At 70.1% G+C, this 115343-nt stretch carries 102 protein-coding genes and 1 pseudogene (1 of these 103 running past the window's edge); 47 read left to right on the plus strand and 56 right to left on the minus strand.

The genetic code is table 11. The features are described 5' to 3' along the window. Positions 1-91: 91 nt before the first annotated feature. The 3 genes from HNR73_RS27935 to HNR73_RS27945 form a co-directional block, all read right to left on the minus strand. Entirely contained in the window at positions 92-1309 is a 1218-nt protein-coding gene (locus HNR73_RS27935; protein ID WP_184790640.1) for an aminopeptidase, read from the minus strand. A gap of 17 nt (positions 1310-1326) precedes the next feature. Beyond that, complete coding sequence (locus tag HNR73_RS27940) at positions 1327-1845, minus strand: winged helix-turn-helix domain-containing protein (protein ID WP_184790641.1); 519 nt, start codon at positions 1843-1845, stop codon at positions 1327-1329. A gap of 94 nt (positions 1846-1939) precedes the next feature. After that, positions 1940-2767 carry an isocitrate lyase/PEP mutase family protein gene (locus HNR73_RS27945; protein WP_184790642.1) on the minus strand — a complete coding sequence of 276 codons (828 nt, stop codon included), beginning with the start codon at positions 2765-2767 and terminating at the stop codon, positions 1940-1942. 67 nt (positions 2768-2834) lie between these two features. Here HNR73_RS27945 and HNR73_RS27950 point away from each other — a divergent pair, with 67 nt between their 5' ends. Next, entirely contained in the window at positions 2835-3311 is a 477-nt protein-coding gene (locus tag HNR73_RS27950; RefSeq protein ID WP_184790643.1) for a P-loop NTPase family protein, read from the plus strand. Positions 3312-3349: 38 nt separating this feature from the next. Continuing rightward, the gene (locus HNR73_RS27955) at positions 3350-4117 is read left to right on the plus strand and encodes an alpha/beta fold hydrolase (protein WP_184790644.1); all 768 of its coding nucleotides are present in this window, start codon (positions 3350-3352) and stop codon (positions 4115-4117) included. An 18-nt stretch (positions 4118-4135) separates the two neighbouring features. On the opposite strand, the gene HNR73_RS27960 is transcribed toward HNR73_RS27955, so the two are convergent. Next, positions 4136-5770, minus strand: coding sequence for a glycoside hydrolase family 99 protein (locus HNR73_RS27960; protein WP_184790645.1), 1635 nt, complete (start codon positions 5768-5770; stop codon positions 4136-4138). Positions 5771-5966: 196 nt separating this feature from the next. On the opposite strand from HNR73_RS27960, the gene HNR73_RS27965 reads away from it, so the two are divergent. The 5 genes from HNR73_RS27965 to HNR73_RS27985 all read left to right on the plus strand — a co-directional run bounded on the left by HNR73_RS27965 (position 5967) and on the right by HNR73_RS27985 (position 8993). Continuing rightward, the gene (locus HNR73_RS27965) at positions 5967-6398 is read left to right on the plus strand and encodes an SRPBCC domain-containing protein (RefSeq protein WP_184790646.1); all 432 of its coding nucleotides are present in this window, start codon (positions 5967-5969) and stop codon (positions 6396-6398) included. Further along, positions 6388-6735 (plus strand): ArsR/SmtB family transcription factor, encoded by a 348-nt coding sequence (locus tag HNR73_RS27970; protein WP_184790647.1) that lies wholly within the window; start codon positions 6388-6390, stop codon positions 6733-6735. Before HNR73_RS27965 ends, HNR73_RS27970 begins: the two co-directional genes overlap by 11 nt. Then, on the plus strand, positions 6732-7115 hold the full coding sequence (locus HNR73_RS27975) for a VOC family protein (protein ID WP_184790648.1): 384 nt from the start codon (positions 6732-6734) through the stop codon (positions 7113-7115). The genes HNR73_RS27970 and HNR73_RS27975 overlap by 4 nt, the downstream gene beginning before the upstream one ends. A gap of 172 nt (positions 7116-7287) precedes the next feature. Beyond that, positions 7288-8358, plus strand: coding sequence for a hypothetical protein (locus tag HNR73_RS27980; RefSeq protein WP_184790649.1), 1071 nt, complete (start codon positions 7288-7290; stop codon positions 8356-8358). Positions 8359-8384: 26 nt separating this feature from the next. Next, positions 8385-8993 carry a hypothetical protein gene (locus HNR73_RS27985; protein WP_184790650.1) on the plus strand — a complete coding sequence of 203 codons (609 nt, stop codon included), beginning with the start codon at positions 8385-8387 and terminating at the stop codon, positions 8991-8993. Here HNR73_RS27985 and HNR73_RS40190 read toward each other — a convergent pair. From HNR73_RS40190 to HNR73_RS28020, 7 genes are all read right to left on the minus strand, one after another. Next, positions 8990-10162, minus strand: a complete 1173-nt coding sequence (locus HNR73_RS40190; protein WP_239122244.1) for a M23 family metallopeptidase — start codon at positions 10160-10162, stop codon at positions 8990-8992. The genes HNR73_RS27985 and HNR73_RS40190 overlap by 4 nt on opposite strands. Next, positions 10159-10902, minus strand: coding sequence for a DUF11 domain-containing protein (locus HNR73_RS27995; protein WP_184790651.1), 744 nt, complete (start codon positions 10900-10902; stop codon positions 10159-10161). The genes HNR73_RS40190 and HNR73_RS27995 overlap by 4 nt, the downstream gene beginning before the upstream one ends. 39 nt (positions 10903-10941) lie before the next feature. Next, positions 10942-12348, minus strand: a complete 1407-nt coding sequence (locus HNR73_RS28000; protein ID WP_184790652.1) for a choice-of-anchor A family protein — start codon at positions 12346-12348, stop codon at positions 10942-10944. Between the two features lie 76 nt (positions 12349-12424). After that, positions 12425-13342, minus strand: coding sequence for an HAD family hydrolase (locus HNR73_RS28005; RefSeq protein WP_184790653.1), 918 nt, complete (start codon positions 13340-13342; stop codon positions 12425-12427). Then, positions 13339-14301, minus strand: a complete 963-nt coding sequence (locus HNR73_RS28010) for a formylglycine-generating enzyme family protein (RefSeq protein WP_184790654.1) — start codon at positions 14299-14301, stop codon at positions 13339-13341. The genes HNR73_RS28005 and HNR73_RS28010 overlap by 4 nt, the downstream gene beginning before the upstream one ends. Beyond that, positions 14298-15527, minus strand: a complete 1230-nt coding sequence (locus HNR73_RS28015) for a class I SAM-dependent methyltransferase (RefSeq protein ID WP_203686600.1) — start codon at positions 15525-15527, stop codon at positions 14298-14300. The genes HNR73_RS28010 and HNR73_RS28015 overlap by 4 nt, the downstream gene beginning before the upstream one ends. Beyond that, positions 15524-17023 (minus strand): arylsulfatase, encoded by a 1500-nt coding sequence (locus tag HNR73_RS28020; protein WP_184790655.1) that lies wholly within the window; start codon positions 17021-17023, stop codon positions 15524-15526. The genes HNR73_RS28015 and HNR73_RS28020 overlap by 4 nt, the downstream gene beginning before the upstream one ends. Before the next feature lie 333 nt (positions 17024-17356). On the opposite strand from HNR73_RS28020, the gene HNR73_RS40935 reads away from it, so the two are divergent. Together HNR73_RS40935 and HNR73_RS40940 are read left to right on the plus strand one after the other, a co-directional pair. Continuing rightward, entirely contained in the window at positions 17357-21496 is a 4140-nt protein-coding gene (locus tag HNR73_RS40935; protein WP_184790656.1) for a LamG-like jellyroll fold domain-containing protein, read from the plus strand. Positions 21497-21522: 26 nt separating this feature from the next. Next, positions 21523-27405: an RHS repeat domain-containing protein gene (locus HNR73_RS40940; protein WP_184790657.1), complete on the plus strand. Its 5883-nt coding sequence runs from the start codon at positions 21523-21525 to the stop codon at positions 27403-27405. Positions 27406-27439: 34 nt separating this feature from the next. Here the strand turns inward: HNR73_RS40940 and HNR73_RS28035 are convergent, their stop codons facing one another. The 10 genes and pseudogenes from HNR73_RS28035 to HNR73_RS28080 form a co-directional block, all read right to left on the minus strand. Next, complete coding sequence (locus HNR73_RS28035) at positions 27440-28726, minus strand: tetratricopeptide repeat protein (RefSeq protein ID WP_184790658.1); 1287 nt, start codon at positions 28724-28726, stop codon at positions 27440-27442. Then, positions 28723-29889 carry an ATP-binding protein gene (locus HNR73_RS28040; RefSeq protein WP_184790659.1) on the minus strand — a complete coding sequence of 389 codons (1167 nt, stop codon included), beginning with the start codon at positions 29887-29889 and terminating at the stop codon, positions 28723-28725. Before HNR73_RS28040 ends, HNR73_RS28035 begins: the two co-directional genes overlap by 4 nt. A 180-nt stretch (positions 29890-30069) precedes the next feature. After that, positions 30070-32601 (minus strand): Hsp70 family protein, encoded by a 2532-nt coding sequence (locus HNR73_RS28045; protein ID WP_184790660.1) that lies wholly within the window; start codon positions 32599-32601, stop codon positions 30070-30072. Positions 32602-32730: 129 nt separating this feature from the next. Continuing rightward, positions 32731-33318, minus strand: a complete 588-nt coding sequence (locus HNR73_RS28050) for a peptidoglycan-binding domain-containing protein (RefSeq protein WP_184790661.1) — start codon at positions 33316-33318, stop codon at positions 32731-32733. A gap of 125 nt (positions 33319-33443) precedes the next feature. Further along, positions 33444-34379 carry an ArsR/SmtB family transcription factor gene (locus HNR73_RS28055; protein ID WP_239122245.1) on the minus strand — a complete coding sequence of 312 codons (936 nt, stop codon included), beginning with the start codon at positions 34377-34379 and terminating at the stop codon, positions 33444-33446. 200 nt (positions 34380-34579) lie between these two features. Then, positions 34580-34936, minus strand: a complete 357-nt coding sequence (locus HNR73_RS28060) for an antibiotic biosynthesis monooxygenase family protein (protein WP_184790663.1) — start codon at positions 34934-34936, stop codon at positions 34580-34582. Positions 34937-35005: 69 nt separating this feature from the next. Beyond that, positions 35006-35239 (minus strand): hypothetical protein, encoded by a 234-nt coding sequence (locus tag HNR73_RS28065; RefSeq protein ID WP_184790664.1) that lies wholly within the window; start codon positions 35237-35239, stop codon positions 35006-35008. Between the two features lie 202 nt (positions 35240-35441). Continuing rightward, a complete protein-coding gene (locus tag HNR73_RS28070) occupies positions 35442-36380 on the minus strand; it encodes an MvdC/MvdD family ATP grasp protein (RefSeq protein WP_184790665.1) in 939 nt (312 codons plus the stop codon). A gap of 10 nt (positions 36381-36390) precedes the next feature. Next, positions 36391-36852 (minus strand): hypothetical protein, encoded by a 462-nt coding sequence (locus tag HNR73_RS28075; RefSeq protein WP_184790666.1) that lies wholly within the window; start codon positions 36850-36852, stop codon positions 36391-36393. A gap of 218 nt (positions 36853-37070) precedes the next feature. After that, positions 37071-37529: pseudogene (locus tag HNR73_RS28080) on the minus strand (phytoene desaturase family protein); the annotation flags it as partial. On the opposite strand from HNR73_RS28080, the gene HNR73_RS28085 reads away from it, so the two are divergent. From HNR73_RS28085 to HNR73_RS28110, 6 genes are all read left to right on the plus strand, one after another. Then, on the plus strand, positions 37494-37796 hold the full coding sequence (locus tag HNR73_RS28085; protein WP_184790667.1) for a VOC family protein: 303 nt from the start codon (positions 37494-37496) through the stop codon (positions 37794-37796). The pseudogene HNR73_RS28080 and the gene HNR73_RS28085 sit on opposite strands and share 36 nt — an antisense overlap. Before the next feature lie 59 nt (positions 37797-37855). Next, complete coding sequence (locus tag HNR73_RS28090) at positions 37856-38893, plus strand: ferrochelatase (protein ID WP_184790668.1); 1038 nt, start codon at positions 37856-37858, stop codon at positions 38891-38893. A gap of 159 nt (positions 38894-39052) precedes the next feature. After that, positions 39053-39661 (plus strand): TetR/AcrR family transcriptional regulator, encoded by a 609-nt coding sequence (locus tag HNR73_RS28095; protein WP_184790669.1) that lies wholly within the window; start codon positions 39053-39055, stop codon positions 39659-39661. Beyond that, positions 39658-40242, plus strand: coding sequence for a GNAT family N-acetyltransferase (locus HNR73_RS28100; RefSeq protein WP_184790670.1), 585 nt, complete (start codon positions 39658-39660; stop codon positions 40240-40242). The genes HNR73_RS28095 and HNR73_RS28100 overlap by 4 nt, the downstream gene beginning before the upstream one ends. Positions 40243-40524: 282 nt before the next feature. Continuing rightward, positions 40525-41073, plus strand: coding sequence for a TetR/AcrR family transcriptional regulator (locus tag HNR73_RS28105; RefSeq protein ID WP_184790671.1), 549 nt, complete (start codon positions 40525-40527; stop codon positions 41071-41073). Beyond that, positions 41070-41756: an SGNH/GDSL hydrolase family protein gene (locus HNR73_RS28110; RefSeq protein WP_184790672.1), complete on the plus strand. Its 687-nt coding sequence runs from the start codon at positions 41070-41072 to the stop codon at positions 41754-41756. Before HNR73_RS28105 ends, HNR73_RS28110 begins: the two co-directional genes overlap by 4 nt. A gap of 92 nt (positions 41757-41848) precedes the next feature. Here HNR73_RS28110 and HNR73_RS28115 read toward each other — a convergent pair whose 3' ends face one another. Next, complete coding sequence (locus tag HNR73_RS28115) at positions 41849-42070, minus strand: SCO4848 family membrane protein (RefSeq protein ID WP_184790673.1); 222 nt, start codon at positions 42068-42070, stop codon at positions 41849-41851. A 536-nt stretch (positions 42071-42606) separates the two neighbouring features. Between HNR73_RS28115 and HNR73_RS28120 the strand changes: the two genes are divergently transcribed. Together HNR73_RS28120 and HNR73_RS28125 are read left to right on the plus strand one after the other, a co-directional pair. Continuing rightward, a complete protein-coding gene (locus HNR73_RS28120; protein WP_184790674.1) occupies positions 42607-43098 on the plus strand; it encodes a hypothetical protein in 492 nt (163 codons plus the stop codon). 165 nt (positions 43099-43263) lie between these two features. After that, on the plus strand, positions 43264-45972 hold the full coding sequence (locus HNR73_RS28125; protein ID WP_184790675.1) for an AfsR/SARP family transcriptional regulator: 2709 nt from the start codon (positions 43264-43266) through the stop codon (positions 45970-45972). Positions 45973-46003: 31 nt separating this feature from the next. Here the strand turns inward: HNR73_RS28125 and HNR73_RS28130 are convergent, their stop codons facing one another. Both HNR73_RS28130 and HNR73_RS28135 read right to left on the minus strand, forming a co-directional pair. Further along, on the minus strand, positions 46004-46207 hold the full coding sequence (locus HNR73_RS28130; RefSeq protein WP_184790676.1) for a hypothetical protein: 204 nt from the start codon (positions 46205-46207) through the stop codon (positions 46004-46006). Positions 46208-46422: 215 nt separating this feature from the next. Beyond that, positions 46423-47055: a GAF domain-containing protein gene (locus HNR73_RS28135; protein WP_184790677.1), complete on the minus strand. Its 633-nt coding sequence runs from the start codon at positions 47053-47055 to the stop codon at positions 46423-46425. Positions 47056-47364: 309 nt separating this feature from the next. Here HNR73_RS28135 and HNR73_RS40945 point away from each other — a divergent pair, with 309 nt between their 5' ends. Continuing rightward, positions 47365-50784, plus strand: a complete 3420-nt coding sequence (locus HNR73_RS40945; RefSeq protein ID WP_184790678.1) for a polymorphic toxin-type HINT domain-containing protein — start codon at positions 47365-47367, stop codon at positions 50782-50784. An 11-nt stretch (positions 50785-50795) separates the two neighbouring features. Here the strand turns inward: HNR73_RS40945 and HNR73_RS28145 are convergent, their stop codons facing one another. Then, the gene (locus HNR73_RS28145) at positions 50796-51404 is read right to left on the minus strand and encodes a hypothetical protein (RefSeq protein ID WP_184790679.1); all 609 of its coding nucleotides are present in this window, start codon (positions 51402-51404) and stop codon (positions 50796-50798) included. 178 nt (positions 51405-51582) lie between these two features. Here HNR73_RS28145 and HNR73_RS28150 point away from each other — a divergent pair, with 178 nt between their 5' ends. The 4 genes from HNR73_RS28150 to HNR73_RS28165 all read left to right on the plus strand — a co-directional run bounded on the left by HNR73_RS28150 (position 51583) and on the right by HNR73_RS28165 (position 56440). Then, positions 51583-52044 carry a hypothetical protein gene (locus HNR73_RS28150; protein WP_184790680.1) on the plus strand — a complete coding sequence of 154 codons (462 nt, stop codon included), beginning with the start codon at positions 51583-51585 and terminating at the stop codon, positions 52042-52044. A 106-nt stretch (positions 52045-52150) separates the two neighbouring features. Continuing rightward, positions 52151-54235, plus strand: coding sequence for a catalase (locus HNR73_RS28155; RefSeq protein ID WP_184790681.1), 2085 nt, complete (start codon positions 52151-52153; stop codon positions 54233-54235). A 176-nt stretch (positions 54236-54411) separates the two neighbouring features. After that, positions 54412-55788: an RICIN domain-containing protein gene (locus tag HNR73_RS28160; RefSeq protein ID WP_184790682.1), complete on the plus strand. Its 1377-nt coding sequence runs from the start codon at positions 54412-54414 to the stop codon at positions 55786-55788. Between the two features lie 103 nt (positions 55789-55891). After that, positions 55892-56440 (plus strand): hypothetical protein, encoded by a 549-nt coding sequence (locus tag HNR73_RS28165; protein WP_184790683.1) that lies wholly within the window; start codon positions 55892-55894, stop codon positions 56438-56440. A 49-nt stretch (positions 56441-56489) separates the two neighbouring features. On the opposite strand, the gene HNR73_RS28170 is transcribed toward HNR73_RS28165, so the two are convergent. Then, positions 56490-57080: a TetR/AcrR family transcriptional regulator gene (locus tag HNR73_RS28170; protein ID WP_184790684.1), complete on the minus strand. Its 591-nt coding sequence runs from the start codon at positions 57078-57080 to the stop codon at positions 56490-56492. A gap of 96 nt (positions 57081-57176) precedes the next feature. On the opposite strand from HNR73_RS28170, the gene HNR73_RS28175 reads away from it, so the two are divergent. After that, positions 57177-58154, plus strand: a complete 978-nt coding sequence (locus tag HNR73_RS28175) for an aldo/keto reductase (protein WP_184790685.1) — start codon at positions 57177-57179, stop codon at positions 58152-58154. Between the two features lie 25 nt (positions 58155-58179). On the opposite strand, the gene HNR73_RS28180 is transcribed toward HNR73_RS28175, so the two are convergent. Genes HNR73_RS28180 through HNR73_RS28220 form a run of 9 tightly spaced genes read right to left on the minus strand, consistent with a single transcriptional unit; the run spans position 58180 to position 67589 of the window. Then, positions 58180-59262, minus strand: coding sequence for a Gfo/Idh/MocA family protein (locus tag HNR73_RS28180; protein WP_184790686.1), 1083 nt, complete (start codon positions 59260-59262; stop codon positions 58180-58182). Next, complete coding sequence (locus tag HNR73_RS40210; protein WP_184790687.1) at positions 59247-59954, minus strand: ThuA domain-containing protein; 708 nt, start codon at positions 59952-59954, stop codon at positions 59247-59249. Before HNR73_RS40210 ends, HNR73_RS28180 begins: the two co-directional genes overlap by 16 nt. A 17-nt stretch (positions 59955-59971) precedes the next feature. Beyond that, a complete protein-coding gene (locus HNR73_RS28190) occupies positions 59972-60817 on the minus strand; it encodes a sugar phosphate isomerase/epimerase family protein (protein WP_184790688.1) in 846 nt (281 codons plus the stop codon). Next, the gene (locus HNR73_RS28195) at positions 60814-62106 is read right to left on the minus strand and encodes an ROK family transcriptional regulator (RefSeq protein WP_203686602.1); all 1293 of its coding nucleotides are present in this window, start codon (positions 62104-62106) and stop codon (positions 60814-60816) included. The genes HNR73_RS28190 and HNR73_RS28195 overlap by 4 nt, the downstream gene beginning before the upstream one ends. After that, entirely contained in the window at positions 62103-63359 is a 1257-nt protein-coding gene (locus tag HNR73_RS28200) for an enolase C-terminal domain-like protein (RefSeq protein WP_184790689.1), read from the minus strand. The genes HNR73_RS28195 and HNR73_RS28200 overlap by 4 nt, the downstream gene beginning before the upstream one ends. Before the next feature lie 44 nt (positions 63360-63403). Next, a complete protein-coding gene (locus tag HNR73_RS28205; RefSeq protein ID WP_184790690.1) occupies positions 63404-64282 on the minus strand; it encodes an NAD-dependent epimerase/dehydratase family protein in 879 nt (292 codons plus the stop codon). Next, positions 64279-65208 carry a carbohydrate ABC transporter permease gene (locus HNR73_RS28210; protein WP_184790691.1) on the minus strand — a complete coding sequence of 310 codons (930 nt, stop codon included), beginning with the start codon at positions 65206-65208 and terminating at the stop codon, positions 64279-64281. Before HNR73_RS28210 ends, HNR73_RS28205 begins: the two co-directional genes overlap by 4 nt. Next, the gene (locus tag HNR73_RS28215; RefSeq protein WP_184790692.1) at positions 65205-66149 is read right to left on the minus strand and encodes a carbohydrate ABC transporter permease; all 945 of its coding nucleotides are present in this window, start codon (positions 66147-66149) and stop codon (positions 65205-65207) included. Before HNR73_RS28215 ends, HNR73_RS28210 begins: the two co-directional genes overlap by 4 nt. A gap of 54 nt (positions 66150-66203) precedes the next feature. Continuing rightward, positions 66204-67589 carry an ABC transporter substrate-binding protein gene (locus HNR73_RS28220; RefSeq protein ID WP_184790693.1) on the minus strand — a complete coding sequence of 462 codons (1386 nt, stop codon included), beginning with the start codon at positions 67587-67589 and terminating at the stop codon, positions 66204-66206. Between the two features lie 171 nt (positions 67590-67760). On the opposite strand from HNR73_RS28220, the gene HNR73_RS28225 reads away from it, so the two are divergent. Both HNR73_RS28225 and HNR73_RS28230 read left to right on the plus strand, forming a co-directional pair. After that, positions 67761-68861, plus strand: coding sequence for a Gfo/Idh/MocA family protein (locus tag HNR73_RS28225; RefSeq protein WP_184790694.1), 1101 nt, complete (start codon positions 67761-67763; stop codon positions 68859-68861). A gap of 200 nt (positions 68862-69061) precedes the next feature. After that, positions 69062-69547, plus strand: coding sequence for a hypothetical protein (locus HNR73_RS28230; RefSeq protein ID WP_184790695.1), 486 nt, complete (start codon positions 69062-69064; stop codon positions 69545-69547). A gap of 125 nt (positions 69548-69672) precedes the next feature. On the opposite strand, the gene HNR73_RS28235 is transcribed toward HNR73_RS28230, so the two are convergent. The 10 genes from HNR73_RS28235 to HNR73_RS28280 form a co-directional block, all read right to left on the minus strand. Then, positions 69673-70935, minus strand: a complete 1263-nt coding sequence (locus HNR73_RS28235) for a right-handed parallel beta-helix repeat-containing protein (RefSeq protein WP_184790696.1) — start codon at positions 70933-70935, stop codon at positions 69673-69675. Between the two features lie 122 nt (positions 70936-71057). Then, positions 71058-71477: a hypothetical protein gene (locus HNR73_RS28240; protein ID WP_184790697.1), complete on the minus strand. Its 420-nt coding sequence runs from the start codon at positions 71475-71477 to the stop codon at positions 71058-71060. A gap of 319 nt (positions 71478-71796) precedes the next feature. Next, the gene (locus HNR73_RS28245; RefSeq protein WP_184790698.1) at positions 71797-72276 is read right to left on the minus strand and encodes a hypothetical protein; all 480 of its coding nucleotides are present in this window, start codon (positions 72274-72276) and stop codon (positions 71797-71799) included. A 193-nt stretch (positions 72277-72469) separates the two neighbouring features. Next, positions 72470-73660, minus strand: coding sequence for a hypothetical protein (locus HNR73_RS28250; RefSeq protein WP_184790699.1), 1191 nt, complete (start codon positions 73658-73660; stop codon positions 72470-72472). A gap of 129 nt (positions 73661-73789) precedes the next feature. Then, positions 73790-74608: an ABC transporter permease gene (locus tag HNR73_RS28255; protein ID WP_184790700.1), complete on the minus strand. Its 819-nt coding sequence runs from the start codon at positions 74606-74608 to the stop codon at positions 73790-73792. Further along, positions 74605-75546, minus strand: coding sequence for an ABC transporter ATP-binding protein (locus HNR73_RS28260; RefSeq protein ID WP_184790701.1), 942 nt, complete (start codon positions 75544-75546; stop codon positions 74605-74607). The genes HNR73_RS28255 and HNR73_RS28260 overlap by 4 nt, the downstream gene beginning before the upstream one ends. Further along, positions 75543-76337: a S26 family signal peptidase gene (locus HNR73_RS28265; protein WP_184790702.1), complete on the minus strand. Its 795-nt coding sequence runs from the start codon at positions 76335-76337 to the stop codon at positions 75543-75545. The genes HNR73_RS28260 and HNR73_RS28265 overlap by 4 nt, the downstream gene beginning before the upstream one ends. Then, positions 76334-76627, minus strand: coding sequence for a PqqD family protein (locus HNR73_RS28270; protein WP_184790703.1), 294 nt, complete (start codon positions 76625-76627; stop codon positions 76334-76336). The genes HNR73_RS28265 and HNR73_RS28270 overlap by 4 nt, the downstream gene beginning before the upstream one ends. Then, a complete protein-coding gene (stsB, locus tag HNR73_RS28275; RefSeq protein WP_184790704.1) occupies positions 76627-78090 on the minus strand; it encodes a StsB family radical SAM/SPASM domain sactipeptide maturase in 1464 nt (487 codons plus the stop codon). The genes HNR73_RS28270 and stsB overlap by 1 nt, the downstream gene beginning before the upstream one ends. A 743-nt stretch (positions 78091-78833) precedes the next feature. Beyond that, positions 78834-81617, minus strand: a complete 2784-nt coding sequence (locus HNR73_RS28280; RefSeq protein ID WP_184790705.1) for an AfsR/SARP family transcriptional regulator — start codon at positions 81615-81617, stop codon at positions 78834-78836. Between the two features lie 453 nt (positions 81618-82070). Between HNR73_RS28280 and HNR73_RS28285 the strand changes: the two genes are divergently transcribed. The 3 genes from HNR73_RS28285 (at position 82071) to HNR73_RS28295 (ending at position 83881) form a co-directional block, all read left to right on the plus strand. After that, positions 82071-82328 carry a hypothetical protein gene (locus HNR73_RS28285; protein WP_184790706.1) on the plus strand — a complete coding sequence of 86 codons (258 nt, stop codon included), beginning with the start codon at positions 82071-82073 and terminating at the stop codon, positions 82326-82328. 101 nt (positions 82329-82429) lie between these two features. Beyond that, the gene (locus HNR73_RS28290) at positions 82430-82810 is read left to right on the plus strand and encodes a serine hydrolase (RefSeq protein WP_184790835.1); all 381 of its coding nucleotides are present in this window, start codon (positions 82430-82432) and stop codon (positions 82808-82810) included. 264 nt (positions 82811-83074) lie between these two features. Further along, positions 83075-83881: a M23 family metallopeptidase gene (locus tag HNR73_RS28295; RefSeq protein ID WP_184790707.1), complete on the plus strand. Its 807-nt coding sequence runs from the start codon at positions 83075-83077 to the stop codon at positions 83879-83881. Between the two features lie 48 nt (positions 83882-83929). Here the strand turns inward: HNR73_RS28295 and HNR73_RS28300 are convergent, their stop codons facing one another. Then, positions 83930-86245 carry a glycoside hydrolase 5 family protein gene (locus HNR73_RS28300; protein WP_184790708.1) on the minus strand — a complete coding sequence of 772 codons (2316 nt, stop codon included), beginning with the start codon at positions 86243-86245 and terminating at the stop codon, positions 83930-83932. Between the two features lie 228 nt (positions 86246-86473). Here HNR73_RS28300 and HNR73_RS28305 point away from each other — a divergent pair, with 228 nt between their 5' ends. The 5 genes from HNR73_RS28305 to HNR73_RS28325 are packed head-to-tail and all read left to right on the plus strand — an operon-like array spanning position 86474 to position 92181. Beyond that, a complete protein-coding gene (locus HNR73_RS28305) occupies positions 86474-87517 on the plus strand; it encodes a LacI family DNA-binding transcriptional regulator (RefSeq protein WP_184790709.1) in 1044 nt (347 codons plus the stop codon). Then, on the plus strand, positions 87514-89121 hold the full coding sequence (locus HNR73_RS28310) for an FAD-dependent oxidoreductase (protein WP_239122248.1): 1608 nt from the start codon (positions 87514-87516) through the stop codon (positions 89119-89121). The genes HNR73_RS28305 and HNR73_RS28310 overlap by 4 nt, the downstream gene beginning before the upstream one ends. A 13-nt stretch (positions 89122-89134) precedes the next feature. Next, positions 89135-90382, plus strand: coding sequence for an ABC transporter substrate-binding protein (locus tag HNR73_RS28315; protein WP_184790710.1), 1248 nt, complete (start codon positions 89135-89137; stop codon positions 90380-90382). A gap of 4 nt (positions 90383-90386) precedes the next feature. Continuing rightward, positions 90387-91340 (plus strand): carbohydrate ABC transporter permease, encoded by a 954-nt coding sequence (locus HNR73_RS28320; protein ID WP_184790711.1) that lies wholly within the window; start codon positions 90387-90389, stop codon positions 91338-91340. Next, positions 91330-92181, plus strand: a complete 852-nt coding sequence (locus HNR73_RS28325; protein WP_184790712.1) for a carbohydrate ABC transporter permease — start codon at positions 91330-91332, stop codon at positions 92179-92181. The genes HNR73_RS28320 and HNR73_RS28325 overlap by 11 nt, the downstream gene beginning before the upstream one ends. 54 nt (positions 92182-92235) lie before the next feature. Here the strand turns inward: HNR73_RS28325 and HNR73_RS28330 are convergent, their stop codons facing one another. Both HNR73_RS28330 and HNR73_RS28335 read right to left on the minus strand, forming a co-directional pair. After that, positions 92236-92913 carry a hypothetical protein gene (locus HNR73_RS28330; RefSeq protein WP_184790713.1) on the minus strand — a complete coding sequence of 226 codons (678 nt, stop codon included), beginning with the start codon at positions 92911-92913 and terminating at the stop codon, positions 92236-92238. Positions 92914-93132: 219 nt separating this feature from the next. Further along, entirely contained in the window at positions 93133-93600 is a 468-nt protein-coding gene (locus tag HNR73_RS28335; protein WP_184790714.1) for an NUDIX domain-containing protein, read from the minus strand. Positions 93601-94061: 461 nt separating this feature from the next. On the opposite strand from HNR73_RS28335, the gene HNR73_RS28340 reads away from it, so the two are divergent. The 7 genes from HNR73_RS28340 (at position 94062) to HNR73_RS28370 (ending at position 99199) form a co-directional block, all read left to right on the plus strand. Beyond that, entirely contained in the window at positions 94062-94964 is a 903-nt protein-coding gene (locus tag HNR73_RS28340) for a hypothetical protein (protein WP_203686604.1), read from the plus strand. 232 nt (positions 94965-95196) lie between these two features. Further along, positions 95197-95709 (plus strand): EF-hand domain-containing protein, encoded by a 513-nt coding sequence (locus HNR73_RS28345; RefSeq protein ID WP_184790715.1) that lies wholly within the window; start codon positions 95197-95199, stop codon positions 95707-95709. Positions 95710-95715: 6 nt separating this feature from the next. Beyond that, the gene (locus tag HNR73_RS28350) at positions 95716-96099 is read left to right on the plus strand and encodes a class I SAM-dependent methyltransferase (RefSeq protein WP_184790716.1); all 384 of its coding nucleotides are present in this window, start codon (positions 95716-95718) and stop codon (positions 96097-96099) included. A 42-nt stretch (positions 96100-96141) separates the two neighbouring features. Continuing rightward, complete coding sequence (locus HNR73_RS28355) at positions 96142-96534, plus strand: hypothetical protein (RefSeq protein WP_184790717.1); 393 nt, start codon at positions 96142-96144, stop codon at positions 96532-96534. A 35-nt stretch (positions 96535-96569) separates the two neighbouring features. Beyond that, positions 96570-97064, plus strand: a complete 495-nt coding sequence (locus tag HNR73_RS28360; protein WP_184790718.1) for a hypothetical protein — start codon at positions 96570-96572, stop codon at positions 97062-97064. 524 nt (positions 97065-97588) lie between these two features. Then, positions 97589-98593 carry a papain-like cysteine protease family protein gene (locus HNR73_RS28365; RefSeq protein ID WP_184790719.1) on the plus strand — a complete coding sequence of 335 codons (1005 nt, stop codon included), beginning with the start codon at positions 97589-97591 and terminating at the stop codon, positions 98591-98593. Positions 98594-98602: 9 nt separating this feature from the next. Further along, on the plus strand, positions 98603-99199 hold the full coding sequence (locus HNR73_RS28370; RefSeq protein ID WP_184790720.1) for a hypothetical protein: 597 nt from the start codon (positions 98603-98605) through the stop codon (positions 99197-99199). A gap of 71 nt (positions 99200-99270) precedes the next feature. Here the strand turns inward: HNR73_RS28370 and HNR73_RS28375 are convergent, their stop codons facing one another. The 5 genes from HNR73_RS28375 to HNR73_RS28395 form a co-directional block, all read right to left on the minus strand. Continuing rightward, positions 99271-100923: a hypothetical protein gene (locus HNR73_RS28375; RefSeq protein WP_184790721.1), complete on the minus strand. Its 1653-nt coding sequence runs from the start codon at positions 100921-100923 to the stop codon at positions 99271-99273. Between the two features lie 95 nt (positions 100924-101018). Then, positions 101019-102167 carry a TolB-like translocation protein gene (locus tag HNR73_RS28380; RefSeq protein WP_184790722.1) on the minus strand — a complete coding sequence of 383 codons (1149 nt, stop codon included), beginning with the start codon at positions 102165-102167 and terminating at the stop codon, positions 101019-101021. Then, positions 102164-102688: a SigE family RNA polymerase sigma factor gene (locus HNR73_RS28385; protein ID WP_184790723.1), complete on the minus strand. Its 525-nt coding sequence runs from the start codon at positions 102686-102688 to the stop codon at positions 102164-102166. Before HNR73_RS28385 ends, HNR73_RS28380 begins: the two co-directional genes overlap by 4 nt. A 170-nt stretch (positions 102689-102858) precedes the next feature. Further along, entirely contained in the window at positions 102859-103260 is a 402-nt protein-coding gene (locus HNR73_RS28390) for a (R)-mandelonitrile lyase (protein ID WP_184790724.1), read from the minus strand. 24 nt (positions 103261-103284) lie between these two features. Beyond that, complete coding sequence (locus HNR73_RS28395) at positions 103285-104307, minus strand: zinc-dependent alcohol dehydrogenase family protein (RefSeq protein WP_184790725.1); 1023 nt, start codon at positions 104305-104307, stop codon at positions 103285-103287. A 133-nt stretch (positions 104308-104440) separates the two neighbouring features. Between HNR73_RS28395 and HNR73_RS28400 the strand changes: the two genes are divergently transcribed. The 5 genes from HNR73_RS28400 (at position 104441) to HNR73_RS28420 (ending at position 111231) form a co-directional block, all read left to right on the plus strand. After that, on the plus strand, positions 104441-105337 hold the full coding sequence (locus HNR73_RS28400) for a helix-turn-helix domain-containing protein (protein WP_184790726.1): 897 nt from the start codon (positions 104441-104443) through the stop codon (positions 105335-105337). Positions 105338-105512: 175 nt separating this feature from the next. Continuing rightward, positions 105513-108599 (plus strand): AfsR/SARP family transcriptional regulator, encoded by a 3087-nt coding sequence (locus HNR73_RS28405; protein WP_184790727.1) that lies wholly within the window; start codon positions 105513-105515, stop codon positions 108597-108599. A 78-nt stretch (positions 108600-108677) separates the two neighbouring features. Beyond that, a complete protein-coding gene (locus tag HNR73_RS28410) occupies positions 108678-109280 on the plus strand; it encodes a DUF4333 domain-containing protein (RefSeq protein ID WP_184790728.1) in 603 nt (200 codons plus the stop codon). 233 nt (positions 109281-109513) lie between these two features. Further along, entirely contained in the window at positions 109514-110446 is a 933-nt protein-coding gene (locus tag HNR73_RS40950) for an RICIN domain-containing protein (protein WP_184790729.1), read from the plus strand. Positions 110447-110691: 245 nt separating this feature from the next. Beyond that, complete coding sequence (locus HNR73_RS28420; RefSeq protein ID WP_184790730.1) at positions 110692-111231, plus strand: EF-hand domain-containing protein; 540 nt, start codon at positions 110692-110694, stop codon at positions 111229-111231. Positions 111232-111292: 61 nt separating this feature from the next. Here HNR73_RS28420 and HNR73_RS28425 read toward each other — a convergent pair whose 3' ends face one another. The 3 genes from HNR73_RS28425 to HNR73_RS28435 are packed head-to-tail and all read right to left on the minus strand — an operon-like array spanning position 111293 to position 114311. Beyond that, positions 111293-112915: an AMP-binding protein gene (locus HNR73_RS28425; protein ID WP_184790731.1), complete on the minus strand. Its 1623-nt coding sequence runs from the start codon at positions 112913-112915 to the stop codon at positions 111293-111295. After that, positions 112912-114033 carry a cytochrome P450 gene (locus HNR73_RS28430; protein WP_184790732.1) on the minus strand — a complete coding sequence of 374 codons (1122 nt, stop codon included), beginning with the start codon at positions 114031-114033 and terminating at the stop codon, positions 112912-112914. The genes HNR73_RS28425 and HNR73_RS28430 overlap by 4 nt, the downstream gene beginning before the upstream one ends. After that, on the minus strand, positions 114030-114311 hold the full coding sequence (locus HNR73_RS28435; protein ID WP_184790733.1) for an acyl carrier protein: 282 nt from the start codon (positions 114309-114311) through the stop codon (positions 114030-114032). Before HNR73_RS28435 ends, HNR73_RS28430 begins: the two co-directional genes overlap by 4 nt. A gap of 75 nt (positions 114312-114386) precedes the next feature. Here HNR73_RS28435 and HNR73_RS28440 point away from each other — a divergent pair, with 75 nt between their 5' ends. Together HNR73_RS28440 and HNR73_RS28445 are read left to right on the plus strand one after the other, a co-directional pair. Next, positions 114387-115115 (plus strand): SDR family NAD(P)-dependent oxidoreductase, encoded by a 729-nt coding sequence (locus HNR73_RS28440; protein ID WP_184790734.1) that lies wholly within the window; start codon positions 114387-114389, stop codon positions 115113-115115. A gap of 66 nt (positions 115116-115181) precedes the next feature. Further along, a protein-coding gene (locus HNR73_RS28445; RefSeq protein ID WP_184790735.1) for an NAD(P)/FAD-dependent oxidoreductase crosses the window boundary here: on the plus strand, positions 115182-115343 show its beginning. It continues 903 nt past the right edge of the window; the window shows 162 of its 1065 coding nt (coding positions 1-162); the start codon lies at positions 115182-115184; the stop codon falls past the right edge of the window.

Here is a 115343-nt window from a genome sequence, read left to right on the forward strand (position 1 = left end):
GCCAGCAAACCGTCTAAACCCGCAACCCACGCATCGAGATCAACCGCCACCACAGTCCACAGTATACAAATAACAAACCACAGCTGTAGTACTAGTCCCCGAGCAGCCACACGTCGGCCTCCAGGATCGTTCGCCTGCTTCCGTCGGTGTGGACGCCGGTGACGGTGACGTCGGGGCCGCCGACCATGAAGTCGGTGTGGACCTTCGAGACGTTGAGGCCGAGGGCGTCGCGTTCCTCGTGGGTCATCTTGTCGGCGCCGGAGATCGCCTGGGGGAGTCCCGCGCCCCAGGCGAGGTGGCAGGTGGCGTTCTCGTCGAGCAGTGTCTCCAGGAAGGTCTCGCCCGAGCGGCCGATCGGTGAGGTGCCGTCGACGAGCGCGACCTCGCCGAGGCGGGCGGCGCCCAGGTCGCTCGCCTGGTGGCCGCGTACGACGTCGGCGCCCGAGGAGGCCCGCACGTCGGTGACCAGGCCGCCGCTGAAGGTCAGTTCCAGATCGCGGACGAGGCTGCCGGCCAGCGCCAGCGGCCGGGTGGAGCGCACGGTCCCGTCGACGCGACGGTGGTCGGGCGCGGTGAAGATCTCTTCGGATGGCAGGCAGGGCACGTAGAAGCGTCCGTCGGCGGCGTGGAAGCCGACGACGTCCCACGTCGCGCTCGGGATGAGCCCGATCGTCAGGTCGGTGCCGGGGCCTTCGAAGTGGACGGCGTCGAAGGCGTGGTCGTTGAGCACGGCGGCGCGGTCGCCGAGTCGTGCGAGGTGGGTGCGCCAGGCGCGGACCGGGTCGGGTTCGTCGAGGCGCAGGAAGTGCTTGAGGTGGCCCCACAACCGGGCGGTGTCGGGCTCGCCGAAGACCGCGCGGGCCCAGCCGGGACCGGGGTAGGCGACGAAGGTCCAGCAGACCAGGTCGTTGGTCTGCAGGTGGTAGCGCGAGGCCAGGCCGGGCATCCGGTCGAGACCGGCGCGCGCCGGGTCCACATCGGACAGCAGGTCGGGGTCGGCGTCGCCGCAGATGTTGATGATCACGCCCTGCCGTTCGCCCAGCTCGTGGTTGCGGTGGTCCAGCCAGGAGGGCACCTCCGGGAGGGTGGCGGCGTCGGCGTGGCGGATCCGGGAGCGTTTGGCGTGGACGTCGAAGTACCAGATGTCGACGTAGCGGACGCCGCGCGCGTAGGCGCCCTCGGCGAGCGCTCGGGCCAGTGGTGCGTGTTCGATCTCGGCGTTGATGACGACGAGGTCGTCGGTGCGGACGGGAACGCCGACCTCCAGGACGAGGTCGGCGTAGGCGGTGAGGTCGTCGGTGGGGATCATCGTCGGCTCCAAGGGGGTCAGGAGAGTTCGAACAGGGAGGCGGTCATGCTCACGCGCACGCTGTCGTCGGTGTGCGGTTCACCGGCCCGGTCGTGGACGAGCCGGACGGCTTCCTCGACGAGGGCGACGGCTCGCTCCCAGCTCTCGCGCGGCAGCCAGACCTCGGCGTCGGCGGTGATCCGCCGCGCGGTCATGGCCGCAAGGCGGCGCCGCTGGTCGGCCGCGACGGCTTCGTGGACGAGGGCGGGGGCGCCGCCGGAGCGGTCGAGGCGCTCCTCGTTGGACGGGTCGTAGGTGTAGCGGCGAGGTGGCTGGCCGCGCCCGGTGCGCGCGGCCGGGTCGGGGTCGGCGCGGCGAAGGAAGCCCGCTGCGGCCAGTTGCCGGAGGTGGTAGCTGGCCGAGCCGTGGGCGATGCCGAGTTCGTCGGCGACCTCGGTGGCCGACATGGCGGTGCCGGTCAGCAGCGACACGATGCGGATGCGCAAGGGGTTGGCCAGTGCTCGGAGGGGAACCAGCTCCTGTTTATCCCAAGACATGTTGGAATATTAGCGTGGGGTGGGCCGGTCCACCACTCCCGGGAGTGATGGACCGGCGTCGTCAGTGCCGAAACCGCTCTCGGTCGAGAAGTCCTCAGGCCGCGTCCTCGGAGAGCAGCGCGCCGACCGCGACCCGCAGATCGGCCATCGCCGCGTGATAGAAGCGCGGTCCGTAGGACACCCGGGCCACCCCGAGGCTCCGCAAGGTGGCGAGGTCGAGGTCCGCGCCGCTGTTGCCGTTCACCGGACCGGGCAGCCCCTCGACGAGCTCGCCCAGGACCCCGCGATCACCGACACCGATGGGGTAGACGCAGTCGGCGCCCGCCTCCCGGTACAGGCGTCCACGCCGGATCGTCTCGGCGACCCGCTCCTCATCCGGCACCCCCGCCGTCGGCAGGAACACGTCGACCCGCGCGTTCACCACGATCGGGACCCCGGCGTCGTCGGCGGCCGACCGCACCTCGGCCAGCCACTGCGCGTGAGCACCGGCGTCGAGCAGGCCCCCGGCCCGATGGTCACCGTCTTCAAGGTTGCAGCCGACCGCACCGATGTCGAGGAGGCGATCGACCAGCTCCCGGGCCCGCAGCCCGTAGCCTCCTTCGGCGTCGACGGTGACCGGCACATCGACGGCGCGGGCGACCCGCCCGGCGGCGGCGAACATCTCCTGCCATGGCGCGCCCTCCCCGTCGGGATACCCCAGCATCGCCGCGATGGCGTTGCTGGCGGTGGCCACGACGGGGAAACCCGCCTCCACCACGACCGCCGCGCTGGTGGCGTCCCAGGCGTTGGGCAGGACGAGCATGCCGCCGTGATGGAGCTCGCGAAGCCTGACGGCTCGGGCCTTGAGATCGTTGCTGTTCGGCGTGCTTTCCCGGTTCGCGCCGTGTCGCGGGCGCACTGTTTCCCCACTGTGAAGGCTCATGAAGGGTTAGACACCGACGAGGCCGGGGAGGGACCGGTGGGGCGGCCCGTTCTGCCACCATGGCCCCATGCGACGCGTGATCATCCTCGGCCGTGGCGGTGCCGGGAAGTCCACTCTCGCCACCGCCCTTGGCGCCGCCAGCGGTCTTCCCGCCGTCGAACTCGACGAGCACTTCTGGGGACCCGGCCTGGAGGCGACACCCCGTGAGCGGTGGGCCGAGGTGCAGGCGGAGCTCGCCGCCGCCGAGCGGTGGATCATGGACGGGGACCTCGGGCCCTACGACGTTTTGGAGGTTCGCCTTCGCCGGGCCGACACCGTCTTGGTGCTCGACTACTCCTTCCCGCGTTGTGCCTGGCGCGCTTTGCGGCGCTCGTGGGAGCGGGCCGATTTCTGGGTCTGGGTGTGGTCGTGGCGTCGGCGGAGCCGACCGGGGATCCTCGACGCGATCGCGACGCACGCCGGCGATGCCGAACTGCACGTGTTGCGGAGTCCGCGTGCGGCGGAGCGGTTCCTGGCGGGGGTCGCGGTGATCCCCGAGGCGTGACATGGGCCCTCCGGCGAGCTGGTGGCTATGCTCGCGCGGTGGGTGAGATCGCCGTACTGCGCGAAGGTTCCGGTCCGCAGGTCCTGCTCGTCCACGGCGGCGCCGGGCCGCGCACGACGTGGCGCGGACTCGCTCCGCTCGCCGAACGCTGGACTCTGGCGACCGTCCACCGCCGCGGCTACCCGCCGAGCCCTCCACCGCCGGGCGGCCAGGACTACGAGACCGACGCCCGCGACATCGCGCCACTGCTCGCCGGGCGACCGCACGTCGTCGCCCATTCCTACGGCGTCCTCGGGACGCTCATCGCGGTGGCCGCCGCACCGGGCGGCGTCGCTTCGCTCACCCTGATCGAGCCGCCGCTCAACTACCTCGCCGCCGACGATCCCGACGTCGCCCACCTCCAGCGCATCGGCGACGCCGTCCTCTCCCACGGCATGGACGCCGACCCCTCCGAGCTGCGCGAGTTCCTCCGTCTCGCGGGCGCGCCCATCGGCGACGGCCCGATCCCCGCACGCGTGGCCGCCGGTGTCCGGCGAGCGCAGGGCGCTCGCCTGCCCAGTCAGGCTCGCCCGGACCTCGACGCGATCGCCGGTGCCGGGATCCCCGTGCTGGTCGCCTCGGGCGACCACGCGGTCGCGCACGAGCGGATCTGTGACGCCCTCGCCGGCGTCCTCGGCGGTGAACGCGGTGTGTGTGCCGGTGCCGGGCATTTCGTCCCGGCGGCGCCGGGCTTCGCCGAAACGCTGGAGGGCTTCCTGCGTGAGAACCTCGACGGCGGGCCTCGCCGAAGGCCGCCGTCGAGGTGAGATGTGCCCGGATCGGTTTTAGGAGCGGTAGATCTCGAAGGCGGAGATCTGCCCGGCGGGCCACCCCGTGTTCGACGCGATCGTCAGCCGGATGTGGCGCTGCGTCGTGGCGGGGAAGGTGATGGTGACCTCGGGGTTGAAGGTGTGGCCGGTCGCGCCGGTGATCGGGGTGAAGGCCGATCCGTTGGTGCTGCCCGATACCGCGATGTTCTGCACGCGCGACCCCCAATGCGCGGGGAGCTTCAGCACGATCCGGCCGACGGAGACCGCGGCGCCGAGATCGACCTGTAGCCACTGCGGGAAGCTGCCGTTGACGCTCTCCCAGTAGGTGCCCTGGTTGCCGTCGACGGCGGCGGCGGCCGGGTAGCCGCCGTTGGTGCTGCTGGCCTGGACGGCCTTGCCGCGGGCCAGATCCGACACCGGCGGCTGGCCGGTCATGGGTGGTGTCGGCCGGACGGCGGTCAGGGGTGCGGCGCCTTTGAACATGGCCCCGGCGTCTTTGGTGATGCGCAGGTAGTAGTCGGCTGAGCAGGCGGTGCCGTCCTCGTCGAGGGTGACGAAGCTGGAGCCGGCCGGGATCTGGGAGGCGTTCTCGGCGGTCTTGGCGATCTGGTTGCCCTCGTTGTACTCATCGAACATGGAGATGTAGACGCCTTGTGCGCCAAGGCGGGTCATGTTGTAGAAGTGGCGCCAGTAGAAGTCGCCGTGGGAGCGGGCGTGGTTGGACAGGTCTCCGGGCATGACGCAGGGCTGGTAGTCGATGCCGCGGTTGTTGCATTCGGCCTGGTCGCCGAGGTTGACGTTGTTGTAGTACGAGTCGAGTTCGCCGACATTGGACGCGCGGCCGACCATCCACGGCGAGATCATGTCGAAGGCGGTGTACACGCCGAAGAAGCCGGGCCGTGAGTCGTTGATCCCCGTCCGCCACCAGGTGGGCACGCCGCCGATGACGTAGCAGCCCTGGGCCTTGAACCAGTTGATGACCTCAAGGCAGGGCGCCGGTGCGAAGGGGCGGCTCGGTTCGGCGAAGCCGAAGCCCCAGACGCACACGACCGGTTTGCCGTTCTGGCGGGCGTAGGCCGGTGAGGAGGTGTACGCCGACATCTTGTTGAGCCAGTCGGTCTTGATCTCCGACTGCATGCCGAGCCAGTTCGTGACGTCGTACATGATGTAGAACTTGCGGCCCCGGGCCTCGGCGGCCGCGCGGACCTTGACGGTGATCGCGTCGCGGATCGGGCCTTCGCCGCCGGTGGGGTTGAAGCGCTGCAGCGCGGCGGTGTCGCAGCCGTTGTCCTGCATCCAGCGAAAGTGCGTGTCGATCGTCTGATCGTCGTGCTGGGAGAACAGTCGCGCCTGCTGGCCGTTGCCGAGGTTGGGCCAGGCGGTGGGGTAGGAGCGGGTGTAGTCGCGCATGTCCGGCCAGGACACGATCGCGTTGTTGCCCGACGACGGGGGCTGACCCCAGTTGCCGCTCCAGTGCCACCAGCCGTTGAGGGGGGAACCGTCCCCGATGGCGGCGAACCATCCCTGGTAGCCGACGGTCACCTTGCCGACGACGTCGCCCGGTGGGCTCGCGGCGGCCGCGGGTGACGGGAGTCCGGATAAGGCCGCCGCGGCGGACGCGGCCAGCAGGGTTCTGCGAGAGATGGTCATGGACGGCACTCCCCTTCAGGGACGGGTGAGGTGCGGAGGTCACATCCCGACCAGCGTAGGGACTGCGACAAAGTTCTGCAATAAGTAGACGAAACATTGCGTGAAACCAGACCTAGCCCGTGCTCCTTGCCGATCTCTATCGCAACCTGTACGTTGCCATTGATGGCAACCGCAAGGTTGCGAAGAAGGAGTGGACATGGTCGCCGACACCATCGAACGCGTACTCGTACTCCGGCATCCCATCGAAAAGGTATGGGCCGCCCTCACCACCGCCGAAGGACTCTCACGCTGGTTCGGCTCGATCGCCGACATCGACCTGCGCCCCGGCGGACGCGCCTTCTTCCGCTGGGACGACCTCGACGACGAGACCGTCGCCACCATCGAGACCGTCGACCCCCCACACCGCTTCTCCTTCCGATGGCGCCTCGAAGGACTCCCCGAAAAGACCTCCCCACGCACCCTCGTCGAATTCCGGCTCGAACCCGTCCCCGAAGGCACCCGCCTGCACCTCACCGAAAGCGGATTCACCCAAGCCGCCGACCACATCGCCCGACCCGCCCACGACGCCAACAGCCACGGCTGGACCGCCGAACTCGCCGACCTGGAGACCTACCTCGATGCCGCCTGACGCCGACGAACAGGCCGTCGCGGTGTTCACCGCCCTCACCGACCCGACCCGGCGGACGTTGCTGGACGAACTCGCCCGCACCGGACCCGCGACCGTCACCGAACTCGCCCTCCGCCTGCCGATCAGCCGCCAGGCCATCGCCAAACACCTCGCCCAGCTCGCCGACGCCGGCCTGATCCGCCCCGGCGAAACCGTCGGCCGCCGCCTCCCCTACCGGCTCGACCCGACCGCCGTCCGCGCCGCTCAGGCGTGGCTGGCCACACTCGCCAACCGCTGGGACGACCGCCTGACCGCACTCGAACACGCACTCGACACCGACGAAGGAGACACACCATGAGCAAGCCCGCCTACACCGCCGGCCTCAACATCGCCATGAAGATCCCCAAAGCCGACTACGAGGCCACCGTCGCCTTCTACCGCGACACACTCGGATTCGACGTCAAGGAAGACGACGTCTCCTACGCCCCGACGGTCTCCCGAACCCACGCCGTGAGCTTCGGACCCAACACCCTCTGGCTCGACTGCGTCGACAACTACGCCAGCCCCGACTTGTGGCTGCAACTCCACACCGATGACCTCGACGCCGCCACCGGCCAACTCGCCGACATCGGCGTCCACCCCTGCGACGAGGTGGAACCCTTCGACAGCACCGAAACCCGCACCCACTGGATCAAGAATCCCGCCGGAATCGTGCACCTGCTCGCCGAAACGCACTGACGCGCGGACAGGCACACCCGCCGCGGTTGAACGGGTACCCACCGCTGTCCTCTCCGTCTCCCTTAAGGCCGGGCCACTCCACACACCCCGCGCCTACGGTGGCCTTCTCCCAAGGAAAGGCGGCCTCGATGACGCACGCGGTCCGCACGACACTCCGGCCGGCGGTGACCTGATGCTCTTCGTCAACAACGTCAAGATCCTCCCCGGCAACGCCAACAACACCCACCCTTTAACGACGAACCACCCCAACGACACCGTCGTCCGCGACTACCTCGACTGGCAGGAGGCCTTCGACCACGCCGACGGCCACACCGACCACGTCGGCAACCTCGGCCCCCACGCCTTCTGGCCGGGCGTGTGGCTCCGCTTCAGCCGGAACGGTCTCAACATCCTCGGTGAAGACCACACCGAGGTCGATCTGGAGCAGGTGATACCCGCGCTGGGCATCACCAGCTTCACCTACGAACAGTTCTCCGCCGACGTTCTGGCACCGGGGTCGTTCCTCCGCGCCGCCTACCTGGTCGAGAACAACGCCATCCTCACCAGGATGGGTGTCAACCTGGCCGGGAACCTGCAGACGGTCGGCGGGGAGTCGCTCTACCCCAAGATCGCCGACACGATGGCCGAGCTCGACCCCTACTTCGACCACGACGCCGACTTCCCGATGCTCAACATGTGCTCAGGCGGCGGCCGCTACCTCGGCCAGCCCGACCAGCGCTACCTCAAGATCGGCTGGGCGCACGCCAGGGACATCGCCGCCGCCCCGGTCACGGCCAAGGAACAGGCACTCGCCCTCGTGGTCAACCAGACCACGGCGCTGCTGGATCCCTACATCGCCGGCCTGCCCGTCGACGGCTACCTCGGCGACACCCTCGTCCAGGCCGCGCACGCCGACAAGTACGCGCCGCTCCTGGCCCTCGCCCGCGCCTACGTCGACGTCATGCTCGACCGGGCCGTCAACGACCCCGCCCTCGGCAACAACGAGAAGGCCGACCTGGCCGCTCTCCCACAGGACGAGTGGTGGGAGCAGAAGAGACTGTTCGCCCGCTGGCGCAACTACCACTTCGCCGTCGTCGTCGCCCAAGCTGCCGGCAACGGCGTCCGCTACGCCGGAATGGGCGACTACCACCGCCGCTGGCTGCTCAAGAAGAACCTCATCCCACCCAACACCCACGCCTACGACCTGTCCTATCTCCGGTTCGCCGTGACAGTCCGGAACACGCGGATCCTCAGCCATCGCTGACCACCACACCAGGAAGGGGCCACGTGATGGCCACCGAACGAAACGTCCGCGCCCGACTCAGCCACACCCGCAGCCTCCCGGGCACCTTTCCACTGAAGTGCGAGGTGACCATCTGGTGGCTCGGTGACCGCTTCCACGTCCGCGACACCTCCGGCCGATCGGCGAGCCAGGTGCTCGGCGACGCCGCCGCCCCCGAAGGAATGGGGCGCCAGCCGCGCACGAAAGAGGAGTTCATGGACACCTACGCCGAACCCGACGGCGCTGTCGACATCTTCGGCGCACGCTCCACCGAGTACGGCCTGATCGTGGAAACGCCCGGATCGGACAAGTACGAGGTCGAGACCAAGACGCTGCTCCCCGCCGCCGAGCGCCTCTTCACCGCAGACCTCGCCGGCATCACCGCCGGTGCCCGCGGCAAGCTCCTGGGCCGCGACACCATCGAGTACGTCAGCTTCCTCGGCGGTGAACGGGGCGGATTCCACCACCGGGTGCGCCGCGTCGTCGCCGGACCCTATGTCCTGCTCCACGAGGTCACCGACGAACTCGGCGGCACGGGCAAGGCCCGCACCGAGGTCGTCGCCCTCGACGAGGGCGTCGTCCAGCCCGCCGACGTGCAACCGGGTTCACCCGCCTAAGGGCGCACGCCCGTGGCGAGCCAGGGCAGCGGGTCGACGGAGTCGCCATCGACGCGGACCTCGAAGTGGAGATGCGGGCCGGTGGAGGCCCCGGTGCTGCCGACCCGGCCGATCTCCTCACCGACGGCGACCCGCTGCCCCTTGTCGACCTCGATGCGCGACTGGTGGGCATAACAGGTCCACAGGCTCTGCGCGTCGAGGCTGCCGTGGTCGATACACGTCAGGAGCCCGTACCCGCCGTTCTCGGCGGCGTAGACGACGGTGCCCGCCGCGGCGGCGTGCACCGGCTGCCCCGAGGGCGCGGCGATGTCGATGCCCTCATGGACCTGCCAGCGGTGGTAGTACGGGTCGTATCGCGGCCCGTGTCCACTCACGACCGGACCGGCCAGGGGCGGCTGAAGGCTGCCCCGGCGCGGACGCTCGACCTCCCCACGCAGCACCGAGGCCTCGTCCTCAAGACGCTCGATCTCCTCATCGGCTCCGCTGACCGCCTCGGTGATCGCCTCGGCGGTGGTCTGCCGGAGGTGCATGTCGGCGGCGAGCCGCCCGATCAGGACGGCCAGATCGGCCGCCTCCCGGCGCTCGCCGTCGGACAGGTCGCCTCGTGCCGCGACCCCTTGCAACAGCACGGCGGGGTCGGTACCCGTGGCCGGAAGACCCCAGCGCGCGTCGGCGTCACTCAGGGCGGTCCCGAGAGTGTCGGCGAGCCCGACGAGATCGGCGATCACCTCATCGGCGTCGTGGCCGGAGCGGTCGATGGTCTCGTGCAGGTAAACGATCCGCTCGCGGATCCGTTTCAGCCGCGCGGTGTCGTCGTTGGTGCCCTTCGGCAGGCGCAGCCACGGCAAGGGTTCGGCGGGCGCGGCCGACGGCTCGGGCGAGGAGCTCGGCTTCGGGGTCTTGGACCGTCGCGACGGTGTGGGCGACGGTGAGTCCTTCGACGGTGTCGCCGACGGTGTCGCCGACGGTGACGGCGAGCCGCTGTCCGATGGGGACGGTGTCTCGGGCTCCGACGGCGAGGGTTCGTCCAGGCTCGGGCTCGCCGAGGGTTCGTCGCGCCGCTCGGAGGCCGACGGCTCGGCGCGCGGGTCGGCCGAGGCGGTGCCGGGCGGCGCCAGCAGAGCCACGGCGAGAGCCGCGGCGAGGATCGGCCGGTGCCGGCGGGTCATCGGCTCACCTGCTCGGTGGCCGCGGCGCGGCGCGCGAAGCGGGCCCGTACGCGCCCGGCCAGGCTCCCCGCGGGTTGCCGCAGCGCGGCGAAGGGATCCCGGCGCCGGGCGAGGAAACCGGCCGCCATCGCGGCCACCGCCACCGCCAGGAGCAGTGTGAAGATCGTGTACAGGGGTGTCCGCGACGGTTTCGGCGCCGCGGCGGCGACCGCCGCCGGTGCCGACGCGACGGGCGCGGCCTCCTCGACGGGCACCGGGTCGAGGAGATAGGCGTTGGCGGAGGTGTCGTCGGCGGTCCGCGGGCCGGGTGCGGCCGTGCCGACCGCGGCGGTGTTGCGGACCAGCCCGCCGAGTGGGGGAGTGGCAGCGAGCCTTCCCCGCAGTACCACCGTCAGTGGGGCGGCCTCGCCCGTCGGCCGCAGTTTCGACCAGTGGCAGGACAGCGCGGTCCCGTCGGTGAGTGTGCAGTGCCCGCCGTCTTTGAGGTCCGCGGTGACGACCGGGAGGCTCGTGGTGAAGGAGACCGCGACGTCCGTGGCCGTGGCCGGGCCGCGGTTGCGGATCGCGATCCGGTGTTCCACGGGCTCTCCCAGACCGGCCCCGAACGGTTCGGTCGTCAGCTCGACGGCGACGTCGGCGCTCGCCGGCTCCGCCGCCGCATCCGGTGCGGCGGCGAAGGACGCCACGAGCGCGACGCAGACCAGGGCGTGCCCGCCCGCGCGTGCGATGGACATGGTCATCTGGAAGGTCTCACCTTTCCGGGGGACGAACGGGCGGAGTCACTCCTGGCGTCGCCGTTGCAGCATCATCAAGACCGCGGCTCCCGCCGCGAACAGCAGCACACCGATGCCGACCATCGTCAGGAAGCGCCCACCGGTGATGGGGAGCCCGCCGGGCCTGTCCGGCCCGGTCGTGGTCGGCGTGTCCGGCGACGTGGGGCCGGGTGATGACGTGGACGGTGACGCGCTGGGGCCGCTGCTCGACGGGCTCTCGCTCGGCGACGGACTGTCCGAAGGACTCTCGCTGGGGGAAGGACTGTCGCTCGGCGACGGGCTCTCACTCGCCGACGGGCTCTCCGAAGGACTTTCCGTCGGGCTCGCCGTCGAGTCGCTCGGCGACGGCGTCACCTCGCATGCGGGGAGGTCACCGTCGAACGGGTAGGCGTGGAACTCGTTGCCGGTACCCCCACCGCTGCCGCCGTGGACGAGGTCGCCGACGGTGAAGAATCGGCCGTTGATGCCCGGCGCGGTCACCGTCGTCGTGCCGCCCGGCTCGCCGATGAGGAAACTGCCCTGCCACTGCGCGGTTCCGCCGATCTCGACATCGGTGGCGTCGGGGATGTTCCAGAGCATGTTGTCCCGCAGTGGTGTCCACGTGTCGGGGGCGCTGCCGGTGACCTTGGCCGTCCAGTCCGGTGTGGTCACGTTGACCAGGACCGTCGCGCCCGCCGGGATACCGGTGAACTGCAGGTCGACGGCACCGCCGGAGGCCGTCACGAGATCCTGGTCGACGTAGAACACCTGACGGGCAGACGTGCCGTTGCCCGTGAACGTCGCCACGGGACCCGCCTGACTGCTCGGATAGGTCACCGTCCCGGTCGCGGGCACCTCGGATGTGTCGGCGTAGCAGTCCGAGGCCTCTTCCAGCTGCCCGGCCAGGTCGGCGTAGGGCGCGAAGGCGTCGGCGTCGGTGACGTTGTCGGCGGCCTCGATGGTCCCGGTCGCCGTGCCCGCGTGCCGCACGACACCGCCCCCGCCGGGGTCGGCGCCGACGGCGTCGAGGATCTCTCCGGCGTCGACGGTGATGTTCCCGCCGGTCACCAGCCAGTCGGCGCCCGAGGACGGCGGTACCCGCGACCCGACACCGACCACGCCGATGTTGTACCGCCCGCCCGACGCACGGTCCTGGTCGAAGTCACCGCCGACGACGATGCGCCCCTCGGCCTCGGCGGCCGACTCACGCACGCGGTAGTCGCCGCCCACGAAGATGTTGACCGCATCGTCGCGCCCGGCGAAGTCACCGTTGTGCGGCGGATACGGGTACTCGTCGGGACAGTCGCCCGGCACGCATGGACCGAGCCCCCCGGGAAGCGGATCGGCGACGCCGGGCATGGCCAGCAACAGTCCGGTGAGGACGGTCGCGGCCGCGGCGACCGCCACGATCGACACACGAGCACGAGTCCGCATTCGCCCAGATTAGCAAGAGTAGACCCGTATGTACCTTATAGACAGTCGCAGGTGGATATGAAATAGCCACCGGCGCTCACGAACGCGACGGGAACACCTGATCCCAGTCATCGGCCATGCTCACCGTGGTCCACCCCAGCCGCTCGGCGACCGCCGTGATCGGCTCGGCCTCCTCGAAGGTCGCGGCCATGCTCCGGTAGGCGAACTCACGCTCGGCGTCGTCATGATCGATGAGGATGGCCAGACCGCCGTGCGCCGACGACCGCGCCCACTCCAGCATCTCCCGGTCACCACCGGAATTGCCCGCCGCGACGATCGGCGCACGCCCGGTCTGGGACTGGATATGGGAGATCTTCGCCGGCCCCTCGTTGGCCGCCCCCATCGACGACACCGTCCGGCGCAGCACCGGCCGATCGCGATCGTCACGCCCGAACTCGTAACCGATCATCGTCCCGACGACCAGCTCAGGCGCAACCCCGTAAAGCCGCGAGCTGATCCGCCGCACGAACTCCGTACCACCACCGGTCACGATCCCCACGGTGAAGTCATGCGCGCGCAGCTCCTCGATCAGTTCCAGCATCGGCCGATACACCAGCGACGCGAGCCCCACACCGAACACCGGATGCCGGTAACGCTCGACGAAGTCGTCGACCATCGACGCGAACTCCGCCGGCGTCAGCCCGTCGCACAACGCGGCGAGCGCCCCGGCGATCTTCGCCAGCCCCAGCTCACCGATCCTGGCCGCGTCGTCGTCGAGCACGGCGGCCAGCTCGGGACGACGCGCCAGCGACGGATCCTCGGCGGCCCGCCGGCGCAGCACGTCGACGAAGAAGTCGTACTGGACGTAACCGGGCCGCTCACACCACATGGTGCCGTCGTTGTCGAGGTAGGCGACCCGCTCATCGACGGGCACCTCGCCGATCCCGTCGAGATGGCCCAGGATCGCGTCCCTGGCCGCGCCCGGGCGCCAGGACGGAAGTCGTTCGGTGCTCATGCGCCCTCCTCAACGGCCGGGTCCCACGCGCAGCGAAACCCGACATGGCTCATGCCGGTGTCGACCGGCTGCGGCCGCCGCGCCGCCGGGCGATACCGCAGGCAATAGGTGTCGGCGCACAGATGCGACCCGCCCTTGATCACCTTGCGGGGGACGCGGAACTGGGGCTGGGCGGCATCGAAACTGCCCGCGACCTCCCCACCGCGCGGATCACCCGGGACGCAGCAGGGCTTGACCGCGTCGTCGGAGTGCCGCGCCGACCACCAGTCGCCGGTCCACTCCCAGACGTTGCCGGCCATGTCGTGCAAACCGAAACCGTTGGCGGGAAACGACCCCACCGGCGATGTCCGGTCCCACCCGGACTCACCCGTCGAACGCCACGGGAAGTCCGGGCCGTCCCAGGTATTGGCCATGACCCGGCCCTCAGGCCGCGCCCGCTCCCCCCAGGTGAACGCGGCACCGTCGAGACCCCCACGGGCGGCCAGCTCCCACTCGGCCTCCGTCGGCAGCCGCGCACCGGCCCAGGCCGCGTAGGCGACCGCGTCCTCATACGCGACCTGCACGACCGGATGCTCGCCACGGCCGTCGATCGAACTGCCGGACCCCTCCGGCCGCGACCAGCACGCCCCCGGCCGCCAGGTCCACCACCGACTCAGGTGGCGCAGATCCACCGGACCGGCCGTCGGCGTGAACACCATCGACCCCGCCACGAGATTCTCCGCGGGCGCGCCCGGAAAGTCGGCCGGATCGAGCGGCCGCTCGGCCACCGTGCGATACCCCGTGGCCGCGACGAACAGCGCGAACCGCCGGTTGGTCACCGGATCCCGGTCGATCCCGAACGCGCTCACCCGCACACGATGGGCCGGCGCCTCCTCCGGATAGTGCTCGTTCGAACCCATCGTGAACTCGCCGCCGGGAAGCCCGACGACGTCGTGTCCGATGAGGACTTCCTGGCTCATGAGGTCGCTCCTGAAGCGTCGAGGACCACCAGGTCGCCCCGGTACAGGCGCTCAACGAACGACCGCGCCCCCGATCCGAGCTCGCCGATGGTGCGGGTGCCGTCGATGCGGCGGAAGGTCGCCAGTTCGGCGGCGGTGACGAAGGTGACGAGGTCGGTTTCGCTGTGGGCGCGATTCAGCAGCGCCGCCGCCGCGCCGGGCGGGAGCCGGTCTTCGACGGCGATCGCGGTCGGTACCCGGATCGGCCGCCAGCCGTCGGCTTCGGGGTCGGTGAAGTCGACGCGGCCGGAGGTCTCGTCGGCGTGGTCGAAGGCGATGACGGTGTGGCGCAGGAGTGTGCCGCGGAACAACTCCAGCGCGGCGTACTGCTCGGCGCCGGGCAGGGCGGCGATGCGTGCGGCGTGTGGTGTCTCGCTGATCGACCCGCAGTCGGGGAGGTAGGGCGCCTGGCGGGCCCAGCGGCCGAACCTGAGTCCTGCGGCGGTGAGCAGTGCGAGCAGTTCGGGGACGGTGTAGGCCCGGTCGCGGGGGTTGAGCAGGGCGTCGGCCAGAGAGTCGTCGTCGCCGAAGTCGCGCGACTGGCGCAGCAGACGGCCCAGCGGGTGGGCGGTGGGGAGCTCGCGCAGGGTCGCCACCAGGTCGGCGAGATCGTCACCGCCGGTGGTGACGCCGAGGCGCCGGCAGTAGTCCTGCATCAGGTAGACCCCGGCGCGACCGTAGGGCGCGTAGACCATGAGCGTGACCGCACCCCCGGGCGCCAGCACGCCCCGAAGCGCGCGCAGCCCGGCGAGCGGGTCGGCCAGGTGGTGCAGCACCCCGGTGCACACGACATGGTCGAAGGTCTGCCCGAGCTCGGCGACGTCTTCGATGGCGAGCCGGTGGACGGCCAGGTTTCCCAGCGCGTACCGGTCGGCGAGGCGGCGGGTGTGCTCGACGCCGCTGGAGCTGACGTCGACGCCGACGACCTCGTCGCCGGGGCGCTGTAGCGCGTGCCGGGCCGCCTGCGTGGTGCCGCACCCGGCGATCAGGACACGGCCGGCCCCGGTGTGGGGCCGGCCCGGCCAGACGAGGTGGTGAGCCACCCGCTGCCCGAACCGGCCGCCGTCGCCGGCCGCCACGGCGTCGAGATCCCTGGGCGGTGGCGGGTACGGGTGGCGGTCGTAGAACCGCTCGATCACGTCACCGCCGTACGCGTTCAAGGTCGCCATGCCGGGATCGCTGGTCATCCGCTCTGGATACCGGCCTTCAGTTTCGCCACGACCTGCTCGATGTTGAACGACGCCGGTTCCTGCCGCGGCGGGAAGGTCTGCAAGGTCTGCAGGAGTTCGGCGACGTACATCTGCGCCGGGATCAGCAGGTAGGCGTGGCTGATGAGCCAGTCGAAGTAGGTGTTGGAGGTGATGTCGGCCCGTTCGTACGGGTCGGTGCGCAGGTTGAAGATCTTCGGGACCCGCAGTTCGGTGTAGGGCTCGACCCAGACCTGCAGAGTTCCGGCGGCGCGCTGCTCCAGGAAGACGATCTTCCAGTTGTCGAAGCGCATGGCGGTCAGGTCGCCGTCGTCGGAGACGTAGAAGAAGTGCCGCCGGGCGCTCTTGTCGCTCTGGCCGGTGATGTACGCCAGCTGGTCATGGCCGTCGAGATGCACCCGGTAGGACGTCCCGGCCAGATCGGTGCCCTCTTTGAGCTGTTCGGCGACGTTGGGATTGCCGGCCGCGGCCAGCAGCGTGACGAACCAGTCGTTGTGGCTGACGATGTCGTTGAGCACCGTCCCGGCGGGGATCTTCCCCGGCCAGCGGACCAGGCACGGAACGCGGTAGGCGCCCTCCCAGTTGGAGTCCTTCTCGTTGCGGAAGGGGGTCATGCCGGCGTCGGGCCAGGAGTTCATGTGCGGGCCGTTGTCGGTGGAGTACATGACGATGGTGTTGTCGGCGATGCCGAGCCGGTCGAGCTCGTCGAGCACCTGCCCGACGATCTCGTCGTGGTAGAGCATCGTGTCGTGGTACGGCGACTGCCAGCGCCCGGCCCGGCCGAGATCCTGCTCCCTGGTGTGGGTGCGGAAGTGCATGTGGGTGGTGTTGAACCACACGAAGAAGGGCTTGTCGGCCTCCTGCTGGCGGCGCATGAAGTCGATGGTGGCGTCGCGGAACTCCTCGTCGCAGGTCTCCATCCGCTTCTTCGTCAGCGGGCCGGTGTCCTCGATGCGCTGGGTGCCGTCGCCGTTGGCCCAGGCCTTGACGACCCCGCGCGGACCGAAACGCTCCTTGAAGTTCGGGAACTCCTCCGGCGTCGGGTAGTCGGGGTCCTCGGGCTCCTCCTCGGCGTTGAGGTGGTAGAGATTGCCGAAGAACTCGTCGAAGCCGTGCATCGTCGGCAGGTACTCGTCACGGTCACCGAAGTGGTTCTTCCCGAACTGGCCGGTGGCGTAACCCTGCTCCTTGAGCGCGGTCGCGATCGTCGGATCCTCCGCCGCCAACCCGATCTTGGCGCCGGGGAAGCCGACCTTGGTGAGACCCGTTCGATAGGGATTCTGGCCCGTGATGAACGCCGCCCGGCCGGCCGTGCAGCTCTGCTCACCGTAGTAGTCGGTGAAACGCACGCCCTCGTCGGCGATCCGGTCGATGTTCTCCGTGCGGTAACCCATCAGGCCATCGCTGTAGCAACTGAGGTTGCTGACGCCGATGTCATCGCCCCAGATGATCAGAATGTTCGGCTGTTCGGCCATTCCATCTCCCTCAGGTCGCCGGGACGGTCCGGCGCCTCGGTCCGGCGCCTCGGTCCGGAGCGGCGGTGCGTCCACCGGGAGCATCGTAGCCAAATTCAGACCGGTATCTCCCGGTTTAGGCCGAGTCGAGGGCATGCTTCGAGCGGAGACGGTCGATGGCCGGCCAATGCGGCGGCTGTCGGCTCCCGTCACCTGCACCTGCACCTGCACCGGGGAAGTTCGGTCGGCTCAAGGAAGGCTCAAGGTTCGCGGTGCTCATGAGTCCTAGCCTCAGACGCGCCCCCGAGGAAGCCCTTCCTCGCACAACCGCATAGAGCACCTGTGAGGCGCCACGTGAAAAGCCCACTGTCTCTCGCCCGTGTCGCCGTCCTCCCCGTGACGGCGGCCTTACTGCTCCCCGTCGCATGGGCGATGCCAGCCACGGCCCAAGAGGTCGAGCCCCCCGATCCGGACCTGCCGGCCGTCGAGTGCCCGCAGTTCGACGGACCACCGCACGCCGACGACGAACTCACCGCCTACCGATACGCCCTGGCCTGCAACGTCGACGTCGAGGTCACCACCCTGCGCGACATCGACCGCGAGGTCTTCGCGACCCCGGACAAGACCTTGGAATCCCACATCGCCGTAGCGCCCTACCAGGTCAAAGACAGCGACGGCGGCTGGATCCCGATCGACGCGAGCCTCGTACCCACCGGCAGCGGCTCCTACACCTCGGCGGCGACGGTCGTCGACATCACCGTCGGCGCCGGCGGCGACGCCCCCTTCCTCACCGCCACCGATCCCGGCGGCGGCGCGCTCTCCCTGAGCTGGCCCGGCGGCGCGCTCCCCGCACCGGTCGTCGCCGGATCACTCGCCACCTACCCCGAGGTCTTCCCGGGCGTGGACCTCGCCGTCCAGGCCGAGCCCGTCGGGTTCTCCTGGGTGCTCGTCGTCAAAACACCCGAGGCCGCGGCAGACCCCGCGCTGGCCACCGTGGCCGTGGACATCGCGGCCACCGGCCTCACCGTCACCGAGAACCCCGCCACCGGTCACATCGAAGTCGCCGACGCCACCGGAAACCTCGTCTTCGAGGCCGGGCAGGCGATCATGTGGGACTCCTCGATCGCCGGAGGAGGCACCGCCCCGGCCGCGGCGACCGACGCCGTCGAGGCCCCCGCGACCGATCCCGGAAAGATCGCCGACGTCGAGGTCGAACTGACCGCCTCGGGCATCGACCTCATCCCCGACCCGGCGATGCTCGCCGACGAGACGGCCGTCTACCCCGTGTACATCGACCCGCCGTTCACGTCATCCCGCAAGTCCTGGGCCAACGTCTACCAAGGCCGCTCAGGCGAGGGCTGGACGGGCGACTCCAGCTGGCCTCGCGCCGGCGGCATGCGCGTCGGCAACAACACATGGTGGGACTGCGGTGACGGCTGCGGACTGTGGCGCTCGGTCATCACCCTCAACGTCGGCAAGCTCAGCGGCAAGTACGTCGCCTCGGCCGCCGTGAAGGTCCTGCAGACCCACACCGCCGGCTGCGGCGCCTACGGCCTTGAGCTCTGGCGCACCGAGAAAACCGGCAACGGCGTCTCCTGGAACGGCGTGAAGTGGCTCTACGGCAAGCAACTGGAGACCCAGTCACCACCGTCGTCGAACACCACCGGTTCCTGCGGTTCGGGAAACTCCCACGAGTGGGTCGCCTACGACGGCGCCGAAGTGAAACGGCGCGTCCAGTCAGCCGCCGACCAGGACTACGACACCGTCTCCTTCGGATTCCGTTCATCCTCCGAGAGCGACCCCTACCAGTGGCGACGCCTGAGCACCGACTCGGTGCGCCTGGAGGTCGTCTACTACATCTACCCGCCCAAGCCCGACCAGCTCACCATCGACGGCACGACATGCCAGCCTCTCGCCGAACGGGCACCGTGGATCCCGTCGGCCACACCAACCCTTCAGGTGCGGGCACGCACCTATGAGTCGGAGTCGGTGTACGTGCGCCTGCGTGTCCGCAAGAACGGCGCATCCTCCAACCTCTGGTACTACCGCACACCCGGCGCGGTCGGCACCAACAGCCCGGTTCCACGCATGATCACACCCGGGTTGACCGACGGCTCCTACTACTGGCAGGCCCGCGCCGACTCACGGCACACCGACGCGGTGAACTCCGACTACACCGCCCCCTGCTACTTCAAGGTCGACGGGACGAAGCCGACGCTGCCGGGCATCACCGTCACCAGCCCCACCGGATCCATCACCGCCGGGCAGACGGTCAAACTCGCCATCACCTCCACCGACCCGGTCGTCAACGGGGTGAGTTCGGGAATCCGGAGCTACCAATACGACCTCGGGACCGGCGAGTTCGACAAGGGAGACTACTCCGATGGCTCCTCGTCGATCGCGATCCCGAACGTCCCCGCCGGTCGCAGTGTCGTCAACGTCCGCTTTTTCGACCGTGCCGGGAACCCGTCCGACACCAGGCAGTACACGTTCTTCGCGGGCAGTGTCATCAGTCCGGTGCCGATGGGCGCGTGGCGCCTGGGCGGTGACACCGCCGACGACACCCCGCACAAGAACGACCTCGTGCCGGCGACGGGCAGCGGGCCGGTGTTCGCCGAGTACCCGGCCGGTTCGGGAAACCGGGCGCTCAAGCTCGACGGCAAGACCTGTCTGACCGGGCCCGCCCCGGTGGACACCGACGGCGCGCTGACGGTGTCCCTGCGCGTGCGGATGGACGCCAAACCCGCCGAGCACGCGAAGGTGCTCACTCAGGGCGGCCCGGACCACTCCGCCTACCAGGTCCAGTACGCCACGGCGACGAACACCTGGTCGTTCTCGATGCTGTCGGAATCCTACGAGTGGTACAGCGTCACCGCTGCCAACCCCGCGGCGCTCGGCACATGGCTGCACATCATCGGAACCTACGATCCCGACGCCGGGATCACCCGCATGTACTTCAACGGCCTCCTGGCCGCCGAGCGGACCGTCGACTTCGTCCCGTGGAACGGCCGGAGCACCTTCGGTGTCGGCTGCCTGCGCGGTGCGGGCGGCAGCACGGGGCACTTCCTGACCGGTGCGCTCGACGACGTCTCCGTCCACGCCGGCCTGCTGTCGGCCGCGGACATCAAAGCCATGAAGGCCATGCCGTCGGGTGAGGTCGGTCGCTGGGAGATGCGGGGAAACGGCGCCGACGCGACGCGGTTCGGCCGCGGGCTGACGCTTCCGGCGAGTTCGCTGACGGCCTTCGACCCCTTCGGGCGCCCACATGGAGCGCTCGTGCTCGACGGTCAGTCGTGTGCGACCGGCCCGGCGTTCGTCCCCGGTGACGACACCTTCGGCATCAGCGCCTGGGTCAGGCCGACCGTTCTGGAAGGCGGCACGCGGGTCTTCCTCGGGCAGGCCGACGCCGCCGGTGACGGCTTCGTCGTCGGCCTCAACCCGGACGGTGAATGGTTCTTCGGTTCCGCCCGGGGCCTGCTGACCGGTGTCACGGCCGACCGCGACGAACCGGTGATCGCGCCGATGTCCAGCGGCGACTACATCCCGCCGGACGGTGGCTGGCAGAACGTCGCCCTCCAGTACTACGGAAGCGGCAACTGGACGCTCCACATCGACGGCCGGTTCTACGACCCGAAAGGACACAGCGGCGGCGAGCTGACCGGCGTGCCCGGCGTCGTCGGCGGCGGGCTGACGATCGGCTGCGCCGACTTCGGGTCCGGTGCCCGCAACCGGTTCACCGGCCTGGTCCACGATGTGCGCGTCTGGCGTGGGCTGAAGGACTTGTCCGACGTCGCCGAGATGTTCGCCGACCAGCCCGCCGAACTGGAGGGCCGCTGGCGGCTGGAGGGCAAGGACGCCTCCATCGGCAACGACAACTCCGGCAAGGACCACCACTTTCTCCGGGAAGGCACCACCTCCTTCACCGACGGCTACAACTGCGCCGACTCCGACAGCGCCATGGAGATGTTCGGTACGGGCAGCGCGGCCACGAGCGGCCCCGTGATCGCCACCGACGAGTCCTTCACGGTCACCGCCTGGGTACGTCTGGACACATTGGACACCTCCGCGACGTACGTGTCGGCGGCCGGGCACCACAACACCGGCTTCCGCCTCCAGTACGACGCGGTCAACAAGCGCTTCCAGTTCGTCATGACCAGCGCCGACGCGCCCAGCTCCGCGACCGGGTTCACCTGGTCGATCGCGCGCGGGACCGCGCAACCCCAAGTCGGCTACTGGTACCACCTCGCGGGCGTGTTCGACCTGCACGCAGGGAAGATGCACCTCTACGTCAGCGGGGACAAAGCGGCCAGCACCGACGGCCCGGCCAGCCCCTGGCGCGCCGAAGGACCGCTCGTCCTCGGCGCCACCGCCACCATCGGCGGCGGACGAACCAACCGCCTCGACGGCGCGATCGACGACGTCCTCGTCTGGCAGGGCGTCGTCCCCGACCACATCTTCGGGCAGATCGCCGCAGCCCCGGTCCGGGCGTGCTGACGGCCATGGAGAAACGGAGCACGCACATGATCACTCCGAAACCCACCGAGATCATCCCCACCCGGGGCGCCAACCACGTCCAGATCTTCCGAAGGAGCATGGCCGCGGGCATCGCCGCAGCCCTCATACCCGTCGTCCTGATCGCCACCCCGGCGCTCGCCGACGGCTTCCAGCGCAGCCCCCAGCCCTTCGACTCCACCCCCGTCGAACCGGTCTCCGGGGCCGGATCGGCCTTCTCCGACGCCGCCCCCAACTGGGGCGGCGGCCCGGCCGACGCGCCCGGACCCTCCGGGAGCGGCGACTGGTCGGCCACCGACCTCTCCCACGCCGGGTCCTGGACCCACGGCGGTGCCTCCGGCGGCTTCTCCTACACCTACGCGATGCGAGTCCCGCCGACGACCGGCCCGGCGTCGCCGATGAGCCTGGCCTACTCCTCGGCGTCCCACGACGGGCGCACCTCCGGAACCAACAACCAAGCGTCCTGGGTCGGCGACGGCTGGAGCTACTCGACCGGGTTCGTCGAGCGGACCTACGCCGCCTGTGGAAGCGAGCCCGAGGAGAGCGGCAACCAGGGCGACGACCTCACCGGCGACCTCTGCTGGGACGACGACTCCCCGGCCGTGACGCTGTCGCTGGCGGGCACCAACACCGCCCTCGTCCGTGACGACGACACCGGCGTGTGGCGTGCCGCGTCCGACACGAACTGGCGCGTCCGGCACTCGGGTGCGATCGCGGCGCCCGGAGCGGCCTCCACCGAGAAGTGGACCGTCACCACCCCCGACGGCACCACGCACCACTTCGCGGCCGTGGCCTCGTCGCGGCTGACCGTCCCGGTCTTCGGCAACCATTCCGGCGAAGCCTGCCACAAGTCCGGCGATTTCAAGGGTTCCCGCTGCGACCAGGCCTACCGATGGCTGCTCGACAAGTCCGTCGACGTGCACGGCAACATGACCCGCTACACCTACGGGACCGCCAAAGGCGACTACGGCCCGGCGATGTCGGAGGACTCCACCGCCGACTACACCCGCGAGAGCTGGCCGACCCGTATCGAACTCGGCCTTCGGGAGGGATCGAGCGCGGGACCGGCGGCGAAGGTCGAGTTCACCACCGCCGACCGCTGCCTGACCGACTGCCGCGACTCCGCCGGGGATCCCAAGCAGGACAACTGGCCAGACACCCCCTGGGACCTGCACTGCGAGTCGGGTGATGGCTGCCAGACCCACTCGCCGAGTTTCTTCTCCACCAAGCGGTTGAGCGCGGTGACGACCTATGTCGCCGACGGTGCGGGGTTCCGCAAGGTCGACTCCTGGGCGCTCACCCACGAGTTCAAGGACTACGGAGACGCCGAACAGGTCGTCCTGTGGCTGTCGGGCATCCGGCAGACAGGCCACATCGGCGGCACGGCGAGCATGCCCGGCCTCGAATTCGGCGGGATGTTCTTCCCCAACCGGGTCGACCGAGGCGAGGCCTGGCCGACCGTCTGGCGGCCCCGGCTGACCTCGATCCGCAACGAGACCGGCGGCGTCACCACGATCAACTACTCCGACCCTGACTGCGGCCCCGGATCCGTTCCCTCGGCCCATGAGCACAACACCCGCCGCTGCTATCCGGTCAAGTACACACCCGAAGGGCTCGCCGATCCCGTCGAGACCTACTTCCACAAGTACGTCGTGACCTCGATCGCCGAGGCCGACGCCACCGGCGGCGGTGACGTCGTGTGGACCTTCTACCAGTACTCCACCGCCGGCGGTGGCACGGAGACCCTCTGGGCCTGGAACGACGCCGAATACGTCCCCGACGACGACCGCGACTGGAACCAGTGGCGCGGTTACGCCGAGGTCGTCACCCTCACCGGCGACCCCGCCGACCCGGCCCCCCAACTGCGCTCACGGACCCGCTACTACCGCGGCCTCGACGGCGACAAACTCCCCGGAGGACAGAAGCGATCGGTATCGGTCACCGACACCCAAGGTGACGTGGCCGTCGATCACCGAGCGCTGGCGGGCATGGCATGGGAGACCGCCTCCTACGACGACACCACCGTCATCTCCACCCAGACCAACTGGTACTGGCACTCCCGGACGGCCACCCGCGGCTACGACGGAGGCAAACTGGAGGCGTTCCTGACCGGTATCGCGCGTACCGACTCCCGGACCAGGCTCTCACCGTCGAAGTGGCGCGAGACCCGCACCGAGAACACCTATGACGCCTACGGACGCGTCACCGCCATCGCCGATGGCGGCGAGGTCTCGGTGACCGGCGACGAACGCTGTCTCCGCACGACCTACACCGACAACACAACGGCATGGCTGCTCGCATCGGTCGCGACGACCGAGTCGGTGTCGGTCGCGTGCTCGGCGCCGGTCAATCGCCCGACCGACGTCATCGGCGCGGCCCGCGCCTACTACGACGGACACACCTCGCTCAAGGCGGCACCGACGCACGGGCTCATCACCAAAGCCGAGGCCCTGGAAGCCTGGAACGGAGAAGCGGTCTACACCACGGTCGGCACGTCCACCTTCGACGACCTGGGCCGTCCGCTCGTCGACACCGACGCGCTCGGCGCCGCAACGACGACCGAGTACACACCGGCGGGTGCCGGACCCCTCACCCAGACGAAGACCACCAACGCCGCCGGGCACGTCACCACGACCCGCCTCGATCCGGCGTGGGGCTCCATCACCCGAACGGAGGCGCCGAACGCCCGCGACACCGTCGTCACCTATGACGCGCTCGGCCGCGCCACCGCGGTGTGGACGCCCGATCGCGACCCGGCCACGGTCCCGGCGAGCAAACTGTTCACCTACGACGTCTCGCAGACCGAGCCGAGCGCGGTGACGACCAAGACGATGATCCAGGACGGGTCCTATCTGACCGAGATCGCGCTCTACGACTCGCTTCTGCGCGCACGCCAGACCCAGAAGCAGACCAGTGGCGGGCGGATCATCACCCAGACCGTCTACGACTCCTACGGACGCGCCCGATACGACTCCGCCGGGGTCTTCAACAACGAGTCCGGCCCGACCGATCGGCTGATGTGGGTACCCCGCACCGCCGATGTCGCCCGCACCGAGTTCGCCTACGACAACGCCGGCCGTGTCACCGATGAGATCTTCGTGGTCAAAGGCGACGAGCTCCGGCGGACGAGCTACCGCTACGGCGGCCACGACACCCACTGGATGACCACCACCATCGCCCCCCAGGGAGGCATCTCCACGGCGACTCTCACCGACGCGAAAGACCGCACCGTCGAGTTGCGCCAGTTCCATGACCGTGGTGCCGCGGGCGGATTCGACGCCACCACCTACGCGTACACCCCCGATGGTGACCTCTCGCGGGTGACCGACGCGGCGGGCAACCAATGGTCCTTCACCTACGACATCAGGGGCCGCCAGGTCACCCTCGACGACCCCGACACCGGACCGTCCAGCCGGACCTACAACGCCGGCGGTCAGGTCACCTCGACCACCGACGCCAACAACACGACCCTCACCTACGCCTACGACGTACTCGGCCGCCCGACGAAGGTGTGGCGCGGACCGGCCGACGCGAGCCGGCCGATCATCGAACGGACCTACGACGGCGCCGTCCGAGGCGTCGGCCACCCGCACACCGCGACCCACTGGGTCGACGGGCAGGCATGGACGACCACGATCGAGAAGTACTCCTACGACGGGCAGGTCCAACGCACCAGCACGAAACTGCCCGCGGCCGCCGGCCCACTCGCCGGGACCTACACCCAGTCGTCAACGTTCTACCCCGACGGCAAGACGCTGACCACGACCCTGGGAGCCGCGGGAGGCCTGGCCGAGGAGACCCTGACCCACCACTATGACGCGATGGGCCGCCCCACGAAGCTGACCTCGAACGGCGACGACGAAGGCGAAGGGCACGTCTACGTCGACCACGCCGTCTACTCGCCGTACGGACAACTCCTCCAACGGCGACTCGGAGACCCCGACGAGGTCGGCGGCACGTCGGGAAGGGCCTGGCAGACCTGGATGTACGAGGAGGGCACCGGGCGGCTGGCGCAGTTCTACTTCGACAAGGACACCGTGGGAGAACCCACGGGCACCAACTACGGCATCGCGGCACTGAGCTACCGCTACGACGCCGCCGGGAACATCCTGTCCATCACCGATGACCCCGTGCACACCTCCGGCGATCTCGACCCTGAGACGCAGTGCTTCCAGTACGACCACCTGCGGCGCCTCACCGAGGCGTGGGCGCAGGCCGGGACGGGTGCCTGTGCGGCCGTGCCGAGCGGCGGCGTGGTCGGCGGACCGGGTGCGTACTGGTCGACCTACCGCTACGACAAGACCGGTAACCGCCTCTCAGAGACGACGTGGAACCCGGCCGGGCGCACCGAGCAGAAGTACGCCTACCCGGCCGCAGGCGGCGACGCCCCGCACGCCGCGACCTCGGTGACCGGCGGCGACACGTCGACCGGGTTCACCTACGACGCGGCCGGTTTCACCAAGACCGCGACCCGCGACGGTCAGACCGACGCCTACACCTGGACGCCGACCGGGCGGCTGGAGACGGTCGTCGGGACGGAGGGCACGACCCGCTTCTACGACGACGCCGCAGGGCAGCGCGTCATGCGCGTCGATCCTGACGGTGACATGACCGCCTGGGTCGCCGGTCACGAGTTGAACTACTCGGCGGCCACCGGGACGGTGAAGGCCACCCGGTTCTACCAGCACTCCGGCGTGACCGTCGGGGCCCGTGTGGACCGAGGCGACATCGAATGGTTCGCGACCGACCAGCACGGCACCAACCAGTGGATCGTCAACGGCGACAAACTCACCGCCAAGGTCCGCCGCTACGACCCCTTCGGCAACGTCCGCTCGGCCTCCGCGGCCGCCGAGGCCGCCTGGCCCGGGCAGCAGGGCTACGTCGGTGGGATCACCAACGAAGGAGTCGGCCTGACCACAGTCGGCGCGCGCGAGTACGACCCCGCGACGGGGCGGTTCATGTCGGTCGACCCGATCGGCGCCTACACCAACCCGCAGCAGCTCAACGGGTACTCCTACGCCTCGAACAACCCGGTCACGAAGGCCGACCCGAGCGGGTTGTACGAGACCGAATGCCAGGCGAGTTCCACCGGCTGCAAGAGCGGTCCCGGTGCGTCCAGCAGTGGCGGCGGCGGGCAGTCGAGCGGAGGCGGCGGTGGGGAAGGCGAAGACACCGACTACAGCGAAGACGACTACACCGCGGCACTTCTGTGGTCGGCTTGTGCCGTTTACCCCGAAGACGGCCACTGCGAGACGATGGACTCGCAGTACACGACCCCGACCGACCAGGGGATCGTGATGATCGACCTCTACATCGCCGCCGAATGGTTCATGCCCCCGATCTTCCAAGGGCACGGCAACAACCGAGGTCACGAGACGAGCCCCTGGGCGGAGAGCAAGGTAAAGGTCTTCTGGGACACGGCATCGGGGCAGATCACCACCGTCGTGTGGCCGACGTGCGTGGGAGATGAATGCCACACCGCCGTCGACCTTTGCTTCGGGTGCGGCGAGGGCAACAGCGTCGACGTCTCGGACTGGACCCGGTATGCGAACCAATCCGATCCCGTGCGTCCGTGGACCACCGAAGAGTCTCCGGGCTGGGCCGGTGTGTCCTTCACGATCGACGCGGTGAACTCCGTCATACCGGTGGGTCCGGCCATCAACCGGACGGTGAGCGTCGGCTTCGACGGGTCGTCGTCGGCGGTGAACGACAGTGGCGACAGCTTCCCGTCACTGACCGTCGTGCAGATCACGCGAGACGGGGAAACCAACGTCCTCGCCGAGATGGACGAACTCGACGCGGACCTCGGAATCTTCTGGCTTTCGCCGGATGCCAATACTTTGAGCCACGTGTATAGCTGGGAAGACGGCGACATGGTCGCCGGGTCGTGACACGGTGGGGCGCCGCCCGGCGGCGCCCCACCGCTCAATCCTCCACAGTCGACGAACCGGCCTGCCGGGCCGCGGGCCGCGGGTCGCGTCCGCCGAAGGCCGCCACCCGGCCCCAGAACCACGCCGACAGGCTCTCGGCCACCGGCTCGTCGTCGGCCCCGGACCGCCGGATGATCACCTGACCCGTCATCAGCTCGACGAGGTAGCCGCCGGCGTCGTCGGTCATGACCTGGTTGTAGTACTCGCCGAGGTCCTCGGTCCGCCATTGCGGATACGACGCCGGGTCGGCCTCGATCGCGGCGTCCATCGCCGCGAACTCCGCGGGCGACATCAGCCGGAAGTCCCCCGGCAGGCCCCACACCCGGCCCGCGCCTGGGGTCTGCCCGGCGTGCCATGCGGCGATTTCGGAGGTGAGGTCGCCCGCGTCGGCGGCCTCCTCATCGAGGGGCGGCAGCAAGGTGGCCCGTAGTTCGGCCGGCATCACCGCGTCGAGCGCGTTCAGCGCCGACGCCAGGTCCAGGCCGAGGCGCTGGTCGCGCAGTTCCTTCCACAGACGCTCGAACAGGCCCGTGCGGTGCAGGTCGCCGAGGGTCTGCCCGTCCTTTTCCAGGGTCGCTCGAATGTTGCGAATCATCGTCAGCGGCACCGACGCCGACGCATCGGTGGGGTTGAGACGCAACAAGCGCAGCGCCAGCTCCTCAGCGTCACCGAAGCGCCCCTGGTGCAGGTAACCCCAGATCAGCGGAGACCCGATGGCCTCGTCGGCCGGTGCCGCGCGCACGGCCTCCTCGGCGGCGGGGATGAACCGCTCCGGCGGCGCCAGGCTCTGCAGCAGGAACAGCGCACGGCGCACCAGCGCCATCGGCAGCGCGTCGGCCTCGGTGCGCGCGCACATCTCCACCGCCTTGTCCAGCAGCCCCCACCCCTCCTCGAAGCTCCCGGTCAGGGCGGTCATCCCACCCAGATCCATCCAGTCGCGCCAGCGGTCCTGCCGCTCGCGGAGCACGAACGCGGCCCAGCGCAACGCCTCGGCGTTGTCGTCCTGGTGGTGTTCGAGGATGACGAGTTCGCGGGCCGCGCCCAGCGACTGCTCGTCGTGCAGACCCACGACGCCCAGCAGCAGCTCACGGGCCTCGGCGACCTCACCGCAGGCGTAGCGGTGCTTGGCCAGCAGGATCCGCATACCGCTGACCCACGGATGCTCGGCCAGGACGCGCAGCGCGATCCTGCCGACCTCGGGGTTGTCCGGCTGTGCCGAGTACAGGGTCCAGCCGAGCCGCACGTCGCGCTCCAGCGGACCCATCTCCTCGGTGCGGCTCATCGCATTCCTCGCTTCACCCGGTAGGCGCGCAGCTGCGCGAAGGTCCCGTCGTCGGCCCCGTACTCCAGGACCGGCGCCACTTGGTCGAACCACGACGCCGTCGACGGCGTGACACCTCCGGCCACGGCCAGCAGGTCCGCCGTCGTCACCGGGACGACGGCGCCCGCCTCCATCGACGCGGTGAGCGCCTGCTGCAGCGCGACCTTGACGACGTGGGCGATGTCGGCACCGGAGAATCCCTCGGTCGCTGCGGCCACCCGGGCCAGGTCGACGCCGTCGGCGGGCTTGCCCTTGAGGTCGCCTTCGAGGATCGCGGTGCGTGCGGCGGTGTCGGGCGGCAGCACCAGGACGGTCTTGTCGATGCGGCCGGGACGGCGAAGCGCCGGATCGATGTCCCACGGCCGGTTCGTCGCGGCCAGGAAGTAGACGCCGTCGTTGACGCTCGACACCCCGTCGAGTTCTTCGAGCAGCTGCGTCACGATCATCCGCATCGCATGCGCCCCGCCCCCACCGGAGGTGCGCCGCCCGCCGAGGGCATCGAACTCGTCGAAGAAGATCACGCAGGGCGCGGCGGCCCTGGCGTTACGGAACACCGTGTGGATCGCCTTCTCGCTGTCGCCGATCCATTTGCTGAGCAGCTCGGGGAGGGTGACGTGGATGAAGGAGGCCCCGAGGTCGCCGGCGATCGCCCGGGCGATGAAGGTCTTGCCGCAGCCGGGCGGGCCGTACATCAACAGCGAACCGCCGGGCGTCTGCCCGAACGCCGCCGCCAGCTCGGGGTTACGCAGCGGGGCGAGGAACGTCGTGTCGAGGTGCTTCTTGACCTCACCGAGCCCGGCGACGTCGGCCAGTGTCACGGTCGGCCGTTCGGCGTCCCACAGGTCGGGTACCCCGTCCTCGGCGTCGGCGTTTGACGGGGCGCGGATCGGCGCCGTCGGCGGCGCGCTGGTGCCGCCGCGCAGCCGCGCGGCCAGGACACGCGCTCGCAGCACCCGCACCCGGGCGGGATCGCCCCCACCGGCCTCGAAGGCGGCCAGTTCGACGGCGGCGCGATCGGGATCCGACCGCAGCAGCAGCGTGATGAAGTCCTCCCGCAGCGCGAGGTTCCGCGGATCGCGGGCCACCTCGGACTCGATCATCTCCAGGAAGTCGTCGTCTGCCATCTGCTGGCCTCCGGTCGTGTGCGGCGACAGTGGGGCAACGCTTCCCGCACCGCGGCGGCCCTTCCGCCCCCGACATTCTGGCGGGTCAGCGGCACGCGCCTTGATCGGGCCGCTCCCACGCGGGGCGGGGGCCGTGGATTTGTGCCACCCAGAGCCGCTTGGTGTGCTTCCCCGGCCCGTTCAGGCCGCGACCTCGATGACGTGGACCGTGGCGTCGAAGGCGGCGAGCAGATAGAGACGAAAACCCCTGCGCGACTGCTCCAGGAAGAAGGTGAGCGGGACGGGCGGGCCGGCCGGATCGATGTCGGCGGCGGCGATCTCGCGCTGCTCCTGCAGATCCCAGATCCGCAGTCCCCGCCCCGACCGGTAGGCGACATAGAGGCGCTCCCCGTACTCCGGAACGGCGATCGTGCCCAGGATGCCGCCGTCGACGGCGACGTCGCCGCGCTGACCGGTCGCGGGATTCCAGTGCGTGAAACCCGACGCGGTCCCGACCGCGAGGCTCCCGTCGTAGAAGAGACCGATGGAGGTCACCGGCTCCGAGGCGGTGAAATCTCCGCCGGTTTTGGGAGCACCGGTGTCCGGGTTCCGGGGCGCGGTGACGGTGGATCCCGCATAGCCGTGAATGCGTGCCTGGTCGTTCGAGGTGTTGCCGTGGCGGTAGACGATGTTGGCGGGCGCGAAGTCCACGGCGTAGTCGAGGCGCAGCGTGCAGTCCTCGACGTCCCGGCTTTGAATCCGGTCACCGTTCTTGTAGACCACGACCGCGCCGCCGGCGAGAAGACCGGACGTCGGGACGCCCAGGTCGGCGTCCGAGGCGATCCCGCACCGCCGCCCGCCACCGGCGAGGTCATGGATCACGATCTGCTCGCCGTCGCCTTCCCAGGCGATGATCGCGACCGGTCCGTTCGCGCCGGGAAGGGTGTCGAAGTGGCTCACCGGCCCGTGGACGTCGGCGTCGAATCCACCGAGCGACTCGCCGCTCTCGGCGTCCCAGATCTCCACACGGCCGTCGCCGGTCGCGCCGACGACGACCGTTCGACCGTTCAAGACCGCCGTGCGCAGCCAGGACAGCGGCTCCGGCACGTCGATCACCCCGCCGGTGACAGCCCCCGGCGGGCGGTTCGCAAGCCCCGTCGGCAGGCTGCCGGAACTCGGCAGGAACAGCACGGCACCCGAGGCCACCAGCAACAGCCCGGTCGCGAACGCCGACGCCGGGATCCAGCGCAGGTACCGGCGCCGGGGCACGGTGAAGCGGAACCACCGGCGTGCCGAGGCCGAAGCGAGCGCCAGCGCCCCGAGCAGCCCGAGTGTCACGTGCGGCACATGGAAGGGGAGGGTGGCCGCCGACTCCTCCTCGAAGGTGGACTGGATGCCGCCGAAGAGGTTGGCGGCGATGTAGCAGAACTGGATCACGAGCAAGGTCACATAGGTCCAGGCGCGACGAACACGCAGGAGGACGAAGGAGCACGCCACGGCGAGCATGGCCGGCAGGTACAGCGACGCCAGGCGGCTGGTGGGGGAGTGGTCCAGGTCGGCGAACAGTCCGCCGGCGACCTCCAGGATCCACAAGGGAATGAGTAAGGAGACGATCATCGGCCGCGTCGGAGGGACCGGCTTGACCACGGGCACCAGCGGCCGTCGTACAGGCGGCGTGAGCATGGGCGCGGCGCCCGCGTTGCCGATGATCGCTCCGTACGCGACGGCCCGCTCGACGTGCCCGCTGATCGTCGGAACCGCTACCCGGCGCAGAAGTGTCGCCACCAAGGGCATCCGGCTCGCCCCGCCGGTGAGAACGACCTCGGCGATCGCGTCCGGCGGCGCCGAGGCGTCGATGAGGCTCTGCGCCATCGACACCGCTCGGGCGAGCATCGGCGTGGCGATCCGCTCCAGTTCGGCCCGGGTGAGGGGCACGTCGGTGTCCAGGACGGGGATGTGCAGCTGCGTCGTGGTCCGTCGCGACAGGCGTTCCCTGGCCAGGCGAACGTCGTCGCGGAAGGTGCGCAGATGCCGCCGGTCGTCCGGCGTCGCCGCGCCCAGCAAGCGTTGCCACAGCGGGGAGTCGCCGCTGCGGTCGCGCAGGTAGCGCACGATCGCGTCGTCGATGTCGACGCCGCCGAGGTCGTCGAGACCGCTCGCCGCGAGCAGCTCGAAGCCGTCGGTGGTGCGCCGTACGACGCTGACGTCGAAGGACCCGCCACCGAAGTCGTACACGACCACACAGGACCCGATCGGAACATCCCGATGGCCTTCGGTGAGGTGGTACCTGGCCGCCGCAACCGGTTCGGGGAGCAGCAGAACATTGGTTAACCCGGCCTTGGCCGCCGCCGCTTTCAGCACCCGCCGCCGCGCCGGACCCCACGTCGCCGGGTGCGTCAGACAGACCATCGCCGGAATCTCGACGCACTCCTCGCGCACCCGACCGAGCACCGCCGCGAAGACGTCGATGACCGCGACATCGCCGCCTCCGAGCGGGATCGAGCCGTCCTCGACACGCCGTTTCGGGTTCGGCTCGAAGCGCGAGGGGTCGAGACGCGCCGAGTGCGCCGCGTCCACCCCGACACTCAAAGAGCCGTCGGCTGCGAGATAGACGCCCGAGGGCAGCAAGGGCGAACCGTCGAACACCAGCGTCTCGACGCGCCCATCGCCACGGCGCAGCACCGCGACGGTATGGGAGGTGCCGAAGTCGATGCCGAGGTACGCCGGGGGCATCTGGCCAAGCTATCGCATGCGGACCAGGGGATCGGGGTGGTGAATGCGGCGTGGACGCGCAGGTCGCCCCCGGCGACCCGTCTCGCCGGGGGCGTTTCCCTTACGTCGAGCAGGAAGCCCTCGTCGGGGTCAGGACGCTAGGACCCCGGGGACGCCGGCGCAATGGCTCGGCTTGTAGTCGTACGTGAAGTAGCTCCAGTCCCAGGCGACCGTGAAGTACGCGCCCGCCGTGGACGAGCCGTCCAGAGGAAAGCGGTACACCCGGAAGCTGCGGCCGCCGTAGCGGCCGACGTATTTGACGATCGCCGCGTCCTCGTACCAGCCGTCGAGGACCAGGTGATCGCCGGCGGCGGTCCAGGTGCGTGGACCGGCCTGCCCGTCGACGGACAGGCCGCCGGTCGTCCGCTGCCAGCTCCTGGTCGCGGCCTCGGTGTTGGGACCGAACTCGCAGTCGATGTCCTCGGCGTCGTAGCGCGTGCCGTTGCTCTCGATCGCTCCGTCGGCCCAGAGCACCGCCTGCCACAGGCCGGTCGCGCCGCTGTAGGCGTGCGAGTTCCTCGACACTTCGCCTTCATCGTCCCAGTCGTCGCCGAGCCAGTTGGTGGTGGCGGCGACCCAGCCCTGGCTCACGCTGGCCTCGGCCGGGCCGGTCATCGCCCCGGCTCCGATCATGACCGCGACCGTCGCCGTCAGCAGTGCTTTGATGCTGTTGCGCATTTGTCTTCTCCCCCTGGGGTGTCTTGGATGTGTCGAGCCTCCGCGCTTCGCGAGGAACCTTCGGGGCGTTTCGACCTGACCCGAATGTCTCGACCCCCGGCCTCGCGGCCGGGCCCAGCCGCCCCTCACGGCCCCTCCAGCAGTGCCCGTCCCATGCCCGTGAGGCGGTGCAGCATGCGGTTGCGGTCGCGGTGGCTGGTGATCAGGCCGGCGGCGCGCAGGACGGCGGCGTGCTCGCTGGCCGAGGCGGGTGCGACTCCGGCGCGGGCGGCGAGTTCGGTGGTGCCGCAGCCGGTGCCGATCGCGTCGAGGACGGCGGCGCGGGTGGTGCCGATGAGAGCGTGGAGACCGGTGTTCCCGGGCGCTAACGCGCCTGTCGCGGGCGCGACCGGATAGACCAGTACCGGCGGCAGGCCCTCGTCGAAGAGGGTCATCGGGTGCCGGACGCAGAAGGCGGACGGGACGAGTGTCAAACCGCGGCCGCGCAGCTCGATGACCTGGTGCGGGTGGCCGGGTATCCGCAGTTCACCGGCCGACCACGTCGCCATGGGATGCAGGCTGCCGAACAGGCCTTCGACGCCGTTCTCGGCCAAGGCGGCGGCGCGTGCCGTGAGGTCGGCGTTGACCGCCTTGTCGAGTTCCCGCTGGTGCGGGGCGATCGCCGCCGCGTGGAAGGCGGAGATGCCGTCGGTGAGCACGGCCAGGGCACGCGGGTCGCCCGAGGCGAGCAGTCTGACGTCGGCGCGGGCGGTGGCCTTCACGTCGAGTCGCGCGAGCTCGCGGGTGAGGGTGCGGATCGGGGTCGACCGGATCGCCTCAAGGCCGTGGGCGAGTCCTGTGGCGGCTTCGGGCGGGTTCAGGAAGTCGGGGAAGTACCCGAGGGTCGGGACGAGGGCCGACAGGAGCCCGAGCCGGCCGGACATGCCGCCACGTCGCAGGGCGGCGACGGCCTGCCGCCGCCAGCCGGAGTGCAGCAGGTCGCCGGGCTGTCCGCGGATCATGTGGACGGCCAGCATCAGGTCCCAGAGTGGATCGGCGCGTGCGGCCAGTCGAGTGCGCATGAGGTCATCGCGGCTGAAGTGGATTCGCAACATCCGGTCCCCCCGGTTGTGAATCACCATCGACACACAGGACACGCCGTTCCGCCGGGAGGCGTTGCCCGGCAGAAACGGTTCTGGCCGTTCGGCGCCGATGCGCACCGGGCGCCCGGATGTGCTGTTCGCCGAGCGTTTCTGTGCGCGCTCCAGGCGGCGCCGAATCGTCAGCCGGAGCCCGGCTGCTCCGATGCCGTGAACTCATAGGCGCGCTCCACCCGGGCGATCTCGACGCGGTATCGCGCCAGCCACTTCTCCCTCCCGAGCCGCTGCGCCTCAAGGTGCTCGGGATGCTGCTGCCAGGCACGGATGGACTCGGCGTCGGTGTAGTAGATGACCGTCAGGTCGCTGCCGTCGGCGAGGAGCGTCGACTCGCGCCCGAGGTAGCCGGGCTGCTGCTCGGCGAGTTCGATCATGCGGTCGTTCATCGCCGCGTAGCCGTCGGGATCGACGCCGCTGGGCGTGATCGTGAAGACGGTGACGTAGTACGGCGGCTCCGGGCGCGTCCAGTAGGGAGTGGTCACGCCGCATGCTACTTCTCACCAGTGGGGCCCTCTGGCCTCGGAGTCTGTGTGCCAGGTCTCGTCGCAGACTCAGCGCGACGCGTGCTCGTGGAGTGGGGGAGCGGCGGGCATCGGGTCGCCGGCGGTCATGCCGGTGTCCTGCGGGCTCTCACCGGACTCGTCGTGGTCGATGCGGCAGATCCCCGGGATGCACTCGTGAGGCGAGATGACCTCGACGCCGGGCAGGAGACGCCCCGCCACGCGGCGCGGATCGGCGTAGCCGTTGCCGTAGGCCTCCACGGTGTCGATGAAGTGCCTGTCCATTCAGATCACGTCCCTTCACCTTTTTCGTTCCCGCAGTGAGCCGGGCCGAAACGTCGCGACCGGGGCGGGCGGGCACATGTTTCCGTCGACCACCACGGGCGGCACTACACCGTCGAAAACGCCCGCCTCTCCACCCTGCCGCGTGTCGGATGAGCCACCGAACGACGGTGGAGCCGACGCGATCAACGCGGCGCACGGCGTTCTAACCGGGTCCGTTGACGAGCAGGCCCGCCAGAGCACCGAAGATCGGCACTCCGGCCTTGATCTCCATGTAGGCGAACTGGCCCTGCGTGTTGACCTCCAGGAAATAGAACTCGCCGTCGACGCCGAGACGAACGTCCACGACGCCGAACACCAGTCCCAGCGACTCCATCAGCGTCGTGAGTGTCACGCTCACAGAGCCGGGCAGGTCGAACGGGGCGAAGGTGACCGAGGTGTCCAGCCGCGAGTCGACCTTGCCGATCCCGGACTGGGAATCGATGCGCACGGTCAGTTCGCGGCCGGCGACCCAGGCGACGCGAAGGTCGGCCTCGGCCTCCACGTAGTCCTGGAATGTCGTCGGTGCCGCCCGAATCGTCGACAGCCGCCGCCGGTCGGCCTCGGCGAAGAGCCGTGTCTCGGAAAACGCCGCGCGTCCGGTGCCGGTCCGCTTGTAGATCACCTTGCCCGGCCGCGAGCCGATGAACTCCTCGGCGGCATCGGGGTCGTTGGTCACGAGCGTCTCCGGGACGGCGAGCCCTGCGCGGACCGCGGCCTCCAGCTGGACCACCTTGCGCACGGCGAAGCGCTCAGCCCGGGGATCGTTGACCCAACGGGCGGGAAGCGACCAGAGCACGCCCTGCGCGAAACCGTCGCACTCGGCCTGACGGAAGACGTCGTCGTCGGTCTGCGCGCTCACCGGTACCACGCTGTGATGCGGTCGGCGCCACCACACCGAACGGACATCGTCGAGCCGCAGGTCGCCGAGTGTCCGACGGGCCGGTGCACCCGTGCCGATGTGGAAGGAGCCCAGATCGGCCGGGAAGTCCCGCTGATCCAGGCGCACCGGTGTGATGCCGTGATCTCGGCGCAGCACGGCGGCCATCGCCGCGGCGTGCATGTCGTCTCGCTCGGTAACGATCACGACATCGCCGCCGGTCATCACGCCCGCCTCAGTCGAGACTGTCGGACGTCTGGTAGTCGTCCACCCAGCCACCGCCACCGCAGGTGCCGGTCATCGTCGCGTTCGAAGTCCAGGACATCGCCTCGGCGAGCATGAGGTCCATGTCGGCCGAGCCGTACAGGCGTACCGCCCAGGCCCGGGTGAGTTCTCCGAGCTCCTCGTGACCGGCCGATATCGGCAAGTCCTCGGACGTGGTCATCGGCCGCTCGGTGACCTCGATGCGCACCTTCTGGCTGAACTCCGCCTCGGCTCCGGCCCGAACCTCCAGACAGACCGAACGCGGTCCGTCCGAGCGGTCCCCGCCCTCCCTGTCGACGATGGCCACCACGTCGTCACGGCGGAACAGCCACGTTCCGGCGTCGGTCTGGAACCGCACCTCGCTGTCGGACTGATCCAGCAGAACCCCTTCAAGCGGTGGCACCCGTGCCGGGGGTTCGATGTTGTCGCCCATGAGCTCGTCCTTTCGGAGGCATCGATGGTTGCTCGGCCGCCGGATCCCGCGGCCCTACCGTCAGCCTACGAACACGAAGAGTTGATCGCCATCGCTTTACGCATGCGCGCCGGCCACGGCAAGGGCCTTCGGCCATCACGCCCGCCAACCCCGGCCTGACCGGTATCGCCGGTGCTCAGCGGGGGTGGACGCCCGCGGGATGGGTAGCCATGTTCGGTGAGGGCGGCGACGGACCGCATGGGCGGGAAGGGCGTGAACAGGGCGTCCAGGACGGGTTCGGCGATCCGGCGCCACTCGGCGAACATCCGCCGCCAGGCGTCCCCGTCGCCGGGGGCGAAGGCGTCGACCGAGGCGGCCGTACGGTCGAGGTCGCGGCTGAGGACCGCCGAGCGGCCGTCGGGCAGGGCGTGGGCGAGCACGTCGGGCGCGTGGCGCAAGCGCGGGCCGTAGCGGTGCAGTTCGAGTCACGCGAAGACCGGGGAGGCCGCGGCGAAGGGGTAGAGCGCGCTGCACAGGTCGGAGTGGAAGCCCGGGGCGGTGATCTCGGCACTGCGTACGCCTCCGCCGGGCCGCTGGCTGGCCTCCAGGACGGTGACGTCCCAGCCGGCGTCGGCCGGCACATTCGCCGCGACCAGTCCGTTATGCCCGGCGCCCACCACGACCGCGTCGCTCGTCATGGCGTGGGTGTCGGCGACCCGCACGACCGGTCGGTCGACTTCGGCCTTCTCGTCCAGAAGCTCGACAGCGGACAGCCGCGCGTCCACCTTGACGTCCACACCGACGACGTCGACGCCGAGGTGGCGCGCCTGGAAGCTCTCGGCGCCACGCGCGTCCGTCGCGTCGCCCACCTGTGGATCGTGCGCGACCCGGCCGGTCTGCCCTTCTGTGTCACCACCGCACGCCCCGGCGAGCTGGACGAGACCAACTCCAGCCTCTGGGAGTGATCGGGGCTGCCCGCTGGCCCGATGCGACACCGCTCAGGAACGAGCGGCATGATCGTCTGATGCGGTACGACGCCCTGCTGTGGCTTTCGTTCGGTGGGCCGGAGGGCCCTGAGGACGTGTTGCCCTTCCTTGAGAACGTGACCAGGGGCCGCGGTGTCCCGCGCGAGCGGCTGGAGGCCGTCGCCGAGCACTACCACCACTTCGGGGGTGTGTCGCCGATCAACGCGCTGAACCGCGCGGCGATCGCCGCGGTCGAGGCCCGGCTGGCCGATGAGGGTCTCGACCTGCCCGTGGTGTTCGGGAACCGCAACTGGGACCCCTACGTCGAAGACGCCGTCGCCGGTCTCGCGGCCTCGGGTGCCCGTGAGGTGCTGGTGTTTCCGACCAGCGCCTTCGGTGGGTACTCGGCGTGCCGCCAGTACGACGAGGACATCGCGCGTGCTCGCGCGGCGTGCGGTGCGGGTGCGCCGCGTCTGGTGAAGCTGCGGCAGTTCTTCGACCACCCGTTGTTCGTGGCGTCGGTGGCCGACGCGGTGCGGGCCGCGCACGCCTCCCTGGGCGATGCGCCGGGCGTGCGGACGGTCTTCACGGCGCATTCGGTGCCCGAGGCGGCCGACGTGGCCTCGGGCCCGCCGGACGAGGGCGGGCGCCGCTACTCGCGCCAGATCGGCGAGGCCGCACGGCTCGTGGCCGCCGAGATCGGCCTGGCCGACTACGACGTGGTGTGGCAGTCGCGATCGGGTCCGCCGCGGATTCCGTGGCTGGAGCCCGACATCGTCGACCACATCGACGCGCTGCACGACAAGGGTGTGCCCGGTGTCGTGGTCTGCCCGATCGGATTCGTCTCCGACCACCTCGAAGTCGTGTGGGACCTCGACAACGAGGCCGCCGAGCGCGCCGCCGAGCACGGCATGGCCTTCGCGCGGTCGACCGGACCCGACACCGATCCAAGGTTCGCCGAGATGGTCGTGGAGCTGATCCGCGAGCACACCGACGGCGCCCCCGCGCGCAAACTGTCGGACTTCCCGGCGGCCGGCTGCACCGTGGACGGTGCTCCTTGCGCGGTGGCGTGCTGCGCGCCTCAGCGGCGTCCCTGACGACGAGCCGGTCGCACGGAGATCACCCCGGCGGTCCACCGGAGGTGGGTCACCGTAGGCCGTCCTCGCACCCGTCTTGACTCGCCGGGTGCGGAAGAGCCCGACTCCCGCGCCGAGTAGAATGAACATTCGTTCATTTCATAGTTCGACGGAGGGCTCGTGGCACGCACCCCCGAACAGAACGCCGCCCTGCGGGCGGCCACCCGCGAGACGATCCTCGGCGGCGCCGTGCGCGTCTTCGCGCGCCGGGGCTTCGCGGCCACCGCGATCCGCGACATCGCCGAGGAGACCGGCCTGAGCACCGGCTCGATCTACCGCCACTACGACTCCAAGGAGGCACTCCACACCGAGCTCCTCGACCAGGGCGTCGCAGGCCTCGCCGACCTCGCCACCGAGCTCGCCGGGCCGGGCCGGCCCCTCGACCTGGTCACCGCCTTCACCCGCCGCTACCTCTCGGGCGTCCTCGCCGACGACGGCGCCGCCGAGTTCGTCGTCGTGCTCGACCACGCCGTCACCGTCGACAGCCCGCCCGGCACCCGCGCACGGCTCCTCGTCGCCCACCGGGCGATGTGGCGCTCCTTCGAAGACCTCGTCCGCCGCGGGCAAGACAGCGGCGGCTTCGGCACAGGCGACCCCGCCCGCCTCACCACCTGCTTCTTCGCCACCCTCGGCGGCCTCACCTCCATGCGCCTCGCCCTGCGCGGCGAGTTCACCGCCCCCGACGCCGCCACGGTGCTGAGAATCCTCACGGAAGGACGCGACACATGATCAAGGTCGTACGCGGCGACGAACTCGGCGAGCGCCACCGGCGCGCGATCACCGAGGTCCTCGTCGAAGGCTTCGCCAAGGACTTCGCGTACTTCTCCAAGGACCCCGAACGCCTCGCCGCCGCCTTCGAGCACATGCTCCTCCTGCCCCGCTTCCACGTCGCCCTCGTCGACGGCGAACCCGCGGGCGTCGCCTCGCTCACCACCGGAACGCAGGAGTGCTTCGCGCCCCGCCGAGCCGAACTGCGCCGCCACCTCGGCGCGATCCACGGCACCATCAGCCACCTGGTCATCCGCAGCCAGTTCCTCGGCGTCCCCGACGAGGCCCGTCCCGGGCTCGCCGAGATCGGTTTCGTCGCCACCGCCCCGGCACACCGGGGACGCGGCGTGGCCACGGCGCTCATGCGGGACTTGATCGCCGTCCCGGGCTTCGACACCTTCGTGCTGCGCGACATCAAGGACACCAACGCCGCGGCACTCGGGCTCTACGCCAAGCTCGGGTTCGAGGAGTACCGGCGACGGCCGGTCACGTTCGCCCGGCGCGCGGGCTTCGGGTCCTATGTCTCGATGCGGTTGTCATGAGCAGTGCCTGGGAAACTGTCCCGCAGTGTCGCTCGCGCGCGGATATGGCTCGGGTGCGAGGGTGGGAACCACGTGCCGCGCTCGCCGCAGCTTCGAGACACCGGCGAGCGGAGTGCGGCGCGGCGTCAACCCGGGCACGCAGGACCGTCCCGTCGCACCCTGAACGGGATGGTTCTCCATGTGCGCCGCGCACACCTGCCCCATGCCCCGGCGCTTCCCATCCTTTGTGGACCGCCCCACTTCCACTTGTAAGTAACCACTTACTTATGTGACGATCTCGCCATGCCCCCCAAGCGCCGCAGCGCCGACCACCGACGTGCCGACGCCGTCGCCGCCGGGATGCGGATCATCGCCGCGCTCGGGCCCTCCACGGCGGCCGTGCAGCAGGTGGCCGACGAGATCGGCGTCTCCCAGCCCTACGTCTTCCGGCTGTTCGGCGGCAAGCGGGAGTTCTTCCTGGCCTGCCTCGACGAGCTGGAGGCCCGGGTCCGCAAGGTCTTCGCCGAGAACGCCGCCATCGCTCCGGGGGACCCCTTCATCACGATGGGGGAGGGGTTCCGGGAGACCGTCGGCGACGGGGTCGCCGGGGGTCTGCTGTTCCAGGCCCTGGCCGCCGCGAGACACGACGAAGTGATCGCCGCGCGGTGCCGCGCGCTGATCGCCGGAGTCCTGGCCGAGGTCCAGGACTCCTCGGGAGCCACCGCCGAGGAGGTCGCCGACTTCTTCGCCAGCGGCACGCTGGTGCTGGTGCTCCAGGCCGTGGGGGCCGATCTGACCGGGGGAAGCCGCGAGGCCGTCGCCAGACTGCGCGCCACCGAGGAGAGCCGATGAACCCTTTGCTGCTGCCCGTCGTCGCCGTCCAGGGGATATGGGCGCGCTCCCGCATCGAGCGGCTCTCACCGGCAGGCGGGCCGACGACCGGCCGCTCCGGGACCAGGGCGGGCACACCGCTGAGACTCGCCGTGCTCGGTGAGTCCACGGCCGCCGGATGCGGCGCCGACAACCACGAGGAGGCCTTCGCGGGCTCCTTCGCCGCCGCGATCGGCGAACGCACCGGCCGCCCGGTCGAGTGGGAGGTGGCGGGCGTCTACGGGGCCACGGCCCTGCGCATCCGGCACCGGGTGCTCCCGCGGCTGGAGACCACCGCCGACATCGCCGTCCTGCTCGCCGGCGCCAACGACGTGCTGGGACGCAGGCCGGTCGCCGACTGGGCCGCCGACCTGGCCGCCATCGTGGACGGCCTGCGGGCCGAGCGTGTCGTGGTCGTCGGGGTCCCACCGTTCACGATGTTCCCCTCGCTGCCGGGCGTCCTCGCGCGCTATCTCGCCTCCCGGGCCGCCGCCGTCGACTCCGCCGCCCGCGAGGTCTGTGCCGCCCGGTCGCACGCGACCTGGCTGACCAGTACCGACGGAGCCCCGCTCCCGGCCGGCTTCTTCGCGCGGGACGGATTCCACCCCTCGGCGATCGGCTACCGGCATTGGGCGAACACCATCGCGGCCGGGCTCACCCTCTGAACGACCACGAGGCTACGAGCGGCACGCCGCGCGACATCCTCGAACGCCGTAGCGCCCAACGGCGGCGATCCCGGCGAGCCAGGGCGCGTCGATCAGCGCTTCCGCAGCCCCTTGACCCCGAGCCACCCGACAGCGGTTCCGAGTCCCAGGGTCACGACGATGAGCACCGCGTGCACGTACAGGAACGACGTCGGCGCCGAGCCGTCCCAGGCCCGATCGTCGTTCCAGATCGCCACGGCGAACCTCGGCCAGATCACCCAGTTCCACAGCGCGACCACGAGCAGGAACACCGACCATCCGCGCGAGAGTTTCACGCTCGGCAGTATGCCCCAGGCCCGTTCCGCCACCGCCGCGGCCACGCCCGCCGGGGAATGCGTCGTGCGGACGATTCCCCGATGCGCCCTCCACCGGCGACAAGCCCCTTCGCCTGGTCAGGGAAGGTTCGGACCGGCCCCGTCCTGCCACACGCGACCGGGTCTTGACCCACGGTCCGTTGGAGCCTGAAACGGCGGCGGGTGCCCGGTGAGGTTGGCGAGGTCGGGAGCGGGGACGGTCTGGAGGATGTCCTGTGTGTGGAACGAGGCCGGGACGCGGCAGCTGATCACTGCGGGCTCGGGTGGCGGGCGCCGCCTCCCGCCGACACCTCAAGGCGAGTCATGCGCCGAGTCGGACATGTCGAGCGTTTCCCCGCGAAAGGCCTTCGTGTCAGAGGTGGAAGCCTCTTGCGCGGCCGTTGGCGGTCTGCTGCAATCGTCGCGAACATGGCCGCGGCGGACCCACGACGGTACATGTGCACCGCTGTGGCCAGTTGAGCGTGGAAACCACCCGACCCCTGTAATCGGGAGGAGACATGGTCACGCGTCCTTATCGCCCGCCGTTGCGCGCCCTGATCGCGCTGTCGGTCTCTGCGGAGGCGTCCGGTGAGGCGCTGGCCCGAGCGATAGCCGACAACGTGCGCGCCCTGCCCGGAACCGCCGGTGCGGTCGTGGCCTTCATCGACCACGCGCCCGACGACGAGAAGCCCGATCTCGTCCGGCGGCGCTTCTTCGTGAACCTGGCGTGGCGGCCCGACGACGACACCGTGGGGTGGTCGATGGACGACGTGCTGATTCGTGACCTCGCGGCCAAGGTGATCGAAGCCAACGGCGGCCGCCTCCTGTCGTGGGTGGAGGTCTCGCTGGTCTTGTGGCGCCATCTCGTCGCCGCCGTCGACGGAGTCGTGTTCAGTTCACCCCTTCCGGCCGGGTTGTTCCCGGCGATCGACGAACTGCGCGGCCAAGGACGCTCCCCGCGACTCCCGCTGATGGCCCTCCTCATGACGCTCACCGCGCCGCCCGCGTGACCGCATGGCGGTCTCCCGAAAGAGGAGACGGCCATCAGGGAGCCCTGGTGTCGTGGTCTGGCAACGGACAGCGGACTAACCTTGCGGTGTCCATTGTGGTGCGATCCCGCTCGATCGCGTCCTCGCGCAGAACCGATGTGCGCGAGCGTGCGCGGAGGTGCCGTCTTGATCGAGATCCGCATGCTGGGTCCCTGGGAAGTACGTGTCGAAGGCCGCCAGGTGGAGCTGCCGAACCGGCTGCGGGTGGCCCTCGCGGTGCTGGCGATGTCGGTGGGACGGCCCGTACCGGTCGACCATCTGATCGCGATGCTCTGGGACGGCGACGATGCGGGCCGCCGGCCCCGGCGGACCGTACAGACCTACATCGCCCGGCTGCGGCGGACCCTCGGCGCCGCGGCGATCGTCAGCCACCCCGCGGGCTACGTCCTGGACGCCGCCACCGTCGACGTCGACGTACCGCGGTTCACCGCGCTGGTCGGCCCCGGCGATCCGCTCCACGAGCGAGAGAACCTCATCGAGGCCGCCGCACTCTGGCGCGGCGCGCCCTTCCAGGGCCTGGACGCGACAAGGTTGCCCGAAGTCCACGCGTCCACACTGATCGAGCGGCGACTGGCGGCCATCGAACGCCGCGTCGACCTCGACATCCGCGACGGGGACCCGGCCACGTGCGTCACCGAACTCCTGGAACTGACCGCCGCCCACCCCACCCGCGAGTCCCTGTGGGTACGCCTGCTCGACGTCCTGCGCCGCTGCGGCCGCCACGCCGAAGCCCTGGAACGCTACGAAACCGTCCGCCGCCACCTCGCCGAGGAACTCGGCGCCGACCCCGGTGGCGAACTCCGCGCCATCCACGCGGCCCTCCTCGCCGGACAGCGCCCCCAGGCGCCGGTACGGCACCAGACGCCAACCGTCATTCCACGCCAGCTGCCTCCCGACCTGGCCGCGTTCACCGGCCGACGCGACGCCCTCGACCTCCTTGATCCCCACCTGTCGCAACCCACGGCCATGCCCTTGCTCACGATCAGCGGACCACCCGGCGTCGGCAAGACCACCCTGGCCGTCCACTGGGGACACCAAGTGGCCCGGCGCTTCCCCGACGGCCAGCTCTACGCCGACCTGCGCGCATACGCCCCCTCCGGGCGGCCCCGCGGCGCCGCCGAAGTCGTCGGCGGATTCCTCGAAGCCCTCGGCGTCCGGCTGCGCGACGCGCCCGTGGCGGAAGACGCCCGATTCGCCCTCTACCGCAGCCTCCTCGCCGATCGCGCCGTCCTCGTCGTTCTCGACAACGCCCGCGAGGCCGAGCAGGTCCGCCGGCTCCTCCCCGGCTCGGCGCGATGCCTGACCGTCGTGACCAGCCGGGAACGGCTCACCGGACTGATCGCCGTCGACGGCGCCCGCCCCGTCGTCCTCGACGTCCTCTCCGCCGGCGAGGCGAGAAACCTCCTCGAAAAACGACTGGGCACCGCGCGGGTGCACGCAGACCTTGAGGCGACCGCCCTCGTCATCGGCCGCTGCGCGGGGCTACCACTCGCCCTGGCCGTCGCCGCCGCGCGAGCCGCCCTGCGACCAGGCCTCCCGATGGCATCGATGGCCAGGGAACTCGAACCCGGCCCCGGGCTCGACGGCTTCACCGACAACGACCTCCTCGGCGACGTCCGCTCGGTGTTCTCCTGGTCCTACCATCCCCTCAGCCCGGCGGCGGCACGCCTGTTCCGGCTACTGGGGACGCTGCCCGGGACCGACGTCGACGCCATCGCCGCCGCGAGCCTTGCGGGCGTCGCGGAGTCCGAGGCCCGCCAGCTGCTGCGGGAACTCACCGACGCCGCGCTGATCACCGACAACGGCGACCGCTACGGCCACCACGACCTGCTCCGCGCCTACGCCGCCGAACGATCCCGCGCCGAGGACACCGAACCGGAGCGCCGCGCCGCCCTCGGACGCCTCCTCGACCACTATCTCCGGTCGGCCGACGCGGCCTCCCGCGTCCTTGACCCCAACCGTGCCCCTGTCACCACCGACGCCCCGGAGTTCACCGACAGGGAAGACGCGCTGACCTGGTTCGACGCCGAACACGACAACCTCCAGGCCGCCGCCGTGCGCGCCGGGACCTCCGGATTTCCCGGCCACGCACGCGATCTGGCCTGGACCCTGCTGCCATTCCAGTCGCTGCGCGGCCGCTGGGACGACGCCGTGGCCGCGCACCTGGCCGCCGCCGGCGCCGCCGGCGACCGGCCGGATCCCGCCCGCGACGCCGTCATCCACGCCCGCCTCGCCCGCCTGCACGCGATGCGGGAGAACGAGACCGCGGCCCGCCGGGAGATCTCCGTCGCGCTGGCTCTGGTGGAAGGTGCCGCCCCGGACGTGTGCGGCGCCGTCGACCAGCACGCCGCGCAGGTCTACGACCTGCTGGGGGACCATGCCTCCGCGCTGCGGCACGCTCAGAGCGGGCTGGCGCGCGTGCGAGGACGGGCGCACCTGGAGGCGCGGGCACTGAACCAGGTCGGCTGGTTCCAGGCCAACCTGGGCGACCTGGACGCCGCCGCGCGAAGCTGCGGTGAGGCGCTGGTCGTCAACCGTGCCATAGGCAACCGGCTCGGTGAAGCCTCCACATTGCACAGTCTGGGCCTCGTGCACCGCCGGCGCGGGGACCTGGCCGAGGCCGCCCGGCACTACGCCGAGGCCGCCGAGTGCTACCGGGAACAGGACGTCAGTTACTCGCTGGCGGTGACTCTCCGCGACCTCGGTGAGACGCACGCGCAGCTCGGCCGCACAGGCCCCGCACGCGACGCCTGGCAGGAGGCGGCGACGATCTTCGCCGCCCTGGGCCGCTCCGAGACACACGATGTGGAGATCGCCCTCAAGGGCCTGCCCTGACCCGGGGACCAGACGGCCCCCGGGCGAGAGGTCAGGCCTTGTTGCACCCGCCGCAGCTCCAGGTGGTGCAGCTCGTGGAGCAGTTGCTCAGTGTGGAACATCTGCGGGTACAGACCCGCATGCCGCCGGGGCAGTCAACGTACTTCTGCTCCGTCCAGGATTTCGGAGTACAGGCGGCCTCGGCGCGCCCACCCGGGACGAGGGCGGCGAGCAGACGGTCGGCGATGGCGTTCATGCGGCGCATGGTGCTCCCTTCGGTTTCCTGCGATTCTTCGACCGAGCGGCGTCAAAACGGCGACGATCCGGCGTCACCGCAGGTGGCGGCACGAGTGGGAGCCCGGTGACATCGAGGAGATATCGCCTTAGGGCATCGGTGGGACCCGCATCGCAGCGCCTTGACCGCCAGGCGGAGTAGGCGGGCCGGGACCTGTGGCATGACCGCCGCTGGGCTCAGCCGGTGGAAGACGCTTCCTCAGCGGTGTCACCCGGTTCGAGGTCATGTTCGGCGCCGCCGAGGGTGACCGGGCGCAGCAGATCGAGGGCTTGCTGAAGTTGGGCGCTGAGAAGTTCCTGATGGCGGACGGCGCGTTCCTGCAAGATTCCGATGGTCGCCATGTCGGCCAGAGCCTGCGCCAGGTGGAGTGTGGTGCGGGTCGGGTTGCCTTGCCGGATGTCGAAGAGGTTGAGAGCGCCGACGGTCTTACCGCGCAGCCGCATCGGCAGGGTGTGCACGGAGGCGAAACCTGCCTCGATCGCCGCGTGAGCGAAACGCGGCCACTTCTCCAAGGTTGCCGGTTCGGTGAGGTCTGGGACGACGACGGGCAGCCTGGTCCGGAAGCAATCCGGGCAGGGCCCCTCATCGGTCAGCAACTGGAGCAGTTCGAGGATCCGGGTCTGTTCGGTTGACGCCGCCGCGATTCTCATCGAACCCTCGTGATCGCCGAGGAGTATGCCGGCGGTGGTCACGTCGAGAAGCTCACCGCATCGACGGGTGACCAGACGAAGGAAATCGGTGATGTCGAACTCGTCGACGAGCGTGTCGGCGAACTCGATGAAAACCGCTGCCAGGGTTTCAGTGTCCATAGCGGGTGCCCTCCCGCCGGATGTCACGCATGGTGCGTGTCCCTCGACCGAAATGGGTTCTGAAGGGAGCATATGCCCCTCAGGCCATGGTCACCATGGGTGCTTCAACGGTGTCGCGACATGCTGAGAACATCAGGCCGCCCTCGCGGGCATGTGCGAACTCCACGACCGCACCGACGCCGCACTCGCCGCCGCCCGTCGGGCAGGTACCGGTGCTCGGACGGCTTCCCTATCGGACCTGATGACGCAGGCCCCCGGGGGCAACCTGGGAGCAGCGGGAAGTGCGGGCCGCACAACAAGGGGATGGCCGTGGAACCGACCCATGCCGATTTCAGTGAGCGTCCGGCCCGCGAGCAGTCCGTGCACACGGCGCCAGGGGCGCGGCCGTCGTCTCTGCATGTCCTACAGCGGCTGGCGGGCAACGCCGCCGTGACCGGGCTCGTCGGCGGTGGGCATGTACCGCACCTCGACGCCGCGCAGATCCCGCAGCGGCCACCCGCCCCGCCACCGGCGCCGCCGGTCGCGGCCGCACCGCCGGCGCTGCCCCCGGTGCAAAGACCCGAGGCGCCCGAGGCTCCCGGCCCGCTCCCTCGGCCACCTCACCCGACGCCGGCCACTGTGGACGACAGCGGACTGGTCGAGGCGCGCCAGGCCGAGGCTTCGGCGGCCGAGCAGGAGTCGCAGGCGCGCGGCGAGTTCGAGGCCGCGACCGGGGACGCACGTTCGGCCATGGCATCGGCCGGCGACGACACCGTCCCACAGGCGGCGAGTCCCGGCGCGCAGATCCTGGTCGAGGCGATCACGCAGGCCGGTGCGGCCGGAGCGGGCAGGCTCACCGCGGCCGCCTCCACGGCCGTTGACGCGATCACCGGAACCGCCGGCGCGGCGGCCTCCGATGTGGACGCCACCGCGCGGCAGCACGGCGTCGGCATCGCCGAACAGGCCGGTCAGGCCAGGGAACAGGTGACGGCCGCGGCGCGCGCCCGCTCCGGTGAGGTCGGCGAGACGGCCGCGACCGCACGCGAAGAGGTCGCGCAGTGGCGCCACGCCGAGACCGAGCGGGTCCGCACCGACGTCACCGCCCGCACCGGCGAGATCCGAACCGCCGGGACCGAGGCGCGCGCCCAGGTCGCCGACGGCACCGAGACCGCCGTGCGGGACACCGCCACCACGCTGTCGTCCGGCGCAGACCGGGCGGCGAGGCCTGGCGCGGGCGGCAGTGAACCGGTCGCCAAAGGCCAAGGCGAGGTGGCCGCGAAGGTCTCCCAGGACGCCGGCGATCAGATGAACCGGGCCGCCGGGAACGCCGGCGGCCAGCTGCGCACCCGCGCCGCCGAAAGCGACCGGGAGATCGCCTCGGGGACCGACCGGATGGCCGAGCAGGTCGCCGCCGAACTACCCGCGGCGACCACCGCGATCACCGGTGCGGCCGCCGACACCGACCGGGAGACCACCCGCTCGGCCGGCGAGGCCACCGGACAGATCGACCGGCACGGCGCCCACGCCGCGACCGCTCTTTCCCAGGCGGGGCAGACCGCCACCGCCGCGGCCCGCGCGAGAGCCGGGCAGGACCGCACCCGCATCCACCAGGCCGCCACGGCCTCGGTGTCCGCCGTCGGCGCCCGCGCCACGCAAGCCGCCACCCAGGCCCGCGCCCAAGTCGCCGAGGCCGCCGGTCAGGCCGCGACCCTCCCGGCCGACGAGCAGGCCGCGGGGGCCGCCGTCGGCGAGGTCGACGCCGTCATCGGTGAAGGCTTCGACACCGCCGCCGCGGGCCTGGCCGACACCGGCGGCCGCGTCGGGCAGGACCTGACCGGCGCGGCCGGGCAGTCCCGCGCCGCGCTGGACCAGATAGCCGACCGGACCCGCGGGCACCTCACCGAAGCCACGAGCGGCACCGTGGCCGACCTGGCCGAAGGAGCCGGGAAGGTCACCGGCGGGATCCGCACCGGCGTGTCCGGGGCCATCACCGCCGGCTCGGCCGCCGTCGCCGGCGCCGGGCAACAGCTGTCGGCCGCCGCGGCACAGGCGCAGACGGGCCTGGCGGGCGCCGCCGCGACCGCCCGCCAGGGCCTGGCCGCGCCCGTCGAGGAGACCCGGCAGAACACCGAGACCGCACTGGCCGGTGTCTCCACACGGATCGCCACGGGCCAGCAGCGTGTCGCCGACCGGGGTGCGTCGGTGCAGCGCACGACGCAGCGGTTCGTGCAGCGCTCGATCCTCGGCGACATCGGCGACTGGTTCTCCCGCCAATGGGACGACATCAAGGACATGCTGGGCAACTGGGGCTTCTGGGCCGGTCTGCTCGTCACCCTCCTGCTGTTCCCGGTCCTCGGGCCGGGTGCGCTCGTGGTCGGCGGCGCGGTGGGCGGCGCGGTATCGGGGATCCAGCAGAACGTCCAGCAGGGCCGCTCCTGGTACGACCTGCGCAACATCGGCCGGGGTGCGCTGGTCGGCGCGCTCATCGGCGGTGCCTTCGCCGCCGGGAGCGCGCTGCTGGTGCTCGGCGGGCTGGAGGGCGCGGCACTGCTGGTCGGGGAGATGGTCCTGGCCGGTGGGATCGGCGCGGTCGTCAACCTGATCAACGGTGACCCGTGGGACAAGGGACTGCTGGGCAACATCCTCCTCGTCGGACTGTTCCGGGGCCTGGGCAAGGCGTTCCCACGGGTCTTCGGCGGTGCACGGGGCGGCCCCCGGGCCGGTGAGGAGGCACCGGCTCCCGGCGCTCGACCCGGGGAGCGCGCGCCCGCTGAGCCGGCCGCCGACGGCGAGGGCTGTTTCGTGCCCGGGACGCTCGTGGCGACCCCGGACGGGCCGGTCGGCATCGAGCGGATCGCCGTCGGCGACAAGGTCCTGGGGGGACTGCCCGGCGCCGGGCCCGGACCGCAGACGGTCACGGCGGTCATGACCCACGTGGTGCCGCGCGTACTCGACCTCACCGTGGCCGGGCGCGTCATCTCCTGCACGCCCGCGCACCCGTTCTGGGTGGACGGGCCGGGCTGGACCCCGGCCGGTGAACTCACCCCCGGCACCGTCCTGACCACAGTGGACGGCCGGACCGCCACCGTCACGCGCACCCGCGCCCGCACCGACGGCCAATGGATCGTGCACAACCTCACCGTCGCCGGCACGCACACCTTCTACGTCGCCGAATCCGGCGTCCTCGTGCACAACAAGCCCCGCCGCTACCGTCCGCCGAGCGGCGACGTCGAGGCCGCCCGGGCCGGTGAACTCGCCGAGCTTGAGAACGTCAAGGCCCGGGCGCGGCGGGTCCGCGAGGCCGCCGAGGCCCAGCCGGAGGAGACACCTGGGCGCGATGACACGATCAGGCAGGCGCGCGACATCGAGGCCGAGGCCCGCGAGCTGCAGACCGACGCCAACAGCGCCCAGGACGTCGGCGACGTCCAAGGCGTGGCGCGCTCGCGCGGAGAGCTGGAGGCGAGCCTGGACACCTTGGAGAGCCGCGCACCGGCCAGGACCGAGCCGGAGCAGCCGTCCCGGTCGGGCACCGAGGTCGCCGAGACCTTCGACACCGTCGAGGCCGCGATCGGGCAGGTCGAAGGCAACGCCCGTGTCGTACAGACGGTCCGCACGGCCAACGAGGGCCTGCGGTCGCAGGGGTTCACCGAGACGGTCTACGTCGTCGACAACAACGGAACACAGTGGACGGTGTCGCGCAATCCGCGCACCGGACGCTACGCCACCGGGCACCACTCGTCGTCGAATTGAGCCCGCGCGGCTCAGCGGTATCCGAGCCGCAGCAGCAGGCAGATCTGGTGGTAGAACCTCACCGACAGCCCGGCGGCCTGGTCGTCTTGTGCTCTGTTCGGCTCCTCGCCGGAGGCCAGTCCGGCCGTGGTCACCACGACGAATCTGGACAGGTCACCGAACGCCCACCAGTACCTGCCTTGCGGCGGAACGCCCGCCGGAGGCTCGACGACCTCGGCCAGCACGTCGGTGGCGTCCAGGTCGTCGTCGATTTCACGCGCACCGATCACCTCGTCGAAGGCGAGGACCGTCGCGGTCAGGCGGAACTCGCCGCCGGGGCTTGAGTAGGCCGCTTCGACGGCACCCACGCAGCGCTCGAACTCCTCGACGAGAGGGCAGCCGGTGAGCGCCCCGCGTTCGTCCAGGGACAGCGTGATGAACCGCGAGAAGTCGGCGGGGTCGCGCACGTCCACACTGTCGGCGAACACCTCGGCGGTGAGTTCGGTGGAGTACGTGGGCGTCGGGCTCGGATCGGCGGCGGGAACATACGCCGGGACGATTTTGCGGGTGATCAACAGAGCCGCCGCTATTCCGGCGACCACGACGACGGCGATGACGACTCGTTTGGCGCGTAAGTCCACTTTCCGACCTTCCCCCGTGCACCTCGCCTCTCATGATGCGCGCCCGGGCGGTGTTCTGCTGTCCCGTCGCGGGGAGAGCCTGGGACCTTGAGGATTTCGTCGGCCGACGCGAACTCCGGGTTTCGATCCCGCGTGGTGGGGGATACCCCGGCGTGACCCCGCACGATGGAGGCCCGACATGACACTCATCCTCAGCCCCGCCGCAGGCCGCGACACGCGTGTCCCGATCGAGCGTGCCGTGGTCGACCGTGTCGCCGCGAGCCGGCCACGCGAGACGTATCTCGTGGTGCGTTTCGAGCGTGCCGACGGGCGGGCAAGCGTCCATCACGCCTGGACCGATGGTGGCGAGGTGCTCGGTGCGCGGATCGACGCCGTGGCCACCGCTCGTGGCATGGACGGCCTGGACTGGCTGGCCGTGACCGCTCGGCATGAGGAGACGAGCGTCGAGGGGCGGATGGTGGTGACGGAGTATCGGCTCCGTGCCGTCCTCGCCGACGTCGAGGCGGGCCGGGGTGCGCTGCCGGATGAGCGTCGCGACCTCACCGACGCGCTGGCCGCCTACTGCGACACCACCGGCAGGGCCGTCGCCATCGGCGCCTGGTGCCGGGTCGGGCCCGCGGCGGTCGACGCCACACCGTGAGTCGCTCGGCCGCGAAGCTTCACAAAAGGTCCGCTTCGCCGGGTTTGATGGCAGGGTCGGAGTGGGCATCCCCTCGGGGATCCGACCAACCTGGGGAGGCACGGGCATGGGCAGCGCCGCACAAGACCGCGACCGGACGGCCAAGGACCGACAGCTCGACGAGGTGCGTGTCGACCCCCTGCAGGGCGCGCTCACCACCGACCAGGGCGTGCCGGTCGACGACACCGACAACTCGCTCACCGCCGGCGAGCGCGGCCCGAGCCTGCTCCAGGACTTCCACCTGCGGGAGAAGATCACCCGCTTCGACCATGAACGCATCCCCGAGCGTGTCGTGCACGCCCGGGGCTCCGGGGCGCACGGCTACTTCCAGGTCCATGAGTCGCTGGAGCACCTCACCAGCGCGAACTTCCTGTGCGATCCGACGCTGCGTACACCGGTGTTCGTGCGCTTCTCCACCGTCCAGGGTGGCCGCGGCTCGAACGACACACCGCGCGACGTACGTGGTTTCGCGGTGAAGCTGTACACCCAGGAGGGCAACTTCGACCTCGTGGGCAACAACATGCCCGTCTTCTTCATCCAGGACGGCATCAAGTTCCCCGACGTCGTCCACGCCGTCAAACCCGAGATCCACAACGAGATCCCGACGGGCGCTTCGGCCCACGACACCTTCTGGGACTTCGTCTCGCTGCAGCCGGAGACGATGCACCACGTCATCTGGCTGATGTCCGACCGGGCCATTCCACGCAGCTTCCGGATGATGCAGGGCTTCGGCGTGCACACCTTCCGGCTGGTCAACGGCGCGGGGGAGTCGACCTTCGTCAAGTTCCACTGGACGCCGAAACTGGGCACGCACTCCCTGGTGTGGGACGAGGCGCAGAAGATCGGCGGCAAGGATCCCGACTTCAACCGCCGCGACCTGTGGGACGCCATCGAGGCCGGTCAGTACCCCGAGTGGGAGCTGGGGATCCAGGTCATCCCACCCGAGCAGGAGTTCGACTTCCCGGGCGTCGACCTCCTCGACGCCACCAAGCTCGTTCCCGAAGACCTCGTCCCGGTGACCCCGGTCGGGCGCCTGGTCCTCGACCGCAACCCGGACAACTTCTTCGCCGAGACCGAGCAGGTCGCCTACTGCGTCAACAACCTCGTCCCGGGCATCGACGTCACCGACGATCCGATGATGCAGGCGCGGATGTTCTCCTACCTCGACACCCAGCTGACCCGCCTGGGCGGGCCGAACTTCGCGCAGCTGCCCATCAACCGGCCCCTCGCCCCGGTCGCCAACCACCAGCAGGACGGGTTCGGGCAGCAGAGCGTCCGCCAGGGCACCGCCAACTACCACCCCAACAGCATCGGCGGCGGATGCCCGGTCGTGCCCGGCTCGGGCGCCTTCACGCACTTCCCCCAGCACGTCGAAGGCCCGAAGCTGCGCAAGCGCCCCGAGTCCTTCGCCGACCACTTCGGGCAGGCCACGCTGTTCTGGAACAGCATGTCCGACTGGGAGAAGAAGCACATCGTCGCCGCCTACCGCTTCGAGCTGGGCAAGGTCACGCGCAAGGAGATCCGCGAGCGCGTCGTGGGCCTGCTCAACAACGTCGACCACGAGCTCGCCGGGCTCGTCGCCCAGGGCGTCGGCGTGACCCCGCCGGCGGAGGCGACCGTCAACCACGGCGCTACATCGGCGTTCCTGTCTCAGACGGTGCTGCCCGGTGAAGGCATCGCCACCCGCATGGTCGCCGTGCTGGTCGCCGACGGTGTCGACGCCGCGGCCGTCGAGGCGGTGACCGAGGCGCTCACGGCTCAAGGTGCCGTCCCGGAGATTCTCGCCGCGGTCGACGGGACCGTGACCACCGCCGACGGCGGTTCGCTGCCGGTGACCCGTTCCATGACGACGATGGCCTCGGTGCTCTACGACGCCGTCGTGGTCCCCGGCGGCGCGGCAAGCGCCGAAGCCCTCGTCGCCGACGGTTTCGCCCGGCACTTCATCGCCGAGGCCTACAAGCATGCCAAGCCCGTCGCCGCCACCGGGGCGGGCCGCTCGGTGCTCGACGCGGCCGGGCTTCCGGAGGCCGCGCCGGGCCTGGTCGCCCACGACGGCGACGGCGCCCCGCCGCAGGACTTCGTCACCGGCCTCGTCGACGCCATCGCCGCCCACCGGCACCACGACCGCGACGTCGACGCGATCGCGGCCTGACCTCGACGCGCTCCGAGCCGCCCCGCCCGGGCGGCTCGGGCGGCATGCCTCGCGGCGCTGCGGGTTGCCGTTCGGCGTGGGGGAGGGGCGGGACACCGAAGAAGGGCGAGCATTTAAGGAAATCTTGATACTCGCGAGGTATCGGCCGTCTGTCCATATAGGACATACTTCCCGGCATGCCCTTCACTCGAAAGTCTCTGTATCGGACACTGCTGGTGGCCGTGGCGGCGGTGTCGCTGTGGCTGCTCGGCATGAACTTCGCCGCGGCGGGGACCGGCCCGGTCGCTCCCGTCGGCGGCGGCGCGGTGCCGGTCGCCGATGACGAACTCCCACCGGATTGGGCGTCGGGCTCGGACGCCGGGACGCTCGCCGCGCTCGACGACGCGCCGCCCTCCTGCGACGGGGACGGGACCAGCGGCCGGCGCGTGCAGCTGCTGTATGTGCGCGGCGACGGCCAGACCGACAGGCTGGAGGAGCACCGGGCTCGTTTCGACGCCCGCGCGATCAACCTGAACACGCGTCTGGTGCTGTCGGCCGAGGACAAGGGTGAGCGGCGGGAGTTTCGCTTCGTCCACGACGCCGCGTGCAAGCCGACGATCACCCGGGTCGTGGTCCCGCAGGCGGCGATGAACGACGCCGACCAGGGGAAGGTCATCGAGGCCTTGCGGTCGCTGGGCTATGGGCGGGCCGACCGCAAGTACGTGGTGTGGACCGAGAACGACGCCTGCGGCCTTGGTTTTGGTGGATCGCAGGACCGCACGCCGGGTTCGGGGAACCTGAACAACCACCAGTCCGGGTGGGCGATGGTCGGGATGCAGACGACCTGCTTCGACAACGCCAACGTCGACGTCCACGAACTGCTGCACACCATGGGCGCGGTGAACCCGCAGGCGCCGTATGCGACCTCGGGCAGTCACTGCTACCTGCGCGGCGACCTGATGTGCTATGACGACGGTGGCATCCCGAATCCGCCCGGTGAGCTGATCGACTGCCCGAACCCGCTGGTGGAGTGGGTCGACTGCGCCGGCGACTCCTACTTCAACCCCAACCCGGTCGCCGGCGGCTACCTCGCGTCGAACTGGAACATCGCCGACAGCGTGTTCCTGATCGGCGGGCTGGCGCCGGGGATGCCGATGACGAACGTGCTGATCACCAACAAGGCCAACAACCTCGTCGCCGACCTCGACTACGCCGGGACCACCAACGGGACCTTGGTGAAGCTGGAGACCGAGCACGACCACCCCGCGCAGCGCTGGAACCTGACCAAGAACGCCGACGGGACCTACCGGGTCATCCCGGTGATGGCGACGGGCAAGTCCCTGGAGCGCAACACCGATCCGGCGAAACTACAGGACGGGACCAGCAAGTTCACCCACATCTGGACCGCCTCGACCGGCGCGAACCAGAAGTGGCGGCTGGACAAGAACACCGACGGGAGTTACCTGATCGTGGCCACCGCGGTGGGCTGCCTGACGGGCCAGACGCAGGGCAAGACGCTGAAGGTGCTGCCGTGCAACGGAACGGCGAGTCAGAAGTGGACGATCACGGTCTGACGGCCGGGTCGTGAACGGGCCCGGGACGCCGCTGTGGGCGTCCCGGGCCGCATGATCGAACGCGATGGCTTGTGGGGCGCGGGATCCGTTATGGTTCCGCGTTGTGAAACGTGCCCACATCATCACCCTCATCGCCACCGCGGCCGTCGCCCTGGCCGCAGTCGGCACCATCGTCATCGTCACCGGCGGTGGCGCCTCCTACGCCGCCGAGAACGTCCCGTCCACGTGCGACGAACTCACCGGAGTGCCCGGAGACAAGGTCTCGGCGACCGCCGATAACGAACGCGCCTTCGACACCGCCGCCGCCGGACGCCTCCGCGACGACAAGCCCGCCGGGACCACCCTCGTCTGCGACTGGAACGGCGAGGACGGAACAGCGATCCAACTGCGCATCGAGCTGTGGACCGACGGCGACGGCGACGCCGAGGACAGCCTCGCCGAGGACAAACGGTCCTTCGCCGGTTCCAGCCCGGCTGAGGAGGTTTCCGGCCTCGGCGACCAGGCCGTCGTCACCGCCAAAGGCACCATCGCCGAAGGCGCCGCCCGCCTCGGCAACGTCATCGCCCACGCCCGCTGCATCTTCAAAAACGGCGACGCCAAAACCGAGACGATCGCGGTGTTGACCGCGGCGCTGGCCACCGTCGGGAAGTAGCGGGCACGGCCACGCCCGCCCGGCTGTCCGGCGGGCGTGGCCGGTGCGGTCAGGACGGAGCTGCGGTGGGGAAGAGTCGCGCGACGGCGTTGACGACGGCGGCGCGGCGGGCTTCCATGAACCGCTCGCGTTCGGCGGAGCCCACCGGTGCGAGATCGGCGTACCCGGCCCAGGAGGCGGCGATCTGGTTGAGCAGCACCACGATGTCGATCGGGTCCCACGAGGGGTCGAGGATCCCGTCCTCCTGTGCTCGGCGCAGTCGCTCGATCTTGCCGGCCATGGTGGCCTGGACCGGGTCGTCGGCGGCCTCGGCGGGGTCGAGCTCCAGGCGGCCCCACTGCATGAGCCGGAACCGCTCGGGGTGGGTGGTGAAGTAGTCGTGGAGGCGCCCGGCGTAGCCGGGCAGGTCGGCGGGGTCCATGCCGGTCGCCTCGGCGATCGCGGCCAGCTCCTGCCCGGAGATCAGCCGGTACAGCGCCTCCTTGCTGGCGAAGTACGCGTACACGCGCTCCTTGCTGGTCTTGGCGGATTTGGCGATGCGGTCGATGCGGGCGCCCGCGATTCCGTAGCGTGCGAACTCCGAGCGCGCGGCGGCGAGGATGCGCTCACGGGTGGCTTCGGGGCTGGTGACGGGCGGCATCGCACCAGCGTAACCGCCCGAACCGTTCGGTTTGGAATTCGCGCGTCTCCGGGTACGGTTCAAACCGAACCGTTTGGTTTGACGAAGGGACGTGTCATGCACCACCGCGCACTCGGCACCCAGGGACTCCAGGTCTCCGCCATCGGCTACGGCACCATGGGCCTGACCATGGCCTACGGCCCCGGCGACGACACCGAAGGCCGCGCCACGATCGCCCGCGCCCACGAACTCGGCGTCGACTTCTTCGACACCGCCGAGCTCTACGGCCTCGGCACCGGCAGCAACGAGCGACTCCTGGGCGAGGCCGTCAAGGACTTCCGCGACGAGATCGTCATCGCCACCAAGTTCGGCTTCGACCTCACCGACCTCAGCCGGGGCTTCGGCCTCAACAGCCGCCCCGGCAACATCCGCACCGTCGCCGACAACAGCCTGCGCCACCTGGGCGTCGACCACCTCGACGTCTTCTACCAGCACCGCGTCGACCCCGACGTCCCCATCGAGGACGTCGCCGGAACCGTCAAGGAACTCATCGACGCCGGCAAGGTCAAGTACTTCGGCCTCTCCGAAGCCGGCCCCGAGACCATCCGCCGCGCCCACGCCGTCCAGCCCGTCTCGGTCCTCCAGACCGAATACTCACTGTTCGAACGCGACGCCGAACAACTCTTCGGCGTCCTCGAAGAACTCCAGATCGGCTTCGTCGCCTACTCCCCACTGGGCCGCGGCTTCATCACCGGCACCGCCAAACCCGCAGAAGACCACGACCAGACCGACATGCGCCGCACCGACCCGCGCTGGCAACCCGGCAACTTCGAGAACAACGTCGCCGCCGTCGACCGCCTCACCGCACTCGCCGCGTCCAAAGACATCACGGTCGCCCAGCTCGCCCTGTCCTGGATCCTCCACCAACGCGACTACATCGTCCCGATCCCCGGCACCCGCAGCCGGGCACGGGTCGAGGAGAACACCACCGCGGCCGACATCGTCCTCACCGAACCCGAGCTCACCGCGATCACCGAGATCCTCCCCACGGGCGGCTTCGGCGCCCGCTACGCCCACGTACCCGAGTGGATCTAAGGCACCGAGCCGCCTGAAGCCGCGGTCAGCGCACCGGCCCCAGCGGCACCGCCGCCGGCCGCTCGCACGTGCTCTCCACGCTGACCGCCACCCCCTCCTCCGCGGAGGCGAGGATCGCCGTCATCGTCTCCAGGACGTGGTAGGCGAGCTCGCCGTTGGCGCGGAAGGGTTCACCGTCGCGGGCGGCGGCGAGGTCGGCGAGGCCATAGCCACGGGCGGCGTCGAGGTAGCCGGCACTCGGCGCCAGGTCCTCCCAGGCGCCGCCGAGGCGATGGAGGCGCACGGTGCCGTCGAAGCCGTTGGGGTCGGGGACGATCATCGAACCGGCCTGGCCGTGGACCTCGATGTTGGCCGCCCGGGTGGCGACCACGTCGAAGCTCATCACCAGCGTCGACAGCGCTCCCGACTCGTGGCGCAGGACGCCGGTGACGTGGGTGTCGACGGTGACGGGGACCGCCTCGCCTTCGCGGGGGCCGGAGCCGATGACGCGGGTGTCGCGGGCGCGGGCTGCCGCACCGACCACCGAGGCGACCGGGCCGAGCAGTGTCACCAGCGCGGTCACGTAGTACGGGCCCATGTCGAGCAGGGGACCGCCGCCGCGCCGGTAGTAGAAGTCCGGGTTGGGGTGCCAGCGTTCGTGACCGGGCGTCACCATCGTGGCGGTCGCCGCGACCGGGGTGCCGATGAGGCCGTCGTCGATGGCCTTACGGGCGGTCTGCACACCGGTGCCCAGGACCGTGTCGGGCGCGCAACCGACCGCGACACCGGCGGCGCGACCGGCCGCCACGACGGCGCGAGCCTCCTCCAGTGTCGCCGCCAGGGGCTTTTCGCCGTAGACGCCTTTCCCGGCGGCGATGGCCTTGAGCGCGATCTCGGCGTGCGCGGCCGGGACGGTGAGGTTGAGGACGACATCGACCTCGGGATCGCACACGAGCTCGTCGACGGTGAGGGCGCGAACACCGCGCTCTTCGGCGACGGCCTTCGCGCGGACGGCGTCGAGGTCGGCGACCGCGGTCAGGCGGATCGTCTCCAGACGCTCGAAGGTGGCCAGGTAGGCGCCGGAGATCGCCCCGACGCCGACGATGCCGATCCTCAGCGACTCGCCCACAGGATGCCCCTTTCGATGATGGTGCGGACGTTGGCGTCGGCCAGGACACCGGTGTCGTGGCCCGGGGTGGCGACGAAGACGCGGCCGTGGCCCCACCTGCGGGTCCACACCGCCGGGCAGGTGACCGGGCGGTGCCAGGGGTGGTGGTCGGCGACGGCGATGGTGGTCGTGGCCAGGACGTCGTTGTAGTCGTCGGTGAGGACCCAGTACTGCTCGGTGGTGAGTGCGAAGTCGGTGATGCCGGCGACGATGGGATGGTCGGCCTGTTCGGAGACGATGTCGATCGTGTGGTGGACGAAGCAGTCGGTGCCGTCGCCGGGCAGTTCGTCCTTGGCTGCCTTGGCCGGGTGAGTGGCGAACTGGCCGCCGATGAGCTGGAGGTAGTCGGAGCTGTCGCGGTAGGAGTCGGCGATGCCGCCGTGCCATCCGGCCATGCCGGTGCCGTTCTCGACGGCGGTGCGCAGCCCGCGCAGTTCGTCGCCGGTGATGGTGTTCATCGTGTTGGTCTGCACGACGACGTCCACGGTGGACATATAAGCGGCCCCGGCGTAGACGGCCGAGGTGTCTTCGACGCGGACCTCGTAGCCGTTGGCGGTGAGGAAGGGGATGAACGCGTCGGTCGCCTCGACCGGCTGGTGTCCTTCCCATCCGCCGCGCATGATGAGCGCGCGTTTGCTTCCCTGTGCGGACATGGGTGTCTCCTTACGCGTTAGAAGCGATCCCCGTAGCCCATCGCGACGAGGTTGTCGTACGAGGTCCGCAGGCAGTCGAAGGCGGTGCGGCCGTAGAACTCGTCTTGTTCGACGAGGAGGTGCGCCACGCCGGTCTCATCGGCGGCGGCGATGATCGCCGGCCAGTCGAGGTTGCCCTCGCCGACTTCGGCGAACTGCACGATCTGGGCCATCCCCTCCTGCCAGGGGGCGCGGTCGCCGTCGTCGAGCGCGGCGAAGACCGCGGGGTCGAGCCGGGCGATGCGGTAGTCCTTGAGGTGGACCATCGCCACGCGCCCGGCGTACCTGTGGAGCGTTCGCACGGGATCGAGGCCGCCGCGCTGGACCCAGTGCGCGTCGATTTCGAGGCCGACGAGCGGGGAGCGTTCGGCGATGACGTCGAGCAGGTGGCGGCCGTCGTAGGCGGCGAAGTCGACGTGGTGGTTGTGGTAGTGCAGACTGATCCCGTGCTCGGCGAGTCGTTCGGCGACGGCGTTGCAGCCGTCGGCGAAGGCCGCCACCGTGGCGGGTGTGGCCATGGCCTCGGCGGGGAGCATCCCGATGCGGATCCTGCTCGCGCCCAGGGTCGTGGCGTCGGCCACGAACTCGTCGAAGGCCGTGGTCAGCGAGACCTCACCGGTCAGCCCGCCCGACAGCGACACGATGTCGACACCGAGTTCCTCGCGGACGCGGACGAGCTCGGCGACGTTGCCGGGAGTCATCGGGATCGCCGAGATCTCCGCGGAGCGGTAGCCGATCGCGGCGACACGGCGGAAGGTCTCGAAGACGCCGAGCCGCGCGAACTCCGCGCGCAGGGTGAAGGCCTGAACACCGATCCGGCTCATCGCAGCGCCAGCTTCCGGGTGCGCCGCACCGAGGGCGCGAAGGAGGCGTGGAAGATCGTCGACGCGGCGCCGATCGCGCCCGCCTCCACCGTCACCAGCGAACGCTCCACGGCGACCCGGCGCGCGAGATGGGCGGTCGGGCGGCTGTTGACCGCCTGGTCGACGGTGGACACCACGATCTCCTCCAGTTCCGGTTCGAAGGTCGGGCCCCCGATGACCAGGAGTGGCAGATCCAGCAGGTCGATCAGCGCGACCGCGCCCAGCGCGACCGCCTCGGCGATCTGCCGGGCCGCGCCGAGCGCCGCCGGGACACCGGCGCCGACCTCGGCGCACATCTCCTTGTAGGTCCGCGCCGGACCCGTGTACCCGAGTTCGCCGGCGATCTCGACCAGCGCCACCGGCGGGTTGCACTCCCGTACCAGTTGCGGCCGCCCAGCCTCGTCGACGCGTCCGAGGCGCACGGCGCACAACTGCCCGAATTCGCCGGCGTTGGCGCTGGTGCCGCGGTAGGACTCGCCGTTGATGACCAGGCCGGAGCCGATCCCGGTGCCGAAGTAGAGGTACACGAAGTCGCCGGCACGGTCGGTGCGGCCGACCCAGCGTTCGCCGACGGCCGCGGCCGTCCCGTCCTTTTCGAGCACGACCGGGCAGTCGAGGCGTTCGGCGAGCATCGCCTGGAGCGGGACGTTGCGCCAGGCCTGCGACAGGGGCAGGTCGAGGAGCATCCCGTCGGGGGTGATCGGGCCGGGCGCGGCGACACCGACGCCGAGGAAGGTGGCCAGGTCGATGCCCGAGGCGGTGACGACCTCCTCGACGCCGTCGGCGATGAGTTCGACGAGCGCCTCGGGGGAGGCCTCGGCGTCGGGCACGATCCGGCGGCGGTCGACCACCCGGCCGGTCAGGTCGGACAGCACGACCGACACCAGTTCGGGGTCGACGAGCACGCCCGCGGCGTGGGCGGCCTCGGCGCGCAGCCGCACCGGGGTGCGGGGTTTCCCGAGCCGTTCGGCGCGTTCCTGGGCCTCCTCGGCGAGCAGGCCGCGTTCGAGGAGGACCCGCAGGATCCGCGACACCGACTGCTGGGTGAGTCCGGTCTGCTCGGAGATCTCGGTCCGGCTGATGATGCCGGCCTGGCGGATCGTCTCGATGATGGCGGCCTCGTTGAAGGAACCGAGGTCGGACTGGTTGGCGCCCGCCTGGAGGCCGCCGCCGAGGGTGCGGGTGTCGCCGGCGCGGTGTCGCCGCTGTTCGCCGAGGGGCCGGACGGGCGGGTCGGTCAGGTCGGTCACGGGGCCTCCAGCGCGCCGTCGATACGGCGCACACCAGCGGCCCAGGCGTCGTGGCCGGACAGTTCGGCCGGGTAGCGGGCGGCGGCGGCCTCGTCGATGTCGATGCCCCAGCCGGGGGCCTCGTTGGGGTGGAGCCAGCCGTTGGTGATGCGGAGGGTGCCGGGGAACACCTCGTGGGTGGCCTCGCTGTAGACGTGGCCTTCCTGGATGCCGAAGGCGGCGGAGGTGACGTCGAGGGCGACGTTGGCGGCCGCACCGATGGGTGAGGTGTCGCCGGGGCCGTGCCAGGCGGTCTTGACGCCGCACAGGTCGGCGAGGTCGGCGATCTTGCGGGCGGGGGTGAGGCCGCCGATGTCGGAGACGTGGCTGCGGATGAAGTCGACGCCGTGGTCGCGGACCAGCCGCACGGCGTCTTGGAGGGAGGTCGTCAGTTCACCGACGGCCAGGGGGACGGGGCTGGCGGCGCGGACTTCGGGGAGCCGGTCCCAGTGCTCGGGTGCGAGGACGTCTTCGAGGAAGAACAGCCGGTAGGGTTCCAGCGCCCGTGCCAGCCACACCGCCTCCTTCGGGGACAGTCGCGAGTGGACGTCGTGGAGGAGTTCGAGGTTGCCGGGGAGTTTGTCGCGGGCCGCTTCGAACAGGGCGGGTGTGCGGCGCAGGTAGTCGCGGGAGCTCCACCCGTCGCGGTAGGGCGCGTCGGGGTATTCGGTGGGGACCTGTGGGGCGCCGTATCCGCCGCCGCCGGGGGTGGAGACCTGGAGCCGGATGTGGCGCAGGCCCGACTCGGCGAGTTCTTGTGCCTGGTCGATGGTCTCTTCGATGGTGCGGCCGGAGGCGTGGAGGTAGGTGTCGGCGGCGGCGCGGACCTTGCCGCCGAGTAGTTCGTGGACGGGCATGCCGGCGCGTTTGCCGGCGATGTCCCACAGGGCCTGGTCGATGCCGGAGATGGCGTTGTTGGTGACCGGGCCGCCTCGCCAGTAGCCGCTGTAGCCGGCGAGTCTGGTGAGGTCGCCGATGTCGCCGGGGTAGCGGCCGATGAGGAGCCTGGCGAGGTGGTCGTTGACGAAGGCGACGACGGCTTTCCAGCGTTGGGTGAAGGTGGCGCAGCCCAGGCCGTAGAGGCCGGGGACGTTGGTGTCGATGCGCACGACGACCAGTGCGATGCCTTCGGGCGCGGTGGTGATGGCGCGCACCGAGGTGATCGTGATGTCTTCGCGGGCGGGCCAGGGGTTGGCGAACGTTTCGATGGACATGGCGTGTCAGTGTTCCTCGTGGTGGTCGGTGGTGACGTTTGCGGTCAGGCCGGTAGGTCGAGGGTGGGCAGGTCGATGAGGTGGTGTGCCTCGAAGCCGATGAGGCTGCGCGCGGGGGTGAGGTCGATGGGCACCTCGCGGTCGATGAAGCGGCGCAGTCGGGGCACATCGGGTGCGTGGGCGGTGAGGAGGTCTTCGGTCCGGTAGGGGGCGAGGGTGTCGCCGGCGGCGAGGAAGAACGCGTGGGCGCCGGTGGTGGTGGCCGTCAGGGACAGGGCGATGGCGCGTGCGGCGTCGGTGGTGGTGAGGTAGGACCAGGCCTCGGTGACACCGGCGTGCGGGTGGTCGTGGTGGAAGCGGGCGTGTTCGCGGAGCGCGGCTTCGTCGTGGACGTGGGGGAAGCGGAGGGTGATGATGTCGATTCCCCATTGCCGCCAGGCCATCCGGGCGGTGTTCTCGTCGTTGCGTTTCGACAGTGAGTACCAGTCGGAGATGTCGACGGGGATGTCGGTGTCGAGGGGGAAGTAGGCCGGGTGCACGGGGTGGCGGTTCATGGGCAGCCCGTAGGAGTTGATGCTGCCGGCCACGACGGCGCGGCCGATCCCGGCGGCGCCGGCCTGGGCGAGCACGTTGAAGGTGGATACGACGTTGGTGCTGTAGACGTCGTAGGGCGGGGCGATGTCGCGGTGGGCGAGCGCGGCGAGGTGCACGACGAGGTCGATGCCGTCGAGGGCGTCGGCGACGTCGTCTTGGGAGCGGGTGTCACCGACCAGGACGCGGTCGGCTTCCAGGCCCGGATTGCCGGCTATGGACAGGGTGGTGACGTGGGCGCCGAGTTCGCGCAGGTGTGGGACGGTGACCGTCCCGATCCGGCCGGAGGCGCCGGTGACCAGGACGTGGGCGCCGTTGAGGTCGGTTGTCATCCTTTGATTCCTCCGGCCGAGCCGACGCCGCGCAGGAACTGTTTCTGGAAGATCGCGAAGATGACCACGGGAACGAGTATGGACAAGAACACCGCGGCCATCTGGACCGAGAGCGGCGAGTTGCCGGCGGCGAGTTTGGGGAGCATGACCGAGACGGGCTGGAGCTCGGGGTTGGACAAGACGAGCATGGGCCAGAGGAATTCCTTCCAGGATCCGACGACCGACAGCAGCACGATGACGCCGAGGATCGGCCGGGACAGGGGCAGTACGACCATGGTGAGGATCCGGATCGGCCCGGCGCCGTCGATTTTGGCGGCTTCCATGTACTCGCGTGGGATGGAGTCGAAGAAGCGTTTGAGGACGACGACGTTGAAGGCGCTGGCCCCGGCGGGCAGCCACACCGCCCAGAAGGTGTCCTGGAGTCCGATGTGGAGCAGTGGCATGTCGAGGATGGTCAGGTACAGCGGTACGAAGGAGATCACGCCGGGCAGGAACAGGGTGGCCAGGATCGCGCCGGACAGGATCGGTCCCCACTTGGGACGCAGGACGCTGAGCAGGTAGGCGGCGGCGACGCTGACGATGAGTGTCGAGGCCGTCGAGCCGACGGCGAGGATGACGGTGTTGATCAGGGAGCGGCCGATCTGGGCGCCGTTCCAGGCGAGCAGCAGGTTGCCCCATTCGGCGGGGGTGAACCAGATGCCCATCGGTTCGGTGACGATGGCGTTGGAGGAGGAGATCGAGGCCTTCGCCGACCACAGCAGCGGTCCGAGGCCGGTGATGATGAGGACGATGAGCAGGATCGTCTGGACGATGGTGAACCAGGTCCGCACGATGGGGCGTTTGCGGTCGGTGGTGGAGATGACCCCGCGTTCTTTCGCCTCGCCGGCCTTGCGGCGGGCTCTGGAGGGCTTGCCGGTAAGGGTCATGCCGCGCTCCACTTCCGTGTCACGAAGTAGTAGACGGCCGACAGCAGGCCGAGGGCCAGCGCCAGCAGGACGCTCAAGGCGGTCGCGGCCCCGAAGTCGCCGTTGACGAAGGCGTAGTTGTAGATCTTGAGCAGGATCGTCTGGGTGGCGTTGTTGGGTCCGCCGCCGGTGAACAGGAAGGGTTCGGAGAAGATCTGGAAGGTCCCGATGAGCTGGAGGAGCATCATCACGAAGATGACGCCGCGCAGCTGGGGGAGCGTGATGTGCCAGATGCGGCGCCAGATCCCGGCGCCGTCGATCTCGGCGGCCTCGTAGAGCTCGGTGCGGACCGTGGCCAGTGCGGCGATGTAGATGATGGCGGTCGAGCCCGCGCCCGCCCAGGTGGCGTAGAGGACGATGGAGGGCATGGCGCTGGAGGAGTCGTTGAGCCAGGGGTAGGGGCCGAGGCCGAACCAGCCGAGGACGCTGTTGAACAGGCCGGTGCTGTCGGGGTCGTAGAAGAACTTCCACAGCAGGATCGCCGCCACCGGCGGGATGACGGCCGGCAGGTAGGCCAGCGCGTTGTAGAGCGTGTCGTACTTGCGCAGTTCGGTGACCAGGACGGCGAGGATGATCGGGATCGGGAAGCCGAAGACCAGCGCGAGGAGCGCGAAGTAGGCGGTGTTGAGGGAGGCCTGGACCAGGCCCGGATCGCCGAGGACGTACTCGAAGTTGCTCCAGCCGACCCATTCGGCGGGGCGGATGAGGTTGGTCTTCTGGAAGCTGAAGACGAGGCCCTGGACGACCGGGCCCCAGCTGAAGTAGAGGTAGACCACGACGACCGGGACGGCGAACAGTACGGCGTGCAGACCGCCGCCTTTCGCCCATCGGGTGAGGTTGACACGCGGGCGTGCGCGCCGCCGGGCGCGGGCGGCGGGGGCCGCCTCGGGGGTTGCTGACATGGCGTCTCCATTCGGCGGACCGGCCGGGTGTGGGCCCGGCCGGTCCGCGTGGCGCTAGCGCGCGGCCTGGTCGATGATGCCTTTGACGGTGGCGTTGGCGTCGGCGACGGCCCGCACGATGTCGGCGCCCTCATCGGTCAGGATCTGCTGCACCACCGGGTCGAGGGCGGCGTAGGTCTGCTGCGTCCCGGCGGGTGGTTCGGCGATGAGCGGGAGGGTGGCCGCGGTGTAGCCGGTGAACTGCTCCAGCGGAACGTTGATGTGCGGCTTGATCCACCCGAGGTAGCGGTCGTAGACGGCCTGGGAGACCGGCGGGAGGCCGGGCAGTCCGACGGGACTGTTGTTCGCGGCGTTCGACTCGGCGTCGGCGAGGGCGGCGGCCTGGTCGTAGTACTTGTCGAAGTCGTAGAACTTGATCCACTTGGCGGCGGCCAGCAGCTGGTTCGGGGTCGCCTTGGCGTCGAAGAGTTTCAGGGTCCCGCCGGTGAGGGTGCCGTTGCCGCCGGCGCCACCCTGCGGGAGCGCGCCCTGGCCGTAGTCGGCCGGGTCGAAGCCGTAGTCCTTCACGACGGTGAAGTAGCAGTCGGGTGCCTGCAGGACCATGCCGATGGTGCCACCGGCGAAGGCCTGCCGCACGGCCTCCTGGTCGTAGAGGAACTCCCGGCCCATCGTGTCGTCACCCCAGCGCATGTCGTGCAGGAGCTGGAGGGCGTCGATGGTCTGCTGGCCCATGACGGCCTCGGTGCCGGCGTCGTTCTGGACGCGGCCGCCGAGGGAGTAGGTCATGGTGGTCAGCATCCAGCCACCGGTGTTGTTGGTGGTCATCTGCGCGTACGGGGTCACACCGCCGACCTTGGCCTTGATCTGCCGCGCGAAGGCGCGCACGTCCTCCCAGGTGGCCGGCGGCGTGTCGGGGTCGAGACCGGCCTTGGCGAAGATCGCGCGGTTGTAGGCGATGCCGACCGAGAACAGGCCGGTCGGGATCGTGTAGATCTTCCCGCCGTCGTCTTTGGCGTTGTCGAGGGCGAGCGGGTTGAGATCGGCGACGAGGCCGAGCTCGTCGAGGTAGGGCGTCATGTCGGGCAGCTGGCCGTTCTCGATCAGCTCGTGGCTGTAGGTCAGCGAGACGCCCATGACGGTGGGGAGGGTGCCGCCGGCGAGTTTGGCCTGGAAGGTCTGGGCCTCCCACTTCTCCGGCGAAGCCTCCACGGCGATGTTCTGGTTGGCGGCCTTGAACTCTTCGATGCGCTTGTTGAAGGCGGCGAGCTGGTCGGGCTTGTCCTCGGTGGGCTGATCGCCGACCGATATCGAGACCTTCGCCGAGGGGTCGAGGGCCTCGGTGGCGGCGTCGCCGCCGGGGTCGCTGCACCCGGCGGTGGCCATGGCGGCCGCGCCGACGGATCCGGCCACGAGCACCTGCCGTCGTGACAGTTTCGGCATTGAAACTCCTGGGGTGGTGAGGAGCGAAACAGGGGGTGGTGGGTGGGGGAGTCCCGTGGGGGCGGGACGTGAAGACGTGTAGACAAAATAAAACCATGAGTGTTACTAAATCAATGGCACAGCAACCTAAAGTTCAAAAACGCCCCACCCCCGACGAGGAGCCCACCCCACATGAACCCCCACCCACCACTGCGCCTGGCCGTCGTCGGCTGCGGCGTCATCGGACGCCTCCACGCCGAACTCGCCGCCCACAGCCCAGACCTCCACGTCGCCGCCCTCATCGACCCCTCGTCCGCCGCCACCACCGCCGTCGCCGAACACCTCCACCGACTCGGAGCCCCACCACCCCGCGTCCACACCGACCTGACGACCGCCCTCGCCGACGGCGGCATCGACATCGTCGTGATCTGCACCCTCAGCGGCACACACGCCCAACTCGGACTCGAAGCGCTCGAAGCGGGCCTCCACGTCGTCATCGAAAAACCCCTCGACGTCGACGTCGCCGCCGCACGGCACCTGCGCGATGCCGCCGCTCAACGCCCCGGCCAAGTCATCGCCGTCATTTCCCAGCACCGCCACGACCCCTCCGCCCGGGCCGTCCGCCGCGCCCTCGACGCACGACGCTTCGGCCGGATCACCTCGGCGGTGGCCAACACCGACTGGTTCCGCAGCCAGGAGTACTACGACTCCGCCGCCTGGCGCGGCACCTGGGCCCTCGACGGCGGCGCCCTCATGAACCAGGGCGTGCACACCCTCGACCTGCTCCTGTGGTTCCTCGGCGAACCCGTCGACGTCACCGCCCACACCGCCCGCCTCGCCCACGAACGCATCGAGGTCGAAGACGTCGCCGTGGCGATCCTGCGCTTCGAAGACGGCGCCCTGGCCACCCTCCACGCCACCACCGCCGCCTACCCCGACCTCGGCGTCCGCCTGCAGATCCACGGGACCGACGGCTCGGCGGTCATCGCCAGAGACGAACTGACCTTCTTCCACACACGCGACGCCGAAGACATCGACGGCGACCAGGTCACCCGCGAACTCGCCGAACTCAACGGCGGTCCCGGCAACTCCCACCAGGCACAGTGGACCGACATCGTCACGGCGATCCGCGAAGGCCGCACACCCCTGGTCGACGTGGACGCCGGATTCCTCGCGCTGACCACGGTTCGCGCCGTCTACCTGTCGGCGACGCTCGGGCGCACGATCCGGGTCGCCGACGTGGCCGACGGCAAATACGACGGACAGGCCACGCGGACCGGATCCCAGACCTGAGTTCCACCGCGACGCCGAGAACCCCGTGGCGGCAGCCGAACCGGCTCGCCCCAGCCGACAGCGGTCGGAATGTGGCGCGGCTGTGGCCGTTGTGTGGCGCACCGTTGAACCATGGCGATGCGGCAGGGGAGAACCGCCGCAGGCGGGGGACAGGGGGTTAGACGTCCCCCGCGCCACGCACACGCATGGGGAGAATCACAGTGCGCAAACGGATCATCACGTTCATCGCCCTCGCCTTCGCGGTCTTCGGGCTGCTGGGCTCGACGGCGGCGTCGGCGAGCGAGACCGGATCGGAGCCCGCGGGGGTTTCGAGCCTGACCGAGCTGAAGTCCGGCCAGGTCGGGACGCTGGCCAGCGAGGAGATCGACTACGCGGTCGAGCACGCCCTCACCGATCCCACGAAGTACTGCGCGGGCAACGGTTACGTCTCGGGCTGCGTCCAGCCTTACGGCGACGTCCTGTGGATCAAGGACAACGCGTCGAACGGGGCCCACGTGACGCTGAAGTGGGAGGACCTGGACGGCGACCGCTACGGCAAGTGCCGCAACACGCTCGGCGCGGACGCCGGATGGGCACGCTGCAACAAGGATCTGCCGGAGAACCACCGGATCGCCTGGCAGCTGGCGTACAAGGTGAGCAGCGGCAGCGACTGGTCGTACAGCCCGGTCTACGAGACCAGGGTCTAGGCGTCGCGACCGTCTGAACCACCGCGCCGACGGCCCGCCGGGTACCCGCCCGGCGGGCCGTCGGCGCGGGCTTTGGTGCTGGCGTCGAGGATCGCGCGGGCCTGTGCCGGCGAGGGCGCCGGACACTAGCGCACGTTGCTCCCCGCCGACCCGGCCGCGGGCGGCACCACCACGACCGTTCCCGACGAGACCGCCACCGACGCCGCGGTGTACCCCACGAGCTGGTTGTGGATGGCCGTGTTGACCGTCCCCGCGCCCGCCCCCGCCGAGATCGCCACGACTCCTGCTGACACGCCCCGCACAATCGTGTTCCCCGAGGCCATGCAGAAGGTCGCGCCGGTGCCGAAACGGAGCCCGGCGGTAGCGGCGGCCTCGACGCGGTTGCCGGTCACGGCCGTGGCGTTGGTCGCCGACAGGTAGATCCCGTAGTTCGTCGCGGTGTCGCGGATGGTGTTGTCGGCGACGATGACGCCGTCGGTGTCGGTGACGTTCACGGCGTTCGACGCCGTCGAGGCGATGACGTTGCCCGACACGATGCCGCCCGCGCCCAGTTCGACGAGGACCCCGTTGGTGCCCGCGCCGGTGATGGTGTTCCCGCGAATGACCGGATCACGCCAGGCATGCGCCCGCACCCCGTACTTCAGGGCGCCCTCGCAGACGTTGTCGAGGATCCGGATCCCGTCGTACACGCGGTCGTCGACGTGGGTGTGCGATCCGGCGAGCGCCCCGAAAGGCCCGAGACCGGTTCCGGCGCTCGGGTCGTAGTCGAGGGAGGGGCCGGCGTAGCAGGCGCGGACGGTGACGTCGCGCGAATGCGTCCCGTCCCACTCTCCGAGGTCGCTGCTGGCGGGGCTCGCGGCGACGTCGATCTGGAAGGCCTCGGAGAAGACCCGGTGGGCCAGGCTGAGCAGGAAGCCCCGCGCGGTCACGTTGTCGATCAGGGCGCCGTCGCAGGCGTTGACCTCGACCGCGTGATACGACGCGACATTGCGGATCTCCAGGTCGCGGACGACGATCCGCCGCCCTTTCGCGAAGGTCATGGCGTTCCACGCCGCACCGGCGTGCGGGCCCTCGGGCGCGGCGAGTTCCCCACGGGCGTCCCAGATCCCGCCTTCGAGGGTGATGTCGCCGTGCCCGTCGTGGCCGGTGAAGGAGTCCTCGGGGGCGAAGTTGCGGATGAGGCTGTGGCCGCCGGACCCGCCGACGCGGGCACCGTGCGCGTCGAGGCGGGTCCCGGTGCGTAAGACCAGCGGCGCCGAGATGCGGATCTTCGCCCCCGCGATCGAGCTGGAACCCGGTCCGGCGTCGAGCATCAGCTGGACGGCTGCGGTGTCGTCGGCGACGCCGTCGAGGACGGCACCGTAGACGGGGTCGGAAATGTGGCGCATGGACGGCCCCCGATCTCGGTCGGCGCGATGCACAGGCCAGCGTAGTCCCACCTCAGGCCCGGCGGCGGACTTTCACGGTCACACCAGGCGAGTGCATTCGTCCTATGTGGAGGCCCCACGGTTCACGGCGCCGTGGCGAGCCCGGCGTAGAGGTAGACACCGGGCTGGGAAGGGTCGCCGACGAGCAGCACCTGGTCACCGGCCCGGGGGATCTGCAGCTTCGAGATGATGGTCTGCAGCCCGATGCGGCCGACGGCTCCGGGCGCGTCGAGGACCAGGTCGACGATCGGTTCGAAGTTGACCAGCTTGCCGGTGTCGCCGATCGAGACGACGGTCGCCGGAAACGTCGGCACACCGGCGGCCAGCAACTGCTGGACGTAGGCGCCGGAGTTGTGCGCGGCGATCGACTGCTGCACCTTGCTGAAGTCCGCCTCACCGAGGAAAGCGCGCGTCAGCCCGCCGTAGAAGCCCTTGCCACTGGCGACCTTGCCGACGATCTCGGCGTTGCGCTCCTCGCGGCTCTTGCGTCCGAAGAATCCCATGATGTGCTTCCCTTCGATCCATGTCGTCGATGACTGACGACATGGACGTTAGGGCGCCACGGGCGTCTACCGGTCCCAGGTTCAGTGCGGGTGGAGGTGCTGACCTGCCTGCGGGCTCCGGTGCCGGGCCGAACATCGAAGGGCTCCAGCTCAGGCAGGCGCAGCCCGGTTCCCCGAGAGTCCGCAACGGCTACGAAGCCCGCACGACCACCCACGAAAGCCGGGAGCGCACCTGAGCACGGCGACCGCGAGGGGCGGCGTGGGCGGGCACTCGTCACCGCGACCACGATGCCGGGTGTCCGCCCTCGCCGGGACCGCCTCAGATGATGATGCGCTGGGCCTTGCCAAGGCGCCATTCGCCGTCCGCCCACCAGCTGGTGGTCCACTTGATCTCGTGCCCGTCGGGCAGGTCCTTGTCGCAGCGCGTCCAGTCCCCATAGCCCTCGGCGTCCTGGCAGATGCCGCGCCGGGGATCCTCGGGATCGGAGTTGTCGATCCACACCAGCCGCACATCGATGCCGTCCCACTCGTCGTCGCGCAGCCAGAGCATGTCGCCGTACGGCTGGACACAGCCCTTGACGTAGGCGTTGTCGAGGCAGTTCCTGGGCGCATCGGTCAGGTCGTGCAGTTTGGCCCAGTTCTTCTCCAGCGGCCTCTCTTCGTTCCCCGCCGCGGTGTCCTCACCGGCGGAGCCCGGACCGCGCGGTGCGGCCGCGGACGCCGTGCCGGGAATGAGCAGGGCGCTCGCCGTAGCGAGAACGGCCGCCGCCACGGTGTACTTCGTGATGCCCGAACGCATGTTGCCCCCATGTGCCGTGTTGGTTTCCGGTCGGTGCGTCCGATGCCGAGTCGGTGAACGCCCCTACCCATGAAGGGGGCTGCGGGCACCTGAGGGCGCGTGTTCGGCCGGAATGTGGCCAGAACTGGCCGGATATCGCGCGTTCGGCGCACCTGGCGGGCCCCGGCGGTGGGCGCCGGGACCCGCCACACGTTCAGACCAGCGAGCGTGTGAGGTCGCGCGACCAGCGGGCGATGCGGATGACGTCGGCACGCAGGTCGCCCCAGGTGACATGGGCGTTGTACAGCGCGCGGAACTCGAATGGCACCATCGGGTGGCCGACGATGGAGTTGTCCACGCCGGTCTGGTTCATGCCGCCGAAGAGCACCTCCTGGCTGATCCCGTTCTGCCCGTTGAGGCCGGAGGTGATGTAGGTGACCAGCGACGTGGTCCCGGCGGTGGGGCTGGTGAGCTGGTAGTTGTCGGGGAAGTCGATGCCGTGCGCGTTCTCGACCTTCGCGGCCAAGGCGTTGAGCACGGGGTCGACGTTGCCGCTGAGCACCTGACGCGAACCCGCCGACAGCACGCCCCACATCTGCGCGAGGGTGGCCCTCGGCAGCGCGGCGATCTTGTTCTTGACCTGGCCGTCCCCGAAGGGGAGCTGGGCGAGCACCTGGTTGAGTTTCGCGTGATTGACCGGAACCGCCGTCTGGAGGTCGTTGCGCTGGTTGGCCAGCATGCGGTCGATCCACACCATCGCGTGCATGTAGAGCAGCGCGAGGTGACCGCGCAGTTCGGTGCGCACGGTGGCGGCCTGGGCCCCGGTGGCGCCGATGGCGACGTTCAGGGTGTTGTTCACGATCGTGTCGGCGACGGCGATGCCGTTCGTCAGGTGTGTTCGCGAGCGGACGTTGGCGCTGTCGGGGCGGGTGGCCGGCGCGATGCCGTTGAGCATCGCGCGCCACTGCGCGGGGGCGAATCCGACGGTGTAGTGGATGTGCAGCAACCCCTGGTCGACACCGGCGGCCGGACAGTTGCGCACGTTGAGGTTGCCGGTGTTGCCGTAGACGGGATCGATGTAGAACTGGATCGCCTGATTGCCCGGCTGCGGGTCGGTCAGCAGGTTGACCAGCTGGTTCTGGGCGGCGTACAGCTCGTCGTTCATCAGCATCAGCGCGGCGACCCGTTCGCCGACCAGGTCGGCGGCGTTCTGGTCGGTACCGGCGAGCTGGTCGACGTGGCGGACGACGTACTCCATGTTGGAGTACTGGCCGTTGCCGGCGTTGACCTTGTCGCTGACCAGCCGAAACCAGGGATGGCTCACGAGCTTGGTGTCGCCGGTCAGGACGGTGTTGTTGTTGTCGGTGATCTTTCGCAGGATTTCGGCTTCGAAACCTAAGGCCATGGTCCCCTCCGCGTTTCTTTCCTTCGACGCTAGATGTCACTTACCGCGATCATCCAGGTACGAAGGGCAGTTTCGCGTGCCTGTGGGCGCAGGCTCGAAGCAACGCGAGGGCAACCGTCCCTTGTGGACTTACAGCATCTGTCGCGTCCGGCGAAGCAGTGCCCAGGCCACCGTCCAGTACCCGGCGGCCGCGGCGACGGCGAGGCCGGCGAGCCACGGCCAGGCGGCGGAGAAGCCGACGATGGTCGCGTCGCGCAGGCCGCGCAGGCCGTAGGTGACCGGGTTGACCGTCGAGATCCAGCGCAGGACCGTCGGCATGCTCTCCTCGGAGTAGAACGACGGGCTGCTGAACAGCAGGACCGGCACCGAGAGGTTGACGACGATGTTGAAACTCTGGAAGTCGCGGATGTAGGCGCCCAGCAGCATGTACAGCGCGTTGAACGCCGCCGACACCACCAGCGTCGCCAGCAGCAGCGCCAGCCAGTTCTCCGCCGTCAGCGGGAAACGGAACAGCAGCGTCCCGACCCCCAGCGCCAGGAACGCCTGCACCAGCACCAGCGCGACGCTGGCGATGAGTTTCCCGGCGATGTAGCTGAAGCGCCGCAACGGATAGGACCACAGCGCCAGCGCCATCTTGCTGGCGTCCTCCTGGAACAGCGCCGTCCCGGAGTTCGCCGAGGCGCTGAGCACCGCCGTCATCAGCACCGTCGGCAGCGCGAACACCAGATAGGACACCTCGGTGCCGGCGTACCCGACCACCGAGATCATGTTGCTCAGCGAGGTGCTCAGCAGCAGCAGGTAGATGAAACCGTGCACGGTCGACAGCACGAGGTTGACCCGGTTGCGGGTCAGCAGCATGAACTCGCGGTACAGCACCGCCTTGAGGTCGGCGAGGCGACCGTGCCGGGCCCGCGACTGCGGTGCTCCGGACAGCGAGAGGGTGGTCATCGCGACTCCTTGACGGTCAGCGCCACGAAGGCGTCCTCCAGCGAGGCGGCGAACACCGACACCCCCGCCAGTTCGATGTGCTCATCGTGGGCGAAGCGCACCAGCTCGGGCATGCGCTCCCGGGCGTCCTTGCCGGTGATCTCGACACCCAGCTCGTCGGCCTCGCCGTTCAGGCCGCGCTCGGTGGCCCAGGCCAGCAGCGACGCGGCGTGTGCGGGGTCGGTGAGTTCGGCGCGCACACCACTCGATCCGAACTCCGCGGCGATGGCGGCCGGATCGGCGTCGCGCAGCAGCCTGCCCTTGTGCAGCAGGAGGATCCGCTCGCAGTTGCGTTCGATCTCCTCGATGTAGTGGCTGGTCCACAAGACGCTGACGGCGTACTCCGCGCGCAGTTTGGCCACCGTCTCCCACACCTGGCGGCGGCCGCTGACGTCGAGGCCGGTGGTGGGTTCGTCGAGGACCAGGACCTTCGGCAGCGTGATGAGCGCCCGGACGAGCTGGAGGCGCTGCCGCTGCCCGCCGGAGAGCTGGAAGGCGGGCTTCCTGACCGCCGGGGTGAGTTCGAACAGGTCCAGGAGCTCGGCGACCCAGTCCTTGACCTCGCGCCAGCGCCGGTCGGCGAAGCGGGCGCCGATCTTGAGGTTGTCGACGACGTTGAGCATCAGGTCGAAGGGCGCCGACTGGTGCATCACGCCGAGGGCGGACTTGGCGGTCACGGGGTCTGTCACCGGGTCGGCGCCGAAGACCCGCAGGGAACCGGAGCTGGCCGTGGTGACCCCGCAGATCAGCTTGATGAGGCTGGTCTTCCCGGCACCGTTGGGACCGAGCAGTCCGATGACCTCGCCTTCGGCGACGCGGAAGGACACGTCGTCGACGGCCGGGACGTCGGAGCCCGGGTAGGTCTTCGACAGGTGCTCGGTCTCGATCACGACGGTCATCGCGGCCGCCTTCCCGCGGGTCCGGCGGGGACCGGCGACAGTTGGGGGACAAGGGTTTCGGTGACCCACGCGGTCGTCGGCCACTCGCCGAGGGGCGCGGTACGCACGAAGACGTGGGCGAGGTCCTCGGGCAGCAGGACGGTCCCGTCGGCCAGTGGTGGGGCGGCGGTGGTGAAACCGACGCCGGTGACGACGTCGACGGTTCCGTACGCGGTGAGGTCGAGGGCGGTGAGCAGTTCGATGCCGTCTCGGGCCGACTGGCAGACCCCTATCCGCAGGTCCGATCCGGTGGTCTCGGCGCGGAGCCGTTCGACGACGCCGGGATCGGCGCCGATGCCGGCGCGGGGAAGCCGTGTCACGGTCAGGCCGTCGGTGTCGGTCGTCGACCAGGTCGCGCCGTGCTCGAACACCCACAGGCGTACCGCCGCCGGTCCGGCGCCCGTGGGCGCCGGAACCAGCTTCATCGGCGAAGGCGCGGTGAAAGGCGCGAGCCCTTCGACGACGCCGAGGAAGTCCCCGCGGTGCGCGGCCGGGTCGACCCTGCGGCGGGCGTCCCCGGCCGTGAACAGCCGGTCTGCGTCGCGGTGGACGACCCGGTGCACCACGATGTCCTCGCCGGCCAGGTAGGCCGCGACGTCGCCGACCACCACGTTCTCGAAGCGGCGGGCGGTCAGCGTGACCCGGGCGGGCGCGACGATCGTCGGGGCCATGCTGGTGCCGGCCACGTCGATCACGGCCCGGCCGAGGCGCGCCAGCGCCCGCCGGACGAGCGCGGCGGCGGCCGCCGTCACGGCGCCGCGGCGGTGGCCGGAGACACCACGCCTCGGGTGGCCAGGTCGGCGAGGAAGGCGTGCACGTCCTCGGCGATCAGCTTCCGCTCGGCCTCGTCGTCCTCGCCGTACAGGCTCGACAGGCGCGCGGCGATCTCCTCGGTGCCGAGGCCTTCGACGACCAGTTCCCAGATGGCCGTGCCCGAGGCGTTGAGGGTCTGGAAGGTCCCTTCGAGTGCGTCGTACAGCCGGATCTCCCCGCTGTCGGCGCTCCAGACGATCTGCTCGGCGATGATCCACGGGTTCGACATCAGCGGGCCTCCACGATGTTCAGCAGCCGCCGGGACGGGGTCTGCGGCGAGGCGGGCGGCGTGGCGGCGAGTTCGGTGCGCCAGTCCTCGTAGACCGGGTGCACCTCGCCGTTGCGGGCCAGGCGCGGCTGGAAGGCCTCGCTGTCGCCGACGAGGGTGTCGCCGGAGGCGCCGAGACTGTGCCAGATCGAGCTGATCTTCTGGTGGCGCAGGATGCGGCACAGCTGCCGGGAGTTCTTGCGCAGGTCGCCCGACTGGGCCAGGTGGTAGGCGCGGCAGCCGCCGCCACAGGCGCCCTTGATGTAGCAGCGCTCGCAGTCGGTGTGCACCGTGCCGCCGAAGATGGTGCTGTTCTGGAATTCGGCGAACAGTTCACCGTTGAAGATCTCCCGCAGCGAGGAGGCCTTGACATTTCCGGCGAGGTCTTTGGGGCTGGTGACCAGCTTGCACGGGTATACCGCGCCGAGGGAATTGACGTAGATCTCGTTGCTGCCCATTCCGCAGTTGGCGCGGACATTGCACGGCTTTTCCGGGGTGACGTGGTCGGGCAGCATGTTCTTGGCCTTGGGGTGGGTCCAGGCGAAATCGTGGATCTTCATGTACTCGCCCCAGCCGAATGACAGGTCGTCGCCTTGGCCGCGGCCGAGATCGCTGTGCTGCATCATCCGTACGCGCTGGAGTTTGAACTGGCCGGCGAAGTCGGCGAAGTCTTCGAGGTACTGCACGTTGTCATTGGTGACGACGTGGTTGATCATCGGGACGACTCCGGCGTCGTTGAGCAGCCGCAGGCCGGTGCTGGTCTTGGCGAAGGTTCCTCTGCCGCGGGTCTTCTCGTGCTGTTCGGCGGTCGCTCCGTCCATGCTGACGGTCACCATGTCGAACAGTTCTGACATCGTCTCAGCGGTCTTCGCGTTACGTATGAGCGTGCCGTTGGTGATGATGTTGGTGCGCATTCCCAGTGAGCGGGCGTGGCGTACGACGTCGAAGAGGTCACGTCGCATCATCGGCTCGCCGCCGGTGAAGACCATGGTCCCGGCGCCCAGTTCGGCGGCCTGTTCGACCAGCCGCAGGGACTCCTCGTGGCTCAGTTCGCCGGGCAGTGCCTTCTCGGAGGAGGCGTAGCAGTAGGGGCAGCGCAGGTTGCAGCCGTCGGTGATGGCGTAGTAGACGATCCGCAGTTCGACGACGTGCTCGCTGCGTTGCGGTTCGTGCCCGGGCAGGTAGGCCAGGAAGTTGACGACCAGCTGCGCGAGGTCCTTCTCCAGGGCCAGCCCGAAGTCGTCGGGGTGGAAGAAGGCGAGATCGCGGCGGGCCAGCGCGCACAGGATCTCGTCTTGGCGGGGCGTGAGCCGGCCCCAGGCCGCCAGGGTCGGGTTGAGGGCGAACCGGTCGCCGTTCGCCGCGCGGAAGACCACGATGTCGTCGGGCACGACCAGCGCGTCCAACTGACCGGAAATGAGCATGGGCAATTCACCCTCTCCACAAGAAGCCGTAAATCCTTTTTGCGAGCAGGCGTATCGGGTGATACGCCTGCCGAGACTCGTCGAGTCTGAATGGTTCGGGCCGGCTTTAGCCCGCGCCGCTTCCGGAGAGCGCGCCGCAGGCGCAGGCGCACTTGTCGATGATCAAGGCGCCGGTGACCGACTCCTTGCGCAGTTCCGGCTTGGCCCACTTGCGAGACACCGTCTCGTTCATAGTTCCAGCCCTTCCTACTAGTACGGAGGTTTCACCTCCGGTTGATGGGCTAGAAGTTACCGATCGTGATGTTGCGTAAACAAGGGAAAAGAATCGAACATTATCGTTCCGTGATCTGATCATGACCGTTTGAAAAGGTTCGATCATTGCCCTTAAGGGAGTATTCGCAGGACGATCGCACGTCGGCGCGCAGTCGCCTGCTGCCCTTTCGGACACTCCGGCCCCGCAAAAAGAATGTGCCAACTTCACCGCGAAGAACACGCTTTATCGGACAATCGCTGCGTAACCTCGACTTAACCGCTGTGTCGAGATCCTTTACGCCTTATCCGTGGAAGCCGCGCAATCGCCGCCGCGAATTCTCGGATGCGCAAGACCCGTTCCACCGCCGAAACGTGCACGCCGAACCCTTGACGCGCCGACCGTCGGGCCGGTAGTCGCGGCGGGTGGGCGTGGCGGCTCCGCTTGCGGGGGAAGACCCGTCCCCCCAACGACGCGCGTCGAGGCGGCGCGCTCACTCCACCACCGGCAGGCTGATCGCATCCGGTTGCCGGGGGTGCTCCGACGCCCCAAGGCTCTCTCGCTCGTCTGCGGTGATGGCACCGAACCGGTGCAGTACGTCCAGTGAAACGCCCCAGCTGGCCAGTGCCTCGCCGACTCGCCCCATCGCGTACAGGGCCTCGGCCAGGCCCCAGGCATAGTCGGCGGCCACGAGGGCCTCCTCCTGCCCGGCTTCGCGGTTCATCACGATGGCGTGGCCGTAGTGCTCGGCGGCCTCCCGGTAGTTCCCGAGTTCCATGTGAATGCCCGCCACCGACGATGACGTGAGGGCTTGCCCGTGCGGACTGCCCAGGCGCTCGGCGATCGCCTGGGCACGCTGTTGGGCGTCGAGGGCGGCGGGAAGGTCCCCCACCTGCCGCAACAGATGACCCATCGCGTTCAGGGTGGCGCCTTCGGTCTGTTCGAGCCCGCACTCGCGGGCCAGTTCGACCGACCGCGCGTAGGCGTCCAGGGCTTCGGCGTGACGGTCGAGGAGGCTGTGGGCGCCATCGGTGAGACCGAGCAGAATCGCCTCGGTGTGCCGGTCGGCCATCAGGCGCGCCGCCTCCCGGGCGACGGCGAGATGAGGGAGGGCCTCGTCGGCACGTTCACTCGCCACCAGGACCTCGGCCAGATCTCGATGCGCGACGAGCATCAGCTCCCGATCTCCGACGGACTCGGCGATGGCCAGGGCCTGGTCGCCGATCTCACGCAGAGCCGGAAGTTCCTTGATGTAGTCGAGTGGAGTCGTCAGCAGGTGCGCCAGCGTCGTCGCGGTCTCGTCGCCGAGAAGCACCGCCTGCCGCATGACGGCGCGCAGGTTGTCCAACTCACCCTGAACCCAGCGCGTCGCGGCCGTGCGGTCGGACGGGGGAGTGCCCGCACGCTCGCTCGGCCCGACGCGGTACTCGCGTCGGACCGTCGCCCGCGGCTCGATCACGCCGATGGTGGCGCGCGCGGCGCCGACGTAGTACCCGAGGATCCGCGTGAAACCGCCCGCGGCTTCCGCGGGCGACAGGGGCTGCTCTTTGGCGAACAGACGCATCAGGTCGTGCAGGTGGAAGCGGTCCCCGGACTGCTCCAGGAGCTGCGCGTCGACGAGCCCGGCCAGCAGGCCCTCGGCCTCCCGCTCGCCGACGTCGGCCAGTGCCGCGGCGGCCGGAACGGACATGTCGGGAGTATCGACCGCACCGAGCAGGCCGAACAGGCGAAGGGCCGGGCCACCGCCCATGTCATCGGCCAGCTCAGCGAGGCTGACGGCGAAGCTGGCGCGTACGGCGCGGTCGTCGACGGCGAGCTCGCCGAGGCGGGCGTCCTCAGCGGCGAGCCGGGCCGCGAGTGCGGACAGTGGCATGGTCGGCCGGGCCCGCAGACGGGCGGCCGCGATGACCAGTGCGAGAGGGAGTCCACCGCAGTGGCCGGCGATGTCGGCGGCGGCCTCGGTTTCGGCGGCGACGCGCTCGATGCCAAGGAGTCTGGCCAGGACGCCGATGGCTTCGGCATCCGGTAGGGCCTCAAGGCGGTGGATCGTGGCCTCGTCGAGCGTCGACAGGACGCGGCGGGAGGTGATCACGACCGCGCAGGCGGGGCCACCGGGCAGGAGCGGCCGGACTTGGGCCGCGTCGCGTGCGTCGTCTAGAACGATGAGCAGGCGTTTCCCTGCGGTCGCCGAACGGAAGCGCCCGGCCAGTTCCTCCACGCCGAGGGCTGAAGCCGAAGCCGGGCCTTGCAGGGAGCGCAGGAACCGCCTGAGGGCTTCTTCGGGCTGGAGGGCTTTCACATCCGGTGTTGTTCCGTGCAGGTCGACGTAGAGCTGCCCGTCGGGAAACTCCCGCGCGAGGTGATGGGCGATGTGCAGCGCGATCGCCGACTTCCCGATCCCGCCGGGCCCGGCGATCGCGCAGACGGCCCCGGGTGCGGCGAAGACGTCCAGGACGGCGGCGACGTCGTCGGCGCGGCCGGTGAAGGTGCGCGGTGCGGCGGGCAGTTCGGCGGGTCCTGACGTCGCGGCGGCGGGTTCGGGGCCGGCCTCGTCGGTGAGGACTTCCTTCTCGGCCCTTCTCAGCCGTGGACCGGGTTCGAGACCGAGTTCGGCGACGAGGATCGCGCGGCCTTCGCGGTAGGCCTCCAGTGCGTCGGCGCGTCGGCCGCAGCGATGGAGGGCGAGCATGAGGTTGGCGCGGATGCCCTCGTCGAGCGGGTGGGCCGCCGACAACGCCGTCAGTTCGGGCAGGAGCGCCTCGTGCCGGCCCAAGGTGAGATCGGCCGTGACGCGGTGGGCGAGTACGTCCAGCCGGAGTCGCTCCAGCCGGGCCGCCTCACCCTCGGGGATGGCGTGTTCGGGTACGTCGGCGTATGCCTCGCCGCGCCACAGACCCAGCGCCTCGGCGAACAGGGCGCCCGCGTGGGCGGTGTCTCCGGCACGTTGGGCGGCCAGGCCCGCCTCGCGCAGGGTGGTGAAGCACGAAGCGTCCACTTCAGTGGCTTCGGCGGCCAAGACGTAGCCCGTCTGCCGCCAGACGAGCCGGTCAGGCCGGTCGAGGAGTTTGCGGAGCTGCCTGATGTGCCAGGTGAGCGCCCGGCGCGGGGAGGTCGGCAGGCGTCCGCCCCATAAGCCCTCGTAGAGGGTGGCGGGTGAGGCGGGCCGGCCGGCGCGGGAGATCAGCGCGGCCAGCAGCGCACGCTGCTTTGGACCGTCGATGTGCGCGGTGACCCCTTCGGTCTGAAGCCGCAGTGGACCGAGAACCTCGAAACGCATGTGACCCCCCAGGACATGTCTTCGCCCGACAGTCCACTATGCCCGGTGCGCGCACGCTCGCCTCACCGCGACCTCACCGTCGCCTCACCGGTCGCTCGTAGCGTCGCCATACGAACGAGCCGGCCGTCGCACCCGGAGGGGAGGCCGCGAAGACGCCGGATGGCTCGGTGTACGAGGCTTCCGCGCTGAAGAGACGTCGCGGATGAACCGTTGACTGAGTCGGGACAGGCCGTCCCGACTGGAGGAGGACCAGTGTTACGACGTATGAAGCGGACGCTGTCGATCACGTTGCTGGCGGTACTGGCGATGGGTGCTGTGTCGTCGCCGGTGTACGCGTCGGCGGATGGACTGACGGTCGCGAGCCAAGGGGCGGGCGTGGGTACGCCGGGAGGTGCGGACTCGGCGCTCGCGGCCTGTACCAACCGGATCACCAGGTTCGGATACTCCGGCTGCATGAGCGATGGCACCCAGCCCGCGGACTGTCCGTGGGACGAGTCGTTCGTCATCGCACCCGACCGCACGATCTGGCACGCCTGGCCGCGAAGCGGTGGCTGGAAGGAGATGCCGAACTACGGCAAGGCCGACTTCGCCACGAACTGCTACTACAACGGCAACAACAAGCACCAGATCGACGTCTGGGTTCAATACACGGGCGCCTACTACTACTCGTATCACAGCGGTGGTGCCTGGCACGGCTGGTACAGGAACTGACGTCGCACTCCGGCGGGGCGCGGCCTCCAAGGGCCGCGCCCCGCCGCGCAGCGCGGAAGCGGTAAGTACCGGGGCACGTCTTTCCCGACGACGCCGTCGAACTGGGCGCGGCGGGCGGTGTCGGCAGCGCGCGGGGCTTGTCGCGCATGTACTCCTGGCTGCTCGACGCGTTCGAGCCGGGCACCGTCGCCGACATCCCGCGCCCGGAGACGAGCGGAAGCGACCTCGTACCGTCCAGCCCGGCGATGTCGGTGGAGCAGCGTTTCGGACGAGGCTTCATGGTGCCCTCGGCGGAGGAGACGCCGGCGAGGTCGGCGACCTTCGGCCACGAGGGCGCCGGAGGCACGACCGCCTTCGCCGATCCGGGCGGCGGTCTCGCGTTCGCGTATGCGACCACCCGGATCGCGCTCGGCCCGCCGGATACCGATCCACGCGCCGAGGCACTGATCACATCGGTGTACCAGGCCTTGAGGACGGGTTGAACGAGCCGAGGAAACCGTGATCGGTGCCGCACCGGCCGAGCCTCGGTAGCGGCCTCTGCGGGCCTTTTCTCGCCGTAGGCGCGGGAGGCACCGCCTGGCCGGGTGTGACCCCGGCCACGCCGGTGGATCATCCGGTCGTGGGAGGCGCCTGGACCGTCCGGCCGGACTGTGCCCGGCGCGCGGCCCGTTCCCTCAGTGGATAAGACCTGCTCGTCCGGTATTGAACCGAATGTCGCGGGTGTTCTGGCTAGGTTTCCTGACGTTATGCCTCGATACCTCATGCACCTGGCGAGGAAGGCCGTCGACGGCACCGGCGAGTACGTCGGCCGTGTCACGCCCGTCCTCCGTAAGCGTCTGTCCGGTCTCAGCGCCCTCGTGGCGCGTTCGGCACGTGTGGCGGCTCCGGTCGTCGTCGGTGTCCGACGCCGCTTCCCGCGGTTGTCGGGCGCGCTGGAAACCTCTGTGCCGCGGGTCGGTCTCGCCGCGGCGATGCTCACGGCGATCCTCCTGGTCGTCTTCATGGCGAACTTCGCCGGCGCCATCACCGGCGGCACCCCCTCGGACGCCTCGGCCGCCGTCGGTGCGCGCGGGACGCAGGAGGACCAGTCCTCCCGCGACCAGGAGCGCGGCACCGAGCCCGCCGAGAAGCCCCGCCCCACCAAACCGGTGAAGGCCAAGAGCGGCTGGGCCGCGCCTTCGACGGCCGAGCTCAGCGACCACTACGGTCCCCGCGGGTGGCGCGACGGGGAAATGCACTGGGGCATGGACTTCGCCGCCGACAAGGGCGACAAGATCTACGCCGCCTTCAACGGCACCGTCGTCATGGCCCAGCGCTACGGCGGTTACGGCAACTGTGTCGTCATCAAGCACGCCGGTGGTGTTCAGACCCTCTACGGCCACTTCTCGAAGCTCGACGTGAGCGCCGGCGACGAGGTCAAGACCGGCGATCTCCTCGGCCGTGCCGGCTCCACCGGCGACAGCACGGGCCCGCACCTGCACTTCGAGGTGACGGTGAACGGCTCGTACCTGGACCCGGAGAAGTTCCTGGAGAAGAAGGGCGTCGACTTCTAGGTCGCGCCCCCGCGATCGCCCGCGAATGCGGGCGATCGCGCGAAGCGGTCAGTCGGCCAGCGCGGTCGTGAGGTCGACGCCGGTGAACAGCCGGGGCGCGCCGTCGAGGACGACGGTCGCCCGATTGCCGGGGGCCTGGATGGTGGTGGGCCGGCCGATGCAGTCGAGTTGCCGGAGCGTCGCCCCCGTCGTGGGCACGGTCATCGGTGTCTTGGTGGGCCAGTGGTCGACCCAGACCTCGGGGGCCGGGAAGTGCCAGCCGGCCGGGTCGTGGCCGGTGTTGAGGGTGTAGCCGTCGGCGCGGTTCCACAAGACGGCGGCCTGACCGTCGGGGGTGTCGAACAGCAGTCCTTTCGTCTGGGGGTCGGGGAACGCCAGCCAGCCCAGGGGAGTGGCCTCGTCGAAGGCCCGGGCGGCGGTGGCGTAGGCCAGCAGCGAGGGCTTGGGGCTGATGTCGCGGTTCATGAGCCCGAAGTGGTATTCGACGTTGCCGGGGTCGGCGACCTGCGGCATCCCGAGCACGCTGTCGTGGAACTGGTACCACAGCACGCCTGTGATCCCTTCGGCCTTGGCGATCGCCAAGGTGAGGAAGACGTTCTCGGCGGCCTGCCGGTAGGTGTCGTTCCACCAGGCGTTGGGCCGGGTGCAGGCGTAGGCCTCGGTGAGCCAGATGTCCTTGCGGCCGTGCTGGGCCATGAGGGCCTGGAGTTTGCGGAGCCCGCCGAGGAAGTTCCAGTAGGCGCCGTGCGCGCCGGCGTCCCAGTCGCCGGGGGCGGGGATGTGGTCGGGGGTGACGTTGCCGCGTCCGGGGTGGTAGGCGAAGCCGTCGATGAGGTCCCAGCCGCCGCCGGCGATGAAGTTCTCGACCCAGGGCTCGTCCATGCCGGCCAGGCCGTTGTTGAGCAGTTTCAGGCCGGATCCGGTGGCGGTGAGGCGATCGCGGACCGGTCGCAGTGCCTTGTCGATGTAGGCCTGTGCGGCCACGCCGGTGTTGAAGGGCCGGTTGAGTTCGTTGCCGACCTCGAAGTAGTCGGCTCCGGCGGCGATGGCCTTGTCGGTGTTGGCCGCGGCCCATCGCGCGGCGACCTCGTCGGTGACGTCGAGGGTGGGCTGGAGTTCGATGTTGTGGCGCATCCCGCGGGCGTCGAAGGCCGACGGGGGCAGTCCTGGCCCGCCGTCGTAGGCGATGCGGACCCGGTTGACGCCGACCTTCTGCCACAGGTCGAGCAGCGCGGTGGCCGAGGGGACCTGGAGCCAGGGGTAGTTGGCCATCCCGAACATGCTCGACGCGCCGGCCCGGTAGGTGTGGGGCCCGAGGACGGCCAGGTTGGTGCGGGCGAAGGCCTCGTCGGTGCCCGAGCGGGCGGTGACCTCGGCCAGGGCGATGCCGTTGGCGGGTGCGGCCACGGTGAAGGTGTGCTCCCAGGTGGAGGTCGCCGCGACGGTGGCGGTGACCGTGGCCTCGGCCAGTTCGTGGCCGTCGAAGTCCTTGACCCACCAGGACAGTGCGACGTCACGTGCGCTCGGCGAGCCGTTGGCGACCTGGACGTTGACCGTCATCGCCGCGCCGGGTGTCTCCCAGATGTTGAAGGGCCGGTCGGTCCAGATCTCGACGCCGAGTTCCCGGCTGGTCCCGATCGACGCGGTCGCCGAGGGGCGTCGGGTGGTGAAGAAGAAGTCGGCCTCGCTGAGGTGGCTCCCGTCTGCCTGGGTGGTGCCGGGTGCGTGGATCCAGGTGGCGTTGGTCCAGGCCTGGCGTGAGCGTTCCAGCAGGAACATGCCGTGCCGGGTGCCCCAGGTGGAGGCGTGGGCGACGCCGAGGGTGGTCTCGTAGGGCACGCCTCCGTCGTCGTCGCGGACCCATTCGGTGATCGCGACGTAGGCGTCGGCCTCGGTGGGGTTCTGGATCGCGCGGCTGAACAGGAACCCGTCGGGGACGAGCGTGGCCGGGCCGGTGACGTGCCAGGACAGGTGGACGTGGTCGGTGGAGACGGTGACCAGGGCGTGGACGGCGACGGCGCCGGCCGCCGCGGGCATGGTGTAGTCCACGCGGATCGCGGGTGTGCCGTCGGCGAGGGTGACCAGGCTCGGGGTCCCGCCGGTGGACAGGTGGATGCCGGTGGCGGAGTCCTTGATCTGGAACTTCGATCCGGCCGAGCGGACGGTTGCCTGGCCGTCGCGGATGGCGATGCGGCCTCCGATGCTCGCCAGGGCGCTCACCCCGTTCGCCGAGAGCGTGACGTCGCCGTCGGCGGCCCAGGCGCCGACCGGGGCGGCCTCGGCGGCGAGTACGACACCTGCGGCGAGGGCGGCTCCGAGGAGGCCGCGCCGGGTCATTGTGGGCGTGCTGCGGTCGGACTTCATCGTCGTCTCCGTTTCCTGCGGGCGGTCCGGACAGGCGCCCGGGGGATGGGCGGGCCGGGGTCCGCTTCGTCGCCGCTCATCTGATAATTCGCATTATCAACGGCGTGCGGAACATCGTGCAGGGCGCGAGATCTTCGCGTCAAGGGGCTTGCGGAAGCTGATCATACGGATTATCGTCTCGGGACACCGCCGATAATGCGCATTATCGAAACCGAGGGGACACCAGACATGACAGCCAGACCGGGCAAGGTGACGCAACGCGAGATCGCGCGCATCGCCGGGGTGAGCCAGACGGTGGTCTCGATGGTGCTCAACGACCGCGACGACACCAACGTCCGCATCCCCGCCGCCACCCGCGAGCGGGTCCGCCGGGCCATCGAGCAGTCCACCTACGTCGCCGACCCCGCCGCCCGCCGCCTCGCGGGCCTGGACAACAAGATCCTCGGCGTCTTCACCTACGAGTCGGCGCTGACGCCCGAGAGCATGGACTTCTACGGCCCCCTCCTCAACGGCATCGAACGCGCCGCCGAACGGCTCGGCTGCGACCTGCTCTTCTTCACCGGCTCACCGGTCGAGGAAGGCCGCCGCCGCCTCTTCCACCGCGACACCCGGCTGCGCCTGGCCGACGGCTGCGTCCTGCTCGGCCAGCAGATGGACGGCGAGGACCTCGAACGCCTCGTCGCCGAATCCTTCCCCTTCGTCGCCGTCGGCCGCCGCGACGAGACCGACGCCGACGTCCCCTACGTCGGCATCGACTACGGCGCCCTGACCGCCACACTCATCACACGCGCCGCCGAACTCGGCCACCGGCGCGCCGTCTACGTCCACCGCGACCGCGACAGCCCCACCGCCCGCGACCGCCTCGCCGCCATCACCACCAGCACCGGACAGGTCGCCTTCACCCTCACCGCCGTCGGCGACGACCTCACCGGACTGCCCGGGATCATCACCGCCCAAGGGGCCACCGCCGTGTTCGCCGAAGACGCCTTCCTCGTCGAAGACATCGCCCTCGTCCTGAGCGAAGCCGGAATCACCGCCCCCGCACAGGTGTCCCTGGCGGCGCTGGGTGAAGTACGCGGCCACCGCATCGCCGAACGCCCCCTCACCGGCTTCCAGGTCCCGCGCCAGCAGATAGCCGCCGAAGCCCTCGCCCTGCTCCAGCAGCTCATCTCCACCCCCGCCGACGAACAGGCCGCCATCACCAGACAGCGCCTCCTCCAAGGCGACGTCGAGTACGGCGGCACCCTCGTCGCCCGCGGCGGTGCCCGGTGACACACATCGAGACCGACATCGCCGTCATCGGCGGCGGACTCGGCGGCGTCGCCGCCGCCCTGGCAGCCCTCAAACGCGGACACCGCGTCGTCCTCAGCGAGGAACACCCGTGGCTCGGCGGGCAACTCACCTCCCAGGCCGTCCCACCCGACGAGCACATCTGGGTCGAGCAGTTCGGCGTCACCACCACCTACCGCTCCCTGCGCGAAGGCATCCGCCAGTACTACCGCGACGCCTACCCGCTCACCGACACCGCCCGCCGCGACCTCCAGCTCAACCCCGGCCGCGGCCGCGTCAGCCGCCTCTGCCACGAACCGCGCGTCGCCCTGGCCGTCATCACCCGCATGCTCGCACCCCACCTGTCCAGCGGCCGGCTCACCGTCCTCCAGCCGCACGTGCCCATCGCCGCCGACACCACCGACGACACCGTCCACTCGGTCACCCTGCGCCACACCACCACCGGCGCCGAGACGACCGTGTCGGCCACCTTCGTCCTCGACGCCACCGAGACCGGCGAGCTCCTGCCCCTCACCGGCACCGCCTACGTCACCGGCGCCGAAGGCCGCGACGAGACCGGCGAACCCAGCGCCCCCGAACACGGCGACCCCACCAACGTCCAGTCGATCGCCTGGTGCTTCGTCTTCGACCACGTCGAAGGCGGCGACCACACCATCGAACGCCCCGACGACTACGCCCACTGGCGCGCGCTCGCCCCCGCCTTCTGGGGCGACGCGATGCTCTCCTTCACCGCCCCCAACCCCCGCACCCTGCGTCCGGAGACCCGCACCTTCAACGTCAACCCGCCCTACGCCACCGTCGTCGGCGACGAAGACCCCCGAGCCGACGCCGGCGACGACGACCTGTGGATCTTCCGCCGCATCGCCGCCCGCGAGACCTTCCTGCCCGGCAGCCTCGACAGCGACATCGTGCTGGCCAACTGGCCCCAGCTGGACTACCTCGGCGGGTCCATCATCGACACCCCCGACCGTCAAGCGCACCTGCGCGCCGCCAAGGCCCAGTCCCGGTCCTTCGCCTACTGGCTCCAGACCGAGGCGCCACGCCCCGACGGCGGCACCGGCTGGCCCGGCCTGCGCCTGCGCGGCGACATCGTCGGCACCGACGACGGCTTCGCCCAAGCCCCCTACATCCGCGAATCCCGGCGCATCCGCGCCATGCGCACCATCGTCGAGCAGGACATCTCCGTCGCCCTGCGCGGACACCGCGGACCCGCCCGCTTCGCCGACTCCGTCGGCGTCGGCATGTACCGCATCGACCTGCACCCCTCCACCGGCGGCGACAACTACATCGACGTCGAATGCGCGCCCTTCGAGATCCCGCTCGGCGCGCTGATACCGGTCGCGACCAGGAACCTCCTGCCCGCCGCCAAGAACATCGGCACCACCCACATCACCAACGGCGCCTACCGCCTCCACCCCGTCGAATGGAACATCGGCGAATCCGCCGGCGAACTCGCCGCCTTCTGCCTCGAACGCGAACTCCTCCCCGCCGACGTCCTGGCCAAACCCGAACTGGCCGGACGCTTCCAGGCGACCCTCACCGAGGCCGGCGTCGACATCCACTGGCCCGAGATCCTCGGCTACTAAAAGGAAGCACAACATGCGCACAGCAAGGAAGCTGGTCAGCGCCCTGGCGCTGGGCACGGTGGCGCTCGCCGCCGGTTGCGGCGGCCAGTCGGACCCCGACGACGTCGCCCTCCGCATGAGCGTGTGGACCTCCAACGAGGACCAGCTCGCGCTCTTCAACACCATCGCCGACGCCTACAAGGCCACCCACCCCGAGATCACCTCGATCACCTTCGAAAGCCTCCCCTTCGCCGAGTACAACACGACCCTCACCACCCAGATCGCCGGCGGCAACGCCCCCGACCTGGCCTGGATGGGCGACCTGTCGGCCGACCTCATCGACGCCGGCGCCCTCGTACCCCTCACCGAACCCCTCAAGGCCACCGCCGACTGGGGCTACGACGACCTCCTGCCCAGCGCCACCGCCGAATTCAGCCACGACGGGAACCTCTACGCCTACCCCTTCTCCAACTCGCCGTTCGCGCTCTACGTCAACACCGACCTCCTCGACGACGCCGGCCAGAAACTCCCGGCACAGCCCACCTGGGACGACATTTCCAGCATCGGCGCGGCCGTGCACGCCAAGACCGGGAAAGGCGGCTTCGTCATCAACGACTTCGCCTACTCCTCGTGGAACACCCTCGCCACCGTCTGGACCGGCTTCGGCGCCTCCGCCTGGAACGCCGACGGCACCCAATGCGGCTTCACCAGCCCCGAGATGACCGCCGCCTTCGAGTTCATCCACCGGGCCGCCTTCGTCGACGAATCCATGCCCGGACCCGGCATCACCGCCGACTTCTTCGCCGGCGACGCCGCCTTCGCCGTCGCCCAGGTGTCGCGCGCCGGACTCCTCGACGGATCCTTCGCCTACGACGTCCAGCCGCTCCCGCAAGGCCCCGCCGGCACCTACTCCGTCATCGGCCAGGCCGGCATGGGCGTCTTGAAATCCAGCGACCACACCGAAGCCGCCACCGGCTTCCTGGCGTTCCTCACCAACCCCGAGAACGCCGCGAAACTCGCCCAGTACTTCCCGCCGCCCCGCACGTCGCTGCTGTCGGGCGATGCGCTCGCCGCCAACAACACCAAGTTCAGCCCCGAACAGCTCCAGGCCGTCGTCGTCGACCAGATCGCCGACGCCGTCACCCTCCCCAACCACACCTCTCCCGCCGAGATCGCCCAGAAGGCCAAGACCGAACTCGACGCGATGTGGAACCCCGACGCCGACGTGCCCGCCGTCCTCACCTCGGTCTGCGCCGCCATCGACCCGCTGCTCGCGGAGTGAACACGTGACCCACACCCGACCCAGCGTCCGGGAGGCGCCCACCGGCGCCTCCCGGGGCCGGGCCGCGCCCCGGCGGTCTCGGACCTCCCGCCGCACCGACGCGCTCGCCGGCTACCTCTTCGTCGCACCACAGGTCCTCGGCGTGCTCGTGTTCGTGATCGTGCCCGTCGGCCTCGCCATGTGGTACAGCCTCAACGAATGGAACGTCTTCACCGGCGACCTCGACTTCGTCGGCGGCGACAACTACACCGCGGCCCTCAACGACCCGCAACTGCCCGGCGTCCTTGGCGCCACCGCGCTCTTCTCCGGCGGCGTCGTCGTATTCAACATCGCCCTCGGCCTGGCCCTGGCCGTCATGCTCAACCGCCGCTTCCGGGGCGTGGCGCTGTTCCGGACACTGTTCTTCTCACCCGTCGTGGTGTCGGTGGTCGCCTGGACCCTCGTATGGGGCTTCCTGCTGCAGGACAACGGCGGCGTCAACGGCGTCCTCGCCATGGTCGGCATCGACGGCCCCAACTGGCTCCAGAACGGGCCAACCGCCATGGCCTCGGTGACCTTCACCCAGGTCGTGCGCAGCGTCGGGATCAACATGGTGCTCTTCCTCGCCGCCCTGCAAGGCGTCCCGAAAGAGCTCTACGAGGCCGCGCGGGTCGACGGCGCGAGCAGCCGCCGCATCTTCACCGGGATCACCCTGCCGCTGATCTCACCGACACTGCTGCTGACCGCGATCATCACCATCGTCGGCGCGCTCCAGTCCTTCGCCCAGATCGCCGTCCTCACCGGCGGCGGGCCGGGGCTGTCGACGACCGTCCTGGTGTTCTACGTCTTCCAGCAGACCTTCGGCTTCAACGACATCGGCTACGGCTCGACCCTGGCGCTGATGCTGCTCACCTTCGTGATGCTGCTGACGGTCGTGCAATGGCAGCTGCGCAGGAAATGGGTGACCTATGAGGACTGAACACCGCACAAGACGAGTCCTCCGCCGGATCGCGCTCTACGTGTCGCTGACCGTCATGGCACTGCCGTTCGTCGTACCGACACTGTGGATGGTCGCCTCCTCCTTCAAGCCGCTCAACGAGATCTTCGCGTCACCACCGTCGCTGTTCAGCGCCTCGCCGACGACCGCCGCCTACGCCGAGGCCTTCGACTTCCAGCCTTTCGCACGGCAGTACTTCAACAGCGTCTACATCGCACTGGTCGTGACCGCGACCGTCCTGCTCGTCTCCGCGCTCGCCGGGTACGCCTTCGCGCGGATCCGCTTCCCCGGACGGAACCCGCTGTTCATCACCGTGCTCGTCGGCCTGCTCGTGCCCAGCGAGGTCACGATCGTGCCGCTGTTCCAGATGTTCAAGCTGGCCGGGATGGTCGACACGCACTGGCCGCTGATCCTCGTGACCGCCTTCGCCGCGCCCTGCGTTCTGGCGACCTTCGTGATGAGGCAGTTCTTCATCGCCCTGCCCGTCGAACTCGAAGAGGCCGCGCGACTCGACGGCCTCGGCCGCTTCGGGACCTGGTGGCGGATCGCGGTGCCGCTGGCCAAACCCGCGCTGTCGGCGGTGGCGATCTTGACGTTCCTGGCCTCGTGGAATCTCTACCTCGAACCCACGGTGTACCTCACCTCACCGGAGCTGTTCACCCTGCCGCAGGCGCTGACGAGATTCACCGACGCCTACGGCGGCGAAATGTGGAACACCCAACTCGCCGCGGCGACGATGACGGTCGTGCCTGTCGTGGTGGTCTTCCTGGTCGCGCAGAGGCAGTTCGTGGAAAGCCTCGCCCACACCGGGCTGAAGGGGTGAACCCCACCTAGTCTCCTGGCCGGGGGGCGTCGGGCTGCCCCGGCCAGGGTTTTTCTACACCTCCACCGGAAACATCAACAAGGTGACCAGACATCCCACCAGCGCCACCGCCGCCATCACCATCAAGGTCAGTCTCGTACTGGAGTGCGTCGCCTTGCTCGCCAGACCCGCGAAGAGCAGGACAAGAGCGAAGACCACCGCGGTGAGCACATAGTTGTCCGAACGCTGGTTCGCCGTCCGCGCGGTGCCGGCCAAGGCATCGGCCTCGTCGACGAGCCCTTCGGACACGGTCTCGGCGGGCAGCTGATACTCGGGCATGTCGAAGGGCGTGGGGGGCGCGTCGGGGTTGAACAGTGGTTTGGTCGCCAGCCAGGCGTCGACGGCCGGGCGGAAATCCGGACGGAAGCGGTTGAACAGGAAGCCGGAGACGCGCTTGCGGTCGGGGGTGTAGCCGCCCTCGGGACGCAGCGAGGGGTCGTCGATGATCTCGGCGTTGAGGGCGTTGAGCCAGGCTGTGAAGGAGATGATGTCGGCGTTGCGGCGCTGAGCGGCACCGGTGGCCTCACGTGTCGCCTCCGAGCGGGCGGCGCCCGCCGCGGCGTAGGCGTTGGCCTGGACACCGCTCCACTTCGCGCTCTGGAACCCCGCCCAGGCCGTCCCGACCGCGGCCAGGGCCATCATGAACGCGAGCAGCAGGTCGAGGCGTGGCGTGATCGTTTCCCTGACGGTCATGCAGGAAGTATCGGGGCGGGACGGCTCGGATCGGGGTATTTCGTGCGGGTCGGGTGCGGTGGGGGGTCAGCGCCGAGGCGGCGCGAGTGCCTTCCAGGCCGGCCGGGCCAGTGTGTCGACGGAACAAGCAGGTCCCTTACGCATCTTCGGTGACGCCACGATCTCCATTCTCCGCTCACCCTCAATCGGGTTCGTCGACCGCGTGAAGCTCGGTTCCTTCTAGTAGGTGTCACCCCAATAGATCTCACGCCCCTCGTCGAGTAGCCGCCGGAGGTCTTTGAGCTTTCGGGGAAATATGTTGAGCTTGCTGAGTTCGTCGAGGTGAACCCAGCGGGCTGCGACCTGTCCCGCGTCGGCGGTCGCTTGCGAGACACTTCGAATTTCACTAGCCAAGCCGCAAAGGAACATGAACTCAACCTTGTGTTGATCTCGGCCGACATCCCGCAGCTCGTGATTCGAATGTACATACTCCCTGATAACACGGAGCGGCCCCACGGTGATCTCGGCCCCCACTTCCTCCATGCATTCGCGGGCGAGTGAGGAAGTGAGCTCGTCGCCGAAAACCTGCCGCCCGCCAGGCAGCGAATACCACATGCCCAGGCCGAACTCGTTGTCTATGTACTCGACGAGCAGAATCTGATCATCATGAATAATCATCGCCTTTGCGGAGTTTTCGATCGTGGCCATTCTTTCTCCTCGGTTCTTCTCGGCCAGCGCAGTTTCATGCGGAATGCGATCCGTGACTGCGCATGAATCTTATGCGGGCGAGTTGCGTTGCCAGAGCGATGGTTAGTCCAGTCCGCCGGGAAGGACGTGACGGCTGAAGGTCTGCGGCACGGCGGACGGTGTCCCGTCGGGCCGGCGGAGGATGTCGGGGTGTCCGGATCGACGGGGGAGGGCATCGGGCGTCTGCTCGTGGTCGGTCCTTCGTGGACAGGCGCGTGACGTTGCCGACCGGACACCGCGATGTTCCCATATGGGCATCAGCGAATCCCTGACGACGGTGACGATCGCGGTCGTCCTGCCCGACCAGCGTTTCTGGTAGCTTCGGGCCCACATCCGGCGCCGTCCCCGCACGTCCTCGGCCCGCGATGAACCTATCTGGAGCGCCCATGCCGGCCGATCGACCAGACGCGGACGAGTCCCCTGTGGCCAGAAGGAACCGGCTCCTCACCGGTGGCCCCTTCGCTGACGCGCTGCGCGCGGCGGTCGGGGTGCGCGGGCTCGGGATCGAGCGCCTGTGCGTCCGGCTGGCCGACGCCGGCACGCCGGTGAGCGCGGCGACGTTGAGCTACTGGCAGTCGGGCCGCAGCAGGCCCGAACGGCGCTCGTCCATGGCTGCGCTCGCGGCCCTGGAGACGATCCTTGAGGTGCCCGCCGGGTCCCTGAGCGCGCTCCTCGGTCCGCCTCGCCGACGGACCTCGGTGCTGGGGAGTCGGCCCTTCGGCGCGTTCTGGCCCGAGCCCGACCGGGTCTCCGACCTCGTCGGCGCCGTCGACGTCCGCTGGGACGACCGGCTTTCGCGGATCAGCCAGCACGACCGCGTCGCGGTCGGAGCCGAGCGCGGCGAACGCTCGGTCCGCTCGCGACAGGTGCTCCGAGCCGAGGCCGACGGGCCCGACCGCTGGGTCGCGGTCGTCCACATCGACGACCACTCGCTGCCGCTGCCGCGAATCGAGCCGGTCCGCTACTGCCGACTCGGCCGCGTCGTCGGCAGGCGGGCCGAAGGCCTGATCGCCGCCGAGCTGCTCTTCGAGCGGCCGCTGCGACGTGGGGAGACGGTGATCTTCGAACACGAGGTCGTCGGCGCCGCGCCCTACCCTCTCGCCACCAACTACGAGCGCAAGTTCCGCCGCCCGGTCCGCGAGTTCACCCTCGAAGTGTGCTTCGACCCCGCGACGCTCCCGCCGCGCCTGTGGCGCTTCGCGCAGGAGGCCGACCTCCCCGAGCAGGTCGAGGAGGTCCCCATGGGATCGGGCGGCAGCGCGCACGCCGTCACCTTGAACTTCGGCCCCGGCCGCTACGGCTTCCGGTGGGACTGGACGGTCTAGGGACTGTCCTGGTGATCATGGGAGCTGGATCATGATGGCGGCGATGGTGAGGACACCACGAGATGATCACCAGGACACGCCGGTGGCCGCGACTCCCGGCCCGTCGGTCGGCGACCTGGCCCCGTCATGCACTCACGGTGCGTGTTGCTTCGGGCGATGACCTCCCGACCGGCGACACGCCACGACAACACCATCACAGCATCATCCCTTTTGTCATGGTATTTGTTCAGTCATGACTGATGAGAAGATTCTGAACCGCTTGAAGTACCGGTTCGACCTGCTCGACGCCAACGGCAACGGCTACCTCCAGGCCGAGGACTTCGAGGTCCTCGCCGAGCGCGTGATCGCCGCCTTCGGCACCGCGACTCCGCAGGCGCAGGAGGCGGTACGGGCCGGGCACCGCCGTTACTGGGAGGGACTGCTCGGCGCCCTGGACGCCGACGCCGACCAGCAGGTCAGCTTCGCCGAGTACGCCAGTGGTCTGCACAGCGCCGAGCCGATCGGTGCCTACGCCGACGCCGTGGCCGCGATCGCCGACGTCGACGGTGACGGATTCATCGAAAAGGCCGACTTCGTGGCCTGCATGCGGGCCATCGGTTTCCGCGACGGCATCGAGGGTGTCTTCACCGATCTCGACACCGACAACGACAGCCGGGTCACCCCACGCGAGTGGTCGGCCGCGATCCGCGAGTTCTACCTCAGCGACGCCGCCGACGCCCGCGGCCACCAGCTCGCCGGAATCTAAGGACGCATGGACGCGCTCGTCGACTATCGACTCGGATCCTCGGCCGCCGAGCGCGACCGTCTGCTGGCCCAGTGTCGGCTGTTCCGGACCTGCGCCACGCAGATGCTCGACCGGATCGACCTGCCGGATGCGGCCCGTGCCCTGGATGTGGGGTGCGGGCCGTTGGGCATTCTCGACCTGCTCAGCCGAAAAGTCGGTGAGACCGGGACCGTCGCCGGTCTCGACACCGATCCACGGATGATCACCTGGGCGCGCCAGGCCGTCACCGAATACGGCCTCGGCAACGTCGGGCTCCTCCACGGCCCACTGTCACCGCAGGTGGTGCCCGATGCGTCCTGCGACCTGGTGCACTGCAGGCTCGTCCTGGTCAACAACACCGGTCCCGAGTAACTCCTGACCGCGATGACCGCGGCGACCCGGCCCGGTGGATGGGTGGCGGTACAAGAGGTCGACTGGTCGACCTGGCGCTGCGACCCGCCGCACCCGGCCTGGGACGAGCTGAAGACCCACATCGCACCCGTCTTCGGTGGCGACGTCCACATCGGCGGCAAACTACCCGCCCTGCTCACCGCCGCCGGACTCCAGGATGTGCACACCGCGCACCACGCCTTCCGGTGGCGCCGGGGCGACCGCTACCAGACCCTGCTCCTCCACTTCACCGATCTGTTCGCAGGCCGGATGCTCCACTCCGGTGACCTGAGCGCGGACAGGCTGCACGCACTCACCACCGGCCTCGCCGACCACCTCGACAGGCCGGGCACCACCGTCCAGGAGAGCCTGTTCGTACAGGCATGGGGGCGCAGACCGGGTGCTGAGGCACCGTGACCCGGGGCTGGTCCTTCACATCTCCGATCACCCGGATGGTGCTGGCCAACGACGGAGGTACCACCACCCTGCTCGCGGCCGTCCTCGACACACCGTTGGGAGTCGTCGTCCATCGCCTTGAGGATGTCGGCGTCACCGAGGTCGCCAAGGAGATCCGCGACGTCCTTGACCCGCAGTCCCGTCACGCGCACTTCGCACTCCGGCAGGCCAGCCTGGCCACGCCCACCGGTCAGCCCGTGTCGCACAATCTCGTCATCTGGCGCCTGGGCGCAGACCCGCGACTGGACACCCTCGCCCGCGACGAGACCAAGCCCATCGGCCTCGCCATCGCGGATGCCGGATTGATCTTGCGCCGACACGCCATCCTCACCGGACTCGACACGTGGCAACCCGACGGTCGCCCCTGCGTGGTGAAGACGTATCTGCTGGCCGACCCCGCCGCACAACCCGTCATGTGGATCCGCGAGCACTACAACCCCGCCATCATCCCCAGCACCATCCAAGAACGATGTTCCACCACCGCGGCATAACGCTTCACCCGCCGCCGGTTACGCGGGCGCGAGATCCGGCATTCGATCCCCGAACGCACAAAGGCGTGACCTGGCCACCCGCTACGCCGAACGAGCACCCATCTACCAGGCCGGCCCCACCATCAACGCCATCATGACCTGGCTCCCATGATCACCAGGACACGACCTCGGGCGTCTCCCGCAGGCCGACGCGATCCCGCACGCACCGCGCCAAGCAATTTCCCGCGCGCATGGCGCGTCGAAGCGATTACCCCACACCGCATTCCTGGGACCTTATACCTATTGTGTCGCGACGTTGGCGAACCGTAGCGTCAAAGGCATCGAACAGGCGCGGCGACAATCGAAGATTCATTCAATAACACCGAATGCGCGACCCCGAGCGGTCGCCACTTCGGATTCCGTGGCGATCGTATGACGCCGCCACGGAATGAAACTCCGTGCATGATGGATCTCCGTTCCGGCCGCCCTAGCCCCTGTGTCACCACAGCTCAGTGACACTGCCCTCCCCACGGAAAGGGGCGAACATGCCATTATCAGCAGCCGACCTCGCCATGATCGGGGATATTCCGATAACGATCCGGTCCACCGCTTTCGCCAACGTCTATCTGCGCTTGGACGGCTCTGGCGTCACCTCGGTGACAGCGTCCGGCGGCGGCACGGTCAACTGCCAGTTCAGTGCCGGTTCCCCCGGCCCCTACGAGAAGTTCAAGGCTCGTAAACAGGCCGACGGGACCTATGCCCTCGAATCGGCGGCATTCTCCGGCGTCTACCTGCGCATGGACGGCACCGGCGTCACCTCGCAGACCTCCTCCGGTGGTGGCACGGTCAACTGTCAGTTCGGTGTCGGCGCCTACGAGAAGTTCCGGTTCAGCGCCCAGACCGACGGCTCCTTCTCGGTGGAGTCGGCGACCTTCCCCGGTGTCTACCTGCGCATGGACGGCACGGGCGTCACCTCCTCCACCGACGCCGGTGGCGGGAAGGTCAACGCCCAGTACAACGCCAACGGCGGGATCCACGAGAAGTTCTTCATCGCCATGGCCGACCAGCGCCTCGACTTCGCCGAGCAACACCAGCAGCAGACCCAGTGGTGCTGGGCGGCGACATCGGTCAGCATCACCGCGTTCTACCAGCCGGCCACCACCTGGACCCAGTGCGGCCTCGTCAACGCCGAGTACGGCCTCGACAACTGCTGCGGAGCCGCCGGCGCCGGCGCGGCCTGCAACAAGCCCTGGTACCCCGACCTCGCCCTGCGCCGCATGGAGCACCTCAACCAGTACCTGAAACGCTCCCTCACCCTCGGCGAGATCGGCGTCGAACTGGCGAAGTCGGCCCCCTTCTGCGTCGCCACGTACTGGCGGGGCGGCGGCGGACACGCCGTCGTCATCCGGGGACGCTTCGTCTCCAACGGCGTCGAATACGTCAGCGTCTCCGACCCGTGGGACGGCGACTCCGACGTCACCTACGACAACTTCTGCAACAGGTACAAAGACAGCGGGACCTGGGGCAACACCTACACGACCAAGGCCTGAGGAGCGCGCATGCCGTTACATCTGCCCGAGCCGCCGCAAGTCGTGCCCGACAAGATCCGGTCGAAACTCCACGAGTTCGCCGACGGGTCGAAGTTCTCCACCAAGGCACTGCGCGGCCCTCGCAAGGGACAACTCGACGTCTCCACCCCGCACCGGGTCTTCACCATGGGCCTGGAGGACGTGGCCGCCGGGGCCGGCCTGGAACGCGCCCGCCCGGGCGGCTGGCGCTACCTCGTCGAGGACGGGGGACAGCTCGTCGCCAGCGCTGAGGCGACCGTGACCGACGACGGTGACTTCGAACTGGCGCAGTTCACCGAGGGACCGTTCGTGGCCGCCACCGACAAGGCCGTCAAGGCCGTCCGGAAGCTGCCGCAGCTGGCCGCCGCCGGATTCGAACTCCGGCTGCTGCGCATCCCCGCCCTGTACATGATGGCGCTGTGGCTGCACGCCGCCGCCGCCGACCTGCTGGTCCCGCTCGCGCCTTCACCGATCGGGAAGGACGGCAAGCCGATGCCCGCCTCGGAGTTCTTCGACGACCTCGCCGAGGAAGTCCGGCCGGCCGGCCAGACCGGCCCGCCCGAGGCGCAGGGACCGCGCGTTCCCTAAACGATGGCCGGGTCCCGCTTCGGTGGCGACGAAGCGGGACCCGGCCCGACCATGATCCTTAAGGACACGCCCTAGCAGGCGCCGAGGGCGGTCCAGTGCCCCCAGTCCCAACGGCTGCCGGGTGCGACGCCGTAGGAACTGTTCGCCGCGCGCCATTCCCGTCCGCCGTGCGACACGCGGTCGCCGACGGCGTACCAGCCCCACTGGTCCCAGGCCGGAGCCTGGCAGCCGGGGCCGCCACCGCCGACGGTGAGGCTCAACGGGGCCGAGCGGTCGACGTCGGTGCCGTCGCCGGTGACGGTGACCGCGAAGGTCCCCGGTGCCGCACCGGCGGCGGTCACGGTCATCGTGGCGCTGTCCCCGCTGGTGATCGATGCCGGTGCGAAAGTGGCGCCGACCCCGGCCGGCAGGCCGGTGGCGGCCAGCCTCACCGTCTGCGGGTCGCCGTTGGTGACCCGCGTGCTGACGGTGACGGTCACCGTCCCGCCCGGCTCGACGCTCACCGACGACGGCGACAGGCTCAGGCTGAAGTCGTTGTCGACCGGTGCGGGGTCACCGGTGTAGAGCGTCAGGTTCCACTTGGCCAGCGCCTCCCGCACCGGCTGGAAGATCGACTCGTCGCCGGGGCCGGGGTTCGACACGCACTGCGAGGGACCGCCGGAGTGCAGCCCGACGGCCAGGTCGCCGGCCAGCCAGGCGCCGCCGGAGTCGCCGCCGCGCGAACACGCCGTGCTGGTCGCCAGCCCTTCGATGATCACGCTGCCGTAGTCGATGGTCTGGCCGACCCGCCGCACGGTCCCGCACTGCCAGTGCGAGGTGTTCCCCGAGTGGCAGACCGCCTGCCCGACGACGGGATCGGTCGCTCCGGACACGGCCACGCTCCCGCCGCCCCAGGTGTTGACGTTCTCCGACAGCGTCCAGCCCGGCTCGCTGACGGCGACGACGCCCATGTCGCCTTCCCTGGCGTTGACGCTGCGCCCGCCCCCGGCGTTGGAGGTCCCCAGCCGGTTGGTCTGGCCGCTTTGGCCGTACGCGGGCTGACTGACATCGTTGGTGCAGTGCCCGGCGGTCAGCAGGTGAAGCGCGCCGACGGTGTCGGTGGCGCCGAAGCCCATCGAGCAGTTCGACTCTCCGCCCGGCCACCACGGGTCGCCCGGGTTGGCCTCGCCCGCCTGCTGGTGGGGGGAGGTGTCGGTCTCGACGACGGCGACGCCGTCGCCGAGGGAACGCAGGCCGGTCAGGAAGTCCTTCGTGGACTCGTTGGCGGCCTTGGTGTTGATCTGGACGCTGATCCGGTTGGTGACCGGATCGGGGCCCCAGCCGTCGATGCCGGTGCCGTCGGCGGGGATGAGGGCCTCGACTCGGGCTTCGAGCCGGGCGAGGTCGTCGTGATCGCGCTCGACGAGCACGGCGTGCACTCCGGCGGACTCCGCGGCCGCCGCGGCGGCGGGCGTCGTGACCGCCACGTTCGCCGCGCCGGTGTCGTCGAGCCACTGCCCGGCGCCGTCGGCGGTGACGCCCTCGGGCAGCGACGCCAGCAGCCGCAGCGAATCGGCCTGCGCGGCCAGGAGGTCCCGCGCGTCGTCGACGGACAGGCCGTAGGCGTCGGCGACGCCCTCGGCGACCGGGTCGGCGACGGGCGGCTCAGCGGCGGCCGCCTGCGCCGGGAGCGATAACGCCCCGGCGAGCAGGACGCCGCACGCGATGGTTCTGAGGATGCGCATGGTGCTTCCTTCCTGAGTGGATGCGCATGATCGTAAGAACCACCGGAGCGCTTGAGAAGCCTCTGACGTGCCTTAACACTTAACTTCGGGTCCGCTCAGAAGCCCAGCTCCCGGGCCGGGCCGGGCAGATCGCCGGACGGGCCGAAGGAGTCGATGTTGATGTGTCCCGTGCTGAAGCTGTCGGTGATCGTGGCGCCGTCGAGGCCGATCACGTCGACGAAGGTCTCGCCGTTCCACGGTTCCCTCTCGGTCACCCGGATCACCGAGGTGTCGTCGTACCAGGAGAAGCGGTCGGGACCGTCGGTGATCAGGGCCCCGGTCACGTCGGCCAGGAGGGTCCAGTCGAAGGTGTCGCGGACGGTGAGGCGCAGGTCGTCCTCGGCGGCGGAGAACTCGCGGATGAGGGCCTCGGTCCCGTCGGGCGACCAGATCGGCTGATGCACCAGGGCGGCGACGGTGAGGACGCCGCGTGACCGGCCGTCGAGGCCGAGTGTGAGGACGGCACTGGTGCCTTCGTCCTCGTCGGCTCGGATGAACAGCATGGAGGCCGAATCGGCGTTCCAGGCGACTTCGGCCTTTCCGTAGCCGTCGGGGGGCGTCAGCGTCGTGATCGTCTCCTTGGAAATGTCGAGGACCCGGGTCTCTCCGGCGATCTCGTCCCAGTAGATCTTCGATCCGTCCGGTGACCACTGGAGCGCGCGGCTCCGCCAGCCGTCGGTGAACCAGTGGACCGCCGCGATCCCGTCGGCGAGGTAGTCGTCGAGTTGGGCGACGCCGAGGTGGTCGGCCCGCATGATGAGGACGCGGTCGAGGTCCGGTGAGAGCACCACCCGGTCGGGGACGGCGACGTACTTACCAGCGTCGATGTCCAGGAGGTAGTGGGTCTGGGTCTCGGCGTTCGCCTCCACATAGGACGCGATCACCATCGGGCCGCCGCCCGGCTCGGGAGGGTCGGCCGGTTCGTCCGACATCGGCGGCTTCGACGGTTCCTCCGGCGGGGTCGGCAGCCACGGCGCGGCCTCTATGCGGGCGATGCCGTCGGCGCTGTCGTCGGTCTCGACCCCCGGCCGCGCCACGACCGGCACGGCGACGGCGACGATCGCGGCGGCGACGGCCGCGAGCGTCATCCGGACGCGGCGGCGACGATTGCCGCGCGTCACCCGGGCGAGCAGGTCGGGAGGCGGCACGAGCGCCGCCGGAGTCGGGGCGTCCTGCAGCCGGGTGCGGACCTCGTCCTCGATCACCTCAAGGCCTCCTTTCGGGGCGAGCCGTTCCATTCGGGGTAGGTGGCGCGCAGTTTCGACAGCGCCCGCGACGCCTGACTGCGCACCGTGCCGGGCGAGATCTTGAGGAGTTCGGCGACCTCGGCCTCCGGGCGGTCCTCGTAGTAGCGCAAGACGACGACGGCGCGCTGCCGTGGCGGCAGCGCGCGCAGCGCGGCGATCAGCCCACCCCGGTCGGGATAGGACTCGGCGGGATCGCCGCCGCCCTCGGTGTCGGGGAGATCGGGGACGACGACCTCGGGCCGCCGCCGACGCGAACGCCACCAGTTCGACTGCTGCCGGTACATGACCTTCCGGACGTAGAAGAAGGGCTGGTCGAGCTCCCGGACGCGCACCCAGCGCCGCTGGCAGGCCATCAGCGAGGTCTGGAGCAGATCCTGGGCGAGGTGCACGTCGCCGGTCAGCAGGTAGGCCAGTCGCAGCAGGCGCGGCGACCTCGCCGTGACGAACTCGGCGAACTCGCGCTCATGCGCCGGCTTCACGGTGCCCTGCCGCTCATCGGTGCCTCCATGGGGTCGGGGTCACCACTACACACACCGTGGAGGGGTGTTGCGCTGCACGGGAGACGGCGGCAAACGTGTGAGGCCGTCAGATGAGTGACGGTTGAAAGGGCGAGAGGATCGACCTCCCGCCCGAGTAGGCGCGTGAAGCCTCAGGCACGCGTGCTGGTGCGCGGTCCGGCGTACTCGTCGTCGGTGACGTGCTGGAGCCAGGAGACCTCGTCGGTCTCCCACAGGGCCAGGTGCGCCATGAACCGGTCGGGGGCGGCGCCGTGCCAGTGTTCCTCGCCGGGTGGGGTGTGGACGATGTCGCCGGGGTGGGCCTCGACGACCTGTCCGCCGCGGGACTGGATCAGCGCGATCCCGTCGACGATGTACAGCGTCTGGCCCAGGCCGTGCGAGTGCCAGGCGGTGCGGGCGCCGGGCGCGAACCGGACCATGTTCGCCCGTGCCCGCGACGGCTCCTTCCCGGCGTAGAGGACGTCCCACCAGGCGTCGCCGGTGAAGAATTCGGCGGGCGCCTTGCTCGTCGCCGGTCGCGTCACGATCTCCATGGTGTCCTCCTTCGGGCGCCGGTCTCAGACGGTGAGCAGCACCTTCGTCGCGCGACGCTCGTCCATGGCCTTGTACCCTTCGGCCGCCTTGTCGAGAGGGAGGGTCAGGTCGAACACGACACCCGGGTCGATGCGATCGGTCATGATCAGGTCGACCAGCTCGGGCAGGAAACGCCGCACGGGCGCCGGTCCACCGTGCAGGTGCACGCTGGAGAAGAACAGTTCCGTGCCGTCCAGTTCGACGCCGTGGGCGACACCGACGAAGCCGACGTGGCCGCCCGCGCGGGTCGAGCGGATCGCCTGCATCATCGACTCCTGCGTGCCCACCGCCTCGACGGTCGAATGGGCGCCGAGGCCGCCGGTGAGCTCCTTGACCTTGGCGACGCCCTCGTCGCCGCGTTCGGCGACGATGTCGGTGGCGCCGAAACCGCGGGCGAGTTCCTGGCGGTCGGCGTGGCGCGACATCGCGATGATCCGTTCGGCACCGAGCCGTTTCGCGGCCAGGATCGCCAGCAGGCCGACGGCTCCGTCACCGACGACGGCGACGGACCTGCCGGGCCCGGCGTCGGCGGCCACGGCGGCGAACCAGCCCGTGCCGAGGACGTCGGAGGCGGCGAGCAGGCTGCGTGCCTGTTCGGGCGTCGGCTCGCCGGGCACCCTGACGAGGGTGCCGTCGGCCAGCGGGACGCGGGCGTACTCCGACTGGGTGCCGATCGAGCCCATCATGACCTGGTGGACGCACCGCGACTGGTAGCCGGCGCGGCAGATCTCGCAGGTGTTGTCGGAGGCGACGAAAGACCCGACGACGACGTCGCCGACCTTGATCCCGGACACCGCCGAGCCGATCTCTTCGACCACACCGGTGTACTCGTGCCCCATCGGAGTGGGCCCGTCGACCTTCTGGACACCGCGGTAGGGCCACAGGTCGGAGCCGCAGATACAGGTCGCCGTGATGCGGATGACCGCGTCGGTCGGCTCGACGATCACCGGATCCGGGACCTCTTCGACCCGGACGTCGCCGGGCGCGTGCATGATGACGGCGCGCATGGTTCTCCCTTGCTCACGGATACGTGCGGACGTCTCCCACGACACCACGCCGGGCGCGTCTCGGGGAGACCCGCTTCATGGAGGTACCGCGAGGGACTCCCTTGGGCTGACCTGCCGACATACGGTTGATGCTATGGACAATCGAGCGGAAGTGCGCGAGTTTCTCATGTCGCGACGCGCCCGAGTCACCCCACAGGCGGCCGGGCTGCCGGCCGGCACCAACCGGCGGGTCGCGGGACTGCGCCGCAGCGAGGTCGCGTTCCTGGCCGGGGTGAGCATCGAGTACTACACGCGCCTGGAGCGCGGCGACATCCGCGGCGCCTCACCCTCGGTCCTCGACGGCATCGCCAAGGCCCTGCACCTCGACGACGCCGAACGCGCCCACCTCTTCGACCTCGCCCACGCCGCCGAACCCACCGGCCGCGCGCCCAAACGCCGCCACCCGAGAGGCTGGACCCCGCACCAGAGCCTCCAGTGGACGCTGGACGCCATCACCGCCGGGCCCGCGTTCGTCCGCAACGGGCGGATGGACCTGCTGGCCGTCAACCCCCTGGGACGCGCCTTCTACGCCGACGTCTACGACACACCCGGACGGCCGCCGAACCTCGCGCGGTTCACCTTCCTCGACGAGCGCGCCACCACCTTCTACCCCGACTGGGAACTCGCCGCCGAGATGACAGTCGCGATCCTGCGCACCGAGGCCGGCCGCGACCCGCGCAACAAGGACCTGCACGACCTCATCGGCGAACTGTGCACCCGCAGCGACGACTTCCGGCGCCGCTGGGCCGCCCACAACGTCCGGCAGCACGGGACGGGTTTCAAGAACTTCCACCACCCGGTCGTCGGCGACCTGACCCTCGCCTACGAAGGCCTCGAAATGGTCGTGGAACCGGGCCTGACGCTCACCATCTACGCCGCCGAGCCGGGCTCACCCTCGGCCGAGCGCCTCCAGCTGCTCGCCTCATGGTCGGCCGGCGAGCACGGCGACGCCGACGCGACGCCGCCCGCGAGAAAGGCGACGGAGCGCTGAGGCGTCGGCCCGCACCTGATGCCCAACGGGCGAGCGGCCTCCGGCCCGTCCCTGATCCAGGCGCCGCAGACGGGTTCGACGAAGTTCGTCGCCGGTGCGCGTGACCGATACCACGAGCGGTGGGGCGGGTCCGGCGGCTCGTCACAGGCCCCGTCGCCGAACTAGGGTCGGGGCCATGGTGGCTTTCGGCGTACTCGGGTCGCTCGACGTACGCGTGGACGGCGAACCTGTCGTGATCGCGGGCCGCCACCACCCGAAACTGCTGGCGATGCTGCTCGTCGAGGCCAACCAGGTCGTCTCGGCCGAACGGCTGGCGGCGGGACTCTGGGACGACACTCCACCGGCGACCGCCGTCAGGCAGGTGCAGAACATCGCCGGGTCCCTCCGCCGCCTGCTCGGGGATCGCTTGCGCAAGGTCGGCGCGGGCTACCGGATCGACGTCGCCGTCGACGAACTCGACCTACTGCGCAGCCGGCGCGGCGCGTCCCTGGCCTCAGCGCACCAGGCCGCGGGCCGACTCGATGAGGCGGAGCGGGCGCTCGGCGACGCGCTCGCCGAGTGGCGCGGTCCGTCCCTGGCCGGACTCTCCGGCAGGACGCTCGACATGTCGGCGCAGCGACTCGACGACTACCGGCTCACGCTGACCGAGGAGCGCGTCGAACTCACCCTGAGACTCGGACGGCACGCCACGCTCGTCGGCGACCTGCGGCAACTGTGCCTCGCACACCCGCACCGTCAGCGCTTCGCCGAACAACTCATGACCGCCCTGTACCGCTCCGGCCGCGGCCCCGAGGCCCTCCGCGTCTACGCCGAGGTGCGGACCCGGCTCGCCGACGAGCTGGGCGTCGACCCCGGGAAACCCCTGCGCGACCTGCACACCGCCGTCCTACGTGAGGATCCCGGACTGGACCTCGGGACCGACGACGAGCCGCCCGCCGCGCCGGTGACGCTCCCGTCGGCGACGGCCGCCTTCACCGGGCGAGACCACGCCCTCGCGGCGCTCGACGAGGCGGCGGAGTCGCCGTCGAGTCCGCTCGTCGTCCTGACCGGTCCCGGCGGCGTCGGCAAGACGATGCTCGCCCTGCACTGGGCGCACCGCGCGCGCCCGTTCTCCGGTGGAAGGCTCTACCTCGACCTGCGCGGCTTCGCCCCGAACGCGTCCCCACTGGAACCGGCCGAAGCCGCCCGCCTCCTGCTCACGTCGCTGGACGTGGAGCCCGGGCGGATCCCGGCCGACTCCGAGGCCCGTATCGCGCTCTGCCGCGCCGTCATCGGCGCCGGACGGCGTCTGCTCGTCCTCGACAACGCCCGCGACGCTGCACAGGTCCGGCCGCTGCTGCCCGACTCCTCCCGGGTCCACACGGTCGTGATCAGCCGCGGTCGACTGGCCGGACTCGCCGCCTCCCACGGCGCCCGGATCATCGAAGTCGAGTCCTTCGACCGGACCGAGGCCGCCGCCCTCCTCACCCGGCAGCTCGGGGCGAAGCGGCTCGGGACCGAGCCGGGTTCGGTGGAACGGATCCTGACCGCCTGCGCGGGCCTGCCACTGGCCCTCGCGCTCATCGCGGCCCGAGCCGCGACGCGTCCCGGCCACCCGTTGAGCGTCATCGCCGACGAACTGGAGACCTCACGCCTCGACGCGCTCGCCGTCGACGACGCGTCGGTGGACCTCCGGTCGGTGTTCTCCTGGTCGTACCAGTCCCTCGACGCCGACGCGGCCCGCCTGTTTCGGCTGCTGGCCGTCGTCCCCGGTCCCGACTTCGACCTCGCCGGCGTCGCCCGTCTCCACGGCGGGTCCACCGCCGACGCCCGGCGCTCCCTCGGCCGGCTCGTCGAAGCGCACCTGGTCGAGCACGGCCCGCCCGGTCGCCACCGCCTCCACGACCTGATCCGCGACTACGCGGCCGAGCTTCCCGACGCCGGGAAACCCGCCGCCCTGGACCGGCTTCTCGACTGGTACCTCCACGCGACCGCCGCCTGCCGCGCTGTCCTCTACCCCGCGATGGTCGGTCTTCCCGTCGGAACCGACGAACGGTTCCAGCCCAACGCCGACGAGGCCGCGCGCTGGCTGAAGTCCGAGTGGGACGGTCTCATCGCCGCCATCGAGCACGCCGCCGAACACCGGCCGCCGGAGTTCGCCTGGCTCATGGCCGACATGCTGCGCGGGTACACCTGGCTGCACATGCTCGGCGACGACGGCGTGCGCATCAGCGAAGCCGCCCTCACGGCCGCCACCGGCGCCGGGGACCTCCTCGGCCTCGCCGCGGCGGAACTCGCCCTGGCCTGCGCCCTGATCCGCTCCAACCGGCTCGAAGAGGCGATCGGGCACGCGCGTGACGCCGCCGGTTTCGCGCGCCGGGCGGGCTGGCCCGCGGGTGCGGCATCGGCCGAGGGCAACACCGCGATCGCCTGCTATCACCGAGGCCGGATGCGCGACGGCCTTGAGCACGCCCATGCCGCGCTGCTCGCGTACCGAGAGATCGGCGAAGTCCGCGCCGAATGCACCAACCTGCACTGGCTGGGGCTCTTCCATTCCCTCGTCGGCGAACTCGACACGGGCATCGAGTACCTCGAACGGGCCCTGAAGATCGCGACGGAGGCGGGAAACGACCAGGTCGGGGCGGTCCTGCTGATCCAAATGACGGAGATCCAGCTCCACCGGGGACGCTTCGACCTGGCGGCGGCGCATCTAGACGAGGCGACCGAACTGGAGAGGCGCAGCGTCAGCATCGACAAGTCGCGCGACCTGCTGGGCGCGACGGCCAGGCTCCTGCTGGCCACCGGGCGCAATGCGGAGGGGCTGGAACACGCGAAGCGCGTGGTCGAAGAGCGAACCGATGCCGCCGACCACCGGAACAGGGCGGCGGCGATGGTCACGCTGGCGGCGGCCTACGACGCCGTGGGCGAGCACGGCGAGGCGGTCGCCTGCTACGACCGCGTCCTGGCCATGACCGAGCACGACAGCACCGTGTTCCATCGGGTCGAGGCGATGGTGGGACGATCGGGGGCGTTGTTCCACGGCGGTGATTCAGCACGGTCAAAGGAGCAGGCGGCGAGGGCGCTGCAGACCGCCGTGACCGGCGACTACCGTTTCCTGGAGGGGCAGGCGCTCAACCGGCTGGCCGAGATCGACCTCGCCGAAGGGCACCTCGCCGACGCCGCCGAGAAGGCGCGTCGAGCTCTGCGGATCTGCGAGGAGACCGGTCACCGTCCCGGCGAGACGGTGTCGCTGCGGCTCCTGGACCGCATCGCCCGTGCATGATCCGTGCACGAACCGTGCACACGTCCTTCAAGGTCGTCGCGAAGACTCCCCGACCGCGAAGGCAAGAAATTGCATCCGATGAAGCTCGTCGCCATTCCTCTGACATTCGCCGCCCTCGCACTCACCGCGTGCGGTACCGGACCCGCCAGCGCCTCCGGTGAAGCGGTGGCCGCGGCCGCCGCGGACTCCCTGGAGAAGCAGCTCGGACAGCGTCCGGAGATCGACTGCGGAACCGAGACGGTGACCCTGGAGGAAGGCAAGACGGTCGACTGCGTCCTGACCGACCCGGTGAGCGGCGCCCTGTACGACACCACCGTCACCATCACCGACGTCGACGGCGGCAAGTGGAAGGCCTCCGTCAAGGTCGCCGACGCTCCGCGTGGCGGTGGTCCCTCCTCCTCGGCGCCGCCCCCGAGTGAGTCCCCGGCACAGGAAACGCTGACGGTCCCGGCGAGCGAGGTCGCCGCCGCGGTGGTCGACGCCCTGGAAGCGAAGCTGGGCCAGCGTCCCGAGATCGACTGCGGCGAGGTCAACCTGGTACTGAGCGAGGGCCGGCCCGTGTACTGCACGCTGATCGACCGCGCCGCCGGCGAGGAGTACAAGGCGACCGTGTCCATCACCGGCATCGACGGTGCCAAGTGGACGTTCACCGTCCAGGTGGCGGCTGAACCGAACGCGTGACCACTCAGCCGACCGGCGAGCGGGGGCGCGTCGGCGGTCGACGGTTCGGCGATGACGTGGGGCGCGGGGGCCCGCGTTCCTCACGTCAATACAGCCGGGGTCGGTGCGCATCACGGCTGGTCGCGCGGTCGGGTGGACCTGTCCGATCGGCGGATCGCCGAGGGCACCCGGTGATAGCTTCGGTCCGGCGAATGCCCATCGAAGGGGAGCGAATGCGCATTTCACATGTGATCGTGACAGTCGCTGTGGCGGTGGCCCTGGCCGCTCTTCCATCGGGCCCGGCCGTGGCCGAGGAGGAGTCGGGGAAGCCGGCTCAGATCAGTCTTCGCCTGGCCGCCGATCCCGACCGGGTGCTGCGGGTACCGGCCGGGACCGGGCAGGGCGAGCCGTGGACGGTCGGGGACTGGACCGGTGGCGAGGACGAGCTGTGGGAGCCGCTGGGTGACAGCGGCAAGTTCAACTTCAAGTCGGTGAGCAACGGCCTGTGCAGCCACCGGCCCGTCGTCGACGGCGGCGACATCGGGGCGTGGGACTGCGCGAAGTCCGAGGGCTGGACCTTCGTCAAGAAGGGTGACGGCTACCAGATCGTCGACCAGCGCCGCGGTAGCTGCCTGGCCGCCGCCTCCGGCAGGGCCACCACCCTGCCGTGCAGCGCCGCCGGCTCCGAGGAGGACGTGTGGCTGCCGGTGTGGGAGCACCGCGCGGCCGAGCCCGGCTTCCCCGAGGCGATCACGCTGCGGCTGTACGTCGACACCGGGCAGGCCGCGGTCGTGTCGGGGAACAGTACGGCCAACGGCACCCAACTGATGCTGTGGCAGATCCAGGACATGCCCGTCTACCAGTGGAACCCGACCGCCTATCAAGCGCCCAACGGAACGAGGGTCTGGGGACTGGCCAACGTCAACAGTGGCCTGTGCGCCAACGTCGCTGGCGGCGGCGCGGTGGACGGCACCGCCATCATCCAGTGGCCGTGCGGAGGGCAGCAGAACGCGGTGTGGTGGTTCGCGGCCCAGGGCGCGGGGTACCAGGTCGGCGGCCTGGAGAGCGGCAAGTGCCTCAACGTCGCCGGCGGGGCGATCCCGGGGCAGCCTCTGGTCCTCTACACCTGCCAGCCCGGCGGCGCGGTCAACGACGTCTGGCTTCCCGTCTGGGAACCCAACGACTGACCGGGTGGTACGTCGTCGGCTCCGAGTACGACACCGTGACCTCGCCGACCGGCGGCGCCCACCCTCACACCCGAGGGAACGCACGCCCTTGTCTTCGCCGTGTCCACTGTGGACTTTCTCGGCCTTATGGATCCCCCCGGTGACCGCCCGGGAATCGAACGGGTGGAGACTCCATGTACTCTCACGATAAGTAATGCGATCGCTACATTCCGTGGTGGTCAACCATCGTGAAGAAAGGGCTCCCTGTGACCAGTGACCTGCTGAACCGCAAGCTCGGACGGCACTTCGATCTCATCGACACCAACGGCGACGGCAAGATCGACATGTCCGACTTCGAGCTGATCGTGACGCGGCTGGGCCAGGAGTTCGGCCAGGCGCCGGGCACCCCGAAGCACAGCGCGCTCCGTGACGCCTACGCGGCACTGTGGACGGGCATGCAGGGGAGCATGGACCTCGACGCCGACGGTGCCGTGAGCCGCGACGAGTACGTCCGCGGCCTGGAGACCAACGCCGCCGCGTCCTACCAGGCGTACCTCGCCCCGGTCGCCAGCGCGATCATCGGCCTGTGCGACACCGACAACGACGGCCGCATCAGCGGCGAGGAGCTGGCCGGCATCCACCGCGGCCTCGGCATGGCCGACAAGGACCACGCCGCCGCGATGCGCAACCTCGACCGCGACGGCAACGGCTACATCGACCAGACCGAGCTGACCGACGCCATCCGGGACTTCTTCTCCAGCGACGACCCGCAGGCCCGGGGCAACAGCCTCTTCGGCGCGATCTGAGCCACCGGCTCACCCGCTCCATCACGGCGGCCACCACGCTTTCGCGAGGTGGCCGCCGTTGTCATTCGCTCAGCCGCCGGCGCGCGAGATCGCGCTGCCACTTGCCGCTGGAAGTCGTGGGCAGCCAGCCGGGCCGGACCGCGTGGACGCGCACGGCCGCGAGCCCCAGGCGGTCGGCGACGGCGACGCGAAGTCCCGTCGTGACCGCGGCGTGGTCGGCCTTCGGCCGGAGCTCGGCCACGACCACGATGTGCTCGCTGTCGGCGTCGGCGAAGGCCACACACCGGCCACGATGGACGTCGGGCGAGGCCCGCACGAGATCCTCGACGTCCTCGGGGAAGTGGTTCTGGCCCCGGACGATGATCATCTCCTTGCGGCGGCCCGCGATGAACAGGTCGCCGTCGAGGCAGAAGCCCAGATCCCCGGTGCGAAGCCAGGAACCGTCGAAGGCGGCGGCCGTCGCGGCAGCGTCGTGCAGGTAACCGGAGGTGACGGCCGGACCGGCGATCTGGATCTCCCCGGCACGCCCTTGTGGACAGACGCTCCCGGCCTCGTCGAGCACCCGCACCCGCATGCCGGTCACCGGCCGCCCGACCCCGACGAGGGCCTTGGCACCCGCCTGTCCCGAAGGCACCTGGACGGCGAGGCCGTCGTCGGCGAGTGTGGCGCGGTCGACGTGCACGATGCGCGGCGCGGTCCCCGGCTCGGGGAAGGTCACCGCGAGGGTGGCCTCGGCCATCCCGTACACCGGGTACATGACCGAGCCCGACACACCGGCTCCGGCGAGGCTCTGCTGGAAGTCGGCGACGGTGTCGGCGCGCACCGGCTCGGCGCCGTTGTAGGCCAGCCGCCACCGCGACAGGTCGAGACCGCCCAAGGCGGCCGGAGTCGCCGCCGCGACGATCTTCCGGTAGGAGAAGTCGGGGCCGGTCATCAAGGTCCCACCGGTGTCCGACAGCAGGCGCAACGTGCCGGCGGGCCTGCGCATGAACGCCAACGGCGAGAGCACCTGGGCCTCACCGCCCGCGAGCAGGATCGACAGCAGGCCGAACAGGCCCAGGTCGTGGAAGTGCGGCGCCCAGGTGACCATCACGTCCCGCTCGGTGAACGCGCTGGTGGTCGTGATGGCGCGAAGCCCGGCCATGACCGCCGCGTGGGTGAGCATCACGCCTTTCGGCCGCCCGGTGCTCCCGGAGGTGAACTGGACGACGGCGAGGTCGTCAGCGCCGACCTCGGGCAGCGCGCCCGCTCCGGGCGCCTCCACGTCGGTGTCGAGCACGGTGAGCGAAGCGCAGCGGGAGGCCAGCGCGCGTGCGACGGCGACGTGATCGGGATGGGCGATGAGGAAACGCATCCGGGCCTGGCGGACGGCCGGTGCGAGCCGCTCGGCGGCCACCTCCGGGTCGGCGGAGTGCGGTGCCAGCATCGCGGCGGCCGCGCCCGCGCGGACCACGCCGAACAGTCCGAGAAGGACCTCCGGACACGTCGGCAGCAGCAGGCCGACGACCTCGCCCGCCCGCACCCCGGCGGCCAGCAGGCCGTGCGCCCATCGCGCCGAACCCGCATCGAAGTCGGCGGGGGTCAACGACTCGCGGGTTCCGGGGTAGACCGCCGATGCCCTGGGGCCGAGCCGTGCCGGGACTTCGGCGAGGGTCGCGCAGTCCAGCGCGTGCCCCTCTGTCACGGCAGCGGGTGGAATCGGGCCAGCAGCGGCGCGGCGGGGGAGACGGTGGAACCGTTGTGGGAGACGTCGCCGATGTACTCGCCCGGCGGAGCGGTCAGCCGGAAGCGCCGCAGGATCCCCGAGACGAACGTCGCGGCCTCCATCGTCCCGACGTGAAAACCGGCGCACACGCGCCGCCCAGCACTGAACGGCATGTGCGCGAACTTCTCCGGGGAGGACACGGCGTGCCGCTCGGGGCGGAACTCGCCGGGCTCGTCGTAGACGGCGGGGTCCCGGTGGGTGTCGGCGACGGCGAAGTAGACGCCGCTCCCGGCGGGGATCGCGGTGCCGTCGAAGGACAGGTCGGTGCGGGCGGTGCGGGGGAGCCAGGCCAGCGGCGGGTGCAGCCGGGTCGTCTCGATGAAGGCCGCCTCGAAGAGCGCCGGGTCGGCGCGGATCGCGTCCTGATGCCGTGGGTGCCTGGCGAGCAGCCACAGCATCCGTGCGGTCACGTAGCTGGTGGTCTCGAATCCCGCCAGGATCAAGATCGCGAGGTTCTGCGCGATCTCGTCGTCGGAGGGCGGATCGGGGAGGGCTTTCAAGCGCCGAACCGGTCCGTCGTTCCGGTCCATTCGGGTGACGGCCCCGCCTAGCAGTGTGCGGAGTTTGCGGCGGGCGCCGACGACCCTGCGCGCCACGCGGGCGCCGTCGGCGGTGTCCAGCGCGGCGCCCGGGTCCTGCAGCTGGGCGTACGCGGCGAGCAGTTCCATGGCGTCGTCGCCGCCGATCCCGGCGAAGATGGTGGCCGACACCTCGAACACGACGGGCTTGAGGAGGGCGTGCAGGTCGACGGGGTCGTCGGCCGGGACCGAACGCAGGGCGCGGTCGAGGGTGTCGCGTGCGACGGTCTCGTAGCCGCTCGTCGCGCGCTTGCTCAGCAGCGGCAGGAGCGCCCTGCGGTACTCGCGGTGCCGTGGTCCGTCCAGGTTGAGCACGCCTCGGCCGAAACGGTCGCCGAAGACCAGGTCCCAGCCGCCCGCGTGGGAGAGCCGCTCGTCGCCGGCCCGGAAGAAGTGCTCGGCCATCCCGCGCCCGCTCAGGATGAGCGTGCCGGGCGGATGGGAGTGCGCGACGCTCATGTCAGCGCCGCCTCGGCGACCATGATCCGGTCGGCGAGGTCGTTGACGGTGGCCAGGGTCATGAAGACACGCGGATCGACCTCGTCCTCGATCGCGAAGGCCTCCTCGACGGCCACCAGCAGCTCCATCCGGTCGACGGAGTCCAGACCCCAGTCGGCGGTGATGTGCTCGGTCCCGGTGACGGCGGCTTCGGCCAGTTCGGGCCGGATCCCGATGGCCGCGCGCATCAGTACGGCGCGAACGCGTTCGCGGGTCATGTCGTTCCGCAGGCTGCTCACGGCCCCTCCTCGCTTCCCGTCATGTCGCTCCACAATACTGACAGCCACTGTCTGACTACTTACCGCAGGGATGGCATGAAGCCGCTGAAGGGAAAGACGGCACTGGTCACGGGTGGTTCTCGTGGCATCGGCCGGGCGATCACCGAACGACTCACCGCCGACGGAGCACGGGTCGCGTTCGGATACCACCGGTCGAAGGACGAGGCCATGGCCGTCGCCGCCGCCACGGGAGCCCATCCGGTGCGCGCCGACCTGGCCGTGCACGGCGACGTCCTCGACCTCGTCGCACAAGCCGACGAGACCCTCGGCGGCCTCGACGCCCTGGTCAACAACGCCGGGATCTGGCTGCCGCACGGTCGTTTCGACGACGCCGACGAGGCGTCCTACGACGAGGTGATGGCGGTCAACGCCAAGAGCACCTTCTTCGCCATCCACCACGCCTCGGCGCGGATGCGCGACGGTGGCCGCGTGGTCAACCTGTCGTCGATCGCCACCGGGCGCCCGACACCGGGCAACGCCGTCTACGCGGCCAGCAAGGCCGCGGTGGAACAGTTCACCGCCATCGCCGCGCAGGAACTCGGCCCGCGCGGGATCACCGTCAACTGCGTGGCCCCCGGGGCGGTCGACACCGCCCTCCTGCGGCGGTCCCTGCCGCCGCAGCTGCTCGCCCGCACCGCCCGCAACACCTCCTTCGGCCGTCTCGGCGCCGGCGACGACATCGCCGGCATCGTCGCCTTCCTGCTCGGGCCCGACGCGGCCTGGATCACCGGGCAGACCATCACGGCGGCGGGCGGACTGCTCTAGCGGCGGGATGTCACAAGACCGGCGGGCGTCTCGTCTCGTGGTCGAAGACCACGAACAGGAGACGACATGAAGGTGGCAGTCATCGGCGCCGGTTACGCGGGCATGGTCGCCGCGAACCGGGTCGCCAAGAAGATCAAGGGCGCCGAGATCACGGTGATCAACCCGCGGCCGGACTTCGTCGAACGCGTGCGGCTGCACCAGCAGATCGCCGCCACGAAGCAGGTCGCG

The organism is Phytomonospora endophytica, assembly GCF_014202425.1.
GTDB classification, from domain to species: domain Bacteria; phylum Actinomycetota; class Actinomycetes; order Mycobacteriales; family Micromonosporaceae; genus Phytomonospora; species Phytomonospora endophytica.

Excerpts from the sequence above, each read along its gene's own strand:
- HNR73_RS28330 (WP_184790713.1), bottom strand. The coding sequence starts at position 92,913 with ATGACCGTCAGGGAAACGATCACGCCACGCCTCGACCTGCTGCTCGCG.
- HNR73_RS28350 (WP_184790716.1), top strand. The coding sequence starts at position 95,716 with ATGGACGCGCTCGTCGACTATCGACTCGGATCCTCGGCCGCCGAGCGC.
- HNR73_RS28160 (WP_184790682.1), top strand. The coding sequence starts at position 54,412 with ATGCCCTTCACTCGAAAGTCTCTGTATCGGACACTGCTGGTGGCCGTG.
- HNR73_RS28110 (WP_184790672.1), top strand. The coding sequence starts at position 41,070 with ATGAACCCTTTGCTGCTGCCCGTCGTCGCCGTCCAGGGGATATGGGCG.
- HNR73_RS27995 (WP_184790651.1), bottom strand. The coding sequence starts at position 10,902 with ATGACCATGTCCATCGCACGCGCGGGCGGGCACGCCCTGGTCTGCGTC.
- HNR73_RS27970 (WP_184790647.1), top strand. The coding sequence starts at position 6,388 with ATGCCGCCTGACGCCGACGAACAGGCCGTCGCGGTGTTCACCGCCCTC.
- HNR73_RS28015 (WP_203686600.1), bottom strand. The coding sequence starts at position 15,527 with ATGACCAGCGATCCCGGCATGGCGACCTTGAACGCGTACGGCGGTGAC.
- HNR73_RS28210 (WP_184790691.1), bottom strand. The coding sequence starts at position 65,208 with ATGACCCTTACCGGCAAGCCCTCCAGAGCCCGCCGCAAGGCCGGCGAG.
- HNR73_RS28395 (WP_184790725.1), bottom strand. The coding sequence starts at position 104,307 with ATGCGCGCCGTCATCATGCACGCGCCCGGCGACGTCCGGGTCGAAGAG.
- HNR73_RS28100 (WP_184790670.1), top strand. The coding sequence starts at position 39,658 with ATGATCAAGGTCGTACGCGGCGACGAACTCGGCGAGCGCCACCGGCGC.
- HNR73_RS28400 (WP_184790726.1), top strand. The coding sequence starts at position 104,441 with ATGGACAATCGAGCGGAAGTGCGCGAGTTTCTCATGTCGCGACGCGCC.
- HNR73_RS28240 (WP_184790697.1), bottom strand. The coding sequence starts at position 71,477 with ATGGGATTCTTCGGACGCAAGAGCCGCGAGGAGCGCAACGCCGAGATC.
- HNR73_RS28000 (WP_184790652.1), bottom strand. The coding sequence starts at position 12,348 with ATGCGGACTCGTGCTCGTGTGTCGATCGTGGCGGTCGCCGCGGCCGCG.
- HNR73_RS28390 (WP_184790724.1), bottom strand. The coding sequence starts at position 103,260 with ATGGAGATCGTGACGCGACCGGCGACGAGCAAGGCGCCCGCCGAATTC.
- HNR73_RS28295 (WP_184790707.1), top strand. The coding sequence starts at position 83,075 with ATGCCTCGATACCTCATGCACCTGGCGAGGAAGGCCGTCGACGGCACC.
- HNR73_RS28270 (WP_184790703.1), bottom strand. The coding sequence starts at position 76,627 with ATGTCGAACCCGTGGATCATCGCCGAGCAGATCGTCTGGAGCGCCGAC.
- HNR73_RS28215 (WP_184790692.1), bottom strand. The coding sequence starts at position 66,149 with ATGTCAGCAACCCCCGAGGCGGCCCCCGCCGCCCGCGCCCGGCGGCGC.
- HNR73_RS28175 (WP_184790685.1), top strand. The coding sequence starts at position 57,177 with ATGCACCACCGCGCACTCGGCACCCAGGGACTCCAGGTCTCCGCCATC.
- HNR73_RS40190 (WP_239122244.1), bottom strand. The coding sequence starts at position 10,162 with ATGACCCGCCGGCACCGGCCGATCCTCGCCGCGGCTCTCGCCGTGGCT.
- HNR73_RS28225 (WP_184790694.1), top strand. The coding sequence starts at position 67,761 with ATGAACCCCCACCCACCACTGCGCCTGGCCGTCGTCGGCTGCGGCGTC.
- HNR73_RS28335 (WP_184790714.1), bottom strand. The coding sequence starts at position 93,600 with ATGGCCACGATCGAAAACTCCGCAAAGGCGATGATTATTCATGATGAT.
- HNR73_RS28065 (WP_184790664.1), bottom strand. The coding sequence starts at position 35,239 with ATGGACAGGCACTTCATCGACACCGTGGAGGCCTACGGCAACGGCTAC.
- HNR73_RS28285 (WP_184790706.1), top strand. The coding sequence starts at position 82,071 with ATGAGCGATGGCACCCAGCCCGCGGACTGTCCGTGGGACGAGTCGTTC.
- HNR73_RS28260 (WP_184790701.1), bottom strand. The coding sequence starts at position 75,546 with ATGACCGTCGTGATCGAGACCGAGCACCTGTCGAAGACCTACCCGGGC.
- HNR73_RS28325 (WP_184790712.1), top strand. The coding sequence starts at position 91,330 with ATGAGGACTGAACACCGCACAAGACGAGTCCTCCGCCGGATCGCGCTC.
- HNR73_RS27960 (WP_184790645.1), bottom strand. The coding sequence starts at position 5,770 with ATGACCATCTCTCGCAGAACCCTGCTGGCCGCGTCCGCCGCGGCGGCC.
- HNR73_RS28255 (WP_184790700.1), bottom strand. The coding sequence starts at position 74,608 with ATGACCACCCTCTCGCTGTCCGGAGCACCGCAGTCGCGGGCCCGGCAC.
- HNR73_RS28130 (WP_184790676.1), bottom strand. The coding sequence starts at position 46,207 with ATGAACGCCATCGCCGACCGTCTGCTCGCCGCCCTCGTCCCGGGTGGG.
- HNR73_RS28405 (WP_184790727.1), top strand. The coding sequence starts at position 105,513 with ATGGTGGCTTTCGGCGTACTCGGGTCGCTCGACGTACGCGTGGACGGC.
- HNR73_RS28170 (WP_184790684.1), bottom strand. The coding sequence starts at position 57,080 with ATGCCGCCCGTCACCAGCCCCGAAGCCACCCGTGAGCGCATCCTCGCC.
- HNR73_RS28155 (WP_184790681.1), top strand. The coding sequence starts at position 52,151 with ATGGGCAGCGCCGCACAAGACCGCGACCGGACGGCCAAGGACCGACAG.
- HNR73_RS28045 (WP_184790660.1), bottom strand. The coding sequence starts at position 32,601 with ATGCCCCCGGCGTACCTCGGCATCGACTTCGGCACCTCCCATACCGTC.
- HNR73_RS28345 (WP_184790715.1), top strand. The coding sequence starts at position 95,197 with ATGACTGATGAGAAGATTCTGAACCGCTTGAAGTACCGGTTCGACCTG.
- HNR73_RS28070 (WP_184790665.1), bottom strand. The coding sequence starts at position 36,380 with ATGACCGGCGGCGATGTCGTGATCGTTACCGAGCGAGACGACATGCAC.
- HNR73_RS28055 (WP_239122245.1), bottom strand. The coding sequence starts at position 34,379 with ATGCGCACTCGACTGGCCGCACGCGCCGATCCACTCTGGGACCTGATG.
- HNR73_RS27965 (WP_184790646.1), top strand. The coding sequence starts at position 5,967 with ATGGTCGCCGACACCATCGAACGCGTACTCGTACTCCGGCATCCCATC.
- HNR73_RS28035 (WP_184790658.1), bottom strand. The coding sequence starts at position 28,726 with ATGAGCCGCACCGAGGAGATGGGTCCGCTGGAGCGCGACGTGCGGCTC.
- HNR73_RS27935 (WP_184790640.1), bottom strand. The coding sequence starts at position 1,309 with ATGATCCCCACCGACGACCTCACCGCCTACGCCGACCTCGTCCTGGAG.
- HNR73_RS27975 (WP_184790648.1), top strand. The coding sequence starts at position 6,732 with ATGAGCAAGCCCGCCTACACCGCCGGCCTCAACATCGCCATGAAGATC.
- HNR73_RS28090 (WP_184790668.1), top strand. The coding sequence starts at position 37,856 with ATGCGGTACGACGCCCTGCTGTGGCTTTCGTTCGGTGGGCCGGAGGGC.
- HNR73_RS28375 (WP_184790721.1), bottom strand. The coding sequence starts at position 100,923 with ATGCGCATCCTCAGAACCATCGCGTGCGGCGTCCTGCTCGCCGGGGCG.
- HNR73_RS27945 (WP_184790642.1), bottom strand. The coding sequence starts at position 2,767 with ATGAGCCTTCACAGTGGGGAAACAGTGCGCCCGCGACACGGCGCGAAC.
- HNR73_RS28360 (WP_184790718.1), top strand. The coding sequence starts at position 96,570 with ATGGTGCTGGCCAACGACGGAGGTACCACCACCCTGCTCGCGGCCGTC.
- HNR73_RS28105 (WP_184790671.1), top strand. The coding sequence starts at position 40,525 with ATGCCCCCCAAGCGCCGCAGCGCCGACCACCGACGTGCCGACGCCGTC.
- HNR73_RS28150 (WP_184790680.1), top strand. The coding sequence starts at position 51,583 with ATGACACTCATCCTCAGCCCCGCCGCAGGCCGCGACACGCGTGTCCCG.
- HNR73_RS28040 (WP_184790659.1), bottom strand. The coding sequence starts at position 29,889 with ATGGCAGACGACGACTTCCTGGAGATGATCGAGTCCGAGGTGGCCCGC.
- HNR73_RS28085 (WP_184790667.1), top strand. The coding sequence starts at position 37,494 with ATGCCCGGCGCCCACCACGACCGCGTCGCTCGTCATGGCGTGGGTGTC.
- HNR73_RS28220 (WP_184790693.1), bottom strand. The coding sequence starts at position 67,589 with ATGCCGAAACTGTCACGACGGCAGGTGCTCGTGGCCGGATCCGTCGGC.
- HNR73_RS40940 (WP_184790657.1), top strand. The coding sequence starts at position 21,523 with ATGATCACTCCGAAACCCACCGAGATCATCCCCACCCGGGGCGCCAAC.
- HNR73_RS28190 (WP_184790688.1), bottom strand. The coding sequence starts at position 60,817 with ATGAGCCGGATCGGTGTTCAGGCCTTCACCCTGCGCGCGGAGTTCGCG.
- HNR73_RS28365 (WP_184790719.1), top strand. The coding sequence starts at position 97,589 with ATGCCATTATCAGCAGCCGACCTCGCCATGATCGGGGATATTCCGATA.
- HNR73_RS27980 (WP_184790649.1), top strand. The coding sequence starts at position 7,288 with ATGCTCTTCGTCAACAACGTCAAGATCCTCCCCGGCAACGCCAACAAC.
- HNR73_RS28245 (WP_184790698.1), bottom strand. The coding sequence starts at position 72,276 with ATGCGTTCGGGCATCACGAAGTACACCGTGGCGGCGGCCGTTCTCGCT.
- HNR73_RS28250 (WP_184790699.1), bottom strand. The coding sequence starts at position 73,660 with ATGGCCTTAGGTTTCGAAGCCGAAATCCTGCGAAAGATCACCGACAAC.
- HNR73_RS28120 (WP_184790674.1), top strand. The coding sequence starts at position 42,607 with ATGGTCACGCGTCCTTATCGCCCGCCGTTGCGCGCCCTGATCGCGCTG.
- HNR73_RS40210 (WP_184790687.1), bottom strand. The coding sequence starts at position 59,954 with ATGTCCGCACAGGGAAGCAAACGCGCGCTCATCATGCGCGGCGGATGG.
- HNR73_RS28430 (WP_184790732.1), bottom strand. The coding sequence starts at position 114,033 with ATGAGCGTCGCGCACTCCCATCCGCCCGGCACGCTCATCCTGAGCGGG.
- HNR73_RS28280 (WP_184790705.1), bottom strand. The coding sequence starts at position 81,617 with ATGCGTTTCGAGGTTCTCGGTCCACTGCGGCTTCAGACCGAAGGGGTC.
- stsB (WP_184790704.1), bottom strand. The coding sequence starts at position 78,090 with ATGCTCATTTCCGGTCAGTTGGACGCGCTGGTCGTGCCCGACGACATC.
- HNR73_RS27950 (WP_184790643.1), top strand. The coding sequence starts at position 2,835 with ATGCGACGCGTGATCATCCTCGGCCGTGGCGGTGCCGGGAAGTCCACT.
- HNR73_RS28440 (WP_184790734.1), top strand. The coding sequence starts at position 114,387 with ATGAAGCCGCTGAAGGGAAAGACGGCACTGGTCACGGGTGGTTCTCGT.
- HNR73_RS28020 (WP_184790655.1), bottom strand. The coding sequence starts at position 17,023 with ATGGCCGAACAGCCGAACATTCTGATCATCTGGGGCGATGACATCGGC.
- HNR73_RS28315 (WP_184790710.1), top strand. The coding sequence starts at position 89,135 with ATGCGCACAGCAAGGAAGCTGGTCAGCGCCCTGGCGCTGGGCACGGTG.
- HNR73_RS28300 (WP_184790708.1), bottom strand. The coding sequence starts at position 86,245 with ATGAAGTCCGACCGCAGCACGCCCACAATGACCCGGCGCGGCCTCCTC.
- HNR73_RS28200 (WP_184790689.1), bottom strand. The coding sequence starts at position 63,359 with ATGTCCATCGAAACGTTCGCCAACCCCTGGCCCGCCCGCGAAGACATC.
- HNR73_RS27940 (WP_184790641.1), bottom strand. The coding sequence starts at position 1,845 with ATGTCTTGGGATAAACAGGAGCTGGTTCCCCTCCGAGCACTGGCCAAC.
- HNR73_RS28075 (WP_184790666.1), bottom strand. The coding sequence starts at position 36,852 with ATGGGCGACAACATCGAACCCCCGGCACGGGTGCCACCGCTTGAAGGG.
- HNR73_RS28305 (WP_184790709.1), top strand. The coding sequence starts at position 86,474 with ATGACAGCCAGACCGGGCAAGGTGACGCAACGCGAGATCGCGCGCATC.
- HNR73_RS28235 (WP_184790696.1), bottom strand. The coding sequence starts at position 70,935 with ATGCGCCACATTTCCGACCCCGTCTACGGTGCCGTCCTCGACGGCGTC.
- HNR73_RS28005 (WP_184790653.1), bottom strand. The coding sequence starts at position 13,342 with ATGAGCACCGAACGACTTCCGTCCTGGCGCCCGGGCGCGGCCAGGGAC.
- HNR73_RS28135 (WP_184790677.1), bottom strand. The coding sequence starts at position 47,055 with ATGGACACTGAAACCCTGGCAGCGGTTTTCATCGAGTTCGCCGACACG.
- HNR73_RS28010 (WP_184790654.1), bottom strand. The coding sequence starts at position 14,301 with ATGAGCCAGGAAGTCCTCATCGGACACGACGTCGTCGGGCTTCCCGGC.
- HNR73_RS27985 (WP_184790650.1), top strand. The coding sequence starts at position 8,385 with ATGGCCACCGAACGAAACGTCCGCGCCCGACTCAGCCACACCCGCAGC.
- HNR73_RS28410 (WP_184790728.1), top strand. The coding sequence starts at position 108,678 with ATGAAGCTCGTCGCCATTCCTCTGACATTCGCCGCCCTCGCACTCACC.
- HNR73_RS28370 (WP_184790720.1), top strand. The coding sequence starts at position 98,603 with ATGCCGTTACATCTGCCCGAGCCGCCGCAAGTCGTGCCCGACAAGATC.
- HNR73_RS28050 (WP_184790661.1), bottom strand. The coding sequence starts at position 33,318 with ATGCGCAACAGCATCAAAGCACTGCTGACGGCGACGGTCGCGGTCATG.
- HNR73_RS28205 (WP_184790690.1), bottom strand. The coding sequence starts at position 64,282 with ATGACAACCGACCTCAACGGCGCCCACGTCCTGGTCACCGGCGCCTCC.